Below are 111,554 nucleotides of genomic sequence, written 5' to 3'. Positions count from 1 at the left end.
CAGGCGATTTCCCTGACGGTGTTGATGCCGCTGCGGTATCAGACGGTGACCGGTTCGGGGGCGGACAGCGCCGCGCTGCACCTGCTGCCGCTGGCCTTCGGCCTGCCGGTGGGGGCTTATTTTGCCGGGCGCATGACCTCGGTGACCGGGCGCTATAAGCCAATGATTCTGAGCGGCGCGTTGCTGAGCCCGTTCGCGATTCTGGGCATGGCCTACAGTGCGCCGCAGGCGGTCGGGATGACGGCGATGTTCATGTTGCTGTGTGGGATTGCGGCGGGGATGCAGTTCCCGACGTCGCTGGTGGGGACGCAGAATTCGGTCGAGCAGCGCGATATTGGCGTGGCGACCAGCACCACCAACCTTTTCCGTTCCCTGGGCGGGGCCGTAGGCGTGGCCTGCATGTCGGCCTTGTTGCTGGCGCTGTTGCAGGATTCGAGCTTTGCGCATTTGGCCAGCGGCGCGCTGGTGGCCGAAGGCAGTTCCGGCAACGTCTTGCTGGACGGCTTGAACGCCGCGCCCGGCCCGGCGCAGGATGCGCTGCGCGGGGAGTTGGCGGTGACGTTCCGGCATTTGCTGATGGTGAGTGCGGCGGTGTCGTTGCTGGGGTTGGCGGCCGCGATTGCGATGCCTAACCGAGTGCTGCGTGGGCGTGAAGACAAGGCAAAGTAATTGACCCGATGAAGATCAAAGCGTGGGAGCTGGCTTGCCTGCGAAGGCGGTGTATCAGTGCCGGCTATGCAAACTGACCCACCGCTTTCGCAGGCAAGCCAGCTCCCACAGTGGATTGCATTTCAATGCTGATCAGGGGCTGTAGTACCCAACCGCCACCATGAAGTGCCCGGCCTTGCGCACATACGCGTGTTTGTTCTCGACCCTGTCGGTCACCGGGTTTTTCCAGCGGTACTTGTACTCACCCTGATCCTGCTCGGCCATCAGCTTCAAAATCGGCTCGCCCACCGGCTTGCCGTCCGGGTCCCTGATCTTGGCGAAGTCGGTGTCCACCAGCCGCAGGTTGGTGCCGTGGGCCACATAGCGCCCGGTATTCAGGTCGACCACGAACACATACAGGTCATCCTGCAGGAAGTCGCCCTGCAACGAATTGATCGCCCTGAGCGTGCCGGCTTCATCCTTGACCAGTGCTTTCACCGCCTTGTCGCGCAAACCGCGAGCCTGCTCTGGCGTGGCGCGTGGCAGGTAATAGCCGACGGCCAGAATCCGCTCGCCGATGCGCTGATAAAACACATGTTTGTGCTCAACCTTGCCGTCGTTCCAGTTCTGCCAGCGATAATCGGCCTGCTGGATGCCTTGGCCTTCGGGCACCGCCAGCGCTTGTTTGAACGAGGCTTGCAAGTCAGGCCCGAGCAACTCGGACACATCGCGGCCGATCAAGGCCGAGGAGGGCCCGCCACTGGCCAGCAACACGCCCTGGGTGTCGACCACAAACACATAACGGTCATGGTCGACAAACTCCCCTTGGCGACTGAACGCGGCAAACGCCTTGTCGCCATTGCTCTGGTAATAGGCCAAGGCCTTGGTCAGCAGCGCCTTGGCGGCCTGTGCGTCCTCCTCCTGAGTGGCCGCGTGCACCTGGCTGCAACACAACAGCAGCAGCCAGGTGATTCGGAGCAGTCCCTTCATTACTCATCCCTCGTTATTGTTTGATGTGAGCACAGCGTAGACGGCTGCGGCTCAGGGCGCCGCCAGCCATTGATTGACGATGGCGTCGTACGCCCCGGTGGCGACGCTCAAGTGCAACCACTGGTCGACATAGCTTTTCCACGCCACGTCATCGCGGGGCAGCAGGAAGGCCTTTTCGCTGTACTGCATCTGCTGCTGCGGGTTGACTGCGCACAGCCCGGGTTTGAGCTTTTGCTGGAAGCGCGCCTCGCTGGCGTCGGTGATCATCACGTCCGCCTTGCCCGCCAGCAACTCGTCGAAGATGGTCACGTTGTCGTGCAGGCGGATCTGCGCCTGGCCCAGGTGAGCGCGGGCAAACACTTCGTTGGTGCCGCCGGCCGGCTCGATCACCCGCACCTGCGGCTGGTTGATCTGCTCGACGCTCTGGTAGCGCTGCACATCGGCGCATCGCACCAGCGGGATTTTGCCGTCCACACCCAGCGCCTGGCTGAAGAAGGCCTTTTTCTGGCGCTCCAGCGACACCGAAATACCGCCCACGGCGATGTCACAGCGTTGAGCCAGGAAGTCCGGCATCAGGGTTTTCCAGGTGGTCGGCACCCACGTGATCGTCGCATTCAGGCTTTTGGCCAGCGACTCGGCCATGGCAATGTCGATGCCTTCATAACGGCCATCGGCGCGCAGCGACGTGTAAGGCTTGTAGTCGCCGGTGGTGCAGACGGTGAGCGTGCCGCGCTGCACCACCTCATCGAGGCGCGAGGGCGCGGCATCGGCCAGGGCGGTGGTTGCCAAACCCGCCAATACACACAGGGCCAGGGGAGCTTTCATGCGGTCGAGTCCTTGGGGCAAGATCGGGGCGGCCATTATTTCCAGGAGCGCGCCGAGGTAGCAAGCGGCGTGAATGTTTAGCCAAGCTGCAACCAAACTCCGTCAACCCTGAATTTAAACCCCCTGTGCAGGCGTGTGACGCTGCCGGGCATCTACCTCACTGTGAATCCCGCATGGACGGTTCCCCCGACACTCATCCCGCGACATTGCCTGGCGCTTTAGTGCCCAGCTGTACCGCGGTTGTCGAGGCCCTTCCTTCCGAACTGGCCTTCTGGGCCTTGTTCCACTGCCGACACGCACGCCCACCGGATACCGCTCTCCTACGTTGATCTTTCCCATAGACCCAGCGCCCCTGCGCGCGGTGCCTATGTTCCTGCCTGACGCAAACGTATGAGACTTGCCATGAGTGATTTCGCCTGCCTGCACGAAGCCCGATCTTTCCTTGAACAGCACCCGGACATCGAGATGTTCGAGCTGTTTATCCTCGACAACAACGGCGTGCCGCGCGGCAAATGGCTGCACCGCGATGAGCTGCTGGCGGTGTACGAAAGTGGCCGGCCGTTGCCCAGCACCATCCTCGGCCTGACGATTAATGGCGATGACGTGGAAAACTCCGGGCTGGTGTGGGAGGTCGGGGATATCGACTGCCGCGCCTACCCGATCAGCGCGAGCTTGCAGCGCATGCCGTGGCGCCTGATTCCCACGGCCGCCGTGCAAGTGAGCATGCACCCCACCGAGGGCATGCCCGCCACCGTGGCCGACCCGCGGCATTTGCTCGCCAAGGTCATCGACGGGCTGAAAGCCGACGGTTACTACCCGGTGATGGCGGCCGAGCTGGAGTTTTACCTGCTCGACCAGACACCCGACAGCAATGGCCGCCCACAACCGGCGCGGGATGTGGACGGCAATCGCCCGCGCTCGACCCAGGTGTACGGCCTGCGCGAGCTGGAGCAGATCGAGCCGTTCCTCGCCGACCTTTATAGCGCGTGCAAACTGCAAGGCATCCCGGCGCGCACGGCAATCTCCGAATACGCTCCGGGTCAGGTTGAAATCACCCTGGAACATCGCGCCGATGCCTTGCAGGCCATGGACGAAGCCGTGCGCTACAAGCGCCTGGTCAAGGGTGTGGCGCATAAACACGGGATGACCGCCTGCTTCATGGCCAAGCCGTTCGACGACCTGGCGGGCACCGGCATGCACATGCACGTCAGCCTCGCGGATGCCCACGGCAATAACCTGTTCGCCAGTGAGGCTGCCGACGGCACGCCGCTGCTGCGTCAGGCCGTGGGTGGCATGCTCAGCACCTTGCTCGATTCGTTGCTGATGTTCTGCCCCAACGCCAACTCCTATCGCCGCTTCCAGACCAACAGCTACGCACCGCTGGCCGCCACCTGGGGCGTGGACAACCGCACCGTGAGCCTGCGTGTGCCCGGCGGGCCGGCCAATTCCCGACACATCGAGCACCGCATCTGCGGCGCTGACGCCAACCCTTACCTGGCGGCCGCCGCAATCCTGGCGGGTATCCATCGCGGCATCCGCGAGCAACGCGATCCCGGCGCCCCGGTGGAAGGCAATGGCTATGCGCAAGCCAAACAATTGCTGCCCACCGACTGGCTCACCACCCTGCGTGCGCTTGAAGCGTCAAGCTGGGCGCGGGATGCGTTCGGCAGTGAGTTCCTGGGTGTGTACCTGGCGGTGAAGCGTGCCGAATATCGCCAGTTTATGGGCGAGGTAGGCGAGCAAGACTGGCGCTGGTATCTGCACCAGGCGTAATCCACTGTGGGAGCCCGGCTTGGCCGCGATAGCGGTGTGTCAGCCAGTGATGGGTTGCCTGACCCACCGCCATCGTAGCCTCGCTGAAGCTCGACAACGCCCACAATGGATCTTGGGTGTTTGGTGGCCGTGACGGCTTCGACCTTTTTTTCACGTTGCAGTGGGTAAGCTGCGGTTCAAGGTCGTTCACTACCGTTCCACACACATGAGCCCGTGATGCCGTCACAACCACCTTCCGCCATCGAAATTGAATTCACCGAGCGCTGTGACCGTGAGCATGCCAGGGTCTGCGGCGACACACGCCCGCCGCGCCTGCGCCAGCGCGTGGCGGCGTGGCGCGATGAGCGGTTGGTGCGCCAGGCATTGAAAGTGGCCGGCGAGCCGGGGCTGATCCTCGACCTGGCCTGTGGTTCCGGCCGGTTCTGGCCGGTGTTGGCAGAACACATCAACCGCGTGATTCTGGCCTCTGACAATTCCCAGGCCATGCTCGACCATGCGCGCACTCATCACCCGGCAGCACTGCTCAAGCGCGTCAAAACATTCCAGGGGTCGGCGTTTTCCATCGGCTTGTCGGCCAATGCGGTGGACTGCATTTTCTGCATGGAACTGTTTCGCCATGTACCCAGCAGTGAAGGGCGTTTGGCGCTGCTGCGCGAGTTCCATCGGGTCAGCCGCGACACGGTGATCGTTTCCGTGAACGCACACACACCTGTCGAGGGCGAGTTTCGCCAAGCCGGTTTCAAAATACTCAACCATCAGGAATTCCTGCCGGGCTCCAAGCTGTGGCGGGTTTACGTACTGCGTAAGAGAAGCTAACTCCCGTCCGTCGGACTATTCTTCCTCTCTTGTAGGAGTTTTCATGAAGGCGTGTGCACTGCGGATGCTCGCAAGCGTCTTTCGCGATATATACTGCGCGCCATTCTTCAAGGGAGAGCCGTGTGGCCATCGATATTCACTGGATCTGCGACAACGATAGCCTCGGCCAGCATTGCGCCGAATGGCAGCAGTTGCCATTCGTCGCCCTCGACACCGAATTCATGCGGGTCGATACCTTTTATCCCATTGCCGGGCTGATCCAGATCGGCGATGGCGTACGCGCTTACCTGATCGACCCTCTGACCATCGACAATTGGCAACCCTTGGCCGCCTTGCTGGAAAACCCGGCGGTGATCAAGGTGGTGCACGCCTGCAGCGAAGACCTGGAAGTGTTGCTGCGCCTGACCGGCAGCCTGCCGGTGCCGTTGTTCGACACCCAATTGGCGGCGGCTTACCTGAACCTCGGTTTCTCCATGGGCTATTCGCGCCTGGTGCAGGCCGTGCTGGATATCGATTTGCCCAAGGGCGAAACGCGCTCGGACTGGCTGCAGCGGCCGTTGTCCGAGACCCAAGTGAGCTACGCCGCCGAAGACGCGGTGCACTTGGCCGAGGTCTACATCCGCCTGCGTCCGCAGCTCTCAGACGACAAATACGCCTGGGTGCTGGAAGACGGCGCCGAGTTGGTCGCCAACCTGCGCCGCGAAGTCGACCCGTACGAGGTGTACCGCGACGCCAAGCTGGCGTGGAAGCTGTCCCGCGCCCAGCTCGCCGTGCTGCGCGAGTTGTGCGCCTGGCGCGAGCAGCAGGCCCGTGCCCGCGACCTGCCGCGCAACCGCATTATCCGCGAGCACTCGTTGTGGCCCCTGGCCAAATCCCAGCCGGACAACCTTGCCGCGCTGGGCAAAATCGAAGACATGCACCCGCGCACCGTACGTCAGGACGGCCAGTTTCTGCTGGACCTGATCAAGCGCGCCGGCAGCGTGCCCATGGACCAATGGCCGCCGGCGGTTGCCGAGCCGCTGCCGGTGGACGCCGCCACGCTGATCAAGCATCTGCGGGCCTTGGGCCAGGCCGAAGCCGAACGCCTGGACATGGCGCCGGAACTGATGCTGCGCAAGAAAACCCTCGAAGCCCTGGTCAAAAGTGGCTACCCCGATGGGCCTTATAAATTGCCAGACTCGCTGCGTGGCTGGCGCCGCGAGTTGATGGGCCAGGCGCTGCTCGACAGCCTGGCCACTGCCGGAGAACAGCCTTGAAACGTATTTGCTCCATCTACCGCAGCTTGAAAAAAGACGGGATGTACCTCTACGTGCTCAAAAGCGACGCGTTGGAGCGTGTGCCCGAACCGTTGATGGCGGCCTTCGGCAAGGCCCATCTTGCCTTCGAGATGATTCTGACGCCGGAGCGCAAGCTGTCCCGCGAGGACATCACCGTGGTCCTGGAAAACCTCGACAAGCAGGGCTACCACCTGCAAATGCCACCGGCCGAGGATGAGTACATCGAACACTTGCCCGAAGAGCTGCTGCGCCGCAACGACCCGATGTGATCGGTCAGTGCCCGAACCCGGGCACCTTCTTCAATGCAAACGTATTCGTTGGCGGTGGCCGTAAGGATGCGGGCGGCCGTCTGCAGTGTTTTTGAAAGGTTTGAACCATGCGTGTTCTGATTGCTGAACAGGATTACCCGCTCTACGCCAAGCTGCTGAGCGAAGCGGCACCGGACCTTGAGGTGCTGACCAGCGGCGACTCGGCTGAACTGTCGCGCCTGGCCGCCGATTGCCCGGTATGGCTTGGCCAGCCGGATCTGCTTGCCACCCTGTTGCGCCAGGGCCACCAGCCGCAATGGCTGCAATCGACTTGGGCGGGCATCACGCCGCTGCTGGCCGATGGCTTGCCACGCGACTATCGCCTGACCCGTGCGGTGGGCATTTTTGGCCAGGTCATGGCCGAGTTTGTGCTCACCTACATGCTCGGCCACGAGCGCGAAGTGCTCGCGCGGCTGGTCAGCCAGGTTGAGCGCAAGTGGGACAACCGCATGGGCCAGAGCCTGGCCGGGCGCAAGGTGTTGATCGTCGGCACCGGCGATATCGGCCAGAGCGTTGCCGATTTTCTGCTGCCGTTTGGCGTCAAGCTCTACGGCATCGCCAGCACCGCGCGTGAGCAGGCGCCGTTTATCGAAGTGGCCGGGCTGGATCAACTGGGCCGCCTGGTGGGCGAGGTGGACTACGTGATCAACCTGCTGCCCAACACGCCAAACACGCATGATTTGTACGATGCGGCGTTGTTCAAGCAATTCAAACCGACCGGCTTGTTTATCAACGTTGGTCGCGGCGTGGCCGTGGTTGATGCCGACCTTGTCGAGGCGCTGAAAGAAGGGCACCTGGCCGGCGCGGTGATCGACGTGTGCCGCCAGGAACCGCTGCCGCAACGCCATCCGTTCTGGACCGCGTGGGGGCTGCTGCTGACCGGGCACAGCTCGGCGCCAACCTCGCCGGGCATGATGGTGGAGTTGTTTGTGCAGAACCTGCGGGCGTATCAAGCCAAGCAAGCGTTACGCGCAGAAGTGAGCTTCGAACGCGGTTACTGATGTGGCAGCGGGCAAGCCCGCTCCCACAGGGGATATCAGCAAGGCTTACAGGCTGAAGTCGCCTTCGGACACCAGCTCGCTCAACGGCTTGCGTGGGCTTGGCGCTTCACGGCCCTGCAGGTACTCCGGCAGGCTCGACTTGTCGCCCAGCTTGCCCACGGCCACCGCCGCGTGCAGCGCGTAGCCTTCAGGAATCTTCAGTTCTTTGCGGGTCAGTTCCTGATCGAAACCGGCCATGCCGTGGGTGTGCCAGCCGCTCAGGCTGGCTTGCAACGCCAGGTGGCCCCAGGCCGAACCGGTGTCGAAGGTGTGCCACAGCGCCGGGGTTTCTTCGCTGGCGCCGGGGGCGGTGAAGTCGGTTTTTGACGCGATGATCACCAAGGCTGACGCATGCTGCGCCCAGGTACGGTTGAATTCATTCAGCAGGCCCAGGAAGCGTTCCCAATCCGGCGTGTCACGGCGCGCGTAGAGAAAACGCCAAGGTTGCGAGTTGTAGGCCGATGGCGCCCAACGCGCGGCCTCGAAAAAGCTCAGCAGGGTGTCTTTCGGGATGCTCTCGCCGGTAAAGGCGCGAGGCGACCAGCGTTCGGTAAATTGGGTGTGGATCGGGTAGTCGGCAACGCGTGTCATGGGCAGTTCCTGAGGTGCGATTCGGCGTTCAAAGCTACTGCGCGCCCACTGCACTGACAAGTGTTGTTACACCGCCAGTCGCAAGCGCTTGGCCCCAGAGGCCTTGGGCACTAGACTGGCGGCCTTTTCACCGACCGATACTGATGTAGAGCCATGGCCGCTAAAGTCGAACCTTTCTGGATACGCAAAACCCTTGAACACCTCGACCAGGAGGAGTGGGAGTCGTTGTGCGACGGCTGTGGCCTGTGCTGCCTGCAAAAGCTTGAGGACGAGGAGGACAACAGCGTTTATTACACGCGCATTGCCTGCAAACTGCTCGACCTGAACACCTGCCAGTGCACCGATTACCCCAACCGCCGCGCTTCGGTGCCCGACTGCATCCAGCTCACGCCGGGCCAGGCCGACCAGTTCAAGTGGTTGCCGCCAACCTGCGGCTATCGCCTGGTCAGCGAGCGCAAGGACCTGCCGCTGTGGCACCACCTGGTCTGCGGCGACCGCGATGCAGTGCACCACGAACGCATTTCCCAGTCCGGTCGCATGCTCGCCGAAGGCAGCGTGCCCGAAGACGACTGGGAGGATTACCTGATCTTCCGCGCAGGCTGAAAAAGGAGTGTGTATGACGGTGGCAACCAAGCTGGCGGCCTCTTTTGTGTTGCTGGCGCTGAGCCTGCCCGCGTGGTGCGCGAAGAAAGTCGACCTCGACTATCACGTCAAACTGCTGCCCCAGAGTGATCAAGCCGAGGTGCGTGTGAGCCTGTCCCAAGGCTCGGCGGTGCGCAGCCTGAACTTCGACCTGGGCCGCGACGGTGATTACAGCGACTTCAAGGCCGATGGCCAGTGGACGGTCACCGGCAACCGCGGCCTGTGGCAACCCAGCGCCGACAAGGCCAGCCTGAGCTACCGGGTACGCCTGACCCACGCGCGCAAACCTGGCGTGTATGAAGCGCGGATGACGCCGAGTTGGGCGTTGTTCCGAGGCGAAGACCTGGTGCCGGCTGCACGGCTCGACCAGCAGGACGGCGTCGAGCTGGTCTCGCGCCTGGCGTTCGAGTTGCCGGCAGGCTGGAAAAGCGTCGAAACCGCCTGGCCGCGCATCGGCAAGTACAAATTCCGCATCGACAACGTTTCCCGCCTGTTCGATCGGCCTACTGGCTGGATGCTCGCCGGCACCCTCGGCAGCCGTCGTGTGCGCCTGGGCGAAACCGAGGTCACCGTAGCCTCGCCCAAGGGCCAGGCCATGCGCCGCATGGACGTGCTGACGCTGCTGACCTTCGTCTGGCCTCAAGTGGAGGCCGCGTTTCCGCGTCACCCGGCCAAGCTGCTGGTGGTGGGCGCCAGCGACCCGATGCGCCGTGGCGTGTTCGCGTCGCGCGACTCGGTCTACCTCAACAGCCGCACCCCGCTGGTCAGCGAGAACGGCAGCAGCGCGTTGATCCGTGAGGTGGTGCAGGCGATCGGGCGCTTCAATGATCACGACACCAGTGACTGGATCAGCGAAGGGCTTGGCGAGTATTACGCCATCGAGCTGCTACGCCGCGCGGGCGGGATCACCGATGAGCGGTATGCCGCGATTCAGGCGCGCTTGAGCAAAGAGAGCAAGGACGTGACCACGTTGCGTGGCGAGCACGTCAACGGCGCGACCGTCGCGCGGGCGGTGGTGGTGTTGCAGGAGCTGGACCGCGAGATTCGCGTGAAGACCCACAACAAGCGCTCGCTGGATGACCTTGCGCAGGCGGTGATGCGCGCGAACAGCATTACGACGGCGGAGTTTGTGCAGTTGGCCGACAGTGTGATCGGCGAGTCGTCGGTGGTGTTGGATAGCAAATTATTGCGCTGAGCTTAGGCCATACACAAAGCCAAAATGTGGGAGCGGGCTTGCTCGCGAATACGGTGTGTCAGCCAAATACTTGGCGACTGATTCACCGCTTTCGCGGGCAAGCCCGCTCCCACAATTAGCTCTCCAATAGGTTGGAGAGGGGCGTCAGCCGGTGGTTTTGGTGGCTTTTTCGGCCGCCACTTCGGCTTTAGTCTTCAGGTTTTTCAGCTCTTCGCCCGCGCGCTCGATTTTGGTACGCACGCTGTTCATTTCCTGGCGGCCCTGTTCCAGCTTGTCTTTGAGCGAGCTGCGCCCGGTCACGCCGCGCACCAGCGCCACGCCACCAATCGCCACCTGGATGAGCCCGAAGATCCCGCCACGGCGCAGGCCTTTGCCAACCATCATCACGCCACCGGCCACCGAGCCAATGCGCTCCCAGCCGTGCACGTTTTGAGGCGGTTGGGTTTCAAGCGGCGTGTGTTCGATGATAGGTCGCAGGATTTTGCTGTCGCTCATGATCTGTCTCCAACAAGGCAAGTGATATGTAGCTGACTGCTTGCAGGCGCCGGATGTTCCCAAAAAATCAGTACTTGGGGCCCGAGCGGGTGTTGTTGCCCTTGGCCAGGCGATCGTAGAGCACCACGTTGACAGTGGCGGCGAGGTTCATGCAGCCGGTGGTCGGGATGTACACCACGTCTTCACACCAGTCGCGAATCTCCTTGTCCAGCGACCCGTCTTCGGGGCCGAAGATGTACAACGCGCGATCAGGATGGGTGTATTCGGGCAGCGGGCGGGCGCCTTCGACCAGCTCCACGGCGACCGGGATGCAACCCAGCGGCAGGATTTTTTTCAGGTCGTCGATGCCGATCAGCGGAATGTCGTGATGGACCTTCTTGGTGTCGGTGATGAAATCCCGGGCGCGCTCGTAACGCACGCCGGTGTAGAACACCGAGGCCACGCCGTAGCAGCCGGCGGCGCGCATCACCGAACCGACGTTTTCGGGGGATTTGGGGTTATACAGACCGATGCAGCTGTAGCGTTTATTGCCCACGGGGAAGGGTGCCTTGGAGAAAAACGGCGATTATACGGCTTGGGCTGTTGGGTTGCTTGGGCGATCGCTATCGCGGGCAAGCCCGGCTCCCACAGGGGAATGCGTTCCACATGTGGGAGCGGGCTTGCCCGCGAAGAGGCCATAACAGGCAACGACGAACCTCAGTCGTCTTTTTTCATCAACCCGGCCAACGCCGCAAACGGGTTGTGCGTGGCCTTGGCAATCGTCGGGCTGCTGGTGGAGCCTTCGCCGAAGTACTGCTGGTCGGTGTAGCGCGAGTGCTCGTTGTCGTGGCAATACAGGCACAGCAACTCCCAGTTGGAACCGTCCTGGGGGTTGTCATCATGGTTGTGATTGCGATGGTGCACGGTCAGTTCGCTCAAGCGCTTGCCGGCAAATTCACGCGCGCAGCGGCCACACACGTGCGGGTACATCTTCAAGGCTTTGTCGCGATAGCCCATTTCCCGGTCACGCTGGGCATCGGCGAGGATGCGGTCCAGCTTGGCGGTGTGGGAGGGCGGGTTGGTCGAGCTCATCATGGCTCCTGGCTATTTGGGGGTTCACGGATAAGGTTGATTCTAGCCGCTTGCGGGGTAAATGACTGCTGGCTTTTTCAGCTGCGGTACAGCCTTGCAGTGGCAATCGTTTGTAGTATCGGCTCATTTCATTCTCAAGGATCTGACACCAATGCGTTTATACACATGGACCGCAGCACTGCTACTCAGCGTCCTGGCGGCCCAAGCCCAGGCATTCTCCACGCCCAAGCCTGGCCAGATCATCGAGGTGGCCCTTGAACAATTGCACCCGACACAGGCCGTCGTGGGCTTTGACCAGATTTACTACAGCCTGGGCCTGTTTGCCGACAAGCCGGCCAAGGTCTTCGACGAATACTGCGAAACCAACGGCCAGGGCGCGGCCGACAAGGTGCCCAAAAAGGCCGACCTGCACCAACCCGCCAGCTTCAGTTGCAAGGACCCGGTGGGCACGCATCCCGATGACATGAAAACCGTCGTGGTCGGCCCTGGTGGCCAGTTGTACCTGACCGACGGTCACCACAGCTTCACCACCTTGTGGGAAGTCCAAGGCGGCGGCCCGCAGCTGAACATGTGGGTCAAGGTGACCGATGATTTCAGCAACAGCCCCGACATGGCCACCTTCTGGCAGCGTATGCAAGCAGCGCGCAAGGTCTGGCTCAAGGGCGATCACGGCCAACCGCTGTCACCGCAGCAATTGCCGGCGCACCTGGGCTTCAAGAACCTGCAGGACGACACCTTCCGCAGCCTGGTGTATTTCACCCGCAAGGCCGCCTACGGCAAGCCGGACGATGGCGCCGTCGCGCCGGAATTCCTGGAGTTTTACTGGGGCAATTGGCTGCGCACGCAGATCGACCTGAGTACTTTCAACCTGAACAAGAAGGGCGGTTACAAGGACGCGATTGAAGCCGTCGCCCAGCGCATGGTCAGCCTGGCGCCGGGTTCACAGGTAGGCGATAGCGGCTTCACGGCCCATCAGTTGGGCGGCATGACCTCGTTGGATCAAGCCGAGTTGAAGAAGACTGTCGAGAAAAAAGTGCCGTATGTGATCGATTACCGCAAATCCCGAAGTTAACCCCGATCAAAAATGTGGGAGCTGGCTTGCTCGCGAAGGCGGTGGTTCAGTGACTGATGCAGTGACTGACACTCCGCTTTCGCGAGCAAGCCCGCTCCCACATTAGATTTGTGGTGTTTTGGGGGATGTTGCTCAGCCCTTGAGTTTTTCGGCGATCCAAATAGTGTGCCGGGTGCCTTTGTTGCCATGGGCAAACACCTGCACTTCCTCAGCCTTGAAACCCGCCTTGCGCAGTTTGTCGCTGAACAGCTTGTCGGCACTGGCCGACCACACGGCCAGTACGCCCTTGGGGCGCAGGGCTTTGGCGCAGGCAGCCAGGCCACCGGCCGAGTAGAGCCAGCTGTTGGCCTTTTGCGTAAGGCCTTCGGGGCCGTTGTCGACATCCAGCATGATCGCGTCAAAGCCTTGAGGCTCGGCCTGCAGCACCTTGGCCACGTCTTCCATGCGGATCACGGTGCGTGGGTCGAGCAGCGGGCGACCGGACTTTTCACCCAGGGGGCCACGGTTCCACTCCACGACGCCGGGCACCAGTTCGGCGACCACCACTTCGGCCGTCTTGCCCAGATGTTTGAGCGCCGACGCCAGGGTAAAGCCCATGCCCAGACCGCCGATCAACACCCGCGAACCCGGGCGCCCGGCGACTTTGCGGCAGGGAATTTCCGCCAGCGCGTCTTCGGAGCCGTGCATGCGCGTGTTCATCAGCTGGCCGCCGTCACCGCCCTGGATCTTGATGACAAAATCCTCGCCGTATTCGAACAGGCACAAGGCACCGCCGTTATCGGGGATGGGAGTGGTGTCGAGCAGAACGAAACGTTTCATTGAAATCTCATTGGGAAGGGCATTCTTGCGCGGTTGGGAGTAGCCTTACGACATTCCGGTCAGGCCATGGAGCCATCGATGAAGTGCAGCATTCTAACGGTCATTGTGCTTGGCGCGCTCACATTGGGTGCGGCCCAGGCTCAGGAGGTGCAAACCGTTCCGGTCGCACCCGCGCCAACGCCCGGTGCGCCGGGTACACCGACACCGACGTTGTACCCGCAAGTCACACCGCCTGTGGCGCCCAAAGCCACCGCCAACGGTTCACCCGCGCTGGTGCCGATTGTGTTGCCAACGCCGCCCAAGGACCAGAGCGTGCCTGGCCTGCTGCAAAATGACAGCAAGCCGAAGACGCCCGGCGGTTAAAACGGTTGCGAGAGCAATTGCCCGTCGGCCATGCGCAGGCGTTTGGACAAGGCGATCGCAATCGCGCGGATGATCTTGGCCGCGATCCTGGGCGCTTCGTTGAGCATTTTTTCCAGGGAATCCTTGCCCAGGTTCAGCAGCACGCAATCACTGGCCGCCAGGCAACTGGCAGAGCGCCGCTCGCCATCGAGCACCGCCATTTCGCCAAACGCCCGCCCACTGCGCAGGGTGGCGATGGTCAGGCGCTGGCCTTCATGGTTGGTTTTCTGCACGGCCACCTGGCCGCTGTGGATGATGCACATGAACGAGCCGGCATCGCCCTCAACGAAGATCACTTCACCCTGGGCAATGCTGCTGATGTTGAAGTAGCCGGCGGCGACGTGAAAATCTTCCGGCAGCAAAGGGTCGAACAGCCCGCAGTCCATGAGCATGTCGCGGATTTCATTGTTCAATAAAGTTGGTTGAGGCATAGCTGCAATCTTGGTCCATCAATCAAGTAGGCGGTCTGTGTGTTCAGACAGGACCGCCGTCCTAAGTTCCTTAAATCAAGCCCAGCGCCTTGAACACAAATGCGTATTCGAGCGCTACATCACGTAATCCCTGATAACGCCCGCTCATGCCACCATGGCCGGCGCCCAGTTCGGTCTTGAGCAGCAGCAGGTTGTCGTCCGTCTTGGTGTCGCGCAGCTTGGCCACCCACTTGGCCGCCTCCCAGTACTGCACGCGGCTGTCGTTGTAGCCGGCGATCACCAGCAGGGCCGGGTAGGCCTGGGCGCTGACGTTCTCGTACGGCGCGTAGGCCTTGATGCGCTCGTGCACCTCTGGTTCTTCAGGGTTGCCCCACTCGTCATATTCGGTGATGGTCAGCGGCAGCTCCGGGTCGAGCATGGTGTTGAGCACATCGACGAATGGCACTTCGGCAATCGCCGCCTGGAACAACTCCGGGCGTTGATTGAGCACCGCGCCGATCAACAGGCCGCCGGCACTGCCGCCGCTGATGGCCAGTTGTTTGGAGGTGGTCAGGCCCTCGGCGATCAGGTGCTCGGCGCAGGCGATAAAGTCGCTGAAGGTGTTCTGCTTGTGTGCCTGCTTGCCGTTGCGGTACCAGGCTTCACCCAGTTCGCCACCGCCGCGTACGTGCGCGATGGCAAACGCCACGCCACGGTCCAGCAGGCTCAGGCGCGCGTGCGAGAACCAGGGGTCGAGGCTGTGGCCGTAGGCGCCGTAGCCGTAGAGGTACAGCGGCACCGGTTTGCCCAGCTGGTCGCGTTTGACCACCAGGCTGATCGGCACCTGGGTGCCATCGGCAGACGTGGCCCACAGGCGTTGGCTGACGTAGTCATCGGCGTTGAACACGCCGAGTACCGGCGTTTCCTTGAGCACGACTTGCGCGCCGCTCGCCAATTCCAGCTGGCGCACCTGGGCCGGACGGTTCAGCGCTTCATAGCGCAGACGGATTTTGTCGCTCGGGAATTCCAGGCTGTTTTGCACATAAAGGCTGTAGGCGGCGTCGGGCAATTCGACGCGATAGGCCGGCACGTCCTGAGGGTGCACTTCGATCACCGGCAGGCCGCCGATACGCAGGCTCAAGGTCATCGCGCTGGCATTGAGGCTCACGCCGTCGAGCATCACCTCGTCGCTGTGCGGGATCAGGTTTTGCCATTGATCTTCGGTGGGCACGCTGCCGGTGTCGGCGGCGACGAACAGCGCGTAGTTGATACCGTCGCGGTTGCTGCGGATAAACCAGGTCCACTCGCCGTTGCGCTGGCCGTGGTCGACATCGTATTCGTGGTCTTCGACCCGTGGCGCCAGGCAAGTGAAGTCGAGGTGCGGCTGGTTGGCGTCCAGCGCCCAGATTTCACTGGTGGTCTTGCTGCCCAGGGCCAGCAGCAACTGACGTTCGGAACTGGAGCGGTAGCAATGCAGGAAGAAACGTCCGTCAGGCTCGTGGAATACTTCCTGCGCCGCCGTGCCATCCAGGCGGTAGCGATACAGTTTGTGTGGGCGATGGGTGTCGTCCAGTTCGCCGAAGAACAGGGTCAGGCTGTCATTGGCCCAGGTCATGCTGCCGTCGCAGTCCTGAAACTCCAGTTCGCTGACTTTGCCGTTAGCCAGTTCCTTCACGTACAGGGTGTAAATCTCTTCACCGCTGGTGTCCAGGCTGTAGGCCAGGCGCTGGTGGTCGGGGCTGATGCTGAACGCGCCCAGCGAGAAAAAGCCGCCGTTGGCGAGTACGTTGGGGTCGAGCAGCAATTCTTCGCTGCTGTCGTCCACTGTGTTGCTGTCATCTGCCGGGCGGCGGCAGCGGTAGTGGCGGGCGTATTCGTCACCAGCGGTGGTGCGCGTGTAATACAGGTAAGGGCCCCACGGCGAGGGCAGGGACAGGTCGGTTTCGAGAATGCGGCCCTTGATCTCGTCGAACAGGGTGTCGCGCAGCGCCTGCTGATCGGCGAGTTGCGCCTCCTGCCAGGCGTTTTCGGCTTTGAGGTAATCGAGGACTTCAGCCGTGTCACGCGCTTGCAGCCAGGCGTACGGGTCCTGGCCTTCGGCCTTGCGGGCAATCGGGGCGGCAGTGATGTGGGTCGATGAAGGCATGGATCGCTCTCTGTCTGGCGGATGGTGGCAGGCATTGCAGCCGAGACACGCAAAAGCCGTTATCATAGCCGCCTGTTTGCCTACCTTGCCATGGACACCATGACCGAGAACGACTATCTGACCGCTTGGGGCCTTTACGCCTTCGCCGCTTTGGGCTGCCTGTTGGTGTGGTGGCGCATGACCCGCTGGATCTGGCGCTGGCTGCGCGAGCCGCTGCAGTTGCTGATGGCGGTGCTGCTGTTCAGCCCGACCATCGTCGATCCGGTCAAGACCCAGTTCGCGCCGGCCGTGGCGATCACGGCCCTGGACCTGGTGCTGCATGTCGGCAATAACGCCTGGCGGGCTATTTCCGATCTGTTCATGTACACGATGATCGCGTTTGGCGTGTATATCGTGTTTGTGCTGATCCGCTGGCCCATCGAGCGCGCCGCCAACGCCCGGCGTGAGCGCAAGGCCGCTGTCGACGCCGCCCTGGCTGCCGAGACGGTTGACGAGGACGACGAGCCGTTCCATCGCCCGGCGCCTGCCAGCGGAATGCGCGTCGAACCGCGCCTTTAACGTTGTCCACCCTGCAGCGAGAGCCCTGGCATGTGTGAATTATTGGGCATGAGTGCCAACGTCCCCACCGACATCGTGTTCAGCTTTACCGGGCTGATGCAGCGGGGCGGGCGTACCGGCCCCCACCGCGACGGTTGGGGCATCGCGTTCTATGAAGGCCGTGGCCTGCGCCTGTTTCAGGACCCGGCCGCCAGCTGCGAGTCGGAAGTCGCGCTGCTGGTGCAGCGTTATCCGATCAAAAGTGAAGTGGTGATTGGCCATATCCGCCAGGCCAACGTGGGTAAGGTGAGCCTGGCCAATACCCACCCGTTTGTGCGCGAGCTGTGGGGCCGCAACTGGTGTTTTGCCCATAACGGCCAGCTGGCGGACTTCAACCCGCGTGCCACCTTCTACCGGCCGGTGGGCGATACCGACAGCGAAGCAGCGTTCTGCGACCTGCTCAACCGTGTGCGGGAAGCCTTCCCCGAGCCGGTAGAGATCGAACAAGTGCTGCCGGACCTGATTGCCGCCTGCGCCGAGTACCGCAGCAAAGGCGTGTTCAACTGCCTGCTCAGCGACGGTGACTGGCTGTTTTGCTACTGCTCGACCAAGCTGGCGCAGATTACCCGGCGCGCACCGTTTGGCCCGGCGCGCTTGAAAGATGTCGACGTGATCGTCGATTTTCAGGCCGAAACCACGCCAAATGATGTAGTCACCGTGATCGCCACCGAGCCGTTGACCGATAACGAAAACTGGACCCGCTACGAACCGGGCCAATGGAGCCTGTGGCGACGCGGTGAATGCGTCAGCCAGGGCATTACCGAGTAAGGATATCGACCATGCTGCTCAGTTATCTGCGGTTGGTGCTGTTTGCCATTGGCTTGTTGGTCGGTGTGCAGGTGCCGGGTTTCATCAACGACTACGCCAAGCGCGTCGAGGCCCACCTGATCGAGGCCCAGACCGGCCTCAGCGGGTTTGAAAGCACCGCACGGCAGTTCTTCAACGGTGATTTGCAGGCGTTGGTGGCGCATTACCGCGCCAGCGATGACCCGGTGTTCCAGAGCGACGCCAACAGCCTGGGCACCCTGCTTGATCGCCAGGTGGCGTTGGACAAGCAATTCCAGGCCATGCAAGGCCCGTGGTACATCCGCGCCCTGCAGGTGGCGGTGGCCGCGGACCCAGCGATTCGCCTGGAAACCTGGAATGGCTACAGCTATCAGATCCTGCTGACGCCGGAGGCGATGGGCTGGGGCCTGGGCGGGGCGATGCTGTTGTCGTTCGGCATTGAATGCCTGTTCCGCTTGATCGACTGGGTGGTGTTGGGCGGCAAGCGCCTGCGCCAGAGCCGGCCGATTGAAGAGCGAGACCTGAAGGGGCTCTAAAACTCAGCTTGGTCAACTGTGGGAGCTGGCTTGCCTGCGATAGCGGTGGGTCAGCTTGCCCATCTGCCACGGATACACCGCTATCGCAGGCAAGCCAGCTCCCACAGGTTTAATCCGGTTTCGTCAGTACCATATTCGCTTCGCCGACCTCTTCGGCATAGCGGGCCACCACCTTCTGGCACAGCCCGACAATCTCCTCAACCAGCTCAACACCCACCCGCCACGACACCACCACCTGCAAATTCGGCAGCTTCTGCACCATCGGCAGCATCACCAACTCCCCGCGCGCCAGTTCCTCGCTGACCAGCACCGGCGGCAGTGCGCCAATCCCGAAGCCATCGCGCAGCAGGCGGGTAATCGCCGACACCGAATTCACGCAGTTCATGCGCGGCGCGGCGACGCCGTTGGCCTGCATCAGGCTCAGCACGTCCTGGTGCGGGTGGGAGTTTTTCGAGTAGGTGATGATGCGCTCCTGGGCCAGTTCGGCGAGGGAGGCGTAGTCGCGGTTGTAGAGGGAATGGCTGGCGACGATCCAGGCCATCGGGTGGCTGGCCAGTTCCAGGCTGCGCACGGTTTCCAGGCGCAGCAGGTCGGTTTGCAGAATCAGGTCGAGAAAGCCTTTTTGCAGCTGATCGCTGAGGTTCAATGCGGTATCGGCGACCAATTCGATTTCCACCAACGGAAAGTGGTCCATCAATTCGGCCACCAAGGGGCTGAGCCAGGTGTGAATCACCGTGTCCATCGCGCCGATGCGAATCCGCCCGACCTTGCTGCTGGTGGTTTCCAGTGACTGCTTCAAGCCCTGCATGGTCACCATCATCTGCTCGGCGTAATCGAGCACCTTCAAGCCTTCCGGGGTCAGGCTCACGCCGCGTGAGTCGCGTAGAAACAGCTTCACACCCAACTCGCTCTCGAGCACGGCAATGCGGCTGGAAATCGAGGCCTGGGTAGTGAACAACTTCTCGGCGGTCAGGCGAAAGCTCTTGAGCTTGGCCACCCAGACGAAGGTTTCGAGGAACTTCAAATTCATGGGATCAACTTTTCTTATGCATGGATCGGTTTTTATTAGTTGGACGCCGCACCGGGCAAACGCCAAAAATCGAGCTATTCCACGATAAGCGTCGTTGGGGTGTGAGGACAAGTTGCCAGTTCTGTACGAAAAATCCCACACTACAAAAAATACAACGCCTGAAAAACAACGCCTGGAGGAGCACCCACCGTGAGCCGTCTGCTATTGAATTGCGACATCGGCGAAAGCTTTGGCAACTGGACCATGGGTCTGGACGCCGAGGTCATGCCGTTCATTGATTGTGCCAACGTGGCGTGTGGCTTTCATGCCGGTGACCCGAGCATCATGCGCAAGACCGTCAGCCTGGCCTTCAAGCACGGCGTGCAAGTGGGGGCGCACCCGGCGTATCAGGACCTGCAAGGTTTCGGTCGCCGCTCCATGGCCTACACACCGCAGGAAATCCAGGACCTGCTGCACTACCAGATCGGCGCCCTCGACGGCATCTGCCGTGCGCAAGGCGGGCGGGTCAGCTACGTCAAACCCCATGGCGCGATGTACAACGACATGATGGTCAACCCTGCGCAATTGCGCGCAGTGATCCAGGCCGTGGCCGCGTATGGCGACCTGCCGCTGATGCTGCTGGCCACCCGCGACAACAGCGCGGCCCAGGCCTTGGGCGATGAGTACGGGGTGACCTTGTGGTTCGAGGCTTTTGCCGACCGTGCCTACGACCACAAAGGGCATCTGGTCTCGCGCCAGTTGCCGGGCGCCGTGCACCATGACTCCGAAACCATCGTGCAGCAGGCCCTGACGATTTCCCGCGGCGACGCCCTGACCGCCAGCGATGGCAGCGCCTTGGTGTTGCAGGCCAACACCTTGTGTGTGCACGGCGACAACGCCAGTTCGGTGGCCGCCGTGAAGCGTATTCGCGAGGCGCTGAAGCCAGCATGAAGCCACGCATTGAAGTGGTGGCGATCGACTGCCTGATGGTGCGTCTGTTTGATGTGATTGCCGAAGCCAACATGCCGTGGATGCTTGCTGCCACTCAACGTCTGCGCGAAGGTTTTGGCCCAGCGTTGGTGGACCTGGTGCCGTCCTACACCACGCTGATGGTGCATTACGATCTCACCGCGTTGAGCCCGGCGCAGGCGAGGGAGTTGATCGGCCAGGCGCTGGCCGACCTGCAGCCTCAGGCCCAGGGCAGCGGCCAGTGTCACGTGTTGCCAGTGTGGTACGACCTGAGTGTCGGCCCGGAACTGAGCTTGCTCAGCCAGCGCAGCGGTCTGTCGGTTGAAGACGTGATCCGCCGCCACAGTGCCCATGAATACCAGGTGTTCGCCCTCGGCTTTGCCCCCGGTTTTGCGTTTATGGGGTTGGTGGACGAAATCCTCGCGACGCCGCGCCTGAATACCCCGCGAAAGCGCGTGGCGGCTGGCAGCGTCGGCATCGCCGAGCGGCAAACCGCCGCGTACCCGGTGGTCTCGCCCGGTGGCTGGAACCTGATCGGTCGCACCCCGGCCAAGCTGTTCGACCGCGAACGCGACGGTTACAGCCTGATGCAGCCCGGCGATACGGTGCGTTTCGAGGCGGTCGGTCACGCCGAATTTATCAACCTGGGTGGCGATGACACGCCGTTGGAGGCGCAGGCATGAGCCGCTTGTTGATCGAGGCCAGCACGCCGCTGTGCCTGTTGCAGGATGCCGGCCGCTTTGGCGTGCGGCATCTGGGCGTGACCCAGGGTGGCGCGCTGGACTGGGTGTCGATGTCCTGGGCCAATTGGCTGCTGGGCAACGCGCTGGATGCGCCAGTGGTGGAAATCACCTTGGGCGGGTTCACCGTGCAGGCCGAGGCGTATTGCTTGCTGGCATTGGCCGGCGCGGATCTGGGCGCGTACATCGATGAGCGTGCGATCAGCCCGGGACGCAGCTTTATCCTGCAAAAGGGTCAGCGTTTGCGCTTTACCCAGCCGTTCAATGGCGCGCGGGCCTACCTGGCGGCGCCAAGCGGCTTTGATGCGCCGCAGGTGCTGGGCAGTTGCGCCACGGTGGTGCGAGAGGAATTGGGCGGGCTTGACGGTTTCGGCAAGGCATTGGTCGAAGGCGGGCGGTTAATGTATTCCGGAACGGGCGGTGCGATGAAGGTGTTGAGTAGCGCGGATTTGCATCCCGCTGCGCCGCTGGACGTGATAGTCGGCGCACAAATCGGCCAATTCAGCGGCCAGAGTTTGTTCGATGCCTTCAACACCGAATGGGCGCTGGACAGCCGCGCCGACCGCATGGGCATGCGCCTGCTGGGCACGCCGTTGCAGTATCAGGGGCCGTCGTTGATCTCCGAAGGGATTCCGCTGGGAGCCATCCAGGTGCCGCCGGATGGGCAGCCGATTGTGTTGCTCAATGATCGGCAGACCATTGGCGGCTACCCGCGTTTAGGCGCGTTGACGCCCTTGGCGCTGGCGCGGCTGGCGCAGTGTTTGCCGGGAGAGAAGGTGCGCTTGGCGCCGGTGGTGCAGGAGACAGCGCATCGCCAGCATGTGGACTTTTTGCAGCGCTTCAGCGAAGGCTAACAATGTAGGAGGGGGCTTGCCCCCGATAGCGGTCTTTGAGTGCCACATGCATTGACTGAGGCGCTGCTATCGGGGGCAAGCCCCCTCCCACATTGGATTTATGGTGCATGTGAGTTACTTGGAGAGAAAACGCATCCCTTCTTCCAGGCCCCGTAGCGTCAGCGGGTACATCTGATCTTCCACCAACTCCCGCACAATCCCCGTCGACGCCGTATACCCCCACGTGTCTTTCGGGTACGGGTTAATCCAGATCAGCTTCTTGTACTTGGCCATGAAGCGCTGCATCCATACGTACCCAGGCTCCTCATTCCAGTGCTCGACGCTGCCGCCGGCCTGGGTGATTTCATACGGCGCCATCGACGCATCGCCGATAAAGATCACTTTGTAATCGGCGCCGTATTTATGCAGCAAGTCCTGGGTGGAGGTGCGTTCGGAGGTGCGCCGCTGGTTGTTCTTCCACACCGACTCGTACACGAAGTTATGGAAGTAGAAGTACTCCAGGTGCTTGAACTCAGTCTTGCACGCGGAGAACAGCTCTTCGCAGATCTTCACGTGGGCGTCCATTGAGCCGCCGATGTCGAACAGCAACAGCAGTTTGATGGTGTTGCGCCGCTCCGGGCGCATCTGGATATTCAGCAGCCCGGCATCGCGGGCGGTGTGGTCGATGGTGCCGTCGATGTCCAGCTCTTCGGCCGCACCCTGGCGCGCGAACTTGCGCAGGCGGCGCAGGGCGATCTTGATGTTGCGCGTGCCCAGCTCCACCTGATCGTCGAGGTTCTTGTACTCGCGCTGGTCCCAGACTTTTACCGCCTTGCCCTGGCGCTTGCCGGCGTCACCCACACGGATGCCTTCCGGGTTGTAGCCGCCGGAGCCGAACGGGCTGGTGCCGCCGGTGCCGATCCACTTGTTGCCGCCGGCATGGCGCTCTTTCTGTTCTTCCAGGCGTTTCTTGAATTCTTCGATGAGCTTGTCCAGGCCACCGAGGGACTGGATCTGCGCACGCTCTTCATCGCTCAACGAGCGCTCGAATTCCTTGCGCAGCCACTCTTCGGGAATCAGCGCCTGCAGGTGGTCGTCGAGCTTTTCCAGGCCGTTGAAATAGGCACCGAACGCGCGGTCGAACTTGTCGAAATGCCGTTCGTCCTTGACCAGAATCGCCCTGGCCAAGTAGTAAAACTCGTCCATGTCGGCGAAGACCACACGCTGTTTCAGCGCATTGATCAGGTCGAGCAGCTCGCGCACCGACACCGGCACCTTGGCGGCGCGCATCTCATTGAACAGGTTGAGCAACATTATCGATTACCGCGACGGCTCATGAAGGCCAGACGTTCCAGCAACTGCACGTCTTGCTCGTTTTTCACCAGGGCACCGGCCAACGGCGGGATGGCTTTGGTGGGGTCGCGTTCGCGCAACACGGCTTCGCCGATGTTGTCGGCCATCAGCAGCTTGAGCCAGTCGACCAGTTCGGAGGTGGACGGCTTTTTCTTCAGGCCTGGCACCTTGCGCACGTCGAAGAACACGTCCAGCGCTTCGCTGACCAGATCTTTCTTGATGTCGGGGTAGTGCACATCGACGATCTTTTGCAGGGTGGTGCGGTCAGGGAAGGCGATGTAATGGAAGAAGCAGCGGCGCAGGAACGCGTCCGGCAGCTCTTTCTCGTTGTTGGAGGTAATGATGATGATCGGGCGTTTCTTGGCCTTGATGGTCTCGTCGATTTCGTAGACGTAGAACTCCATCTTGTCGAGTTCTTGCAGCAGGTCGTTGGGGAACTCGATGTCGGCCTTGTCGATTTCATCGATCAGCAGAATCACCCGCTCTTCGGACTCGAAGGCTTCCCAGAGCTTGCCCTTCTTCAGGTAATTGCGCACATCGTGGACCTTGTCCACGCCCAGTTGCGAGTCGCGCAGGCGGCTGACCGCGTCGTACTCGTAGAGGCCCTGATGCGCCTTGGTGGTGGATTTGATGTGCCAGGTGATCAGCTTGGCGCCAAAGGATTCGGCCAGTTGCTCGGCAAGCATGGTCTTGCCGGTGCCGGGCTCGCCCTTGACCAGCAACGGCCGCTCCAGGGTGATGGCGGCGTTGACGGCCAGTTTCAGGTCATCGGTAGCCACATAGGCCTGGGTGCCTTCGAACTTCATCGGTCATTCCTCGAATTCATCAATGCCCGGACTATACCGCGCGGCCCCGGCGACTGTGAACGCAGACGGGTTATTCAGTCTCTGAATGGCCGGTCACACGCGACCCTTGGCGGCTTTCTCCAACGCGTACGCCCGCGCATCCGCTTTGTCCTTGAGCTTGCTGCCGCCCCACAGGGCCAGCGCAGCCAAAACCAGTGTGCCGATGCCGGCGAGGATCATCATGCCGGCGAGGGGGCCGCCGTGCATGGCAAACCCCACTATTTTCACGAAGCCTGAATAGGCCAAGAGGTAGCCAAGAATTGTCAGTATCCATCCTGTGATGCGCATGCTCAGTGTCCTTACTCGTTGTTGTCATTGATCCGTCGGCACGCTAACCGATACCCCGTCTCCCGGTAGGGCGTGCGGCTCAGTTTGCACTGGGCTTGGGTTGTTCATACCGGGCATTGAATGCCTGGATAAAACCATTACGCAAAATCGCCAAAAATGCCGAGAACGCGCTGATATTTTGCTGGTGCACGCTGCCGCTGAGTTCCACGCGAGTGGCAAACTGGTTTTTGTTCTGGTTCTTTAATACGGTCTCGCTGGCGCCGACCACGGCTTCCCAGATCGAGCGGAAGATATTCTTGTCCTTGTTTTCGACATCCTGTTTCCAGTCGAACACCTCTACGTCACGCAGCAGCGGCTTGATATAACCGCTCAGTTGGCCTTTTTCGGCCTGCGCTTCGACCACCACATCGCCCGTGCCGGCCTTGAAGTCGAACTTGCCGTACGCCGACGCGAAGTCATTCAGGCGTTTGAGTTGAATATCCTTGGCGCGAAAGCGGAATTCGAAGTCTTCGAAGTTGCTCAGCGGGTCGAAAGCAGCGGTGGCTTCCAGTGGCGCCTGGCCGAGCAATTGCGCCTTGCCTTCAAAGGTGGCGTCCCGCTTGCCTTTGATGTCCACCACATTGGTCAGGTTGTAGAAGCTGGCGTTGACCTGGGTGGCGTAGATATTCACCGCGGGCTTGGAATTGAAGTTGTGGAAGGCGATCTTGCCGTCCTGAATGCGGACTTCGTTGAGGGTGATCGGCAACAATTTGCCCAACTGTTCACGCCAGTCGGTGCCTTTACCCGTCTGCGATGCCTGTTGGTTGCCACCGTCGACGAAGTTCAGCTCGGGCTGGAAGAACTGCACCTCGGCCACCACCGCATGGTCGTACCACAACGAATGCCAGCTCACCGACACGTCGATCACCGGCGCTTTGACGAACGGAACCGGCACTTTGCCGTCGACTTTGACGATCTGCAGGCCGTTGATTTTATAGGCCCCGCGCCACAGCGCCACGTCCACATCCGTGACCTGGCCGCGGTAATCACCCATGTCGGCGAGCTTGTCGTTCAGGTAGTTGCGCACCAGGTAGGGCAGGGCGAGGTCCAGGGCAATCAGTACTACCACCAGTACGGCGACGATCCATAGCAGCCCACTGTAGCGACGTTTCATGTGCAGGTTCTCCAACGTTATAGGCGATGGACCGCGCGCACCGGCGCAACGTTCCTCTGACTGGACGCCCACCAGCACGAGGCATACCCTTGTGGCCTTGTTGAAATTGCCTTAAGGACCCGTCATGAGCCGTATCTTTGCAGACAACGCGCACTCCATCGGTAACACGCCCCTGGTGCAGATCAACCGCATCGCACCGCGTGGCGTGACCATCCTGGCCAAGATCGAGGGGCGTAACCCGGGTTATTCGGTGAAGTGCCGCATTGGCGCGAACATGATCTGGGACGCCGAAAGCACCGGCAAACTCAAGCCGGGCATGACCATTGTAGAACCGACTTCCGGTAACACCGGCATCGGCCTGGCGTTTGTCGCCGCCGCCCGTGGCTATAAGCTGCTGCTGACCATGCCGGCGTCGATGAGCATCGAGCGGCGCAAAGTGCTCAAGGCGCTTGGCGCCGAGCTGGTGTTGACCGAGCCGGCCAAGGGCATGAAAGGTGCGATCGACAAGGCTGGCGAGATCGTCGCCAGCGACCCGGCCGCCTACTTCATGCCGGCGCAGTTCGAAAACCCGGCCAACCCGGCGATCCACGAAAAAACCACCGGCCCGGAAATCTGGAATGACACCGATGGTGCCGTGGACGTGCTGGTGGCGGGCGTAGGCACCGGCGGCACCATCACCGGCGTGTCGCGTTATATCAAGAACACGGCGGGCAAGCCGATTCTGTCGGTGGCGGTCGAGCCGATCGTTTCGCCGGTGATCACCCAGGCGTTGGCCGGTGAAGAGATCAAGCCGAGCCCGCACAAGATCCAGGGCATCGGCGCCGGGTTTGTGCCGAAAAACCTCGATCTGTCGATGGTGGACCGCGTAGAGCGGGTGACCGACGAGGAATCCAAGGCCATGGCCCTGCGCCTGATGCAGGAAGAGGGGATTCTGTGCGGTATTTCCTGTGGCGCCGCAATGGCCGTGGCCGTGCGTCTGGCCGAGAAACCGGAAATGCAGGGCAAGACCATCGTGGTGATCCTGCCCGACTCCGGTGAGCGCTACCTGTCGAGCATGCTGTTCAGCGATTTGTTCACCGACCAGGAAACCCAGGCCTGATCGGTTCTTCGTGGCAAGAAGGCTTGTTGTGGCTTGCAGGCTTGTCGTGGCGAGCGGGCTGGTTGTGGCGAGCGGGCTTGCCCCGCGTTGGGCTGCGAAGCAGCCCCAAAACCTGACGCCGCGGTTTATCAGTTGCACCGCGGCGTCTGAAGTGGGAGCGCTGCGCGCTCCAACGCGGGGCAAGCCCGCTCGCCACAACCAGCCCGCAGGCCACAACAAGCCTTCTTGCCACAACCAGCCCGCAGGCCACGACAAACCCGCCAGCCACAAGGCCCCCAGGGTGTTGATTTATGTCAGCCGGTCGGCCTGGGCCTTCTGCATAATGGCCCAAGTGTTTATCATGGCCGGCTGCTACGTCTGGTTTCCCTTCGACGGGAGGCTGTTGGCCAGGCGCTTATTTCCAGGAGTTGCTGCATGACCTTTTCTTTGGCCGCCAAACTGTCGGTGTTGCTGTTGTTTATCGGCAGCACGCTGTATGTGCACCTGCGTGGCAAGGCGCGTTTGCCGATGTTGCGTCAGTTCGTCAACCATTCGGCGCTGTTCGCACCCTATAACGCCCTGATGTACCTGTTCTCGGCCGTGCCGTCCAAACCGTACCTGGACCGCAGCAAGTTCCCGGAGCTGGATGTGCTCAAGGACAATTGGGAAGTGATCCGCGAAGAGGCCATGCACCTGTTCGACGAGGGTTATATCCGCGCCGCCGAAAAGAACAACGACGCCGGTTTCGGTTCGTTCTTCAAGAAGGGCTGGAAGCGTTTCTACCTCAAGTGGTACGACAAACCGCTGCCATCGGCCGAGGCGCTGTGCCCGAAAACCGTGGCCCTGGTCAGCAGCATCCCCAACGTCAAGGGCGCGATGTTCGCGCTGTTGCCGGGCGGCAGTCACCTCAACCCGCACCGCGACCCGTTTGCCGGTTCCCTGCGCTATCACCTCGGGCTGTCCACGCCAAACTCCGATGATTGCCGCATCTTCGTCGATGGTCAGGTCTATGCCTGGCGTGACGGTGAAGACGTGATGTTCGACGAAACCTACGTGCACTGGGTGAAGAACGAAACCGACCAGACCCGCGTGATTCTGTTCTGCGACATCGAACGCCCGCTGAGCAATCGCCTCATGACCCGCGTCAACCGCTGGGTCAGCATGCAGTTGGGCCGCGCAACCGCGCCGCAGAATCTGGATGATGAACGTGTTGGCGGGATCAACCAGGCGTATGCCTGGAGCAAGACCTTCAGCGACAAGTTCAGCGGCGTGGTCAAGCAATGGAAACGCAAGCATCCCAAGGCCTACCGCATTGCGCGGCCGGTGCTGGCGGTGGTGGTGCTGGTGCTGCTGTGGAAGTGGTTGTTCAGCTGATTTGAAAGGTTAAACACAGGTTGAAATGTGGGAGGGGGCAAGCCCCCTCCCACATTGGTTTTGCAGTGTTGCTTAAGAGGCGATCAACTGGCGCAGCACATAGTGCAGAATCCCGCCCGCCTTGAAGTATTCCACTTCATTGAGGGTGTCGATCCGGCACAGCACCTCGACCTTCTCGCTGCTGCCATCCTCGCGCGTAATCACCAACGTCAGGTTCATGCGCGGCTCGATCTCGGCATGGGTCAGCCCAAGAATGTCGATCTTTTCCTTGCCGGTGAGTTTGAGCGCCTTGCGATTCTGATCCAGCTTGAACTGCAACGGCAGCACGCCCATGCCCACCAGGTTGGAACGGTGAATCCGCTCGAAGCTCTCGGCGATCACCGCCTTGACCCCCAGCAGGTTGGTGCCCTTGGCTGCCCAGTCGCGGCTCGAACCGGTGCCGTATTCCTGGCCGGCGATCACCACCAGCGGTGTGCCCGACGCCTGGTATTTCATGGCCGCATCGTAGATCGGCATTTTCTCGCCGGTGGGGATGTACAGCGTGTTGCCGCCTTCTTCGCCGCCGAGCATTTCGTTGCGGATACGGATATTGGCAAACGTGCCGCGCATCATCACTTCATGGTTGCCCCGGCGTGAGCCGTAGGAGTTGAAGTCACGCGGCTCCACGCCCTGCTCGCGCAGGTAGCGCCCGGCGGGGCTGTCTGCCTTGATGTTGCCAGCAGGGGAGATGTGGTCGGTGGTTACCGAATCGCCCAGCAAGGCCAGTACATTGGCGCCTTTGACGTCCTCGATGACCGGCAGTGGCCCGGCGATGTCGTCGAAGAACGGTGGGTGCTGGATGTACGTAGAGTCTTTCTGCCATACGTAAGTCGCCGCTTGCGGCACTTCAATCGCTTGCCACTGCTCATCGCCGGCAAACACCTCGGCATATTCCTTGTGGAACATGCCGGTGCTGACTTGGGCCACGGCGTCGGCGATTTCCTGGCTGCTTGGCCAGATGTCTTTCAGGTACACCGGCTGGCCGTCTTTGCCTTCGCCCAGCGGCTCGCGGCTGATGTCGATGCGCACCGTGCCGGCCAACGCATAGGCGACCACCAGGGGCGGCGAGGCCAGCCAGTTGGTTTTCACCAGGGGGTGTACGCGGCCCTCGAAGTTACGGTTGCCGGACAGCACCGAGGCGACGGCGAGGTCGGCTTTCTGGATGGCTTTTTCGATCGGTTCAGGCAATGGCCCCGAATTACCAATGCACGTGGTGCAGCCGTAACCCACAAGGTCGAAGCCCAGTTGGTCAAGGTATTGGGTGAGGCCCGCCGCCTTGTAATAGTCGGTGACCACTTTGGAGCCAGGCGCCAGCGAGGTTTTTACCCAGGGTTTGCTGGTCAGGCCTTTTTCCACGGCTTTTTTTGCCACCAGGCCTGCGGCCATCATCACGCTGGGGTTGGACGTGTTGGTGCACGAGGTAATCGCGGCAATCACCACGGCGCCGTTTTTCAGGCGATAGGTGTGGCCGTCGTACTCATAGTCGGTTTCGCCTACCAAGTCGGCGTTGCCCACGGCGACACCGCCGCCGCCTTCGCTTTCCAGGCGGCCTTCTTCTTTGCTGGTCGGTTTGAATTGCAGGTCGAGGAAATCGCTGAAGGCCTGGCCTACATTCGGCAGAGACACACGGTCCTGCGGGCGTTTCGGCCCGGCGAGGCTGGCTTCGACGCTGCCCATGTCCAGTGCCAGGGTGTCGGTGAACACCGGCTCCTGGCCGGCGTTGCGCCACAGGCCCTGGGCCTTGGTGTACGCCTCCACCAGCTTGACGGTTTCAGCAGGGCGGCCGGACAGGCGCAGGTAGTCGAGCGTCACCTCATCCACCGGGAAAAAGCCGCACGTGGCGCCGTATTCCGGCGCCATGTTGGCGATGGTGGCGCGGTCGGCCAGCGGCAGGTCGGCCAGGCCGTCGCCGTAGAACTCGACGAACTTACCCACCACGCCTTTTTTACGCAGCATCTGGGTGACGGTCAGCACCAGGTCGGTGGCGGTGATGCCTTCCTTGAGTTTGCCGGTGAGCTTGAAGCCGATTACTTCCGGAATCAGCATCGACACCGGCTGGCCGAGCATCGCCGCTTCTGCTTCGATGCCGCCCACGCCCCAGCCGAGTACGCCAAGGCCGTTGATCATGGTGGTGTGCGAGTCGGTGCCTACCAGCGTGTCCGGGAAGGCGTAGGTACGGCCGTCTTCGTCCTTGGTCCACACGGTGCGGCCCAGGTATTCAAGGTTGACCTGGTGGCAGATGCCGGTGCCCGGTGGCACCACGCTGAAGTTGTCAAAGGCGCTTTGGCCCCAACGCAGGAAGGCGTAGCGTTCGCCGTTGCGCTGCATTTCGATGTCGACGTTTTGCTCAAACGCGCTGGTGGTGCCGAATTTGTCGACCATCACCGAGTGGTCGATGACCAGGTCCACGGGAGAGAGCGGGTTGATGCGCTGCGGGTCGCCACCGGCCTTGGCCACGGCGGCGCGCATGGCGGCCAGGTCGACCACGGCGGGCACGCCGGTAAAGTCTTGCATCAGCACGCGGGCCGGGCGGTATTGGATTTCGCGGTCGGACTGGCGCTCTTTGAGCCAGGCGGCGATGGCCTTGAGGTCGGTGCCGGTGACGGTTTTGCCGTCTTCCCAGCGCAGCAGGTTTTCCAGCAGCACCTTGAGGGACATCGGCAGCTTATCCAGGTCACCCAGGCTCTTGGCGGCTTCGGGCAAGCTGAAGTAGTGGTAAGTCTTGTCGTCGATTTGCAGGGTTTTAAGGGTTCTCAGGCTATCAAGGGATGACATTACATGACTCCTTATGGTCCGCACGGCTACGGACCTGACGGGACGAACAGAGCTTTCAACTTAGCCCTGTTTTCATTAGCAGGCTAATAACTGGACTCTATCGTTAAGTCCAAGGTTCCGAACTCGGCTATCATGCGCGCGTTTTCATGACAGGTAGTGCGATAGCGCAATGCCGGTTGATTCACCAGGAGAGTTGATGAACACCCTTTTTATGCACTGCCGGCCGGGTTTTGAAGGCGAAGTCTGTTCCGAGATCGCGGAACACGCCGCGCGCCTGAACGTTTCCGGCTATGCCAAGACCAAGACCGGCAGCGCCTGCGCCGAATTTGTCTGCACCATCGAGGACGGCGCCCAGCGCCTGATGCACGGCCAGCGCTTTGCCGAGCTGATCTTCCCAAGGCAGTGGGCGCGCGGGGTGTTCATCGACCTGCCGGAAACCGACCGTATCAGCGTGATCCTCGCGCACCTGCAAGGCTTCCCGGTGTGCGGCAGCCTGTGGCTGGAGATGGTCGACACCAACGACGGCAAGGAACTGTCGAACTTCTGCAAGAAATTCGAAGTGCACCTGCGCAAAGCCTTGTTGAATGCCGGCAAGCTGGTCGATGAACCGAGCAAGCCGCGCCTGCTGCTGACCTTCAAGAGCGGCCGCGAAGTGTTCATGGGCCTGGCCGAGTCGAACAACTCGGCGATGTGGCCGATGGGCATCCCGCGCCTCAAGTTCCCGCGTGAGGCGCCCAGCCGCTCCACCCTGAAGCTGGAAGAGGCCTGGCACCACTTTATCCCCCGCGACCAGTGGGATGAGCGCCTGCACAGCGACATGACCGGCGTCGACCTCGGCGCAGCGCCTGGCGGCTGGACCTGGCAACTGGTCAACCGTGGCATGCTGGTAACGGCCATCGACAATGGCCCAATGGCCGAAAGCCTGATGGACACCGGCCTGGTTCAGCACCTGATGGCCGACGGCTTTACCTTTGTGCCCAAGCAGCCGGTGGACTGGATGGTCTGCGATATCGTAGAGAAGCCGGCGCGTAACGCGGCCCTGCTGGAAACCTGGATTGGCGAAGGCTATTGCCGTGAGGCGGTGGTGAACCTGAAATTGCCGATGAAGCAGCGTTACGCCGAGGTGAAGCGTTTGCTGGAACGCATTGAAGACGGCTTCAAGGCGCGTGGTATTCGTGTTGAGATCGGCTGCAAGCAGCTGTACCACGACCGTGAGGAAGTGACCTGCCACTTGCGTCGGCTGGTGGATGTGAAGAAGCAGAAGTCCCGCTGACACCTTGAGGTAACCACAAGACCAATGTGGGAGCGGGCTTGCTCGCGAAAGCGGTATAACAGTCGAAATTTATGTTGAATGTGCCCGCGTCTTCGCGAGCAAGCCCGCTCCCGTATGTTGAGCGGCGCCCGTTTCAGGAGTGATGTATGAATCAGCCCCTCGATTTGCCGGCAGACGCCGTGCTCGACGCCACCGGCCTCAACTGCCCTGAGCCGGTGATGATGCTGCACCAGCACATCCGCGACTTGCCGCCCGGCGGCTTGCTCAAGGTGATTGCGACCGACCCGTCGACCCGCCGCGATATTCCCAAATTTTGCGTGTTCCTTGACCACGAACTGGTGGATCAGCAGGAACAGGCCGGTACGTACCTGTACTGGATTCGCAAGAAGGCCGATTAAACCAGGCGAATCCGCCGGCGCGCGCTGCGTGTCAGGCGGATCACCAGCATCGCGGCGGCGCAGCTCAAGCCCACGATCAGTCCCTGCCACAGGCCGCTGGGTCCACTGGCGGCGCCCAGCCAATCGGTCAGCCCCAGCGCGTAACCCACCGGCAACCCCACGCCCCAATACGCGAACAAGGTCAGCACCATGGTCACCCGTGTGTCCTGATAACCCCGCAGCGCGCCGGCGGCCGTGACCTGGATCGCGTCCGAAAACTGGAACAGCGCCGCAAACACGATCAGCATCGACGCCACGTGGATCACCGACGGGTCAGGCGTATAGATCGTGGCAATTTGCTCGCGAAACAGCAGCATCAGGCTGCAGGACAGGCACGCGTAGGTCAGTGCCGTGCCCATGCCGACCCCTGCGGCAAAACGCGCTTCACGCGGCTCACCGCGGCCAAGGGCCTGGCCGACACGCACGGTAACGGCCATGCTCAGCGAGTAAGGGATCATGAACACCAGCGAACTGAAGTTCAGCGCGATCTGGTGCCCGGCCACTACGCTGGCGCCCAGGCTGCCGATCAGCAGGGCGATCACCGCAAAGATGCTCGATTCGGCAAACACCGCAATGCCAATTGGCAGGCCGATGCTCAGCACACGCTTGATCACCGACCATTTTGGCCAGTCGAAACGCTTGAACAACTCGCTGCTCTGATAGGCCGGTGCCCAGCGGGTCCAGGCGGCCAGGCCGAGCATCATCACCCACATCACGATTGCCGTGGCCCAGCCGCAACCCACGCCGCCCATGGCCGGCACGCCGAAGTGGCCATAAATGAACACGTAGTTCAGCGGAATATTCAGCGCCAGCCCGCACAGGCCCATGACCATGCTCGGCCGCGTGCGACCCAGGCCGTCGCTGAAGCAGCGCAGCACGTAATACAGGGCGATGGCCGGCATGCCGGAGGCGATGCCGTGCAAGTAGGCCATGCACGGTTTGATCAGCTCGGGGTCGACATTCATCGCATGCAGGATCGGCTCGGCGCTGACCAGCATCAGCAGCGCGGTGAGCCCGACCACCACGGCCAGCCACAACGATTGACGCACCAGCGGGCCGATCTCGGAGTAGTGGCCGGCACCGAAGCGCTGGGCGACCTTGGGCGTGGTGGCCAGCAAGGTGCCGGTCATCAGCAGGTACACCGGAATCCAGATCGAGTTGCCCAGGGCCACGGCTGCCAGGTCTCGCGGGCTCACACGCCCGGCCATCACCGCGTCGACGAAGCCCATGGCGGTGGTCGCGAGTTGGCCGATCATGATCGGCAGGGCCAGGGTCAGCAGGCTGCGCACCTCGCGGCTGACGCGGGCGGGGCGGGAGAGGGCGGTGGTGGCGGTGTTCACGTGCGAGTGTCCAGTAAAAGTGTTGCAAAGGACGGCGCAGTCTACGCGCTGACGCACCGGTCAGGAAAAAACCTGTGTTAGCGATTTGTAAGCAATCCCAGAGCCGGCACATAACCCCTGTGGGAGTCGGGCTTGCCCGCGATAGCATCAGCTCGGTGCAGCGGTTGTGCCGAGGTGTCTGCATCGCAGGCAAGCCAGCTCCCACACCAGTCTGGCTCCCACATAAGCACTGCCCACCTGGCATCTGCGGTGTTACACAGATCGCATCCCTGTACACTGCTGGTCCGCGAAAGGAGCCTGCCATGCTGATTGTTGCCGACGAAAATATCCCGCTGCTCGATGCATTCTTCGAAGGGTTTGGCGAGATTCGCCGGGTGCCCGGCCGGTCCATCGACCGCGCCACGGTCGGGCAGGCTGACGTGCTGCTGGTGCGCTCGGTGACCAACGTCAATCGCGCGTTGCTGGAAGGCACACCGGTACGGTTTGTCGGCACCTGCACCATCGGCACCGACCATCTGGACCTCGATTACTTCAAGCAGGCCGGCATCACCTGGTCCAGCGCGCCGGGCTGCAATGCGCGTGGCGTGGTGGACTATGTGCTGGGCAGCCTGCAGACCCTGGCCGAAATCGAAGGCGTCGACCTCAATCAGCGCACCTACGGCGTTGTCGGTGCCGGTGAAGTCGGCGGGCGGCTGGTCAAGGTGCTCAAGGGCCTGGGCTGGAACGTGCTGGTGTGCGACCCGCCGCGTCAGATCGCTGAAGACGGCGATTACGTCAGCCTCGAACAGATCATCCAGCAGTGCGACGTCATCAGTCTGCACACACCGCTGACCAAATCCGGCAACGGCTCCACCTGGCATTTGTTTGACCGCGAGCGCCTCAACCGCCTCAAGCCTGGCGCCTGGCTGATCAACGCCAGCCGTGGCCCGGTGGTGGACAATGCTGCCCTGCGTGAAGTGTTGCTGGAGCGTGAGGACCTGCAAGCGGTGTTGGACGTGTGGGAAGGCGAGCCCGAAGTGGATGTCGACCTGGCTGACCTGTGTGTGCTGGCAACCCCACATATCGCCGGTTACAGCCTCGACGGCAAGCAGCGCGGCACTGCACAGATTTATCAGGCGTTCTGCGCCCATCTGGGCCAGGCGCCGAGCATCCAGCTAAGTGATCTGCTGCCGCAGCCGTGGCTGGCCGAGGTGCACTTGAACGCTTCGACCGACCCGGCCTGGGCGTTGGCAACCTTGTGCCGCAGCGTGTACGACCCGCGCCGTGATGACGCGGATTTGCGCCGTAGCCTCGTAGGCTCTGTGGACCAGCAACGCAAGGCGTTCGACCTGCTGCGCAAGCATTACCCGCAGCGCCGAGAGATTGACGGCTTAAAGGTGCGAATCAATGGCGACTCTGCCGGGCTGTCGGCGATCGTCACCGCCCTGGGCGCCGAACTGCTTTAACGCAACGCGCCGGCAAAGGGCGTGCGCATACGCAAGGCATAAAAAACCCGGCCACAGGGGCCGGGTTTGAAAGAGCTCGGGCGTATCAGCCTTGCTGCGCAGGCTTGACCAGGCGCTGTTCCAGTTCGCGGCACGCTTGCTGGATCATCTCTTCGGTAATCTGCACTTCGCGGCCTTGAGCGTCGATCACGGAGCAAGGCAGATGCTGCGGTTGGCGGATCACTTCAATCTTGGCATCGCTGCTGTTTTGCAAGGTCATGGCCTGTCTCCTCATCAGGTTGTGTACCTACTGTGTTTCTTACATTAAGCCCCCCGCGTGACCAAGCTATTACAACTCCTTACAAAGTCACCGGTTCGAATAACCAGTCCACCAGAAAGCGATACAAATTTCCAGCGGGGGGTTAGACCGATAACCTCTAGGGATCAGCATCGGCGGGCATAATTAACCTGACTCATTGTTATTTACTCAAGTTCCCCCAATGTTGTGGTGTAGATACTTATCTCCCCTGCGCAGGTGATGCCCTCCATGTTCTCAGTCCGTCAACGCCGTGCGATCCGCTTGGCCAGCCGCTTCATCGCGCCCTACCGTTGGCAGGCGCTGGGTGCCTTGCTGGCGCTGATCGTCACGGCGGGCATCACCTTGTCCATGGGGCAGGGCATTCGCCTGCTGGTCGACCAGGGCTTCATGACGCAGTCGCCGCACCTGCTCAACCAGTCCATTGGCCTGTTCATGATGCTGGTGCTGGGCCTGGCCGTGGGTACGTTTGCGCGGTTTTACCTGGTGTCGTGGATCGGCGAGCGGGTGGTGGCGGATATTCGCCGGCAGGTGTTCAACCATTTGATCTACCTGCACCCCGGCTTTTACGAAAACAATCGCAGCTCGGAAATCCAGTCGCGGTTGACCACCGACACCACCTTGCTGCAATCGGTGATCGGCTCCTCGCTGTCGCTGTTCCTGCGCAATGCCCTGATGGTCATCGGCGGCATCGTGCTGCTGTTTGTCACCAACCCCAAGCTCACCAGTATCGTGGTGATCGCGCTGCCACTGGTGCTGGCGCCGATCCTGATTTTCGGCCGGCGTGTGCGCAGCCTCTCGCGCCTGAGCCAGGACCGCATCGCTGACGTCGGCAGTTATGTGTCTGAGACCCTCGGCCAGATCAAGACCGTGCAGGCCTACAACCATCAGGTCCAGGACGAGCAGCGTTTTGCCGTTACCGTGGAGGAGGCCTTTGCCACGGCGCGCAAGCGTATCGTGCAACGCGCCTGGCTGATTACGCTGGTGATCATGCTGGTGCTCGGCGCCGTTGGCGTGATGCTGTGGGTCGGCGGGATGGACGTGATTGGCGGCCGTATTTCCGGCGGTGAGCTGGCCGCGTTCGTGTTTTACAGCCTGATCGTGGGCAGTGCGGTCGGTACGTTGAGCGAAGTGCTTGGCGAACTGCAACGCGCCGCCGGTGCTGCCGAGCGGATTGGCGAGTTGTTGCAGTCGAGCAACGAAATCCAGGCCCCCGCCGATGGCACCGTACAGTTACCGGAGCGCGTCAGCGGCCGCATGGAACTGCAAGACTTGCGCTTTTCCTACCCGTCGCGCCCGGACAGCTACGCCATCGACGGTTTGAGCCTGACCATCCATCCCGGCGAAACCTTGGCACTGGTCGGCCCATCCGGCGCCGGTAAGTCCACGATCTTCGACCTGCTGCTGCGTTTCTATGACCCCCAGCACGGCCGCATCCTGCTCGAAGGCCACGCGCTGACCGCGCTCGACCCGATGGACCTGCGCCGCCACTTCGCATTGGTGTCGCAAAGCCCGGCGCTGTTTTTCGGCAGCGTCGAAGAAAACATCCGCTACGGCAACCCGTCCGCCACCACCGCGCAGGTCGAGGCCGCGGCGCGCATCGCCCATGCGCACGACTTCATCCTGCAAATGCCCCAGGGCTATCAGACCCACCTTGGCGACGGCGGCATGGGCCTCTCCGGCGGCCAGCGCCAACGCCTGGCCATCGCCCGTGCGTTGTTGGTGGACGCGCGGATCCTGCTGCTGGACGAAGCCACCAGCGCACTGGATGCCCAGAGCGAGCATTTGATTCAGCAGGCGTTGCCGCAACTGATGCAGGGCCGCACCACCTTGGTGATTGCGCATCGGTTGGCAACGGTGAAAAACGCCGACCGCATTGCAGTGATGGACCAGGGCAAGCTGGTGGCGGTGGGCACGCATCAGCAGCTGATCGCGAGCAATCCGCTGTATGCGCGGTTGGCGGCGTTGCAGTTCAATGAGGGTGATGAGGTCGCGAAAAGCGAGGGCTAGCCGGCCTGCATTGCGCTGTTCCTGTGGCGAGCGGGCTTGCCCCGCGTTGGGCTGCGTAGCAGCCCCAAAACCTGTGTACTCGGTTTGAGCGGTTATATTGAGGCGCCTGAATGGGAGCGCTTCGCACTCCAGCGCAGGGCAAGCCTGCTCGCCACATCAAGCTTGCTCACCACAACAGGCCTGCTGGCTACATTTACCCTGCTAGCCACAACAGGCCTGCTGGCCACATTAACCCTGCTGGCCACACCAAGCCCCGCACCAGAAAACCCGCCACAGGCTCTTCGTCAGTCAGCCTTACTGATCATCAAAATACCGCTCATGCCAATCCACCAGCGGCTGCGGTGAGTTGAGCTTTTGCCCGTAGATCACCGAGTAAGACAGCACGTTCTGCACGTACTGGCGGGTTTCGTCGAACGGGATGCTTTCCACCCACACATCAAAACTCAGGTGATCAGCACCGCGCAGCCATTGGCGTACACGCCCTGGGCCGGCGTTGTAGGCGGCGGAGGCAAGCACGCGGTTGCCGTTGAACTGGCTGTGCACCTGGCTCAGGTAGGCGGCGCCAAGCTGGATGTTTTTGTCCGGGTCCAGCACCTGGGCCGGGGAGGCCAGCGGGATGCTGAACTTGCGTGCGGTTTCCTTGGCGGTGCCGGGCATCAGTTGCATCAGGCCGCTGGCGCCGACGCCGGAGCGTGCGTCGTCCATGAAGGCACTTTCCTGGCGGGTGATGGCAAACACCCAGCTGGAATGCAGGCCACGCACCTTGGCTTCGCGCACCAGGGTGTCACGGTGGGCCATCGGGAAGCGGATATCCAGGTCATCCCAGTACTGGGCCTGGCTGATGGTGCGGATCGCCGGGAAGTACCACTTCATGTCATAGGCCAGCTTGGCCTGGGCGACCATTTCATCGCGGTTGAAGTGGCGGCTCACGTGGTACCACTCGCGGCGGCCATCGACAATCTGGCCACGTGCATAAAACTCCAGCGCGCGGCGTACGCCGGGCGTGTTACGGACCTTGTTGACCAGCGCCTGGCTCATCACCAGCGGCTTGTTTTTCAGCTGATACGGCGCTTTGGAGCGGTCGGCGGCGAGGAAACCGTAGAAATCCCGTTCCTGCGCGAGGTTTTTGTACAGCACCAGCGGCTGCGGGTTTTTCGGCTCGGCCAGCTCCAGGCTGCGCGCTTGCCAATAACGCCAGCGGTTGGTGGTCGCCAGGTCTTGTGGGAGTTTGCGGGTCAACTGGTAGGCATCTTCCCAGCGTGCCAGGCGCAGCAGCAGGCGCAGGCGCCATTCGGAGACGGTGTTATCACGCAGCTCCGGGTCGTATTTGGTCATTACGTCCAGCGCGCGCGGGTCGTAGCGGCGTGCCAGGGTCAAGCCGATTTCACGGGCGATCGACACTTTTTCGTCACGGGAGAAGTGCATGCTGCTGGCGTAGCCGTCGAGCAGCGCCATGGCCTTGTCCGGGTCCTGGCGTGCCAGGCGACGCAGGCCCAGGCCGACGGCGTCAGACATCGCCTCGTTGGCCGGCAGGAAGCGCGACGGGTCGCTGAGCATGTCCGGCTTTTGCGCCACGTCGACCATCAGGCGGCCTTGGGCGCCAAGGGTCGGCAGGGTTTTCACCAGGCTGTTGGCCAGGGCGTAGTTGCGTGCTTCGGCGGCGAGCTTGGCGCGATCCCAGATTTTCTGTTCAGTGAGTTGACCGTCGGCGGCCCACTGGCCGAACGTGGCATCACACGCGGCGGGTTGGGATTTGCCGGTCAGCCAGAGTTTTTCGGTGGTCTTGTAGCCTTCGGCTTTCAAGTTATGGGTGAGCTGGTACTGACCATGCAGGCAGTCCAGTTCGACGAAATTGAGTTTGGCGTCGTAGTACTTTTCAAACGTCTGCCAGTCGCCACGATCGGCCAGCCAGCGCAACCAGCGCAGCTTCATCCAGTTGGCCTGGGGCAGGTCGCCGTTTTTAGCGAGGAACTGTTCGATTTCCTCGTTGCTCGCGGTTTTCAGCCGCGCGGTCAGCTCGTCATAGGCCAGGTACGGCGTGAGCGGGTAGTCGGCCAGGGCCTGGCTGTATTGCATGTACGGCCCGCTGTCGCCTTTGGCGAGGGCGCGTTTGGCTTCATCGTAATATTGACGTTGGGTGGTGAGGTCCACGGCCTGGGCGGATTGAACGGCGGTGGCGGAAAGAAGCAGACAAGATAAAAAGTTGAAAAGGCGACTGCGCATGAGACGTCCGTGCAGAGAAATCACGACTAGCACCGGCACCGCCGACACTGATTGCCCCTAGCTTAGCCTTTTGCCAGCGACCGGCGAAAGCTTTGCCGGCCGGCTGGCTGAAGTTCATCGTAAATGTCCTGCAGAACGTGTCGCCAGCGAAAATGCCGGCCGCATCCCACCCTCAAGTCAGGTAGAATGCGCGCCCAGTTTTTGGAGAAGCGTATGACCCTGCTCAAATTCAGCGATGTGTCCCTTGCTTTCGGCGCTATGCCGTTGTTGGACAAGGTGTCCTGGCAGATCGCCCGTGGTGAGCGGGTGTGCATCATCGGCCGCAACGGCACCGGCAAGTCCAGCATGATGAAGCTGGTTAAAGGCGATCAGAAGCCCGATGACGGCTCTGTTTGGCGTGCCCCGGGCCTGAAGATCGGCGAATTGCCGCAAGAATTGCCGGTGGCCGACGGACGGACAGTGTTCGACGTGGTTGCCGAAGGCTTGGACGGCGTCGGCGAGTTGCTCGCGCAATACCACCACCTGGCGCAGAACTGCGTCACCGAAGAGGACCTGGACAAGCTGATGCACGTCCAGCAAGACCTCGAAGCCCGTGACGGCTGGCGCTTGCAGCAACTGGTCGACAGCACCCTGAGCCGCCTGCAACTGCCGGCCGACAAGACCCTCGCCGAGTTGTCCGGCGGCTGGCGTCGTCGCGTGCTGCTGGCTCAGGCGCTGGTGTCCGAGCCGGATTTGTTGCTGCTCGACGAACCAACCAACCACTTGGACATCGGCGCAATCGCCTGGCTGGAAGAAGCCCTCAAGGATTTCCAGGGCGCCGTGCTGTTCATCACGCACGACCGTTCCTTCCTGCAGAACCTGGCCACGCGCATCCTCGAACTGGACCGTGGCGGCCTGATCGACTGGAACGGCGACTACGCCAGCTTCCTGGTGCACAAAGAGGCCACGCTGGCCGCTGAAGAAACTGCCAACGCGCTGTTCGACAAAAAGCTGGCCCAGGAAGAAGTCTGGATTCGCCAGGGCATCAAGGCCCGGCGCACCCGTAACGAAGGCCGTGTACGCGCCTTGAAAGCTCTGCGCGTTGAGCGCAGCGAGCGCCGTGAGCGCACCGGCAAGGCCAATATCCAGCTGGATACCGCCGACAAGTCGGGCAAGCAGGTGATGGTCCTGGAAAACGTCAGCTTCCATCACCCGGACGGCCCGTTCCTGATCAAGGATTTCTCGATGGTCCTGCAGCGCGGCGACCGTATCGGCCTGCTGGGCGCCAACGGCACCGGCAAGACCACCTTGCTCAAGCTGATGCTCAATGGTCTGCAACCGACCAGCGGTACGGTGGAAGAGGGCACGCGCATCGACGTGGCCTACTTCGACCAGTTGCGCCATCAGTTGGACCTGGAAAAAACCGTGATCGACAACGTCGCCGAAGGTCGCGACTTTATCGACATCGACGGCCAGAGCCGCCACGTGCTGAGCTACCTGGGCGACTTCCTGTTCAGCCCGCAACGCGCACGTACGCCGGTGAAAGCCTTGTCCGGTGGTGAGCGTGCGCGCCTGCTGCTGGCCAAGCTGTTCAGCAAGCCGGCCAACCTGCTGGTGCTCGACGAGCCGACCAACGACCTCGACGTGGAAACCCTCGAACTGCTGGAAGAGGTCTTGCTGACCTTCAACGGCACCGTGCTGATGGTCAGCCACGACCGGGCATTCCTCGACAACGTGGTCACCAGCACGCTGGTCTTCGAAGGTGAAGGCAAGGTGCGTGAATACGTCGGTGGTTACCAGGACTGGCTGCGTCAGGGCGGCTCGCCGCGCCTGCTGGGCGTGACCGAGAGCAAGTCCGGCAAGGCCGACCTGACCTCCGCTGTCGTTGCGCCAGTGGCTGCCGCTGCTGCTCCGGCCCAGGACGCTGCACCGTCGACCAAGAAGAAGCTCAGCTACAAGCTGCAACGTGAGCTGGAAGCCTTGCCGGGCGATATCGACGCCAAGGAACAGCAGATTGCCGCAGTAGAGGCAGAAATGGCTGACGCAGGTTTCTACCTGCGCCCGGCGGCGGAAACCGCCAAGGTCATTGCGTCCCTGGAAACGTTGAACCAGGAGCTGGAAGTGTTGGTTGAGCGTTGGGCCGAGCTGGATGCCTGATTGATTCAAGCGCACTAAAAAAGCCCGGCGCCCATTTGTATGAACGCCGGGCTTTTTATATGGAATGCGATTAGATATGTGGGACGGCTTGTGTGGGAGTCGGGCTTGCCCGCGATGCAGGCACCGCGGTGCGTCAGTTGGCCTGCGGTGATGCTATCGCAGGCAAGCCAGCTCCCACATCAGCCCGCTCCCACAGTTGTTTGGCGCCGTTCTTAAGTATTTTTTACCAGTTTTACCGCCAGCACATCACACGGCGCGCCGTGCAGTACGTCATTGGCGGTCGAGCCCAGCAGCAGCGCCAGGCCATGACGGCCGTGGCTGCCGACCACGATCAGGTCGCAGCCCTGTTCCTTGGCCAGGTGGTGGATTTCCTGACGAGGCTGGCCGTAGGTGAGGTGGGAGTTTTCCTTGGTCACTTCCGGGTACTTGAGGATCAACCGGTCCAGGCGCTCTTTGGCCTGGTCAAACTGTTGTTGCTGCAACTGGGAAAGGTCCATGGGCACGTCGCCACCAAACGCCATGGCCATAGGCTCGACGATATGCACGAGTGACAGCTTGGCGCCGTTGGCGATTGCTGAAGCCTGCGCGCGCTTGATCACTGGGTCGCACTCTTCGGTCAGGTCGACAGCGACCAGGATATGTTTGTAGGAGTGTTCGTTGGACATGGCGCGTTCCTCCAGGGGACTGCAATAAGTTCAGTATGGCTGCTTTCAAGCGGATGGGGTTGCGTCAGGTCAAATCCGCTCATCTAGAAATTCGGGAGTACACATATGACGGTCTGGATAGTGGTGTCAATCCTTCTCGTGGTACTGAGCCCTCTGGCATGGTTGCGCCCCTCGCGCCATCAGAGCGGGCGCATGGCCCTGCGAATGGAGGCGCGCCGCATCGGCCTGGCCATGCAATTGGCGCCGCAGGACTGGCCGTACTGGCTCAAGCACGAGCCGCCAAGCCCTTGCGCGCAGTACTGCCGACCGCGCCGCGCAAGTGTGCCGGCCCTTTGGTGTTACTGGCAGCTGGAGCCCGGGGTTTGGGTCAATCAGTGGCGCGAAGTGTGCGTCGATGAGACGTTGTTGGCGCACTTTGCGACCCTGCCGGATAACGTCTACAAGGTCGAGGCGGACAAGCAGATGATCGCCCTGTACTGGGGCGAGAAGGGCGAGGCGAGTGTGTTGAAGGATATTGATGCGCTGCTCAAGGCCCTGGCTTGATGCCTGTCGGATAAAACCCAGGCAATAAAAAGCCCGACATCATCATCGGGCTGGAGTTGGCCAGGCAGGCCGGTAAATCTGTGATGCATGCGTCAGATGTTCATCCAGGCGCATTAAGGTTGTCGCTAGCCTAGCGGCATATCCTGTTCTGTACAGTCTTTTCCTACAAAATCTCCATTATTGATTTCGTGAATAGTTGAATATTGGCCAGGCGTAAGCCGTGGGCCTTGGTTCTGAACTGACTGGAAAGTCGCGTTTTTCCTAGCCTTTCGAGCGATTGACAATTGCCCGGAATTGGATGAAGGTGACGTACCCAAATCAAACGGGCGTATGAATTGAGCGTTTGTCTGTCAGACCGCTCATACAGAACCCCGACTAGCGCGTTGGCGGGTGTGCCTGGCGGATTGGCATGAGCATTGACCCAATAATCAATGTCCAACCAGAGGCCAGCGTCCAATGTGTACTGTTCAGCTTCCATATCGTGGAGATCAGTTGATGATTTACGAAGGTAAAGCCATCACGGTTAAGGCTCTTGAAAGTGGCATCGTCGAATTGAAATTCGACCTCAAGGGTGAGTCCGTCAACAAGTTCAACCGTCTAACCCTGAATGAATTGCGTCAGGCCGTAGACGCCATCAAAGCAGATGCTTCGGTCAAGGGCGTGATCGTCTCCAGCGGCAAGGACGTGTTTATCGTCGGCGCTGATATCACCGAATTCGTCGACAACTTCAAGCTGCCCGATGCCGAGCTGGTGGCTGGCAACCTCGAAGCCAACAAGATTTTCAGCGATTTCGAAGACCTCAACGTGCCAACCGTTGCCGCGATCAATGGCATCGCGTTGGGCGGCGGCCTGGAAATGTGCCTGGCCGCAGACTTCCGTGTCATGTCGGCGACCGCCAAAATCGGTCTGCCTGAAGTCAAACTGGGCATCTACCCAGGTTTTGGCGGCACCGTGCGCCTGCCGCGCATCATCGGTGCCGACAACGCCATCGAGTGGATTGCCGCCGGCAAGGAAAACAAAGCCGAAGACGCGCTGAAAGTCGGTGCCGTCGATGCTGTGGTTGCCCCGGACAAACTGGCCGAGGCCGCACTGAACCTGATCAAAGGCGCCATCAGCGGCGAATTTGACTACAAGGCCAAGCGTCAGCCAAAGCTCGAAAAACTCAAGCTCAACGCCATCGAACAAATGATGTCGTTCGAAACCGCCAAAGGTTTCGTGGCAGGCCAGGCCGGCCCGAACTACCCGGCGCCGGTTGAAGCGATCAAGACCATCCAGAAAGCCGCGAACTTCGGTCGCGACAAAGCCCTGGAAGTGGAAGCTGCAGGCTTCGTCAAACTGGCGAAAACCTCGGCTGCCCAGAGCCTGATCGGCCTGTTCCTGAATGATCAGGAGCTGAAGAAAAAGGCCAAGGCCTACGACGAAATCGCCAAAGACGTGAAACAGGCTGCCGTACTCGGCGCCGGTATCATGGGCGGCGGTATCGCCTATCAGTCGGCCTCCAAAGGCACGCCGATTCTGATGAAAGACATCAACGAGCACGGTATCGAGCAAGGCCTGGCGGAAGCCGCCAAGCTGCTGGTGGGCCGCGTTGATAAAGGTCGCATGACCGCAGCGAAGATGGCAGAAGTGCTTAACGGCATTCGTCCTACGCTGTCCTACGGCGATTTCGGCCACGTCGACCTGGTGGTCGAAGCGGTTGTCGAGAACCCGAAGGTCAAGCAAGCCGTACTGGCCGAAGTAGAAGCCCAGGTTAAAGAAGACACCATTCTGGCCTCGAACACTTCGACCATTTCCATCAGCTTGTTGGCCAAGGCCCTCAAGCGTCCGGAAAACTTCGTCGGCATGCACTTCTTCAACCCGGTGCACATGATGCCGCTGGTGGAAGTGATCCGTGGCGAGAAGTCCAGCGAGCTGGCGATTGCTACTACCGTTGCCTACGCCAAGAAAATGGGCAAGAACCCGATCGTCGTTAACGACTGCCCGGGCTTTTTGGTCAACCGCGTGCTGTTCCCGTACTTCGGCGGTTTCGCCAAGCTGGTCAGCGCCGGTGTGGACTTTGTGCGTATCGACAAAGTCATGGAAAAATTCGGCTGGCCCATGGGCCCGGCGTACCTGATGGACGTGGTCGGCATCGACACCGGCCACCACGGTCGCGATGTCATGGCCGAAGGCTTCCCGGACCGCATGAAAGACGACCGCCGTTCGGCGATCGACGCGCTCTACGAAGCCAAGCGCCTGGGCCAGAAGAACGGCAAGGGCTTCTACGCTTACGAGGCCGACAAGAAGGGCAAGCAGAAGAAAGTGGCCGACCCTTCGGTGCACGAAGTACTCGCGCCGGTCATCTACGAGCAGCGTGAGGTGTCCGATGAGGACATCATCAACTGGATGATGATCGCCCTGTGCCTGGAAACCGTGCGTTGCCTGGAGGACGGTATCGTTGAAACCGCCGCCGAAGCCGATATGGGCCTGGTGTACGGTATTGGTTTCCCTCCATTCCGTGGTGGTGCGCTGCGTTACATCGATTCGATCGGTGTGGCCGAGTTCGTTGCCCTGGCTGACAAATACGCTGATCTGGGCCCGCTGTACCACCCGACCGCGAAGCTGCGTGAAATGGCCAAAAATGGCCAGAGCTTCTTCGGTTAAGCGCCCAGACGACTAGAGCGAGAATATTTATGAGCTTGAATCCAAGAGACGTGGTGATTGTCGACTTCGGTCGCACACCGATGGGCCGCTCCAAGGGCGGCATGCACCGCAACACCCGCGCCGAAGACATGTCGGCGCACCTGATCAGCAAATTGCTGGAGCGCAACGTCAAGGTTGACCCGAACGAAGTCGAAGACGTGATCTGGGGCTGCGTCAACCAGACCCTGGAGCAGGGCTGGAACATCGCGCGCATGGCGTCGTTGATGACCCAGATCCCGCACACCGCCGCTGGCCAGACCGTCAGCCGCCTGTGTGGCTCCTCGATGAGCGCGCTGCACACCGCTGCCCAAGCGATCATGACCGGTAACGGCGATGTGTTCGTGGTCGGCGGCGTGGAGCACATGGGCCACGTCAGCATGATGCACGGCGTCGACCCTAACCCGCACATGTCGCTGTACGCGGCAAAAGCCTCGGGCATGATGGGCCTCACCGCAGAAATGCTCGGCAAAATGCACGGCATTACCCGCGAAGCCCAGGACGCGTTCGGCCTGCGCTCCCACCAGCTCGCCCACAAGGCGACGGTGGAAGGCAAGTTCAAGGATGAAATCATCCCGATGAACGGCTATGACGAAAACGGTTTCCTGAAACTGTTCGACTACGACGAAACCATTCGTCCGGACACCACCCTGGAAAGCCTGGCGGCCTTGAAACCTGCCTTCAATCCAAAGGGCGGCACCGTGACAGCTGGTACTTCGTCGCAAATCACCGACGGTGCTTCGTGCATGATCGTGATGTCGGCGCAGCGTGCCCAGGACTTGGGTATCCAGCCGATGGCCGTGATCCGTTCGATGGCGGTGGCGGGTGTGGACCCGGCAATCATGGGCTATGGTCCAGTACCGGCCACACAAAAAGCCTTGAAGCGCGCGGGCCTGACCATCTCCGATATCGACTTCTTCGAGCTCAACGAAGCTTTCGCCGCACAGGCCCTGCCAGTGCTGAAAGATTTGAAAGTACTCGACAAGATGAACGAGAAGGTTAACCTGCACGGCGGTGCGATTGCCCTGGGCCACCCATTCGGTTGCTCCGGTGCACGTATTTCCGGCACTTTGCTTAACGTGATGAAGCAAAATGGCGGCAACCTTGGGGTTGCAACCATGTGCATTGGTCTCGGCCAAGGCATTTCCACCGTCTTCGAACGCGTCTAAGCGTTGGGTTGACGGAAGCCGGGGCCCAGTGCCCCGGTTTTTGTTTTTTGGAATTTTTAATATTTTTTTTCAACAAATTTTACAAGAGGGCCAGAGCATGAAAGTCGAACCAGGGCTCTACCAACATTATAAGGGGCCGCAGTACCGCGTTTTTAACGTGGCGCGGCACTCCGAGACCGAAGAGGAAGTGGTGTTTTACCAAGCACTGTATGGCGATTACGGCTTTTGGGTGCGCCCATTGAGCATGTTCCTGGAGACCGTCGAAGTTGACGGCGAGCAGGTCCCGCGCTTTGCTTTGGTCCAGGCCGAACCCAGTCTTTTTTCAGGGCAATAACGGCAGGTCGCGCAGAATGCTGCGCTTGACCTCACCTTGTTGCCACTATATATAGCGTTGCCGCGACAGGCGCCAACTGCCTTTCACTTCTCGAATTCAGGAATTTTCCGATCCATGGGCAAATCGCTGGTCATTGTGGAATCCCCGGCTAAGGCCAAGACCATCAACAAGTACTTGGGCAACGAGTACGTGGTGAAGTCGAGTATCGGCCATATCCGAGACCTGCCCACCAGCGGTTCGGCTAGCGCCAGCAAGGAGCCTGCCGCCAAGCGCGGCAAGGCGGCTGCGGGCGAAGGTCCGGTGCTCACGCCTAAAGAGAAAGCGCGCAAGCAGCTGGTCTCGCGCATGGGTGTAGACCCGGAACATGGCTGGAAGGCCAAGTACGAGATCCTTCCCGGCAAGGAAAAGGTCATCGAAGAGCTGCGCCGGCTCGCCAAGGATGCTGACACCATCTATCTCGCAACCGACTTGGACCGCGAAGGGGAAGCCATTGCCTGGCACCTGCGCGAAGCCATCGGCGGTGATGACAGCCGCTACAAGCGTGTGGTGTTCAACGAAATCACCAAAAAAGCCATCCAGGAAGCCTTTTCCAAGCCGGGCGAACTGGACATCGACCGTGTAAACGCCCAGCAGGCCCGTCGTTTCCTCGACCGCGTCGTGGGTTACATGGTCTCGCCACTGCTGTGGGCCAAGATCGCCCGTGGCCTGTCGGCCGGCCGTGTGCAATCGGTGGCGGTAAAGCTGGTGGTAGAGCGTGAGCGCGAGATTCGTGCGTTCAACCCCGAAGAATACTGGGAAGTCCACGCTGACCTCGGCACCGCCAAGGGCGCCAACGTGCGCTTTGAAGTGGCCCGCGAGAAAGGCGAGGTCTTCAAGCCGCTGAACGAAGCCCAGGCCATGGCCGCGCTGGAGAAGCTCAAGGCTTCCAGCTACAGCATCGTCAAGCGTGAAGACAAACCCACCAGCAGCAAGCCGTCGGCGCCGTTCATCACGTCCACCCTGCAACAGGCCGCGAGTAACCGCCTGGGCTTTGGTGTGAAGAAAACCATGATGATGGCTCAGCGTTTGTATGAAGCTGGCTACATCACGTATATGCGTACCGACTCCACCAACCTGTCGCAAGACGCGGTGGCGATGGCGCGTACTTATATTGAAACCGAATTCGGCAAGAAGTACCTGCCGGAGAAGCCGAACGTCTACAGCAGCAAGGAAGGCGCACAGGAGGCTCACGAAGCGATTCGTCCTTCCGATGCCAATACCGAGCCAAGCAAGCTGACCGGCATGGAGCGCGACGCTGAGCGCCTTTACGAGCTGATCTGGCGCCAGTTCCTGGCCTGCCAGATGCTGCCGGCGCAATACCTGTCCACCACCGTCAGTGTCGGTGCGGGCGACTTCGAGCTGCGTGCCAAGGGCCGTATCCTCAAGTTCGACGGCTACACCCGCGTGATGCCGCAAATCGCCAAGCCAGGCGATGACGATGTGCTGCCGGACATGGCCCAGGGCGACACGTTGAAGCTGATCAAGCTCGACCCGTCCCAGCACTTCACCAAGCCGCCGGCGCGTTATTCGGAAGCCAGCCTGGTAAAAGAGATGGAGAAACGCGGTATCGGTCGTCCTTCGACTTACGCGGCAATCATTTCGACCATCCAGGACCGTGGCTATGTCGCGCTGCACAACCGTCGCTTCTACTCCGAAAAGATGGGCGACATCGTTACCGAGCGCCTGTCCGAAAGCTTCTCCAACCTGATGGACTACGGCTTCACCGCCGGCATGGAAGAGAACCTCGATGACGTGGCCCAGGGCGAACGCGACTGGAAAAACGTACTGGATGAGTTCTACGGCGACTTCAAGAAGAAGCTCGAAGTAGCCGAAAGCCCTGAAAGTGGCATGCGTGCCAACCAGCCGGTGATGACCGACATCCCGTGCCTGACCTGCGGCCGTCCGATGCAGATTCGTACCGCGTCTACCGGCGTGTTCCTCGGTTGCTCGGGCTACAGCCTGCCGCCGAAAGAGCGCTGCAAGGCCACCGTCAACCTGGTGCCGGGCGATGAAATTGCCGCTGACGACGAGGGTGAATCCGAGTCGCTGGTATTGCGTGGCAAGCACCGCTGCCCGATCTGCAGCACGGCAATGGATGCCTACCTGCTCGATGAGAAGCACAAGTTGCACATCTGCGGTAACAACCCTGATTGCGACGGCTACGAGATCGAAGAGGGCAGCTACCGCATCAAGGGCTACGAAGGCCCGAGCCTGGAATGCGACAAGTGCGGCAGTGAGATGCAACTCAAGACCGGCCGTTTTGGCAAGTTCTTCGGTTGCACCAACCCGACGTGCAAGAACACTCGCAAACTGCTGAAAAGCGGTGACGCGGCGCCGCCGAAGATGGACCCGGTGAAGATGCCTGAACTCAAATGCGAGAAAGTCAACGACACCTACATCCTGCGTGACGGCGCTTCGGGCTTGTTCCTGGCCGCCAGCCAGTTCCCGAAAAACCGCGAGACCCGTGCGCCGCTGGTGCTGGAAATCGTGCCGCACAAGGACGAGATCGATCCCAAGTACCACTTCCTGTGTGAAGCGCCGAAGAAGGATCCCGACGGTCGCCCGGCCGTGATCCGCTACAGCCGCAAAACCAAGGAGCAGTACGTGCAGACCGAAGTGGACGGCAAGCCTACGGGCTGGAAAGCGTTCTACGACGGCGGCAAGTGGAAGGTCGAGGACAAGCGCCAGGGCGCTTGATCGACTACGTTGCGAAATACAAAGGCCGCCTGCATAGGCGGCCTTTTTTTGCGCTTGCAGGAGTCTCGGCTGATCCGTGACACTGTTGAGCCAGCATCCGGCTTATTTCGTTGTGGAGACTGCCGTTATGGCCAACGAACTCTATACCCGTACCAATCAGAAAATTTACTTCGCGGGTTTGTCCCTGGAAGCCCTTGGTCGTGCCGAGGAAGGGAAGGAGATGAATGCCATCGCGCTGGTGCAGGCGGGACGCGAGGCTGCATTGTTCCATCTCTACGGCGCTCTGTTGGGGCTGTGCCATGAAATCGCCGGGTTCTACCGTTTGCCCCAGGCCGGTTCGCCGCGTGCAGAACTGATCATGAACCGCGAAGTGCTGGAAAGCATGGCCATTCCTGAGCTGGCCGAGCTGGTGGAAATGGCCCAAAGCCCCGACAGCTGGGTGGCCCGCCTGCTCAAGGCGCATGCCGACATGTTCCAGCCGCCACGCGTGCCGCATGTGCCCAAGGGGGACGTGACGCAGCCGCTGATTGTCGCTGTTGCGGTGGAGGAGGATGAGCCCAAGCCGTTGAGCCGCGAAGAACTGGAGAGCTGGCGCCAAGAGCTGAAGAAGATGGCGTTGCGGTTTCGCGAAGGTTTGAACGAGTGCTAAGAAGCCGTCACTGACTGAATGCGATCACAAATGTGGGAGCGGGCTTGCTCGCGAAAGCGGTCTATCAGCCGGCCTATGCATCAACTGACAGATTGCTTTCGCGAGCAAGCCCGCTCCCACAGTTGAACCAAGTTGCACAGAAAGTCCAGCACGAGGCCCAATGAGCACCATTCATCAAGCCGTAGAGAAACCTGTTCAGATCCTCTGCGAGGCTGGGTGGATGACTGATATAATCCCGGCCTTTCGTGGAGAACAGACTTTTATGCCAACGTCCTTTCTGGAAATTGTTGAATTGCCTGACGGCCGAATCGAGCTGCGTCGGGCTGAGGACGAGGGTTCTCTGGTTATCTTGGATTTTTCCGAAGACGCAAAAGCATTCCTGCAAGGCCAGCACGTGGAAGTGGCCAAAGCCATGTTGAGCGTCGGTGTGCAGATGGCGGGTCGCCTGGCAGAAGGCGAACCGGAGAAGGACGACGGGCCGCGGGTTCTGCACTGAGTTTTGCAGTTAAGTGCACTTTTCGTTGTAGGCGGGTTTGTTGTAGTGAGCAGGCCTATGCAGTAAGCAAGCCTCTGAGGTGAGTAGGCTCGCTGTTGTGGGCGGGCTTGCTGTGGTAAACGGGCTTGTTGTGGCGAGCGGGCTTGCCCCGCGTTGGGGCGCGAAGCGGCCCTGATGGATTAACGCGGTATATCAGGTATTCCACGGTGCTTGGTTTTGGGGCTGCTTCGCAGCCCAACGCGGGGCAAGCCCGCTCGCCACAACAAGCCCGCTCGCCACATCAGTCCGTTTTGCCACAGAAGCCCGCTCGGTACAGATACCTGTCTGTCACCTACGCAATCAGCCAGTTCCCTGTTACCCCAATCGAATATTCAAGCTCTGCGCATCGCCCGTCCGTGCGGCGCTGATCAGTTGTTGCTTGGCCGCAGTGTTCAACGGGTTCAACCAACTCACCACCGTATGGCTACGGCCCAGACGCAAGGCTTCGCAGGTCAACTGTTGAGCGCTTTGCGCGCCGCGCGGTTGCAGCAGCAGGATACGCTCGCGGTTGAGGCCGGCGTCTCGCAGCCAGGCCTGGGTCAGGCTGGCAGGTGGAGCGATCAGCGTCAGCCAGCGTGCGTCCTGCTCCTCGCTCAGTTCACGAAGGATCGGCGCCAGCAGGCTCAGGCAGCTTCCAGCTGCACCGCGCAACGACAATTCACTGAACGCCTCAGGTTCGGAGCCCCACGGGGCCTCGACCGTTTCCTTGAGGATAGGCGCAAGAGGTTGAGCCATGAAGGCCTCGAACAGCGACAGTTGTGTGTGTTGTGGGGTGTGCACGAGCTGCATGGTGCCTCCTTTAGCGGCGAATGACGCCGACGCTCAAGCCTTCGATCACCAGGTCCTGATCTTTCAGGTTCACTTCAATCGGGGCGAACTCAGGGTTTTCGGCCATCAGCCAGACCTTGCTGCCTTCGCGCTTGAAGCGTTTGACGGTGACTTCATCGCCGATACGCGCAACGACGATCTGGCCATTACGGGCTTCACGGGTGGTGTGGACGGCCAGCAGATCGCCGTCGAAAATGCCCACGTCCTTCATACTCATGCCGTGTACACGCAACAGGTAGTCGGCGCGCGGATGGAAGAAGGTCGGGTTGATGTTGCAGGATTCCTCGACGTGCTGTTGCGCCAGAATCGGCGCACCGGCGGCGACGCGGCCAATGATCGGCAGGGTCGATTCGTCGGCCTTGGCTTCAAAGCCAGGGATGCGAATACCGCGAGAAGCTCCTGGGGTCATCTCGATCGCGCCTTTGCGAGCGAGGGCCTTGAGGTGTTCTTCAGCGGCGTTTGGGGACTTGAACCCCAGCTCCAGCGCAATTTCTGCTCGTGTCGGCGGATAGCCGTTGTCATCGAGGCAGCGCTTGATAAAAGCCAGAATCTCAGCTTGGCGTGGCGTCAGTTTTAGCATGTTGATCGCTCTGTCTTTTTATACAGTGACTGGGATTATATACAGTGAACTGCGCTTGGCAATCATCCTTTTTGAGCACACCGCTGGACGGTCATTCGTCATCCGTCCTACAAGGCAGAAACAGCGCTGCCTACAGACCAGGAAGGATGTGATTAAATAGCGGTTAAATAGATGACTGCCCGGCCGGAAAACGGACTCGCAGGCTTGACAAGACACACCCTGAAACGTATGTTTCAAACAAGTGTTTGTCAGGCGGAGTAGCCATGGCCCAGTCGGAAACCGTTGAACGCATTCTCGATGCTGCCGAGCAATTGTTCGCGGAAAAAGGATTTGCTGAAACTTCATTGCGGCTGATCACCAGCAAGGCTGGGGTTAACCTTGCCGCAGTGAATTACCATTTCGGCTCAAAGAAAGCCCTGATCCAGGCGGTGTTTTCGCGCTTTCTGGGGCCGTTCTGCGCCAGCCTCGACCGTGAGCTGGAGCGCCGCCAGACCAAGCCTGATAACAAGCCGAGCCTGGAAGACCTGCTGGAAATTCTGGTTGAGCAAGCGCTGGTGGTTCAACCACGCAGCGGCAATGACCTGTCGATCTTCATGCGTTTGCTCGGCCTGGCGTTCAGCCAGAGCCAGGGCCACTTGCGGCGTTATCTGGAAGACATGTACGGCAAGGTGTTCCGTCGCTACATGCTGCTGGTCAACGAAGCCGCGCCGCGTATTCCGCCGATCGAACTCTTCTGGCGCGTGCACTTCATGCTCGGTGCTGCGGCGTTCAGCATGTCCGGGATCAAAGCCTTGCGCGCAATTGCCGAGACCGATTTCGGTGTGAACACCTCCATCGAACAAGTGATGCGCCTGATGGTGCCGTTCCTTGCCGCCGGCATGCGCGCCGAAACCGGTGTGACCGACCAGGCCATGGCGGCCGCGCAGTTGCGCCCACGCAGCAAATCCACGCCAGCCGTCGCCAAGGCGTGATTGCCCCGGGTGTGCGCGGCCGCTTGCATCCGCTAAGCTAGCCGCCATGCCGATTTCAGCTATTTACTCGCAACCCGTTGTGCTCACTGCGCTTATCGCGCCAGGTGAGGGCAACGGGTTGTGTGCGTTATTTAAGGAAGGTTTATGACTGCTGCCCTGCAAGGTTCTTTGATGGTTGATGTGGCCGGTACCTGGCTGACGGCCGAGGATCGTCACCTGTTGCGTCAGCCTGAAGTGGGCGGCCTGATCATTTTCGCGCGCAACATCGAGCACCCACGTCAGGTGCGCGAGTTGAGCGCGTCGATCCGTGCCGTGCGTCCCGACCTGCTGCTGGCCGTTGACCAGGAAGGCGGGCGCGTGCAGCGCCTGCGCCAGGGCTTTGTGCGTCTGCCGGCCATGCGTTTGTTGGCGGATAAGCCGAATGCCGAATACCTGGCCGAGCAGTGCGGCTGGATCATGGCCACAGAAGTACTGGCGGTTGGCCTTGACCTGAGCTTCGCCCCGGTACTGGATTTGGATTACCAGCGCAGCGCCGTGGTCGGCACCCGCTCGTTTGAAGGCGACCCCGAGCGCGCCGCCGTGCTTGCCGGTGCCTTCATTCGCGGCATGAACAGCGCGGGCATGGCCGCCACCGGTAAACACTTCCCGGGCCACGGCTGGGCTGAGGCCGATTCCCACGTCGCCATTCCCAATGACGAGCGTAGCCTGGAACAGATTCGCGCAAATGACCTGGTGCCTTTCGCACGGCTGAGCAAGCAATTGGCCGCCGTCATGCCCGCACACGTCATCTATCCGCAGGTGGATGCCCAGCCGGCTGGTTTCTCGCGGCGCTGGCTGCAGGACATTCTGCGTGGCGAGTTGCAGTTTGATGGGGTGATTTTCAGTGATGACCTGTCCATGGCCGGGGCGCATGTGGTCGGTGATGCGGCCAGCCGGATCGAAGCGGCGCTGACCGCCGGTTGCGACATGGGCTTGGTGTGCAACGATCGTGCGGCCGCCGAGCTGGCGCTGACGGCGGCGCAGCGCATGAAGGTTACGCCTTCGGCGCGGATTGCGCGGATGCGTGGGCAGGCGATTGCTTCGACGGACTATAAGCAGGACCCGCGTTGGCTGGCGGCGCTTACCGCGTTGCGGGATGCTCAGTTGATCGGCTGAAAACCGTGGTGCGCCCATCGCAGGCAAGCCCGCTCCCACACTTGAATGTATTCACACATCAAAATGTGGGAGCGGGCTCGCCCGCGATAGCAATCTGAAGGTCAGCGCTTCTCTTGCTTATTGGGCAACGGCGCAAACAACGCCTCGATATCCTCGTTGCCCAACTGCCAATCTCCCGTCGTACGCCCATCCAGCACGCCCGCCGCCAGGTCGGACTTTTCCTTTTGCAGGTGTTGGATTTTCTCCTCCACCGTGCCCCGTGCAATCATTTTATAGACGAACACCGGCTTCTCCTGACCGATGCGATACGCGCGGTCAGTCGCCTGGTTCTCCGTGGCCGGGTTCCACCACGGGTCATAGTGGATCACCGTATCGGCTTCTGTCAGGTTCAAGCCCACACCGCCAGCCTTCAAGCTGATCAGAAAAATCTGCAACTTGCCGCTCTGGAAGTCCTTCACCGGTGTGCGGCGGTCGCGGGTCTGGCCGGTCAGCAGTGCGTAGGCCACGCCGCGCTTTTTCAGCTCGACTTCGATCAGGCTCAGCATCGAAGTGAACTGCGAGAACAGCAGAATCCGGCGCCCTTCGGCAAACAGCTCTTCGAGCATTTCCATCAAACTGTCGAGCTTGCCCGAGCTGCTGCCGCGCGCGGGCAGGGCGGCATCGTTGACCAGGCGCAGGTCGCAGCACACCTGGCGCAACTTGAGCAGCGCTTCAAGAATAATGATCTGGCTACGCGCCACGCCCTTGCGGGTGATTTCGTCGCGCACCTTCTTGTCCATGGCCAGGCGCATGGTTTCGTACACATCACGCTGGGCTTCGTTGAGATCGACCCAGTGGATGATCTCGGTCTTGGGCGGCAATTCCGTGGCCACCTGTTCCTTGGTACGGCGCAGCAGGAAGGGTTTGATCCGACCGTTGAGGTGCTGCAATCGCACATCACTGGCGCGCTTTTCGATGGGCACGCGGTAATCGCGGTTGAAGCTTTTCACGTCGCCCAGCCAGCCCGGCAGCAGGAAGTGGAACAGCGACCACAGCTCACCCAAGTGGTTTTCCAGCGGTGTACCACTCAGGCACAGGCGCTGGCGCGCATTGAGCTCGCGCGCGGCCTGAGCGGCCTTGCTGTTGGGGTTCTTGATGTACTGGGCTTCGTCGAGGATCAGCACGTGCAAGGGCAGGGCGGCGAGTTGCTCGATGTCTTTGGGCAGCAGCGCATAAGTCGTCAGCAGCAGGTCGTAGTCCTGCAGGTTGGCGAAGTGCTTTTTGCGTGTCGCGCCATACAGCGCCACTACCTTGAGTTGCGGCGTAAAGTGCGCGGCTTCGTCGAGCCAGTTCGGGATCAGGCTGGTAGGCATCACCACCATGCACGGCCGATCCAGGCGCCCGGCGATTTTTTCACTGAGAATATGCGCCAGCGTCTGTAGGGTTTTGCCCAGGCCCATGTCATCCGCAAGAATCCCGCCCACGTCGAGTTGGCGCAGCGACTGCATCCAGCTCAAGCCTTCCAGTTGATACGGGCGCAGTGTCGCGTTCAAGCCTTCGGGCGCCACGCAGGTGAAGTCCTTGATGTCACGCAGGCGCTGGGCAAAGTTGCGGATCTTCTCGCCGCCTTCCCATTGCAGCGGCAGGTCTTCCAGCGGGTTGAGACGAATCGCATCGGCCTTGGCCAGGCGCAAGGTGGTGGTGCCCGATTCCTGCAGGTAAAATTCGCCAAGGGTGGCCAGCACCGGTTTCAAGCGGCCGTAGGGCAGCGCCACTTGCAGCGGCCCGTGGCCGTTGGGCAGGCCGGGGATGTTCACCAGGATCAGCTCGTCATCGCGGCGCCGGGCGAGCTTTTCCGGGTTGAGGATCTCGGTGTGCGAGCGCATCAGGTTCAACAGAATCGGCAGCAGGCTCAGGCGCTCGCCGTTGACGATGATGCCCAGCTCCAGGTCAAACCAATCGCGTTCCGGGCCTTCATCGACGGTGGCGTACCAGTCATCGACGGCGCTCAAGTCGAAACCGAAATCCTCATCGATCTGCAACTCCCAGCCCTCGGCGCGCAAGGTCGGCGAGGCGTTGAGGGTGAAGTTCAGCCAGGCACTGTCGTTGACCATTTCGAACAATTCGCCGGCGCTCTCCGGCAACGCCTTGCTCTGGCGCGTGGCGATCTTGAAGCCGAGCAGGCGCAGTTGCTCGCGGTACGGTTGCTCCAGCTCCGGATGGCGCTTGATGCGCAGGCTCTGGGTTTCCTGGCGCACCACGATGTCGGCATTTTTTTGCCCGCTGACATAGTTGCCCAGGTAGTTGAACGACAACGCCGCACGGTGCTGGATGTAACGCTGCATTTTGCCATTGCGCGGTTCAAACGCGCTGAACTCGACACTCGCCAGCCACAGGCGCGGCACCGGTCGCACATCCTCCATCACCACCTGCGGCAGCACCACGCGGTTATCCAGCACGGCCTGGAGTTTTTCCAGCAGCTCGGCATCTTGCGCAGCCGCCGGGTAAGCCAGGGTTTCCTGGACCTTGAGCAGCACCGCCGCGATATGTTTGCAGTTGGTGTGCACCGGGCACGTGCAGCGGCTGTCCACCAGAATCAGCATGCCTTTGGCCGATTCGCGCAGCGAGATGGTCTGCCGGTAAACGTTGCCGCCCGAGCCTTCGCAGCTGGCAACAATGGTGCTGTCGCCGGACTCGACGATGCGCACGCGGTTTTCCAGGGCGTAGCGGCGCCCGCGCTCAAGGCTTTGCTCTTTAAAGCGATTGGCCCACGACGGGGCCAGGGGTTTGGTCAGTGACGATGTCAGGGGCATGGCGCTGGATCAGTCCTGAGCGTCGGGCGGTGGTGCGCTGGGTGGTTTGGCGGTCAGCGAGGTGATCTTGATCAGCAGGGCCAAGTGGCCGCCGTCCAGGTAGTTGAGCTGGTTGTTCTTGGTGCGCACGCCTTGCTGGCTCAAGTGTTCGCTGGCGATGACGCTGCCGTTGGCGTCGAACTGGTTGATCCAGAAGTCTGCGTCGATATCGGTAAAGCGCCCCAGTTGCAGGTTCAGCGTGCCTTCGATGGGAAACTGGCCAAACTGCTCCTGGCCATCGCTGATGGCCAGCTTCACCGGCTGCTCGCCCAGGTTCTGGTCCCAGGCCCGGTGCAGCAGCACCGTGTAACCGGTGTCGGCACTGAGCTTGTCGACGATGTTGCCCAGCCGCGGCGGGCTGATTTTGTCCGCCGGCAGCCGTGGTGCCCCGGCGTCCCAGTTTTCCGGCGCCGCGCGGCTATTGATCACCGGCTCGGCGTTCTGGCGCACCAGAATCATTTCCACCAGATAGGGGCTGTCGGCAAACGCCGAAGGAGCAACGACCACCAACAACAAGCTCAAAATGCGGAACAGGCGCATTGGGGCGTCCTTCAAGCAGATTTCGGGATGAGGCGCTCAAACAGCGCCTCTAATGTATTAAAGCGTTCTTCGGCACGTTCCATTGGCACCATGAACTTGAACAGCGTAGCCCCTTCGAACTTGTAGCGGTTGGGCTGGCCCTGAATCAGCTTGATCAGCACCAGTGGGTCCACCGGCGTTTGCGCTTCGAACTCGATACGCCCGCCTTGCGGCCCGGCATCGACCTTCTTGATGCCCAACTGCTCGGCCTGCAATTTGAGCAGGGTCAGGCGCACCAGGTTCTTGGTCGGTTCCGGCAACAGGCCGAAGCGGTCGATCATCTCCACCTGCAGGTCCTTGAGACCTTCTTCGTCGGTGGCCGAGGCGATGCGCTTGTACAGAATCAGCCGCGCGTGCACATCCGGCAGGTAGTCTTCGGGAATCAATGCCGGCAAGCGCAGGTTGATTTCCGGGCCGCCACCCAAGGGTTGATCGAGGTTCGGTTGTTCGCCTTTGCGGATGGCTTTCACCGCGCGCTCGAGCATCTCCATATACAGGGTGAAACCTACGGCCTGGATCTGCCCGCTCTGGCCGTCGCCGAGCAGTTCGCCGGCGCCACGGATTTCCAGGTCGTTGGTGGCCAGCACAAAACCGGCACCCAGGTCCTGGGTGTTGGCGATGGCTTCCAGGCGCTTCTCGGCGTCGGAGGTAATCTGCTGGCGCGGCGGCGTCAGCAAGTAGGCATAGGCCTGGTGGTGACTGCGCCCGACACGGCCGCGCAACTGGTGCAGCTGCGCCAGGCCGAACTTGTCGGCGCGCTCGATGATGATGGTGTTGGCGCTCGGCACGTCGATGCCGGTCTCGATGATGGTCGAGGCGATCAGCACGTTGAAGCGCTTGTGGTAGAAGTCGCTCATCACCTGTTCGAGTTCGCGCTCGCGCATCTGCCCGTGGCCGATGGCGATGCGGGCTTCCGGCACCAGTTCGGCGAGGTCGGCGGCGCATTTCTCGATGGTCTTGACGTCATTGTGCAGGTAGTACACCTGGCCGCCGCGCAGCAGTTCACGCAACAGCGCTTCCTTGACCGTGCTTTTGTTCTGTTCCATCACGAAGGTGCGCACCGACAGGCGACGTGCCGGCGGCGTGGCGATGATCGACAGGTCACGCATGCCCGACACAGCCATGTTCAGCGTGCGCGGAATCGGCGTGGCGGTGAGGGTGAGGATGTCGACTTCGCTGCGCAGATTCTTCAGCTGTTCTTTCTGCCGCACACCGAAGCGGTGCTCTTCGTCGATGATCACCAAACCGAGGTTTTTGATCTTTACATCGTCCGACAGCAGCTTATGGGTGCCGATCACGATATCGATCTTGCCTTCGGCCAAGTCGGCGACGGCGGCATTCACTTCCTTGGCGGACTTGAAGCGGCTCATCACTTCCACGCTCACCGGCCAGTCGGCAAAGCGGTCGCGGAAGCTGTTGTAGTGTTGTTGGGCGAGTAGGGTGGTCGGCACCAGAATCGCCACCTGCTTGCCGCCATGCACCGCGATAAAGGCGGCGCGCATGGCCACTTCGGTTTTGCCGAAGCCCACGTCGCCGCACACCAGGCGGTCCATCGGCTTGGGCGCGAGCATGTCGGCGCGCACGGCTTCGATGGTGGTTTGCTGGTCCGGGGTTTCTTCAAACGCAAAGCCGGCGCTGAAGGTGGCGTAGTCGGCTTTCGGGTCGGCGAAGGCATAACCTTCGCGGGCTGCGCGGCGTGCATAAATGTCGAGCAGTTCGGCGGCGACGTCGCGCACCTGTTCGGCGGCTTTGCGCTTGGCTTTCTGCCAGGTCTCGGAGCCCAGGCGGTGCAACGGCGCCAGGGCGTCGTCGCTGCCGGTGTAGCGCGCGATCAGGTGCAGGCTGGCCACCGGCACGTAAAGCTTGGCGCCCTCGGCGTATTCCATGGTGAGGAATTCGGCGGCCTGGTTATCGATCTCCAGGGTTTGCAGCCCGAGGTAGCGGCCTACGCCGTGGTCGATATGCACCACCGGCGCGCCTTCGCGCAGCTCGGTCAGGTTCTTGATCACTGCGTCGTTGTTGATGTCGGCGCGTTTTTCACGGCGGCGGCGCTGCATCACGCGTTGGCCGAACAGCGGGCTCTCGGCGATCAGCGCCAAGGCTGGGTCATCTAGCAACAAACCTTCATCCAGCGGCGCGATGGTGATCGCCAGGCGGTCTTTGCTCTTAACAAAGTCCGGCCAGCTGTCGACGGTCTTCGGGCGCAGCTTCAGGCGTTCCAACAGTTCCAGCAGCACTTCGCGACGGCCGGCGGATTCGGCGGTAAACAGCACGCGGCCGGGGAAGTCGCCGAGGAAGTTGGATAACGCTTCCAGCGGCTGCGTGGCTTTGGCCTGGATCGCCAGGTCCGGCAGCGTGCTCGCCGGGAAGCGCTCGCGGCCGCTGCCGGCGTCCACGTCCTGTTGGCTGGCGACGACGCGCGGCCAGTTTTTCAAGCGGGCGAAGCAGTCTTCCACCGGCAGGAACAGCTCGGCTGGCGGCAATAAAGGCCGCGATGGATCGACGCGGCGCTCTTCATAGCGATTGCGCACATCGTTCCAAAAGTTTTCCGCCGCCTGCTCAATGCCCGGCAGCGAGAACACTTGGGTGTCTTGCGGCAGGTAGTCGAACAGGGTGGAGGTTTCGTCAAAGAACAGCGGCAGGTAGTACTCGATACCGGCCGGTGTAATCCCGCTGCTCAGGTCCTGAAAGATCGGGCAGCGCCGGAAGTCCACGTCGAAGCGTTCGCGAAAGCGGGCCTTGAAGCGTGTGACGGCGTCTTTTTGCAGCGGGAATTCCCGCGCCGGCAGCAGCTTGATCGACTCGACTTTATCAATCGAGCGCTGGTTCTCCGGGTCGAAGGTGCGCAGTGTCTCGATTTCGTCGTCGAACAGGTCGATGCGGTACGGCAGTTTGCTGCCCATCGGGAACAGGTCGATCAGCGCGCCGCGCACGGCGAACTCGCCGTGTTCGTACACCGTGTCGACGCAGCGGTAGCCGCTGGCTTCAAGGCGCGTGCGCATCTGTTCCACGTCGAGCTTCTGGCCGATATCCAGCACCAGGCTGCTGCCCAGCAGAAACTTGGTCGGCGCCAGGCGATGCAGGGCCGTGGTGATCGGTACCACCAGCACGCCGTGGGCCAGTTCCGGCAAGCGGTACAGGCTGGCGATGCGCTGGGAAATGATGTCCTGGTGCGGCGAGAACAGGTCGTAGGGCAGGGTTTCCCAGTCGGGAAAGTGCAGCACCGGCAAATCGGGGGCGAAGAAGCTCAGCTCCTGCTCCAGTCGCTCGGCGCTTTGGCTGTCGGCGGTGAGCAGCAGGGTAAAGCGCTTGGCTGCGCTGGCAGCCTCGGCGATGGCCAGGCTCAGGGCGGCACCGGGCAGGTTGCCCCAGTGCTGTTTACCTGCCGCAGCAGGGAGAATCGGTAGACGCAGAACGGGCACGGAAGGTTGAGCTCCAAGCGTTGCGACAAAGTCGGTAATTGTAACGGCCCGAGGTGCCGCCTGTCAGTTGCTGACTGAGCCTATTACGGTTTGCAGGAAATGTAGTGGCTAAGACAAACAATGGTGGGTTTTGACTCAATATGTAGTGCCAAAAAGTGCGGATGTTTCGGAGGGTTACGGACAAGTTGGCGGCGTGGCGCCGTTGGTGGCCTTCTGGAACCCGCGTATTTACTGGGCTGTAGCGGGGTGGTGTTTTTTTGCAAGCGCTTTTTGTTGTGGTTGGCGCATTGCTCAACGGCCGGTCGGACGACATAATGTAGCCCCTTTTTTCTGCCCCTACATGTGGAAGGTTCCCGTGACTCAGAAGCCCGACCAGTGTCTTGGTGAATGGATCGACCGTGAAGCACTCGCTGAAGCGATGATTCCGCTTATCGGTCAGCTGTACCGCAATAACAATGTGGTGAGCTCGATCTATGGCCGCAGCCTGATCAACCAATCAGTCATCGCGATTCTCAAGGCGCATCGCTTTGCTCGCCATCGTTCCGCCGACGACAGCGAACTCTCCGTCCACGAAACATTCCCTCTGCTTAAAGCCATGAGCGAGCTCAAGCTCGGCGCGGCCTCGGTAGACCTGGGCAAGTTGGCTTACAAATTCCGCAAAGAAGGCGCTGGCCGCACCGCCGAGCAGTTCGTGCGTGAAGAAATGGCCGATGTGGTTGGCCAGCAAAACGCCGCTGCCCGCAAAGGCACCGACGTTGTGCTGTACGGCTTTGGCCGTATCGGCCGCCTGCTGGCGCGCATCCTGATCGAAAAAACCGGTGGCGGCGACGGCCTGCGCCTGCGCGCTATCGTTGTGCGCAAAGGCGCCGAGAACGACCTGACCAAACGCGCCAGCCTGCTGCGCCGCGACTCGGTACACGGTCCGTTCAACGGCACCATCGTCATCGACGAAGAAAACAACACCATCACCGCCAACGGTAACCTGATCCAGGTGATCTACGCGAAGAACCCGTCTGAGGTGGATTACACCCAGTACGGCATCAAGGACGCCCTGCTGGTAGACAACACCGGCGTATGGCGTGATGCCGAGGGCCTGGGCCAACACCTGGCCTGCCCGGGTATCGACCGCGTTGTGCTGACTGCGCCTGGCAAAGGCAAGCTGAAGAACATCGTTCACGGTATCAACCACGGCGAAATCACCGCTGACGACAAGATCGTGTCGGCCGCTTCCTGCACCACCAACGCCATCGTGCCGGTGCTGAAGGCTGTGAATGACAAGTTCGGCATCGTTAACGGTCACGTTGAAACGGTTCACTCGTACACCAACGACCAGAACCTGATCGACAACTTCCACAAAGGCGATCGCCGTGGCCGTAGCGCCGCGTTGAACATGGTCATCACCGAGACCGGTGCTGCCACCGCTGCTGCCAAGGCCCTGCCTGAGCTGGCCGGCAAGCTGACCGGTAACGCGATCCGCGTGCCGACGCCGAACGTGTCGATGGCCATTCTCAACCTGAACCTTGAGAAAGCCGCTACCCGTGAAGAAATGAACGAGTACCTGCGCTACATGGCGCTGCACTCGGACCTGCATAAGCAGATCGACTTCGTTAATTCGCAGGAAGTGGTGTCGACCGACTTCGTGGGCTCGCGCCACGCCGGTGTGGTGGATGCTGAGGCGACCATCACCCAGGACAACCGCGTTGTGCTGTACGTCTGGTACGACAACGAGTTCGGTTACAGCTGCCAAGTGGTTCGCGTGATGGAAGACATGGCTGGGGTTAACCCGCCTGCATTCCCGCGTTAAGCCTTTGCAATAGATGAAAAAGCCCCGACTGGTCGGGGCTTTTTTGTGGCGGCTGTTTTTGTGGTGAATGTTCGGGCCTCATCGCGGGCAAGCCCGGCTCCCACAGTGTTGACGTGTGAATACAGTCAAAGGTGGGAGCTGGCTTGCCTGCGATAGCGGTCTATCAGGCGCCGCCAACCACCGAAGCCTGCGCAGTGCGCAGTTCATGCCGATTGCCCTTGAACAGTATCAATGTAGCGATCAAGCCGAGTATCGCCGCACCACTGAGCCAGATCCCAGGCGCGGCCTTGTTATCCAGCACATGAATCAAATAAGTGCAGGCCGCCGGCGTAAACCCACCAAAGGTCGCCGTCGCCAGGCTGTAGGCCAGGGAAAACCCGGTAGTGCGCACTTCCACCGGCATGATCTCGGTAAGCGCCACCACCATCGCACCGTTGTACGAGCCATACAGGAACGACAGCCACAGCAGCACGATCAGCAGATGGCTGAAGCTCGGATTGGCCACCAGCCACGACAACGCCGGATACGCGGTAAGAATCGCCAGAATCGTCGCGCCCAGCAGCAGGGGTTTGCGGCCGATCTTGTCGGACACCGCGCCCATCACCGGCAGCCAGATGAAATTGGAGATGCCCACGCACACGGTCACCAGCAACGCGTCGAAGTCCGACAGGTGCAGCTCGGCCTTGCCGAAAGTCGGGGTGTAGGCGGTGATCAGGTAGAACGACACGGTGGTCATCACCACCAGCGCCATGCCGGCGATGACGATGCCGAAGTTCTGACCGATCGAGCGCACGATTTCCTGCAGGGTAGGGCGGTGCTTACGCGCCTGGAACTCAGGGGTTTCTTCCAGCGAGCGGCGAATCACGAAGATCACCGGCACGATCAGGCAGCCGATCAGGAATGGCACGCGCCAGCCCCAGTCGCCCATCTCCTGCGGGCTGAGCCAGTGGTTCAGGCCCACGCCGAGCAACCCGGCGAACACCACCGCGGCTTGCTGGCTGGCGGACTGCCAACTGACGAAGAAGCCCTTGCGCCCGGGTGTGGCGATTTCCGCCAGGTACACCGACACACCGCCCAGCTCGACGCCGGCGGAGAAACCTTGCAGCAAGCGACCAAACAGCACCAGCAACGGCGCCGCCACGCCCAGGGTGGCATAGCCTGGGACGCAAGCGATGAGGACGGTGCCGGCGGCCATCATGGCCAGGGTGATGACCAGGCCTTTCTTACGGCCGTGGCGGTCGATGTAGGCGCCGAGGAAGATTGCGCCCAAAGGCCGCATCAGGAAGCCGGCGCCGAAGGTCGCCAGGGACAGCATCAGCGAGGCGAAGGCGCTGTCGGTGGGAAAGAAGGTTTTGGCAATGGCCGTGGCGTAGAAGCCGTAGACCATGAAGTCGAACATCTCGAGGAAGTTGCCGCTGACAACGCGAAAAATCGCCCTGCCTTTGCCCGTTGTGGTGGACATGTCATGCACTCATTTTGGCTATCTTATTAGTGATCCCTGGTCATCACTCGTCCTTGCTGCGCTTTTGTAACCATATGTGTATTAGCCACTACCGGCAATAGAAAGCGATAGCCAGCTGACTAAATGCGCAGGTGTCTTGGCGGGTAAAAATCACTGTGGGAGCTGGCTTGCCTGCGATAGCGGTGTGTCAGTCAGCAAATGACGGGCTGATCCAACGCTATCGCAGGCAAGCCAGCTCCCACATGGGTTCTTTGGTGTTTTTGCGAGCGCTGATTAATTCAGCAGAGATTTACGCAGGCTATCCGACAAGCCCTTCGGCGCCAGCCAAATGCCGAGATAGGCTTTTGCCAATTCCTCATCGCGGCTGCTGAACACCACCTTGTCGTTGATCTCCAGATTCAACCCACGCCCAGGTCGAACGTCGAGGGCATACCGATCGCCACTGCGGATATCGCGGAAGCTCGCGTGCAGCCGATCCAGTTCGGGCTTCAAGCGGGCGAGGGTGGCGCTGCTGTGCTGGCGCTCCAGGGTCGTGGTGGCCGCCTTGATCACGTCGCTACGGTCGATGTTGCGAAAGTAATACAGCGCCAGGCGCAGATTCTTTTGCTGATCCCAGGCGGCTCTCGCACTGGTATCGGCGGGGGCATACACCGCTGCCGCATACACATCCGCCCAGAGATACACCAGCACCGCCTGGTTTTTCAGCACCAGGTCATGAGATTGCGCAGCAAAACCGGCCTGCTTTAGACGCTCCGCCTCACTGGCCTGCACTGCCACGCAGAAAATCAGCAATAAACAGAAAACGACATGCCGCATAATGGCTCTTCCTGCAAACGGTGCGTGTCAGCAGTCTAATTGCAATTTGCGGGTTCTGTAGTAAAGGCAAGACTGGCCTACGACGCGACCAAGGGTTAATGTTCGCGGCGTTGAGCCTTCTATAGACTGTGCCCCGGCTCACACACTTGAGCCAAATTGTCCTTCATGCCCGCTGGCCGCGGCATGATTTAGCCAGGCGTCCAACCGTACGCCTGGCCTGTTCTGAGGAGTACGCATGGCTGTCTACAACTACGACGTGGTGGTACTGGGTTCCGGCCCGGCTGGAGAAGGTGCGGCGATGAACGCCGCCAAAGCTGGGCGCAAGGTGGCGATGGTCGATAGCCGTCGCCAGGTCGGCGGTAACTGCACCCACCTGGGTACCATCCCGTCCAAGGCCTTGCGTCACTCGGTGCGCCAGATCATGCAGTTCAACACCAACCCGATGTTCCGGGCCATTGGTGAGCCGCGCTGGTTCTCGTTCCCGGACGTATTGAAAAGCGCCGAAAAAGTCATCTCCAAGCAAGTCGCGTCGCGCACCGGCTACTACGCCCGTAACCGCGTCGACCTGTTCTTCGGCACCGGCAGTTTTGCCGACGAGCAGACCGTCGAAGTGGTCTGCGCCAACGGCGTGGTCGAGAAGCTGGTGGCCAAGCACATCATCATCGCCACCGGTTCGCGCCCGTATCGCCCGGCCGATATCGATTTCCACCACCCGCGTATCTACGATAGCGACACCATCCTGAGCCTGGGCCACACCCCGCGCAAATTGATCATCTACGGCGCCGGCGTGATCGGCTGTGAATACGCCTCGATCTTCAGCGGCCTGGGTGTATTGGTGGAGCTGGTGGATAACCGCGACCAGTTGCTGAGCTTCCTCGACTCGGAAATTTCCCAGGCGTTGAGCTACCACTTCAGCAACAACAACATCACCGTGCGCCACAACGAAGAGTACGAGCGGGTCGAAGGCCTGGACAACGGTGTGATCCTGCACCTCAAGTCCGGCAAGAAGATCAAGGCCGACGCCTTGCTGTGGTGCAACGGCCGTACCGGCAACACCGACAAGCTGGGCATGGAAAACATCGGCGTGAAGGTCAACAGCCGTGGCCAGATCGAAGTCGACGAGAACTACCGCACCTGCGTGACCAATATCTATGGCGCCGGTGACGTGATCGGCTGGCCAAGCCTGGCCAGTGCCGCGCATGACCAGGGCCGTTCAGCGGCCGGCAGCATTGTTGACAACGGCAGCTGGCGCTATGTGAACGACGTGCCGACCGGTATCTACACGATTCCGGAGATCAGCTCGATCGGCAAGAACGAGCACGAACTGACCAAGGCCAAGGTGCCTTACGAAGTCGGCAAGGCGTTCTTCAAGAGCATGGCGCGTGCGCAGATCGCCGGTGAGCCGCAAGGCATGCTCAAGATCCTGTTCCACCGCGAGACCCTGGAAGTCCTCGGCGTGCATTGCTTCGGCTACCAGGCCTCGGAGATCGTGCACATCGGCCAGGCGATCATGAACCAGCCGGGTGAGCAAAATACCCTCAAGTATTTTGTGAACACCACGTTCAACTACCCGACCATGGCCGAAGCCTATCGGGTAGCAGCCTACGACGGCCTCAACCGGCTTTTTTGAGCGGCTCCGGCCGGTGGCCTGAGCCGGCCGGGGAGACCGATTTCAGTAATTCTCGAGGGTGGCAGTGGCCAAACCGGGAAAGTCTGTAATCAGGCTATCTACGCCGAAGTCAGCGAGCCTGCGCATCAGCGCCGGTTCGTTGACCGTCCACACGGACACGTGCAAACCCTGGCGCTGGGCTTTTTCCAGACGCTCGGGGGTGCACAGCGTCCAGTTCAATGCCAGGTATTCACAGCCGTAGTTTTGCGCGACCTTCAGCGGGTCGAGCCAGGCGTATTCGGCGACCAAGCCGCGTGACAGGTCCGGGGTGAGTTCAACCGCCGCTTTCAAGACTTCCCGCGAACTTGAGGTCACGGTGACCTTGTCCATCAGGCCATGACGCACAGCCATCTCACGAATTGCCAGTACGGTCGTCGCGGCGCGGGTGCGCGAAGCGCTTTTGACTTCGAGCTGCCAGTGATCGAAGTCGCATTTTTCGAACAACTCTTCAAGGCGTGGGATCGGGCAGGGGCTGACCCAACCCGGGCCGCCTTTGCGCGCGTCCATCTTCACCAGGTCGGCTGCCGAATACTCGACGACTTTGCCGCGCCGGTCGGTGGTGCGTTTGAGGGTCGGGTCGTGGATGACCATCAGCTCGCCATCCATGGACAGGTGCAAATCCAGTTCGCAGCGGCGTACGCCGTGCTTGAGGCACTCCTGAAAGCTGGTCAGGGTGTTTTCCGGTGATTCGCCTTTGGCACCGCGGTGGCCATAAATCAGGGTCACAGTTGCTCCTTTGCGCCAGATAGCCCGGCGGGGTCATACGAGATTCAGGTGTCTTGGGCGTCGCTTTGTTCCCGCGCCAGGCGTCGTTCCTGGGCTTGTTTCTGCAGGATGTAGCGCGCCAGCAATTGGCGTTGGGCATCGGTCATCGATTCGAATTCCGTGCCCACGTCAAAGCCTTCGCCCTTGGCGTCGCAATGCGTCACGCGGGCACGCAGCAGCAAGCCGAGCGCCTGGGGCATCAATACCAGCTTGACCGCCAGGTGCGTGTCGGGCGCCAGCGGCGTTGGGTGCTGGAAGTCGATACCGCCTTCGGAAAGGATCACCGGCTGCGGCGCGCCCACCTCATCGAGCAGGCCGCGCGCCATGATCTGACTGAGCAGGTCCACGCGTTTGTTCTGGACTTTGAGGAAGGCGGCCAGGCTGCGATCTTTCTCGCTGATCTGGCGCAGCAGGTGCTGGGCTTCGAATTCGCTGAGGTGCAATTCGCTGAGCAGGTTGAACAGCGGCGAATCATCCAGCAACACTTCCTTGCTCGCCGCTTCGGGGGCAGAAAGGGTGCTGATTTGAAGTGCGATCATGTCGTCGATACGGTAGTATTCGCGGCGCTCTTCTTCATCTAATGTCGACATGGCGAACCCAAAGTAGCGGTAATGGTCTGAGTGTAAAGCTGCTTACCTGACCCCGCCACCGGGACGTCTTCTTTTCCTCCGAACAAGCCCCGACATGTTCAGACCTCTCTTCGTATTTATCGGCACGCGTTATACCCGTGCAAAGCGTCGCAATCATTTTGTGTCGTTCATTTCCCTGACCTCGATGATCGGGCTCGCCTTGGGCGTGGTCGTGATGATCGTGGTGCTGTCGGTGATGAACGGCTTCGATCATGAGATGCGCACCCGCGTGCTGGGCATGGTGCCCCACGCGACCATCGAGGGCGATTCGCCCATCAGCGACTGGCCGAGCCTTGCCGACAAGGTCAAGCAGAACCCCAAGGTGGTGGCCGTTGCGCCGTTTACCCAGATGCAGGGATTGCTGACCAACGACGGCAAGGTGCAGAAAATCCTGCTCAATGGCATCGACCCGGCCCAGGAACGTAACGTGTCGATCATCGACAAGTTCATGTTGCAGGGCAAACTCGACGACCTGGCGCCTGGCAGCTTTGGCATCGTGATCGGCGACAAGGCGGCGGCCAAGCTCGGCGTGAACATCGGCGACAAGCTGACCTTCGTCGCCCCGGAAGTCACCGTGACCCCGGCCGGCATGTTCCCGCGCATGAAGCGCTTCACCGTGGTCGGCACCTTCCACGTCGGCGCCGGCGAGATCGATGGCTACCTCGGCCTGACCAACCTCACCGACCTGGCGCGCCTGCATCGCTGGAAGCCGGATCAGGTGCAGGGCCTGCGCCTCAAATTCAACGACCTGTTCGACGCCCCGCGCGGCGCCTGGGAAATCGCCCAGCACCTGGGTGAATCCCAGTATTACGCCCGCGACTGGACCCGCACCCACGGCAACCTCTACCAGGCCATCCGCATGGAAAAAGCCATGATCGGCCTGCTGTTGCTGCTGATCGTCGCCGTGGCCGCGTTCAACATCATTTCCACGCTGGTGATGGTGGTGAACGACAAGAAAGGCGACATCGCCATCCTGCGTACCCTGGGCGCCACGCCGGGGCAGATCATGGCGATCTTCATGGTGCAGGGCACCGTGATCGGCGTGGTTGGTACCTTGATCGGCACCGCGGTCGGCATCCTGGCCGCGCTGAACGTCAGCGCCGCCATCGCCGCGCTGGAAAAAGTCATCGGTCACAAGTTTCTCAACGCCGACGTCTACTTCATCGACTACTTGCCGTCCCAGGTTCAGGCCCAGGACGTGTTGATGGTAGGCGGCGCCGCGTTGGTATTGAGCTTCCTTGCCACCCTGTATCCAGCCTGGCGCGCGGCACGTACCCAGCCAGCACAGGCCTTACGTTATGAGTGAATCGGGCATGAGTGAAAAAGCAATCCTGAGCTGCCGCAACCTGGGCAAATCCTACGAGGAAGGCCCGGAATCGGTGGTGGTGTTGTCCAACCTGCAACTTGAACTGCACCCGGGCGAACGCGTGGCGATCGTCGGCAGTTCCGGCTCCGGCAAAAGTACCTTGCTCAACCTGTTGGGCGGCCTGGATACGCCGTCCCAGGGCAGCGTGTGGCTGGCTGGCGAAGAGCTGTCGGCCCTGGGTGAGAAGGCGCGTGGCCAACTGCGTAACCGCTCGTTGGGTTTCGTGTACCAGTTCCACCACCTGCTGCCGGAATTCACCGCGCTGGAAAACGTGTGCATGCCGCTGCTGATCGGCAAGACCGCGATCCCGGAAGCCCGCCAGCGCGCCAAGGCATTGCTGGAGCGCGTCGGCCTCGGTCATCGCCTGGAGCACAAGCCGGCCGAGTTGTCCGGTGGCGAGCGCCAGCGTGTAGCGATTGCCCGTGCCCTGGTCAACAACCCAGGCCTGGTGATGCTCGATGAGCCAACCGGCAACCTCGACTCCCACACCGCCCAGGGCATCAAGGATTTGATGCTCGAACTGAGCACCCAGATGCGCACCGCGTTCCTGGTGGTGACCCATGACATGAGCATGGCCCGCCAGATGGACCGCGTGCTGCACCTGCAGGAAGGTCACTTGGTCGCCATCTGACCCGTTTCAAGCCCGGCGCCTGGCGCTGGGCTTTTTCATTTTTTTAAACGGTGCCCGCGAATGTTCAGACCGTTATCGATTTTCATCGGCACGCGCTATACCCGCGCCAAGCGCCGCAACCGTTTTGTTTCGTTTATCTCGATGACCTCGATGATCGGCCTCGCCCTGGGCGTGTTGGCGATGATCGTGGTGTTGTCGGTGATGAACGGCTTCCAGCGCGAAATGAGCTCACGCATCCTCGGCATGGTGCCCCACGCGACCATCGTCGGCGTGAACCCGATTGATGACTGGCAGCCGGTGGCCGCCGCCGCCATGAAGAACCCGCAAGTGACTGCCGCCGTACCATTCACGCAGATGGACGGGATGTTCTCCTACAAGGGCGCGATGCAGCCGATCGAGATCAGCGGCGTAGACCCGGCCCAGGAAGGCAAAGTTTCGATCGTGGCCCAGCACATCGTGCGCGGCAAACTGGACGACCTGAAGGCCGGCGAGTTCGGTGTGGTCATCGGCGACATCACTGCACGGCGCTTCCGCCTGAACGTGGGTGACAAGCTGACCCTGATCGTGCCGGAAATCAGCACGGCGCCGGGTGGCATCACCCCACGCATGCAGCGGCTCAACGTGGTCGGTATCTTCAAGGTCGGCGCCGAGCTGGATGGCTCTATGGCACTGATCAACATGGCCGACGCCGCCGAAATCCAGCATTGGCAGCCTAACCAGGTGCAAAGCGTGCGCCTGGCGGTAAAAGACCTGTACGCGGCACCGAAGGTCTCGGCAGACATCGCCGCCAGCCTCGGCGCGGCCTACAAGCCGGATGACTGGACCCACACCCAGGGCAGCCTGTTCAGCGCGATGAAGATGGAAAAGACCATGATCGGCCTGTTGCTGCTGATGATCGTCGCCGTCGCCGCGTTCAACATCATCGCCACCTTGATCATGGTGGTGAACGACAAGGGCGCCGACATCGCGATCCTGCGCACCATTGGCGCCACGCCACGGCAGATCATGGCGATCTTCATGGTGCAGGGCACCGTGATCGGCATCGTCGGCACTTTGATCGGCGGTGTGCTGGGCGTGATTGCGGCGCTCAACGTGAGCGAACTGGTGGGTTGGCTGGAGCGTGTGACCGGGCAACATATCTTCAGTTCGGACGTGTATTTCGTTAGCAACCTGCCTTCGCAACTGCAGGGCGGCGACGTGCTGCTGATTTGCACGGCCGGGTTTGTGTTGAGCTTTTTGGCGACGATTTACCCGGCGTATCGGGCGGCTAAGATTGAGCCGGCGCATGCGCTCAGGTATTCGTAAGGGCTGAGACCCCTATCGCAGGCAAGCCAGCTCCCACATTCGAATGTATTCACACATCAAAAATGTGGGAGCGGGCTTGCCCGCGATAGGGCCGGAGCAGCTTGCATCAATCCTCCTTGGGCAACTCAATCACAAACCGCGTCCACCCAGCTTCAGACTCACAATAAATCCTCCCCCCATGCGCCCGCACAATCGACTGGGTAATCGCCAGCCCCAGCCCCGCATGCTCACTGCTGCCTTCACGGCGCGCCGGGTCAGCCCGATAAAACCGATCAAACAAGCGCGGTAACAACGCCGCCGGAATACCTTCGCCCGTATTCTCCACGGTCAGCGTCACACCCCGCGCGGTTTCAGCCATCCGCACCCGCACCTCGCCACCGGCCGGGGTAAACCTGAGCGCGTTATCGAGCAAATTCGACAACGCCCGGCGCAACATGCCGCGATCACCCGCCGTATGCGCCGTGCCCTCGCGCACCAGGCTGACGTGCGCGTCCTCGGCCAGCAACGCGAAGAACTCGATCAACGCTTCCACTTCATCGTCCAGCACCAAGGCCTCGCGCTTGGGCATGAGCAGGCCGTGGTCGGCCTTGGCCAGGTACAACATGTCATTCACCAGCTGGGCCATCCACTGCAACTCTTCCAGGTTGCTGTGCAGCGCCTCGCGGTAGTCCTCCAGCGGGCGCGGCTGGGTGAGGATCACTTGGGTGTGGGTGAGCAGGTTGGAGAGGGGCGTGCGCAGTTCGTGGGCGATATCGGCGGAGAAGGCCGAGAGGCGCTGGAACGAGTCGTCCAGACGCCCGAGCATAGCGTTGAAGGCCTGGGCCAGTTCGGCCAACTCCACCGGCATGTGCTGTTGCGGCAGGCGTTGGGTCAGGGAGTGCGCCGACACGCTGGCGGCCACTTCACCCATGCGCCGTAGCGGCCGCAACCCGCTGCGCGCGGCCCAGGCGCCGAGCAGCGCGGTGGCCAGGGCCGAGAGGCCGACGGTCAGCCAGATCAGGTGCTGCATGCGTTGCAGGAAGTGCTGGTGATGGGTGATGTCGAGCATCAGCGTCAATTGCGGCGAGCCGGGTTGGCCGGCGACCAATGGCGCGTTGTACACGCGATACTCAGTCCCGGCGTTTTGCAGGCTGTGCAAGCCCGGTGCTTCAGGCAGGCTGATGCCGGGCGGGCCGTCAAACCAGCGCTGGCCTTGGGCAGTAACGCGCAGCGCCAGTTCGGGTTGGCGATTGAGCTCGGCGCGCAGTTGCGCTTCGCGTTGCGCAAATAATTGTGGCGAGTCGACCCCCTGCAAAGTGCTGCGCAGCGCCACCAGCTGGCTGTCGAGTTGTTGCTGGTCCAGCTCGATAAAGTGCGCCTCACTGGCGTGGTTGAACAGCACGCCGGCGAGCAACGAAACCACGGCGGTGCACGCCGCAAACAGCAGCGCCAGACGGCTGGCCAGGGACAGGCGCTTGATCAATTGCACCGCTCCTCCAGCACATACCCCATGCCGCGCACGGTGTGGATCAGCTTGTTGGGGAAGCTGTCGTCGACTTTCAGGCGCAAACGGCGGATGGCCACTTCGATGATGTTGGTGTCGCTGTCGAAGTTCATGTCCCACACCTGCGAGGCGATCAGCGATTTGGGCAGTACTTCGCCCTGGCGGCGCAGCAGCAGTTCCAGCAGGGAAAACTCCTTGGCGGTGAGGTCGATGCGCTGGCCGTCGCGTTCGACGCGGCGGCGGATCAGGTCCAGGCGCAGGTCGGCCAGTTGCAGCGCGGTTTCCTGTGGCGCGCTGCTGCCACGGCGTAACAGGCTGCGCACGCGGGCCAGCAGTTCGGAAAAGGCGAAAGGCTTGACCAGGTAATCGTCGGCGCCCAGTTCCAGGCCGTGCACGCGGTCTTCCACGGCATCGCGGGCAGTGAGGAACAGCACCGGAATGTCCAGGCCGGCGCTGCGTACCGCTTGCAGAATTTGCCAGCCGTCGCGGCCCGGCAGCATCACGTCGAGGATCAGCAAGTCGTAATCACCGGTCAGTGCCAAGTGTTGCCCGGTGGTGCCGTCGGCCACCAGCTCGGTGGTAAAGCCCGCCTCGCTCAGGCCCTGGCGCAGGTAATGGCCGGTTTTCGGTTGGTCTTCGACGATCAGCAGTTTCATGGGCGACTCTTGGCAGCGGTGAGCAACGGGCTTTATACCGTGGGTGCCAGGGCAGGGGCGCAACCTGACAAAGTTGTAATCTAGCAGTCAGCTGGCTGGCAGCGGCGCCATCTTAGAGTGCTGACAGAGCTGTTCACACACTTTTGGAGAATCGAGATGGCGCTGCGTACACCTCTGATATTGGCGGGTTGCCTGTTGGCATTGAGTTTCGATGCGCTGGCGGACGCGGCCCACACCTTCGCGTTCGGCCAGCCGGCAGCCGCCGATAAAGCCACGCGCACGGTGGAAGTGGTGCTGCAGGACATTTCCTTTTCGCCCAAGGCGTTGGACGTAAAAGCCGGTGAGACCGTGCGCTTTGTGCTGGTGAACAAAGGCCAATTGCTTCACGAATTCAACCTGGGCGACGCGGCGATGCACGCCGAACACCAGAAAGAAATGCTCAAGATGCAAGCCAGCGGCATGCTCACCGCCACCGGCATGGGCAAGATGGACCACAGCGCGATGGGGCACGGCGATATGGCGGGCATGCGGCATGACGATCCCAACAGCGTGCTGGTCGAGCCGGGCAAGACCGCTGAGCTGACCTGGACCTTCACCAAGGCCACGGGGCTTGAGTTTGCCTGCAATATTCCGGGGCATTATCAGGCGGGCATGGTCGGCACGCTGACCGTTGAGTGAGGCGATTCTTAAGGGCGGGAGCAAAGGCTGGTAGACTGGCGCGGTTTATTTAGCCAGGTTTCCGCCATGCATCCCGCAGCCGAACATTCGCCGCTGGGCAAGTCCAGTGAATACATCTCCACTTACACCCCGTCGTTGCTGTTCCCGATCCCTCGCGCCGCCAAGTGGGCCGAGCTGGGCCTGAGCGCCGAAACCCTGCCGTATAAAGGTGTGGATTTCTGGAACTGCTTCGAACTGTCCTGGCTGCTGCCGTCGGGCAAGCCGGTGGTGGCTATCGCAGAGTTCAGCATCCCGGCCGACTCGCCGAACATCATCGAGTCCAAGTCCTTCAAGCTGTACCTCAATTCGCTGAACCAGACCGCGTTTGCCGATACCGCAAGCCTGGAAGCGACATTGCGCACCGACCTCAGCGCTGCCGCTGGCAAGCCGGTCAGCGTGCGCATCCGCAGCCTGGCCGAGGTTGAAGCCGAGGGCGTGCAAGCCCTGCCGGGCGTGTGCATTGACGACCTCGACATCAGCGTCAGCAACTACGAACACCCACGTCCGGAGCTGCTGCGTTGCGATGACTCGCGCATTGTCGAGGAGAGCGTGCACAGCCACTTGCTCAAATCCAACTGCCCGGTCACCAGCCAGCCGGATTGGGGCAGTGTGGTGGTCGAGTACCGTGGCCACGCGCTGGATCACGCCAGCCTGCTGGAATATATCGTCAGCTTTCGCCAGCACTCGGACTTCCATGAGCAATGTGTGGAGCGGATCTTTCTCGACCTGCAGCGCTTGCTCAAGCCGCAGAAGCTGACCGTGTATGCGCGCTATGTGCGCCGCGGCGGGTTGGATATCAACCCGTATCGCAGCACTGAGGCTGTGCAGTTCCAGAACCTGCGCCTGGCCCGCCAGTAGCCTTCACGCAAAACAACTGTGGGAGCTGGCTTGCCTGCGATAGCGGTCTTTCAGTCATACATCTGGCGACTGATACACCGTCATCGCAGGCAAGCCAGCTCCCACATTTTGGTTGTGTGTTCGGCTTGGGCTCGGGTTAGATCCCGATATTGCCCAGGGTCACCACAATATTGCGCAAGGTCCCGGCAATGCCCGGGTGGTCCAGCTCGAAGCGTTCCACCGCCAGGTTCACGCCATCGGCAATGCTGGGGTCCTGAATCGCGCCTTCCAAAGGCTCTTGAACTTCAAGTTCGGCAATCAATGCTTCGAGTTCGTCGCGTTTCTCCGCCGACATCAGCGGGTCGCTATTCAATTGCTCGCGCAATTCTCTGACTTGGTCTTTCAGCTGTTCGCGGGCAGGCATGGCGTTCTTCCTTTTATCGATAGGCACTGGCATAGACCGCGGCACGTCGGGAAAGGTCTACGGGCTGACCAGTAGATTAATCCACCGGCGCCGACCGTGCATGATCTCGATCAGGGCTTCTCGCCTTTGAGCTGGCGCAGGCTGATGTCCGCCAGGCAGGTGCCGAGCTCGCCGAGGTGATCGATCACCGAATGCACGCCCAGCCCATACAGCGCCACCGTGGCTTTGCCGCGCTTGTGTTCGCGTTGCTGCTCGGTCAGTGCCTGCCATTGTTCGGGCGCCAGGCCGCACAGTGAGCCGCAGGACGCCAGGCCAATGGTCCACAACCCGGCATTCAGGCCCGATTGCAGCAAACGTGGCTCGCCGCTGACCAGCACGCAGCCTTCAAGGCGTTGGATGTTCAATTCCATCAAGGCCTGCCAGCACGCATGCGGCGCCGGCCAGCGAATCGAGGAGGGCGATGCTGCTTTGAGCCAATCAGGCAGCACGGCGGCCAGAGGGGTGGTGACCGCGGCAGGCAGTTCATCCAGCCAGGCGCAGGGCACGCCCTGGTCTTTGAGGCTGCGCAGAATCTTCAGCGCGCCAGGTGTGGCGTGAGAATCGGGGCAAGGGCTGTCGGTGCGCGCCTGGGAACCAAAATCCACCAGGCAGCCACTAAGGCCAAACAGTACGGCAGTCAAGGCGGGTGCGCTGGCGACGGCAATCTCGGCGTGAGGCATTTTCAACATCCCTGAAATAGCTGTGACGCTATCGGGGCTGGATGACAAGCGCGTGACATCGGCCGTAATTGTAGGAAATTTGTGCATTTCCTATGAGAGCGATCCTACTGGATGCCTTATTCGACACTTCCGTCATATACTGACGGCCTTATTCAGGGCATAGCGCCCATGACAGACCATTCAAGGAGCAAAAGCTATGCGCTGGAGCCACTATTTCGCTCAGCTATCTGTGTGTGCCACTGTTCTTTTGGCCCCGTTCGCCGCTAACGCTGCGTCGGAAGACGATCCATGGGAAGCCGTTAACCGTCCGATCTTCACCTTCAACGACACCGTTGACACTTACGCGCTCAAGCCATTGGCCCAGGGCTATCAGTTTGTCACCCCGCAATTCGTCCAGACCGGCATCCATAACTTTTTCCGCAACATCGGTGATGTCGGCAACTTTGCCAACGACGTTTTCCAGCTCAAGCCACACGCGGCCGGTGTCGACACCGCCCGTTTGCTGATGAACACCACCTTTGGCGTGTTGGGCTTTATTGATGTCGGCACCAAAATGGGGCTGCAGCGCAACGATGAAGACTTCGGCCAGACCCTCGGTTACTGGGGCGTCGGCAGCGGTCCTTACGTGATGCTGCCGCTGCTCGGCCCAAGCACCTTGCGTGATGCGCCGTCCAAATACGTCGACAGCTACACCCAACCGTATCGCTACATGAACGACATCGGCTGGCGCAACAGCACCTTCGGCCTGAACATCGTCGATACCCGTGCCAGCCTGCTCGACAGCGAGAAGCTGATCACCGGTGACAAGTACACCTTCATCCGTAACGCTTACCTGCAAAACCGCGAGTTCAAGGTCAAAGACGGCAAGGTCGTCGACGATTTTTAAGCCGTGACGTTTTGAAATGAAAAAGGCGACCCGAGCGGTCGCCTTTTTGTGCGCAGCTTTTAGTGCATTTTCAGGATCTTGAGGCCCAGGTGCTGGCGCTCGCCCTCGTTTTTGGCCCACACCACTTCGGTATCTGCCTCCAGGCCCGCGAGGGCGGCGTGCTCTGAGTCAATGCGCACGGTCAGCCGGTCGCCTACCTGAAACTGGCGGGGCGCCTCAACCTGCATGCCGGAGCTGGAAAGGTCCACGCAGACCCCTGCAATCTCCTGCCCAGCGTGGATCAGCGATACATCGGCATCCACTCGCATGCGGATGAAATCGCGTTTTTCGGCGTAGTCGCGCTCGTGTTCGCTCACGGGTTCCATCCTTACTTTGTGTTGTGGTCGTGGGTGTTCTTATAACTCCCGGTGATTTGCGGTGTAAAGACGCCCGGCGACCATCGGCATGAGCTTGAAACCCCTGACGGATGGGAGTACCGTCTGCGCCTTAGAAGGGCACCTCTGCTTTACCGTTGTGCATGGGCAAAATCCCAGTGCTTTGTAGGACAGAGTGGCTAGAAAGCGAATCCAGTACGTGAGCCCGGCCATTGCCGAGCCGCCTACGCCAACCTAATTCTGGCGCCGTTTGCCCACATGCAAAAAACCAGTGCCACGCTGCTGATAATCGATGACGACGAAGTAGTGCGCGCGAGCCTCGCGGCCTATTTGGAAGACAGTGGCTTCAGCGTCCTGCAGGCCAGCAATGGCCAACAGGGTCTCCAGGTATTCGAGCGCGACAAGCCCGACCTTGTGATCTGCGACCTGCGCATGCCCCAGATGGGCGGCCTCGAGCTGATTCGCCAGGTGACTGAGCTCGCCCCGCAGACGCCGGTGATTGTCGTGTCCGGTGCCGGCGTGATGAACGATGCCGTCGAGGCCCTGCGCCTGGGCGCCGCCGATTACCTGATCAAGCCCCTGGAAGACCTGGCCGTGCTGGAGCACTCGGTGCGCCGCGCACTCGACCGTGCCCGCCTGCTGCTGGAAAACCAGCGCTACCGCGAAAAGCTCGAAACCGCCAACCGCGAACTCGAAGCCAGCCTCAACCTGCTTCAGGAAGACCAGAACGCCGGTCGCCAGGTGCAGATGAACATGCTGCCGGTGAGCCCCTGGACCATTGATGAGTTCAAGTTCGCGCACCAGATCATCCCGTCGTTGTACCTGTCGGGTGATTTTGTCGATTATTTCCGTGTGGATGAGCGGCGTGTGGCGTTCTACCTGGCCGACGTTTCCGGCCACGGTGCATCCTCAGCTTTTGTCACCGTGTTGTTGAAGTTCATGACCACACGGCTGTTGTTCGAATCCAAGCGCAATGGCACCTTGCCGGAGTTCACACCCTCCGAGGTGCTGGGCCACATCAACCGAGGCCTGATCAGCTGCAAGCTGGGCAAGCACGTGACGATGGTCGGCGGCGTTATAGATGAAGAAACCGGTCTTTTGACCTACAGCATCGGCGGTCACCTGCCGATGCCGGTTTTATACACTCCAGACAGTGTGCGTTACCTGGAAGGCCGTGGTCTGCCGGTGGGCTTGTTCAATGAAGCCACCTACGAAGACCACATCCTGGAACTGCCGCCGACCTTCAGCCTGACGCTGATGTCCGACGGCATCCTGGACCTTCTTCCAGAGCCTACACTCAAAGAGAAAGAAGCCGCCTTGCCCCAAAAGGTCAAGTCGGCGGGCGGCAGCCTGGATGGCCTGCGGCAGGTTTTTGGATTGGCCACGCTAGGGGAGATGCCGGATGATATCGCCCTATTGGTGTTGAGCAGGAATCTTTGATGAGTACCGGAAGAATCCAATTCGCCGAGCAAGACGGGACCTTCGTCCTGAAGTTTGTCGGTGAAGTGCGCCTGACCTTGTGTTCGGCGCTGGATGCAACGATTGAGCGGATTTTCACTGCCCTGAATTTCTCGGCGATCGTGATCGATCTGACCGAAACCCGCAGCATCGACAGCACCACCCTGGGCCTGCTGGCCAAGTTGTCCATTCTGTCTCGGCAGAAGGTCGGCCTGTTGCCGACTGTGGTCACCACCCACGAAGACATCACCCGGCTGCTGCAGTCCATGGGTTTTGACCAGGTGTTCAACATCGTTGACCGCCCGATCCCGTGCCCGGAATGCCTGACCGACCTGCCGTCGCAAGACCAGTCCGAAGAAGTGGTACGGGTCAAGGTGCTCGAAGCGCACAAGATCCTGATGGGCCTGAACGAGTCCAACCGCGAAGCCTTCCACGACCTCGTGAACGCCCTGGAACGCCACTAGGCTCCCTGTTGAAACCCAATCCAAATGTGGGAGCGGGCTTGCTCGCGAAAGCGGTGTGTCAGTCAGTAAATTTTTAGCTGACCGACCGCATTCGCGAGCAAGCCCGCTCCCACAGTTGAGCTGCGCTTGGCTTGGGACCAGCGAAAGGCACAAAAAAGGGCGGCACCCGCAAGGGTGCCGCCCTTTTTGCTACCGCCGCTTTTACAGCTTGGCAGTCAACAGCGCCTCAAGCTTCTCCTGATCCCGAGCAAACTGACGAATCCCCTCCGCCAGCTTCTCAGTCGCCATCGCGTCCTCGTTGGACTCCCAACGGAACTGCGCTTCAGTCAAATGCACGCGCGCTTCGCCGGCATGGCCTGGCGCCAACTTGCGCTCCAGCTTGCCGTCATCGGCCGCCAGCTTCTCCAGCAGGTCCGGGCTGATGGTCAGGCGATCACAGCCGGCCAGCTCTTCAATCTGGCTCAGGTTACGGAAGCTCGCACCCATCACGACCGTTTTGTAGCCATTGGCCTTGTAGTAGTTGTAGATGCGCGTCACCGACTGCACGCCCGGATCATCCGAGCCGGTGTAGTCGTTACCGTTGGCCTTCTTGTACCAGTCGTAGATACGGCCTACGAACGGCGAAATCAGGAACACGCCAGCCTCGGCACAGGCCACGGCCTGGGCAAACGAGAACAGCAGCGTCAGGTTGGTTTGAATGCCTTCTTTTTCCAGCTTCTCTGCCGCGCGGATGCCTTCCCAGGTGGAGGCGATCTTGATCAGCACACGGTCACGGCTGACGCCGGCTTTGTCGTACAGGTCGATCAGACGGTGCGCACGCTTGAGAATGGCGGCTTCGTCGAACGACAGACGCGCATCCACCTCAGTGGAAATACGGCCCGGCACGACTTTCAGAATCTCTTGACCTACCGCCACCGCAAAACGGTCGCTGGCCAGGCCCACGTCGCCGTTGCAGTCCTTCACGCACTCATCCAGCAGCTTGGCATAGCCTGGGATCGACGCGGCCTTGAGCAGCAGGGAAGGGTTGGTAGTGGCGTCTTGCGGCTTGAGCTTGGCGAGGGTGGAAAAGTCGCCGGTATCGGCTACAACGGTGGTGAATTGCTTGAGTTGTTCCAGCTTGGAAGTCATGGGCGTGCTCTGTCCTGTGGGTCTGATGACATTACCCGAGCGCCGGCAGGCGCTCAAGGGCGCAAATGCGTTCGATCGTTTGCGAGGGCAACAACCTGAAAACAGCCGTTTGAATCACCGGCCGTACTGCTAACTAGGAGACCAAAACCGCCGACAGGTTCAACCCAACTGCCCTACGGACAACGCGGCCCTGTGGAAGCCGCCTCCCTGTGGAGAGCAAGCTTGGTGTGGAGAGCAGGCTCCCTGTGGCGAGCAGGCTTGCCCTGCGTTGGGGCGCGCAGCGGCCCCAGTAAGGCTGATGCGACTTTTCAGTTAAAACACATTCATAGGTTTAGGGCCGCTCCGCAGCCCAACGCAGGGCAAGCCTGCTCGCCACAACAGCCCAGCCACCCTGACACCCATCACCCAAAACTGTGGGAGCGGGCTTGCTCGCGAAAGCGGCCTGTCAGCCCCAAATAACCCAACTGACACTCAGAAACCATCACCGCCCCTCCAACAACTCCCCAGCCTGATCCAACAACGCCAGCGGATCACTCGCCTTATGAATATCCACCGACAACAACTGCCGAAACTTACGCGCCCCCGGAAACCCAGTCCCCAGCCCCAGCACATGCCGGGTAATGTGATGCATCACCCCACCACTGGCCAAATGCTCCGCAATATAAGGCCGCAACTGCGCCAACGCCTGCGCCCGACTAATCACCGGCGCCGCACTGCCAAACAACCGCTGATCCACCTCCGCCAGCAAATACGGATTGTGATAGGCCTCCCGCCCCAACATCACCCCATCAAACACCTGCAAATGCGCCTGGCACTGCTCCAGCGTCTTAATCCCGCCGTTGAGATTAATCTCCAACTCCGGAAAATCCTGCTTCAACTGCGCCGCCACGTCATAGCGCAACGGCGGAATGTCGCGATTCTCCTTCGGCGACAACCCCTCCAGAATCGCAATCCGCGCATGCACCGTAAAACTGGTGCACCCCGCATCCCTCACCGTCCCAACGAAATCACACAACTCGGCATAACTGTCGCGCCCATTGATCCCGATACGATGCTTCACCGTCACCGGAATCGACACCGCATCACGCATCGCCTTCACGCAATCCGCCACCAGCGCAGGGTGCGCCATCAGAATCGCGCCGATCATATTGTTCTGCACCCGATCACTCGGGCAGCCGACGTTCAAGTTCACTTCATCGTAACCGGCAGCCTCAGCCATACGCGCGCAGGCAGCCAGGTCAGCGGGGACGCTGCCGCCCAGCTGAAGTGCAAGCGGGTGCTCGGCTTCGTTGTGGCGCAGGAAGCGGTCGTGGTCGCCGTGCAGGATCGCGCCGGTGGTGACCATCTCGGTGTAGAGCAGGGCGTGCTTGGAGAGCAGGCGCAGGAAGTACCGGCAGTGGCGATCGGTCCAATCCATCATGGGGGCGACGGAGAAGCGGCGGGAGAGGGGAGCGGTTTGTAGGGGCATTGGGGATCTGAGTTAGCGGGGTGAATGGGGCGCAGTTTATCAGGGATGGGTCTTGGGTGTGGGGGAGGTGAGTGGTGCGCTTGTGATCTCGTAGAACGTAACGTTGCCTCATGTGAGATACGCCAAGGATCAAAAGCAGACCATTGCGTCAGGTATCGTGGCCTGACCCCCGATATCTCACTTACATTTCGTTGTGCTGGATTGAGGGAGACAGGGCAGAGCAGGGTTGGTAGCATTCAGCCACTAATCGGTTTGCGACGGCATAGGGAAATGAGTTCATGATTAAAGAACTGGTCATGGGGGGCTAGTGGGAATGGGAGTGCTAGCGAGCTCTTTAAGCGCGCCAGCAACAGACAACCTTTTCAAAAACTACGCATATGCTGCACCTCGTGTGAGCTACGTAGACTCTGACGGCTACTACGATTGCTCTGAAGACGTAGGCGGATTTGATACTTTTTTAAATATGGGGTGTTTCTTTGCGCGAAAATAATTGGTTTTGTAATCTTTTTGGAATTGGGTCGTCACTGGTTGCTGGATTTAAGTTAATGCTTTTGGATACTTTTTCAATTGTATTGGCAGCTATTGTTGGGGCGTGTCTAACGTGGTTGACTTACGAGAATGATCTATGGATGGCATTTTATGCATACATAAGCGCTGTTGCTCTTATGGTTGTAGGTTTATATGTTTCGAAAAGAAATCCTGATGGCTTTCTTTCATATATTATGGGGGTCCTGATTCCAGCGTTTCTTTGTATTATGGCAACTCTTAATGTTACTCAGCTCATAGCGGAATTACTAAGTATTTATGTCTACGGGGTTGTGGGCAAGGAACCAAAATTTGTCGAGGTTTTTTCACATGGAAATTCCCCAGGTTTTATTGTTCTTTGGACTATTCTTCCAGTCGTGGCGGTCATGACTGCCAAGCATTGGATGGATAGTTTTTTTAAGCAAAAGCTGATGCAAGAAAGCAAAGCCGCTAAGAATAATAATTTGATGGATAAAGTTTGTAGATGCATGCTCGCAACCCTTGACTCTCGAGTTTCTCTTGTTGTTTTGATTTTTTATGTCGGTTTATCGTTCTTTATTGGTCGGCACTTAAATGACATGTCTGTTTTTTCTGCGTCAGGAGGGGTTGTAACAATTTTTGGGCTTTTCTCCATCATAAAATTTACAACTGTTGATAAATATCTCAGGCGTGAAGAGATTGCATATAATAGTACTGGTGTCACAGGTCCACCAGTTTCGGAAGAAAAATTAGTTGAAATTGTGGCCGCCAATAGAGAGGCTGCGCGAGTACGCTTGGAAAAAGAGCTTCGCACTGAAATGACAGGAGTTTTTATGACCGTGGTAGGCACGTTGATCTGGGCATATGGTGGTTATATCCCGTATAGCTTAATGTAATAATATTGCTACCGAGTGACTTAATTCACTGATAACGGGGGCAGCCCGTGATATCGCTAGGAGTTTTCCCACACTCATCTAGGCTTGCCCATCGGCCCCTCTCTAGCTAACCTCCTCAAGCCGCTGCAACCCAGCGGCCGGAGGTGGAAGTCCGTATTGCTAAGGCGTTTTAATGCCCGAAAATATCTGGAGCTTCGCCCATGCCTCACAAATCACGCAACCCTCATGTCGATCAAAATACCGCGCCCGTCGATGCCAAGCTACGAGCGGCTGCCGAGCGAGTAATTCATTACTACCTGCCGCCATCTGACGACGACGCAATCACAGAGCACCCACCCAGCAACCTATTCTCCGTCAGCCCCAACATCGACACCGAAACCCTCCTAGCCAACGCATCCGAAAACCTCGACTCCGCCAACCAAATGACCGCCACCCTGACTTTCGACCTCGAAGACCCGCACCGCGCCATCCTCCTCGGCATCCAACAACTCATCGACCTAAGCGCTCTACTCGTCGCCCGAGCCCAAGAGCAAGTCGCGCCTGCCGGCACAGCCTGACCCTCAACCTCCGCCGCCTCACCCCAAGGCGGCAACCTGAACCCATGCTGTCACCCAGCAAAGTTTCATAATTCCCTGCACCGTTGAGGACTACGCTCCCACTTAAGAGACGCCCCCCGCACCTCCAGCCCATAGGGAACTGAAAACATGATCTCGAACTTGGTTAAAGTCGCGCTGATTGCTGGCACGTTGCTGTTGGGCGCTTGTTCGACGGGGTCGTCGGGCGGGAGTGGTGACCCTTGTTTTACTGGCGGGTGCCAGGCGTTTGGGGACCATAGCCCGAGCAAGGCTGCCAAGATGAATTTTGGCGGCAGTGGGCTGGGGAGTAGTTATGGGGAGTATGGGGCGGGGTTGTTGCATGATGATTGAGGGGGTGGTGGGGCAGTCAGAGGTGTGTTGACTGGCCCACCGCTATCGGGGGCAAGCCCCCTCCCACCTTTAGAATGCCCACCTTAGGGGTGTGTTGGTCTGGGACGTGTCAGTGGCCGCCTTTCATGCGGCGGGCGATGAGGTAGATGCCCAGGCCGACCAACGCTGTCGCGGCGCCGATGTAACCGGTGCTGGTCCAGCCATAACCCGCCGTAATCGCCATCCCGCCAAACCACGGGCCCAGCGCATTCGCCAGGTTAAACGCCGCGTGGTTCGACGCCGCCGCCAAGCTCGGCGCTTCGTGGGCGATGTCCATCAGGCGGATTTGCAGCGGCGCGGCCATGGCAATCATGGTGCCGACCAAACCGATGCCCAGCAGTACGCTCCACAGCGCACTGGCGGCGAAGGTGAAGAAGATCAGTACGGCCATCGACCACACCATAATCCAGCCCACGGCGCGAAATTGCATACGGTCGAACAGTTTGCCGCCGGCGATGTTGCCAATGATGCCGCCGACGCCAAACGCGGCGAGGCCGAAGGGGATCCACTGGGGTGACACTTTGGTGACTTCGAGCATGGTCGGGGCGAGGTAGCTGAAGACGCAGAACATCCCTGCAAAGCCAATCGCGCCGATGGACAGGGCCATCCACACTTGGGGTTTGGTGAAGGCGCGCAGTTCTTTGCGCGGGTCGCTGCGTGGTTCGTCGCGGCGGTCCGGCACGAATTGCCAGACGAGGGCGATGGTGCACAGGGCGATGGCGCTGACCAGGGCGAACGCCGAGCGCCAGCCCAGGTGTTGGCCCAGGAAGGTGGCGATGGGGTTGCCGAGCAGCATCGCCAGGGTGAGGCCCATCATCACACGGGCCACGGCGCCGGCGCGTTTGTCGTTGGGCACCATGCTGGAGGCGACGACAGCGGCGATGCCGAAGTAGGCGCCGTGGGGCAGGCCGCTGATAAAGCGGAAGGCCACCAGCGAGCCGAAGGTCGGGGTGAAGGCGGTGGCGAGGTTGCCCAGCGCGTACAGGCCCATCAGCAATAAGAGCATGTGTTTGCGCAGCAATTTGGCGCCGAGGATGGCCAGCAGTGGCGCGCCGACCATGACGCCGAGGGCGTAGGCGCTGATGGCGTGGCCGACTTGCGGTTCACTCAAATTCAAATTGTGGGCGATGTCGGGCATCAACCCCATGATGGCGAATTCGCCGGTGCCGATCGCGAAGGCGCCCACGGCCATGGCAGCTTCCATTTTGGCGGCGCTGCGCGCGGGCAGAACGTGCCCGGGTGTTTGCTGGATAGTCATGGGTAACTCTGTTTGGAAAGATTGCACGAAGGACAGCCGCCGATGCTACGCAAGCAGCGGCGAAGGTGTCTAGAACAGCCGTTTGCAGCAGAGTTCAGTTTCATCTAGCCACCTGTGACGCCACGTCGCGCCTGCCTGGCTTGACAGCGGCGCGTTAAAAGCCGCGATTTAGAGCTGTCAATTGGCCAAACGGCGCATAAACGCTCTTTGGCGTGATATTCTGCGCGCCGTCTTGGTCTAGTCTTTCCCGGCACGTACACCCGTATACGTCCCGGCGATTGGCTGTCGCCCAGGTAGCTGAAGCCAATAATGATAAAAAGTCAGCGCAGAAGGGACATAAACAGTGAGGTCGATACGTCGGCCTTGTGTGCCCACCCTGCGGCTCTCTCGTGAATGTGCAAACCCCGCGGCGCGCTGCCTGGCGCGGCGTGATAGAGGGTTGCCCATGCTCAGGGGCGGTAGGGCGGATGGCGTTTTATCATAGGTGCTACTGATGTTTAAAAAAGTAAACACTGCCCTGCTGGGGCTGGCTTTGTCGATGGGGATCACCTCCGTTCACGCGGAAGAGGCAAAGAAAGTCGATGTGCTGCTGATCGGCGGCGGCATCATGAGTGCGACCCTGGGTGTATGGCTCAACGAGCTGCAGCCGGACTGGTCGATGGAGATGGTCGAGCGCCTGGATGGCGTGGCCGAAGAAAGCTCCAACGGCTGGAACAACGCCGGTACCGGTCACTCGGCTTTGGCTGAGCTGAACTACACCCCGGAAAACAAGGACGGCACCGTTGAGATCCCGAAAGCGGTCGAGATCAACGAAGCGTTCCAGATCTCGCGTCAGTTCTGGTCCTGGCAGGTCCAGCAGGGCGTGTTGAAGAACCCACGTTCGTTCATCAACTCCACACCGCACATGAGCTTCGTGTGGGGCGATGACAACATCAAGTTCCTGAAAAAACGCTACGAAGCCCTGCAAGCGAGCCCGCTGTTCGCTGGCATGCAGTACTCCGAAGACCCGGCGCAAATCGCCAAGTGGGTTCCGCTGATGATGGAAGGGCGTGACCCGAACCAGAAAATCGCGGCCACCTGGACCCCGATCGGCACCGACGTGAACTTCGGCGAGATCACCCGCCAGTTCGTTGCCCACCTGCAAACCACCCCTAAGTTCGACCTGAAACTGTCGAGCGAAGTGCAGGACATCACCAAAAACGCCGACGGTTCGTGGCGTGTGAGCTACAAAAACCTGAAAGACGGCACCAAGACTGAAACCGACGCCAAGTTCGTGTTCATCGGCGCCGGCGGCGGTGCACTGCACCTGCTGCAGAAGTCGGGCATTCCTGAAGCCAAGGAATACGCAGGCTTCCCAGTGGGCGGTTCGTTCCTGGTGACCGATAACCCAACGATTGCCGAGCAGCACCTGGCCAAGGCCTACGGTAAGGCTTCGGTTGGCGCGCCACCGATGTCGGTTCCGCACCTGGACACCCGCGTGCTGGATGGCAAGCGTGTGATTCTGTTTGGCCCATTCGCAACCTTCTCGACCAAGTTCCTGAAAGAAGGCTCGTACCTGGACCTGCTGACCAGCACCACCACCCACAACATCTGGCCAATGACCAAAGTCGGTATTCGTGAATACCCACTGGTCGAGTACCTTGCCGGCCAACTGATGCTGTCGGATGACGACCGCTACAACGCCCTGAAAGAGTACTTCCCGAACGCCAAGAAAGAAGACTGGCGCCTGTGGCAAGCCGGTCAGCGCGTGCAGATCATCAAGCGTGACGAAGAGCAGGGCGGCGTCCTGAAACTCGGTACCGAAGTGGTCAGCTCCGCCGACAACACCATCGCAGGCCTGTTGGGTGCATCGCCAGGCGCGTCGACCGCGGCTCCGATCATGCTGACCGTGCTGCAGAAAGTGTTCAAGGACAAGGTCGCGACCCCTGAGTGGCAGGCCAAACTGCACCAGATCGTACCGAGCTACGGCACCAAGCTGAATGACAGCCCTGAGGCTGTTGCGAAGGAGTGGGCTTACACTGCCGGCATCCTGCAACTGACCCCACCGCCTGCGATTCCGCAGTTGAACGCGCCAAAGGCGACCGAAGCCACCGAGGCTGCCAAGCCTGCGGCTGAGCCGAGCAAGCCGGCGTCTGACCTAGCGCTGTAAGCCAAAGGTCAAACCGCTGTAAGAAGCCCGCTGAACCGGTCACGGTCAGCGGGCTTTTTTGTGCGCGCGTGTTCAGGCGCGCACGCGTTCGACCGGCGGCAGTTCCACCGTGCGTTCGGCAGCTGCCAGCGCCGCAGTTAAACCCGCTTGGTCCAGCGGCACGCAGTACGCAGGTTTTGCCCGCTCAAAACGCCAGCTTTCATCCAGCCCTCCTGCGTCTACGGCGTCGAAACCGAGCTCGTCGAGCAGCTTGATTACTTGCGCCTTCGCTGCGGCGTCATCGGCGGCCACCGGCAGTGCACGGCGGGCGGGCGCGCCGTGGGGGCGGGCGTCTTGCGTCAGGTCGGGGGCAAAAATCGCATTGAACACCTTGACCACGTGGGAATGCGGTAGATGCTCGGCCAGCAGCCGGCTGGTGGTGGTTTCAAAGCGGTCCAGCACGGCGATATGCCCGTCGCGGTTGGGGTAGTAGTTGTTGGCGTCCAGCACCGTTTTGCCTTCCAGCCATTGCGCGGGCACGCTGCGGTAATGTTCAAACGGAATGGCCACCAGCACGACGTCGCCAAACCGGGCGGCGTCCTCGGCACTGCCCACCTCAACGCCGAGCAGGCCGCTGAGCACGCTGCTCATGGTCTGCGGGCCACGGGAGTTGCTTAACATCACCTCATGCCCGGCGGCCAGCGCCAGCTGTGCCACGGCTCGCCCGATGAAACCTGCTCCAATCACGCCGATCTTCATGGTCTTGCTCCTCGTAAGTCATCGAGCAGTTATGATGATTGGCAACTAGCTGGCGATAAATGAGCGTTTTGGCGTGGGTGTTGTTACTGGGAGTAGGGAATGATGGACCGTCTTTCAAGCATGCATGCCTTTGTGATGGCCGCCGAGTTGGGCTCTTACGCCCGCGCCGCCGAGCGCTTGAACATGTCCGCGCAAATGGTTGCCAAGCATGTTGCCGCGCTGGAGCAACGCCTCGGCGCGCGCTTGCTTAACCGCACCACGCGTCGGCAAAGCCTGACGGAACTGGGGCACGCGTACTACGAACGCTGCAAACATATCCTGACGGAGGCTGAGGCTGCCGATTCGCTCGCCCAAATCATGAATGACACGCCGCGCGGCAAGCTGAGAGTCACCGCCCCGGTCACCTTCGGTTCCTACAGCCTGATGCCGCTGATTACCGCGTTTTTGCGTGACAACCCGGACGTAGAAATTGACCTGCACCTCACGGATCGTTTCGTCGACTTGGTGGAGGAAGGCTATGAGGCGGCGTTCCGTATCGGCCCTTTGGGCGCCACCGGTTTAACGGCCCGGCCCTTGGCACCTTATCGCTTGGTGGTGTGCGCGGCGCCGGCGTATCTGGCGGAGCGAGGGACGCCACAGTGCCCGGCAGACCTGGCGCAACATGAATGCCTGGGCTACGCCTTTTGGTCACGCCCGGCGGACCGTGAATGGGTCTTCCACCAAGGCGCGACGCCCTACACGGTGCAGGTCGCCAGCCGCCTTCAAATCAACGAAAGCCGGGCGTTGATGTCGGCGGCACTGGATGGCTTCGGCATCGTGCTGGGCGCCGAAGACTTCCTGCGTCCGGCCTTGGCCCGGGGCGAGTTGGTGCGGGTACTGCCGGCATTTGAGGCGCCCAGCCGCCCCATGCACTTGGTTTACACCGCCAACCGGCAGCGCACCGCCAAGTTGCGGCGGTTTGTCGAGGCGGTGCTGGCGCGCTTCGGCCAGGCGTGAGGGCTCAAATGTGGAAGCCCTGTTTTACCTGCGCATACAGATGCAGGGCCAGTGCATTGCTGCTGTCGCACAGCAGGTACAGATGATGCACCGGCAGTGGGGGTAACTCGAACCCTGCAATCTTTTGCGTCAGCCCACTGCCCATGCGGCTTTCTTCGATCAACCCCACCGCCACGCCGCTGCGGATACAGGCCTCGACTGCCGTGGAATTGGGGCTCTCCAGCAATACCCGGTGGTAAATCCCGTGATCCTTCAGCGCCTGTAACGCCGCCGCACGGTACGGGCAGCCGGCAACCGGCACGGTGATCGGCAGCGCCGCATTCGGCGCGCAACTGAAGCCCTCGGCCGCCACCCACAACGGCTGCACCGGCCCCAGGCGTTCGCCCTGGGCCAGCGGTTGTGCGCTGACGGTGATGGCCAGGTCGAGCTGGTTGGCCACAAACATATTCAGCAGCTCACCGCTGGTGCGCGCTTCGACTTCCAGTTCCAGCAAGGGGTTGTCGGCGATCAAGCGCGGTAAAAACGCCTGCATGAACGCCGGCGCATAGGTATCGGGAATGCCCAGACGAATCTTGCCCTGCATGCGCTGTGGCATCAGGGCGATCAGCAGGAGGTCATGGCTCTTGAGAAACTCGGTGGTTTCACCGAGCAGCTTCTGGCCATACAGGGTCAGCTCCACGCCCTGGTTGTTGCGGCTGAACAGGCGCTGGCCGATTTGCTCCTCAAGCTTTTGAATTTGTGTGGTCACGGTCGATGCGCTGCGGTGCACATGCTTGGCCGCCTCGTTGAAGCGCCGAAAGCGCGCCACGGCGTGAAAAGTGCGTAACAAGTCGATGTTCAGTTGTTTGGCCATGATTCCACTATTACGAATTTGTTATGCAAGTAATTCAAATATACAGAATAATGCGCGGCCCTTAGCCTTTCAGTCAACGCGCACTGACGGGAGGTCTCATGACGCGATCAACCTTGAAACGGCTGCTGTTGCAGGTGGCGTTTGTGCTGTCCTGGAGCTCCGGCTACATCGGCGCCAAGTTGGGTACGCAAGGCAGCGGGGCATTCAACCTGCTGTTCTGGCGCTTCCTGCTGGTGTCGGTGTGCCTGGGGCTGTTTTTGAACGTGAAGCTGTTGAAGGTGACCTGGGCTCAGATTCGCCACTACGCCGTGATCGGCTTTCTGTCGCAGTTCCTCTACCTGAGTTGCCTGTATGTGGCGATCCAAAATGGTTTGCCGCCCGGCATTGCGGCCATCATCGCGGCGCTGCAGCCATTGATGACGGCGGCATTGTCGACCGGCAGCGCTGCCGAGCGCAGCGGTGGCTGGCAGTGGATCGGGTTGATGATCAGCTTTATCGGCGTCTCCATCGTGATTGCCGGGCAGTACAGCAGTGGCGGGCGGAGCGTCGGCTTTGTCATGTACTTGTTGCCACTGGCCGCAGCGCTGGGGCTGACGCTGGCGACCTTGTATGAGCGCCGTACCGCGCAGCGCCAGCACGCGGGGTTGGTGTTGCCGCTGTTCATCCAGTCGCTGCTGACGCTGATCGGCTTTTCCGGCGCCGTGCTCTATACCGGCACCTTCAGTGTTCCTCATGACTCGGAGGTGTTGATCTCTATCGTCTGGCTGACGGTGTTTTCCACATTCGTCGCCTATTTGAGCTTGTGGATGTTGTTGCGGGTAATGACAGCGACCCACGTGGCAGCGCTGGTCTATCTGGAGCCACCGGTCACCCTGGTGTGGGCGGCGTTGATGTTTGGCGATGCGATCCAGGGCTCAACCTACGCCGGTATTGCGGTGGTGGTGGCGGGGCTGGGGCTGGTGCGTCTGAAACAACCGACCGTCGCCTGTGCTTCCTGAGGTCTGCAGGTTCAGCAAGCCGACAGACATCACCTGTTAAAAAGATCCCATAGCCAAGCAGGAGCGCGGCTGAAACATGGGGGCATTTTTTATTGGTGCAGGTGCTGGGCGTACGCGCCCGAGGGTTTTGTATGTTGCTACGTTATGCGGCATTGGCGGCGGTTGTCGTCGCAGCGTCCGGGTGTGTGCAAGAGCGTGTGGTGCATGAGCGCGGGCCGGTACAGCGTGAGTATGTCGAAGTGGTCGCGCCGCAACCGCCGCCGGTTCAAGTGATCGAGGTGGAACCTGCGCCGCGCTACGGTTATGTCTGGTCACGCGGCTACTGGCGTTGGGCTGGCGGGCGATACGTCGCGGTGCACGGCCATTGGGAGCAAGTGCGCGAAGGCTATCGTTATGTGCATCCGCACTGGGTACAGCGCAATGACGGTTACCACTGGCAGGGCGGTGGCTGGGTTCGCTGAATCTTGGCCGAACGCCTGGCCGCAGGCGTGAGCGGGTTCGCGCCTGCAAAAAAACGCTAGGTCGGCTTTTGGGTGCCCAGCAGCCGAACCTCCCGCAGCAACGCGGCACCGAGCTGATCGGTGCCCAATTCCTTGTAGCCCACGGCCTTGATCTCGCCGTTTTCTTCGGCCTGGATGATGATCACCGGCGTTTCCTTGCCGGTGGCTTCGTCCACATGCAGGGCGTACTGGGGAATATCCAGCTTGATCGGCGTGCCCGCCGCCTTGCCTTGCACATTGATCAGGAACGCCGCGCAGCCAGTGTCGACATCCACACTGGTGGCGGGCCGGCCGCTGACGAAGCAGGTTTGCGGCAGGTCGGGCCAGGCGATGGTGTCGGCCAGGGTAAAGGTCGGCGTCAGGGCCAAGGCTGCGAGCAAAAGCGTGCGCACGTTGGGTTTCTCTCGATCAAGGGTAGGGGCGGTTTTTACCAAAGCCCGCAATTCGCTGCAACGCTGCCGGTCAGGCCAAGCGCTTCATCCCGGTGGCCTTGGCCGCGTTGACGTCAAAGGTGGCGGTGTATTCACAGCCTGCCGCATGGGCACAGCGCTCTATCAGGTAGTCGGCAAACTCGGCTTTGCCCGCCGTGAATCGTCGCAGTGCCTGCCAGATGATCTCGGCATGTTCGACGGTCAATTCACGTGTACGCAGCAGCGTTTCCAGAACCGTCACCACATCACTCTTGGCCGATTGGTAGCAGCTTTGTAACACCCATACCAGTTCCACCACGCACACCAGGCTGACGAAACCCGGCGAAAGCGTGGTGAGCGATTCGATCAGCTCGGACGCCTTGGGGGACTGAACGGGATCATCCTGGGTGACATAACGCACCAGCACATTGGTATCCAGGCCGATCATTGCGCTTTTGCTCCCTGCGCAGTGATGGCGCGGTTCATGTCGTCAATCGACACGGCCTGGGCGGGCTTGCGGATCAACCCTTTGAGGTCCTGAACGGTTTTGCTCGCGGCAATGATGGAAAACTTGCCGTCTTCCGTTTCGACAAACTCAACCCGGTCGCCGGTTTCCAGACCCAGTGCGGTCCTGACTTGGACCGGGATGGTGATTTGCCCTTTTGAAGTCAGTGTGGCGGTCGCCATAGTGAAGATCTCCATCGTAATTTTCCTTACCCTAAGGTAAGGATTGATGAAGGACAAGATCCGTTGGTCCATAGGTCGCTCGCTGGTAGACGTGGGTGGGAACAGGTAAAACCCTAGCTCGACGTTTTCACGTTCACACGCTTTTCAGAGACCCTAAGAGATACAAGCTATGACCGACCGCCACCGCATCATCCCGCCCGCCATGCAACCCATCGTAGAGCGCGCGGGCTACGTGCCTGCCGTAAAAGTTGGCAACACTTTGTATTGCGCAGGCCAGGTCGGCCGCACGCCGGAATTGGCCGTGATAGCAGACCCCGAGGCGCAATTTATCGCCGCCTGGGAGAACCTGCGGCACGTATTGGAGGAGGGCGGCTGCGGTTTTGAAGACGTGGTCGACATGACCACCTATCACGTTGATATGAGCCAGCACATGGCGGTTTTTCGCGAGGTGAAAAACCGCCTGTTCCCACGCGGGCATTGCGCCTGGACGACCATTGGCGTGTCAGAACTGGCGCATCCCGGGTTACTGGTGGAAATCAAATGTGTTGCGGTACAGCGCTAATTCATTGCACCACGCGATAACACGGCACATACGCGGCACCGCCCGGCAGCTTCATGCGGTGCTGGGCGACAAACGCCTGTAGCAGCTCGTCCAGCGGTTTCATGATGGCCGGGTCGCCGTGGATTTCGTACGGGCCGTGCTGCTCAATCAGGCGAATGCCCTTGTCCTTGACGTTACCGGCCACGATCCCCGAGAACGCGCGGCGCAGGTTGGCGGCCAGTTCGTGGGGCGGCAGGGCGTGGCTCAGTTGCAGGCCTGCCATGTTTTCGTGGGTCGGGTCGAACGGGCGCTGGAAGCCTTCGTCGATCTTCAGCAGCCAGTTGAAGTGGAACGCGTCGTTGCGCTCGCGGCGGAACTGCTTCACGGCCTTGAGCCCGGCCGTCATCTGGCGCGCCACTTCGGCCGGGTCGTCGATGATGATCTGGTAGTGCGCCTGCGCCGCTTCGCCGAGGGTGGCACCGACGAAGGCATGCAGTTGTTGCAGGTACGGCGCCGCGTGTTTCGGCCCGGTGAGGATGACCGGGAACGGCACGTCGCGGTTGTCCGGGTGCATCAGGATGCCCAGCAGGTACAAGAACTCTTCAGCCGTGCCGGCGCCGCCCGGGAAGATGATGATGCCGTGGCCGACGCGCACGAAGGCTTCCAGGCGTTTTTCGATGTCCGGCAGAATCACCAGCTCGTTAACGATCGGGTTTGGCGCTTCGGCAGCGATGATGCCCGGCTCGGTCAGGCCCAGGTAGCGGCCGCCGGTGATGCGCTGTTTGGCGTGGGAAATGGTCGCGCCTTTCATCGGACCTTTCATTACGCCGGGGCCGCAACCGGTGCACACGTCGAGGCTGCGCAGGCCCAGTTCGTGGCCGACTTTCTTGGTGTATTTGTATTCTTCGGTATTGATCGAGTGGCCGCCCCAGCACACCACGATTTTCGGCTCGACACCCGGACGCAACGTACGGGCGTTGCGCAGCAGGTGGAACACGTAGTCGGTGATGCCCTGGGAATTGCTCAGGTCGATGCGCTGACTGTCCAGCTCGTTCTCGGTGTAGACGATGTCGCGCAGGGCGCTGAACAGCATTTCGCGGGTGCTGGCGATCATTTCGCCATCGACGAAGGCGTCGGCCGGCGCATTCAACAGTTCCAGGCGTACGCCGCGATCCTGTTGATGGATACGCACTTCAAAGTCTTTATAGGCGTCGAGGATGGTCTTGGCGTTGTCGATGTGCGCGCCAGTGTTAAGGATGGCCAAAGCGCACTGGCGGAACAACGTGTAGATGCTGCCGGTACCGGCTTCGCTCAGTTGCTGGACTTCACGCTGGGACAGGGTTTCGAGGCTGCCCTTGGGGCTGACGGAGGCATTGATGACTTGACGTTGGGGCATTCTGATTCCTTGAAAGCACAGCCACCGCACCCGCCAGGGGTGGCGATGGCTGGAGAATGGTGAGCGCCGAACTCGGTCGCACGAGACGCACAGTTTGGCAGGCATGAGGCCGTGCGCAAACTCCGTCCAGCACCATCATGCCGCAGAACTTACTGAATCAGCTTCCAGTTTTTGTAGAAAACCCGACGCAGGGTAAACACCAGCCCGGCAAAGCCCGAGATCACGGCGTTGAGCACGGAGGGCAGCAAGGTCGGCCGTACGATATCGATGAACAGGCAGTAACGCTTTGCGTCGTTCTTGTTGAAGGACGCGTGCATCAGCGTGTCATCGAAGATAAACAGCGGGTCGTCGTGCCAGTAATGCTTGTGTTTGCCCACCTGGATGTAAACACCCTCGTGGTGCGGCGCCGGTGCCATGTTGTAGAGCACTCGGAACATCATGCGCAGCGGGCCGAAGTGGAACGACGTCGAGCGGTTTTCGTTGAACACCGACACCCCGATGGTCTTCACGAACGGCAGTTTTTTGCGCAGCTGCGGGATGTCCAGCGTGGTTTCGATCGGGCGGCCATACCATTGGAAAAACAACATGCCGCGCTTTTTCTCGGCCATGCGTTCGTCCAGGTAACCGATGATTTCGTCCTTGTGGGCCATGGCGTCGTCGATTACCTGTTGCAGGTCTTCACGCCAGGCGGGCGGCAGGTCGCTCATGGTGTAGACGTGGCGGTTGCGCAGGCTGAACAGGTCGAACAGGGTATTGAACGGCGCCAATATCCAGGTGTTGCGGCCGTTGCCAACGAAGTATTTCTTGATCGTGTCGCGGTCGTACAGGCCGTTGCGCAGGAAGTCATAAATGCCGCAGAACAGCACCAGCAACAGAAATACCAGGCTGGTGCGCGGGAAGCAGTACATGAACAACAGAACGCCCAGCACCCAGGCGGCTGAGACCAGCTTTTTTTGAACAGCACTTTTACTCATGAAGCGTGGCTCCGAACCTGAAACAAAGCGAAACAATGTTGCCATGATAGTGGGTTCCGGCGGCGCTGGGCGTTTTAAATATTGCGAAATTGTGAAGGCCTGGCACAGTTTTTAACCCGCGCGGTGGCGTATCCGGCCTTTTGTGGATTGGATTTTGTAAACAGAAGATTTGCGACTATCGTGACGCTTCGGTTTTTTGGACGTCATAGACCGGTACGATTAAGTTGAATGGCCACCATTGGCCTTCGGCACCTTGGAAGAGGCAGAAATTTTATGATCATCAAACCGCGGGTTCGTGGCTTTATCTGTGTGACCGCTCACCCTGTTGGCTGTGAAGCGAACGTCAAAGAGCAGATCGACTACGTCACCCAGCATGGCGTCATCGAAGGCGGCCCGAAGAAGGTGCTGGTCCTCGGCGCCTCCACCGGTTACGGCCTGGCCGCGCGCATCAGTGCTGCGTTTGGCTGCGGCGCCGATACCTTGGGTGTGTTTTTTGAGAAAGAAGGCGAAGAAGGCAAGCTGAGCTCCGCCGGCTGGTACAACAGCGCAGCGTTCGAGAAGTTTGCCGTTGAAAAAGGCCTGTACGCCAAGAGCATCAACGGCGACGCGTTCTCCGACGAGATCAAGCGCCTGACCATCGAAACCATCAAGAAAGACCTCGGCAAAATCGACCTGGTGGTGTACAGCCTGGCCGCGCCACGCCGTACCGACCCGCAAGGCGTGGTGCACACCTCCACCCTCAAGCCGATCGGCAAGGCCGTGACCCTGCGCGGTATCAACACCGACAAAGGCGTTGTGGTCGATACCACGCTTGAGCCTGCGACCCAGGAAGAAATCGACGGCACCGTGAAAGTCATGGGCGGCGAAGACTGGCAGCTGTGGATCGACGCGCTGCGTGACGCCGACGTGCTGGCTGAAGGCGCCAAGACCACCGCCTTCACCTACCTCGGTGAAAAGCTGACCCAGGATATCTACTGGAACGGCTCCATCGGCGAAGCCAAGAAAGACCTCGACAAGAAAGTCCTGACCCTGCGCGACAACCTCGCCGCACTCAAGGGCGACGCCCGTGTGTCGGTGCTCAAGGCTGTGGTCACTCAGGCCAGCTCGGCGATCCCGATCATGCCGCTGTACCTGTCGCTGCTGTTCAAAGTGATGAAAGAGCAGGGCACCCACGAAGGCTGCATCGAGCAGGTCTACGGCCTGTTCAAGGACAGCCTGTACGGCAAAGAGCCGAAGCTGGATGCCGACGGCCGCCTGCGTGCCGACCTGGCTGAACTGGAGCCCAAAGTCCAGGACGCCGTGGCGGCGCTGTGGAACCAGGTGACTGACGACAACGTTAACGAAATCAGCGACTTTGCCGGTTACAAGGCTGAGTTCCTGCGTTTGTTCGGTTTTGAAATCGACGGCGTGGACTACGACGCTGACGTAAACCCGACCGTGAAGATCAAAGGCCTGATCCAGGCCTAAAACACGGTCAAAAAAGGTGGGAGCGGGCTTGCTCGCGAATGCGGTATGTCAGTATCAAATACAGTGGCTGACACACCGCTTTCGCGAGCAAGCCCGCTCCCACATTTGCTTTGTGTGAATTCAAAACCCTCCTGCAAGCCATCGCGCTCCCGCCACTGCCCTTAATCTGCCAGACTCCTACGGCTATCAAGCCACGCTAACGGAGGATCTGATGACGATTCGTGCAGTAGTTTTTGATTTCGGCGGTGTTCTGTTCGACTGGAACCCGCACCACCTGTACCGCCAGTTGATTGCCGACGATCACGAGCGGCAACACTTTCTCGACACCATTTGCACCCAAGCCTGGAACACCGAGCAGGACGCCGGTCGCAGCCTGGCCGAAGGCACTCGCCACCTGATCGAGCAGTACCCGGAACACGCACCCTTGATCCAGGCCTATTACGACCGTTGGCACGAAATGCTGCGCGGCGCGTTGCCCGAAGGTGTGGCGATTCTCGAGGCGTTGCATCAAGCCGATATGCCGCTGTTCGGGCTCACCAACTGGTCGGCTGAAACCTTTCCCTATGCGCGGGCCAACTACCCGTTCCTGCAGTATTTCCGCGACATTGTGGTGTCCGGCGAGTTGAAGCAAATCAAGCCGGACGCGGCGATTTATCACGCGAGCCTCGGCCAGGTGCGCGCCCATCTGCCGGATATTCAACCGGGCGAAGTGGTGTTTATCGACGACGTGGCGGGCAATGTCGAGGCGGCCGTGGCCCTCGGTTGGCAAGGCATCCATCACGTGTCGGCCGAGCGTACCGCGGCGCGCCTGCGGGCGTTGGGCGTGGGCTTCTAGCGCGCCCACTTTTCCATGGCGAAATCCACAAAGGCGCGCAGCTTGGGCAGGCGGTAGCGGTCCTGTCTGTAAAGCAGGTGCATGGGGCGGCAGGGCAGCCTGTAGGCGGTTAACAAGGCTACTAACTTGCCGCTCTCCAGGTCCGGTTGCACCAGGGCGTCGGCCAGCATGATGATGCCCATGCCGTTTACGGCCGCCTGGCGCAGGCCCTGCGAGCTGTTGATGGTCAATGACCCGGACACCGGCACCTCCACCTCGCCTTCCTCGCCGGTCAGGCGCCACAGTTTGTCGGAGTCGCGCCAGTTGTCGGTCGCCGGGTAGGCGAACGCCAGGCAGTCATGGTGCTGCAGGTCATTGGGTGTCTGCGGCGTGCCGCGGCGTGCCAGGTAATCCGGCGAAGCGCAGAGGGTGAGGGTGTAGGCCTGCATGGGCCGGGCGATCAGGCTGGAGGTTTCCAGCTCACCAAGACGGATTGCTACGTCGAAGCCGCTGTCGACCAGGTCCATCCGCTCGTTGCTGAGCACCACGTAGAGGTTGATCAGCGGATAGCGTTGGGAAAATTCGCTCAGGGCGGGGGTCAGGCGTTCGGTGCCGAATACCGGTGGCGCGGTAATGCGCAGGTTGCCTTTGGGCGTTTCGCTGTGGGCCTGCTCTGCCAACACCTCAGAGTCGGCTACCAGCCCCAGCACCTCCAGGCAGCGCTGGTAATACTGCCCGCCAAATTCGGTGAGGCTTTGCTTGCGCGTGGTGCGCTTGAGCAAACTGACGCCCAGGCGCTGCTCCAGGGCGCGCAAATGATTGCCGACCATGGTGGTCGACATCCCGCACTCCTGCGCGGCAGCCGTCATGCTGCCAGTCTCGACCACTTTGACGTACACCGACATTGCCTGGAACAGATCCATTATCAAGCCTTGGTTTAAAGTCATTACAGGAATGTGCAGTTTATCCAGCTCGGGTGGCTAACGATACTGGTGCCATCACCATGATGCACTGGAGCTTGCCACCATGACCGCCGCCTGCCTGATGACCACCTATCAACCCTTGGCCCTGAGCTTCACCCGTGGCCTGGGCACGCGCCTGTGGGACCAGCAGGGGCGTGAATACCTCGACGCGGTGGCCGGTGTGGCGGTGACCAATGTCGGGCATTCCCACCCTCGGCTGGTGACGGCGATCAGTGAACAGGCGGGCCTGTTGCTGCACACCTCCAACCTCTACAGCATTGATTGGCAGCAACGGCTGGCCCAGCGCCTGGCACAGTTGTCTGGCCTTGACCGTGCGTTCTTCAACAACTCCGGCGCCGAAGCCAACGAAACGGCGCTGAAACTCGCACGGCTGCACGGCTGGAAAAAAGGCATCGAAGAACCGCTGGTGGTCGTGATGGAGAATGCGTTTCACGGGCGCACCCTCGGCACCATGGCGGCCAGCGACGGGCCGTCGGTGCGCCTGGGGTTTCAGCGCTTGCCGGGGGATTTTCTCAAGGTTGGGTTTGGCGACCTGGCGGCGCTGGAAGCCATCACGCAACACTTCGGCCCGCGCATTGCCGCGGTGCTGCTGGAACCGATCCAGGGCGAAAGTGGCGTGCTGCCAGCGCCGCCCGGCTACTTGAAAGCCCTGCGCGAGCATTGCACGCGCCACGGTTGGCTGATGATGCTCGATGAGATCCAGACCGGCATCGGCCGCACCGGCGCCTGGTTTGCGTTCCAGCATGAAGGCATCGTGCCGGACGTGATGACGCTGGCCAAAGGCCTTGGCAATGGCGTGCCCATCGGCGCCTGCCTGGCCCGGGCCGCGGTGGCCCGGCTGTTCACACCCGGCAGCCACGGCAGCACATTCGGCGGCAACCCGCTGGCCTGCCGCGTGGGCTGCACCGTGCTGGACATTATTGAAGAGCAAGGCTTGCTGCAGAACGCCGCGCAACAGGGCGAGCGGCTGTTGGCGCGGCTGCGCGTGGAGTTAAGCGAGCACCCGCAGGTGCTGGCGATTCGCGGGCAAGGCCTGATGGTCGGGATCGAACTGGCACAGCCTTATCGCGATCTGGCCTACCGCGCAGCGCACGAGCATGGACTTTTGATCAATGTGACGCGCGGCAAGATCATCCGCCTGCTGCCGCCGCTGACGCTGGAGGCCAAGGAAGTGGAGATGATCGTAAGGGCCATCGCCCGCCTGCTGGATTGAACCCCCGATCAAAATGTGGGAGCTGGCTGGCCTGCGATAGCATCACCTCGGTCTGACATTAAGACCGAGGCGCTTGCATCGCAGGCCAGCCAGCTCCCACACAAGTCCATATCGAATCCGTGTGACTTTCACAGATCTGGGCCATTGAGCCACTCCTGATTCATGGTTTCGGTGTCGCCCAGGTACTCCAGCAACCAACTCATCGCCGGCGACAACTTGCTCTGCGCCCAGGCCACGCACGACGGGCTGGCCGGGAACGGCCGGCGCAATTGCAGCGCGACCAGCTCGCCGCGTTCGATCCACGGCAACACCTGATGCGCCGGCGCCATGCCGACGCACAGGCCATCGCGCAGGCAATCAAGCGCCGAGGACCAGTTGGGCACCACCAGCCGGCGTTGGTTATCCAGGGTCCAGGTGTCACGCTTGGGCAGGTTGCGCGAGGTGTCGGTCATGCACAGCGACGCGAACGGCCGCAGTTGATCGTCACTGAGCAAGCCGTCCAGCGCCGCCAGCGGATGCTTGGCGCTGACCACACACAGCCAGTTCAGCAGGCCCATATCGCGAAAGGTGAAGTGGCTGGCCACCGGCACCGCACTGGTGGCGCCGATCACAATGTCGGTGCGTTCATCGGCCAGGGCATCCCATACGCCGTTGTACACCTCGTACTCCAACAGCAATTCCACCTCGGGAAACTGCCGATAGAAGTCCAGCACCAGCTGCCGACAGCGCTGGGGTTTGACGATGGAGTCCACCGCAACCTTCAATTGGCCGCTCCAGCCATTCGCCACCTGCTGGCACAAACGCCGTGTACCGAGCATTTTTTTCATCACGCCGCGGGCTTCGTCTATAAATAGACGGCCGGCAGGGGTCAGCTCCACGTCACGATGGCGACGCACAAACAGCGGCACCGCCAGCCATTCCTCAAGCTGACGCACCGTGTAGCTGATGGCCGAAGGCACGCGGTGCAGTTCTTGGGCGGCCGCACTGAAGCTGCCGTGGCGTGCCACGGCATCGACGACGTCCAGTGAGTATTCGGACCACATTACGGCTGCCTTCAAATTATTTGATAAGAGTGTCCAATTATTATCGCTTCACACACTCACTGTCAGCTTCATAATAGGCGCCAGTCAGCAAATAGTTTGATGGCAGGTTCAGCAAGGCTTCAATGAAAAATTCTTTTGGTTTCACGTGGTACCTGGCGGGGCTGAGCATGCTCGGTTATCTCGCCATGGATATGTACTTGCCGGCGTTCGGCGCCATGGGCGAGCAGTTGCAGATCAGTGCGGGCGCCGTGGGCGCCAGCTTGAGTATTTTCCTCGCCGGTTTTGCGGTAGGGCAGTTGTTGTGGGGGTCGTTGTCCGACCGCCTCGGGCGCAAGCCGGTACTGCTGGCGGGCCTGAGCCTGTTTGTAGTGGGTTGCCTGGGCATGTTCTGGGTCCAGACCGCGCCGCAACTGCTGGCGTTGCGTTTTATGCAGGCGATTGGCGTGTGTTCTGCGGCGGTGAGCTGGCAGGCCCTGGTGATCGACCGATACCCGGCCGACAAGGCGCATCGCGTGTTCGCCAGCATCATGCCGCTGATGTCGCTGTCACCGGCCCTGGCGCCGTTGCTGGGCGCCATGGTGTTGAATCACTTCGGCTGGCAGGCGATCTTCGGTGTACTGCTGGGCGTGTCGCTGCTGTTGCTGCTGCCGACGTTGTTCCTGCGCAAAATGCCGAAACGTCGGACAGAGGAGGGCGAGCCTTCGCGCCTCGGTTATGGGCAGTTGCTGACCTCCCGCGTGTTCACCGGCAACGTGATGATCTTCGCTGCCTGCTCGGCCAGTTTCTTTGCCTGGCTGACAGCCTCGCCCTTCATCCTGGGCGACATGGGTTACAGCCCGAATGACATCGGCCTGAGCTACGTGCTGCCGACGTTGGCGTTTCTGATTGGTGGTTACAGCTGCCGCAGCGCCTTGCAGCGCTATCAGGGCAAAACCCTGCTGCCCTGGTTGCTGGTGGCTTATTGCATCAGCATGGTGGCGTTGTACCTGGTTGCCACGTTGACCGTGCCCACCCTGACCACTTTGCTGATTCCGTTCTGCCTGATGGCGCTGGTCAACGGCGCTAGTTACCCGATCGTGGTGGCGAATGCGCTGATGCCGTTTGCGGAAAATTCCGGCAAGGCAGCGGCACTGCAAAACACCTTGCAACTGGGGCTGTGCTTTCTCAGCAGCCTGCTGGTGTCGTCGATGATTGACCAGCCGCTGTTGATTACGGTGATTGTGATGCTGGCGACTGCGCCGTTGGCGGTGTTGGGTTATTGGCTGGCGCGGCCGAAGACGGACGATTCGGAGCTGGCAAACGCCTAAAGCTGAAATGCAATCAAAAATGTGGGAGCTGGCTTGCCTGCGATAGCATCGGCTCGGTGATTCTGAAGTACCGAGGTGTCTGCATCGCAGGCAAGCCAGCTCCCACAGTTGATTGGGTTTCTTCAGTGGCTAGAAGGTGATTTCCATATTCAGCGTTGGCGTAGAGGTCCGAGTCCCCCGGCCGCCGTCCACGCCGAACTTGTTGTGCCAGTACTCGTAACCCACGCCGAGATACAGGTTCGGCTTCACGCTTTTACCCGGCCGCACCGCCACCATCAGCGCGGTGCGCATCAGCGTTTCTGGCGCGGTGTCGCGGCCATGGTAGTCCTCGCCTTTCTCTCCGACGTAATTGATAAAACCCTGGAATTTCGCCGCATGGTTGGCGATGTCGAACGGGCGCATCCACGTCAGGTTGAACATGTAGGTGTCGTCAAACGTATGGTTTGACTCCTGCGCGCCGGGGATGCCGGTGTGGTTCTTTTCCTTGTAGTACATCAGGCTCAGGTCCAACACACCGACCGTGTTGAACTTCAACGTCGGGCCAATCACCAGTGCGCGCTTTTTGGCTGAGGCGACGTTGTTGTTGCGGTTGGCATCAAAGCCCAGCGTCAGCGCGTAATCCTTGATCAGCCCGGTGCCGAGCGGCACATCAAACACCCGCGAGGCATACAGTTGATGCCGGTAAACGGCATAGACCTCACTGCCGCCATGGTCGGTGCCCTTGCGCGGGTCGTGGCTGTCGGACAGGAACACATCCAGGTTCAGGTAGTTGCTGCCGTATTGGTAGCCACTGGCGTGGGTGAAGCTGTAGATGCGTTTGCTGAAGTCATCGGGGTTATTCGGATTGGTGAAGTGTTGGCCGTAGCGAAATCCTACGCTGTTGTTCATCCATTCCACCGCGACGGCCTCCCCACCGCCGAGAAGGGTCAATGCAACGGTTGCGCCCTGTAATGCCTTTTTCATTGTTTGAGGTCCTTTGGCGTTCTGGCTCATGACGGCCGGATTGTTTTTGTAACGCCGATGGAGGGTATCTTGTTCGATTGATTGTATACAACTCTATGGACATGCAGTCCAAACATTGCATACAGTGTTCGCACAACAAAAACAGAGAACCCCTCACCATGACTATCCCGAAGGCGTCACCGCAGCGGCCAGAAGATGAGAATCTTGGCGCCGCCGCCAACATGGCTTACGGCCTGCAGCATGTGCTCACCATGTACGGCGGCATCGTTGCCGTGCCGTTGATCGTCGGCCAGGCGGCCGGTTTGTCGCCGGCGGATATCGGCCTGTTGATCGCCGCGTCGCTGTTTGCCGGTGGCCTGGCCACGCTGTTGCAGACCCTCGGCCTGCCGTTTTTCGGCTGCCAACTGCCGCTGGTGCAGGGCGTGTCCTTTGCCGGTGTGGCAACCATGGTGGCGATAGTCGGCAGTGATGGCGCCGGCGGGATACCGGCGATTCTCGGCGCGGTGATGGCCGCGTCGTTTATCGGCTTGCTGATCACGCCGGTGTTCTCACGGATCACCAAGTTTTTTCCGCCATTGGTCACCGGCATTGTGATCACCACCATTGGCCTCACGCTGATGCCAGTGGCGGCACGCTGGGCCATGGGCGGCAACAGCCGCGCGGCGGACTTCGGCAGCATGGCCAATATCGGCCTCGCGGCGTTGACCCTGGTGCTGGTGTTGCTGCTGAGCAAGATCGGCAGCGCGACAATTTCGCGGCTGTCGATTCTGTTGGCGATGGTGATCGGCACGGTGATCGCGGTGTTTCTGGGCATGGCGGATTTTTCCGGTGTGGCCCAGGGGCCAATGTTCGGCTTCCCCACGCCGTTCCATTTCGGCATGCCGACCTTTCAGGTGGCGGCAATCATTTCCATGTGCATCGTGGTGATGGTCACCCTGGTGGAAACCTCGGCAGACATCCTCGCGGTGGGCGAGATCATCGACACCAAGGTCGATTCCAAGCGCCTGGGTAATGGCTTGCGCGCCGACATGCTGTCGAGCATGTTCGCGCCGATCTTCGGTTCATTCACCCAAAGCGCGTTCGCCCAGAACGTCGGCCTGGTGGCGGTGACCGGGGTGAAGAGCCGCTTTGTGGTGGCCACGGGCGGGGTGTTTCTGGTGGTGCTGGGGCTGTTGCCGTTTATGGGCCGGGTGATCGCGACCGTGCCGACATCGGTGCTCGGCGGCGCCGGGATCGTGCTGTTCGGCACCGTGGCGGCGAGTGGTATTCGCACGCTGTCCAAGGTGGATTACCGCAACAACATGAACCTGATCATCGTGGCCACGTCTATCGGCTTCGGCATGATCCCCATCGCCGCGCCGAACTTCTACGACCACTTCCCAACCTGGTTCGCGACCATTTTCCACTCGGGCATCAGTTCGTCGGCGATCATGGCGATCCTGTTGAACCTGGCGTTCAACCACTTCACTGCGGGTAACTCGGACCAGCAGTCGGTGTTCGTGGCGGGGACTGAGCGCAGTTTGTGCTTCCACGATGTGGCGGCGTTGCGCGACGGGGACTACTTCAGCGGCGGCAAGTTGTTTGATGCCGACGGGAGAGAGATTCCGCTGGTGCCGGATGCGCCCAGGAAGGCCGTAAAACCTGAAACCACCGCAGTCTGAAACTGTGGGAGCGGGCTTGCTCGCGAATGCGCTGGGTCAGTCGATATCTTCATTGACTGACACCCCGCATTCGCGAGCAAGCCCGCTCCCACAGCGGAAGTTAGCCCGCCTTGAGGACGTTGTGCGGCACTGAGCACACCTCATCCAGAAACTTCACCACGGTCCCCATGCACGCCTGGCGCTCTTCCACGTGGGGCATGTGGCTGGAATCTTCAAACAGCGCCCAGCGCACGTTCGCGATCTCATCCAGAAACGGCTTGACCACCAGCGGCGTCGCCTCGTCGTGTCGGCCGGAAATCACCAGGGTCGGCACATTGATCGCCGACAGGCGGCCAAGCACATTCCAGTCCTTGAGGCTGCCAATCACATGAAACTCGGTCGGGCCGCTCATGGCGTGGTACACCGTCGGGTCGGCGTCCACCGCTGCGAAGGTGCGGGCCACTTCTTCCGGCCACGGGATGACGCGGCACACGTGGTGGTCGTAAAAAATCCGTGAGGCGGCGAGGTATTCCGGGTCCTGGTAGGTGCCGGCCTGTTCGTGTTTGAGCAGGGTTTCATGTACGCCTTCAGGCAGCAGTTTGCGCAGGCGGTTGGCCTCGCTGACCCACGTGCGCATGCAGGTGGGCGAGTTGGCCGGGATAAACGCGCGCAAGCCCTTGGGCTGTAGAATCGCGTGCTCGCTGCCGAGCATGCCGCCCCAGGACTGCCCGAGGATCGCGTAGTTGTCGCTGATCTGCAGGTGGTCCAGCAGGTTGTTCAGCTCTTCAAGGAACAGGCCAATGGTCCAGAACGACGGGTCTTTGTCCGGCAAGTGGGTGGAGCGTCCATTGCCCAGTTGGTCGTAGTGAATCACCGCATGGCCGCTGGCAGCCACGTCTTTAAAGGCGTCGACATAGTCATGGGTGCAGCCGGGGCCGCCGTGGATGATCACCAACGGTGTACGGCCGGTGGTCAGGTCGCCAGTGACGCGGTACCAGGTCTGGTAGGCGCCGAATGCCGCATAACCTTCGCGCACTTTCTCGATGAAGTCCATTTCGTACCCTGCTCTGAAAAAAAGGATCAGGGATACGATAGTCCGCACGTGAAGTTTAAGTAACTAGCAAAACAGCTAGGTTTTGCCCACGGGTCAGTCTTCCAGCAAGCGGTAATGCGTGGCGCGAACCACCGCCTGCACGCGGTTCTTGGCCCCCAATTTATGCATCGCCGAGGCCAGGTGCAGGGTGACCACCGCCAGCGAGCGGCTCAACTGGGTGGCGATTTCGGCAGCGGTCAGGCCGTCGGCAGCCCATTTCAGGCATTCACGCTCGCGTTTGGTCAGGTGAATATGCGGGTAAGTGCGCAGCTCTTTACTGAACAGCGGGTAGGCCGCTTCCTGCAGGGCATGGGTAATCAGGCTGAAATCCGCCAGGGTCTGCTGCGCATCCTTCAACACCGTGCTGGCCTTGCCGGTGCGCAAGCCGGTGAGTGACGCGAAACCGCCGCGAGGCAGGTGAATCGGCACGCTGACGCCGCAGGTCAGTTGGCGTTCATGCAGGTAAGAGGACACGGGAGCGTGGCAGGGGTCGATGATTTTTTGCAGCGCGGTCTGGGCTTTTGCCTCGTAGGACCATACGAACGGGGACACCGTGCTCAGGGCCAGGTGTTGCACCGGGTCGATCTGGTAAAACCCTTCGCTGCACCATAACGCATGCCAGTCGGGCGGCGTGTTGCGCAGCTCCAGCACCGAGGGCGTGATCAGCGAGCCGTCCTGGTCGATGGGCACCGGCGTGTAGTCGTACACCAGCGCGTCGAAGCCCAGTTGCTGGGCAAGGATAAAGGTATTGTCCATCTGCTCATCCAGGCTCCTGCCCGGCATCAGACGATTATTGAAGGCAGTCAGCCTGGTCAGCATCCGTTCTGCTCCCGAATTCATTTGAATCTCGACTTGCGGCAAGTAGAATGCCACGCCCCGGCGAAGGACTGCCAGGCCAAACCTATAAGAAATACTAGGTTATGGACGCACGGCATCCTCGGTAGTGTTGGCCAGATTAACGGCCGCTACCTGCCAGGCCGATACAACACAAGGAATGTATGCATGTGGCGTGAAATTGCCCCCGACCAGCAGTACAACGTGCAAGTCGACGGCCATAACCTCGTGGTCTACAGCTTTGGCGCTGGCGATGAGGTGCTCTTGTGTCTCAATGGCGGCCCGGGCCTGCCGTGTGACTACTTGCGCGACGCCCATGGCTGGCTCAAAGAGCATAACCTGCGAGTGGTTGCATTCGACCAGCTTGGCACCGGCGCATCAGCCAGACCGACTGATGTTTCCTTGTGGGAAATCAGCCGTTATGTCGAAGAAGTCGAAACCGTGCGCCAGGCCCTCGACCTGGGCCGTGTGCACCTGCTGGGTCATTCCTGGGGCGGCTGGCTGGGCATCGAGTACGCCATCCATTACCCCAATGCGCTGAAAAGCCTGATCCTCGAAAACACCGTCGGCGACATTCCGCACCTGTCCCAGGAACTCGAACGCCTGCGCGGCGCCCTCGGCAGCGAAACCGTGGCCATGATGCAACGTCATGAAGCCATGGGCACTCTGGATCACCCTCAGTACCAGGCCGCCATCACCTTGCTCAATTACCGCCACGTCTGCCGCCTGGACGAATGGCCAGAGCCGGTCAAACGCTCGCTCGGCGACTGGAACATGGGCCCGTACGAAACCATGCAAGGCCCCAACGAATTCCTCTATATCGGTAACCTCAAGGACTGGAACCGCATCCCCGAGATGGCCGAGTTCAAGATGCCGATCCTGATCACCACCGGCCAGCACGATGAGCTCACGCCCGCCTGCGCCCATCGCATGAAGCTGGCCGCCAGGCATGCCGAATTGCACGTGTTCCCCAACAGCAGCCACATGCCTTTTTATGAGGAGCCCCACGCGTACTTCCCGGTGCTGCTGGACTTCCTCGCGCGTCACCGGGGCTGACGGATGAACCTGGCGCGCTACCGTTTTGTGCTGTCCCGGCCGCTGCAATTGCTGCCGGTGCTGTTTGGCATCAGCCTGATCACCTTTGTGCTGGTGCGCTCGATCCCGGGCGACCCGGCCCGGGCCTTGCTCGGCTCGCGCAGTACGCCGGATGCCTTGCTGAAAATCCGCGCCCAATACGGCCTGGATCAGCCGTTGTGGCTGCAATACTTCTACTTCCTGAAGAACCTGCTCAAGGGCGACCTCGGCCAATCGCTGCTCTACAAAGTCGATGCCTTGAAGCTGATCGTCACCCGCATCGAGCCGACCCTGGTGCTGGTGCTTGGTAGCGTGCTGCTGGCGCTGTTGATTGCGCTGCCGCTGGCGACATGGGCGGCGCGCAATAAAGGCGGCTGGGTGGACAACCTGATCCGCGTGTTCACCACCGTCGGCCTGGGCATGCCGGCGTTCTGGCTGGGTTTGATGTTGATTCTGTTGCTGAGTGTGAAGTGGGGCCTGTTCCCGGTGTCTGGCTACGGCCGCACCTGGCTGGACAAGGCCCATCATATGCTGCTGCCGTGCCTGACCATCGCCCTGGCGCTGTCGGCGGTGCTGGTGCGCAACCTGCGCGCGAGCATGCTGATGGAGTTGCAGGCCGATCACGTCACCGCCGCGCGGGCGCGTGGGCTGTCCGAGGCCGCCGTGTTCCGTCGGCATGTGTTGCCCAATTCGCTGGTGCCGGCGGTCAACCTGCTGGCGGTGAACATCGGCTGGCTGATCAGCGGCACGGTGGTGATCGAGAGCCTGTTCGCCATTCCCGGTATCGGCCAATTGCTGGTGCGCGGCATTTTCACCCGTGACTACATGGTGGTGCAGGGCGTGGCCATGGTGCTGGCCTGTGCGACAGTGGTGGTCAACTTCCTCGCCGACGTGGTGACGGTGGCCCTCGACCCACGGGTGAACATGCAATGAGCAGCCGCCCACTGATTGCCCCGTGGCGTTTGCGCCTGCGTTTCGGTTTTCGCAATGGCCGGCTGACGGCGGCGTGGGGCCTGCTGATCCTGCTGGTGTGGTTGGCCCTGGCGCTGTTTGCACCGTGGGTCGCACCGTTTGACCCGATCGCGCAGAACACTGACATCAGTTTGCTCGGGCCTAGCCTGGCGCACCCGTTCGGCACGGATAACTACGGGCGGGACATCCTTTCGCGGGTGATCTGGGGCGCGCGCATCGACCTGCAACTGGCCATTGTCGGGGTGATTTTTCCGTTCATGATCGGCACCTTCGTCGGCGCGGTTTCCGGCTACATCGGCGGGCGCTTCGACAGCGTCTGCATGCGCGTGATCGACGTGATCCTGGCATTCCCGTTTCTTGTGCTGATGCTGGCGATCATGGCGATTCTCGGCCCAGGCTTGAAAAGCTTTTATATCGCCATGGCGCTGGTGGGCTGGGTGTCGTATGCGCGGCTGATCCGCTCGCAGATCCTGGTGCTCAAGGAAAGCGAGTTTGCGCTGGCCGCCAAAAGCCTGGGCTTTGGCCATGGGCGCATTCTGTTCCGGCATTTGCTGCCCAATGCCATGTTCGGTTCGATTGTGTTTTCCATGTCTGACGCCGTGCTGGTGCTGCTCAATGGCGCCGCCGTGAGTTACCTGGGCCTGGGCGTGCAACCGCCGACCGCCGAGTGGGGCACGATGGTGGCCGAAGGGCAGGCGTTCATCACCACGGCCTGGTGGATTTGCACCTTTCCGGGCCTGGCCATCGTCACGCTGGCCATGGGCTTCAGCCTGCTCGCCGACGGCGTGGCGCAAGTGTTGGGGGATCGCGCATGAGCCTGCTGCAAGTGCGTGACCTCAGCGTGATCGCCAACAATGCCGGGCACGATGTCACCTTGGTCGACCGCGTGTCCTTTGACTTGGCCGAGGGTGAAATCCTCGGCCTGGTGGGCGAGAGTGGCTCGGGCAAGACCCTGACCTGTCGCGGGTTGATGCGCCTGCTGCCATCGCCCAACTTGCGCGTGCAAGGCGCTGCCGTGCACCTGGCCGGGCAGGATCTTTTGACGCTGGACGATGCCGGCATGCGCGCCGTGCGCGGCGGGCAACTGGGCATGATCTTCCAGAACCCCAGCAGCCACCTGGACCCGTTGATGCGCATCGGCGAGCAGATCGCCGAGGGCATTCGCCTGCACCAGGGCGCGTCGAAAAAAGACGCGCGCCAGCAAGCCATCGACGTGCTGCGCCAGGTCGGCATTCCCGATCCCAAGGCGCGGGTCGACAACTACCCCCACGAGTTTTCCGGTGGCATGCGCCAGCGCGCGATGATCGCTGTGGCGCTGGGCTGCAACCCGAAAGTGCTGATTGCCGACGAGCCGACCACCGCCCTTGATGTCACCGTGCAGGCGCAAATCCTGCGCCTGTTACTGGAGCTGCGCGACCAGCGCGGCCTGTCGATCATCATGATCACCCACGACCTCGGTGTGGTGGCGCAAACCTGTGATTCCATCGCGGTGATG

At 60.8% G+C, this 111,554-nt stretch carries 107 protein-coding genes (2 of these 107 running past the window's edge); 59 read left to right on the top strand and 48 right to left on the bottom strand.

Annotation, left to right across the window (positions count from 1 at the left end):
- Positions 1-669: the 3' portion of an MDR family MFS transporter gene (locus ACM530_RS02195; protein ID WP_416364176.1), read on the top strand. It extends 849 nt beyond the left edge of the window; 669 of the gene's 1,518 nt are visible here — the last part of the coding sequence; the start codon falls outside the window, past its left edge; its stop codon occupies positions 667-669.
- A gap of 132 nt (positions 670-801) precedes the next feature.
- On the opposite strand, the gene ACM530_RS02190 is transcribed toward ACM530_RS02195, so the two are convergent.
- Complete coding sequence (locus ACM530_RS02190; RefSeq protein ID WP_416364175.1) at positions 802-1,638, bottom strand: cache domain-containing protein; 837 nt, start codon at positions 1,636-1,638, stop codon at positions 802-804.
- Between the two features lie 51 nt (positions 1,639-1,689).
- A complete protein-coding gene (locus ACM530_RS02185) occupies positions 1,690-2,463 on the bottom strand; it encodes a transporter substrate-binding domain-containing protein (RefSeq protein ID WP_145162973.1) in 774 nt (257 codons plus the stop codon).
- Between the two features lie 402 nt (positions 2,464-2,865).
- On the opposite strand from ACM530_RS02185, the gene ACM530_RS02180 reads away from it, so the two are divergent.
- From ACM530_RS02180 to ACM530_RS02160, 5 genes are all read left to right on the top strand, one after another.
- Complete coding sequence (locus tag ACM530_RS02180) at positions 2,866-4,236, top strand: glutamine synthetase family protein (protein WP_416364174.1); 1,371 nt, start codon at positions 2,866-2,868, stop codon at positions 4,234-4,236.
- A gap of 216 nt (positions 4,237-4,452) precedes the next feature.
- A complete protein-coding gene (locus ACM530_RS02175; RefSeq protein ID WP_242194006.1) occupies positions 4,453-5,052 on the top strand; it encodes a class I SAM-dependent methyltransferase in 600 nt (199 codons plus the stop codon).
- A gap of 122 nt (positions 5,053-5,174) precedes the next feature.
- Entirely contained in the window at positions 5,175-6,308 is a 1,134-nt protein-coding gene (gene rnd / locus ACM530_RS02170) for a ribonuclease D (RefSeq protein ID WP_262206361.1), read from the top strand.
- Positions 6,305-6,598 (top strand): YcgL domain-containing protein, encoded by a 294-nt coding sequence (locus tag ACM530_RS02165; protein WP_056857316.1) that lies wholly within the window; start codon positions 6,305-6,307, stop codon positions 6,596-6,598. Before rnd ends, ACM530_RS02165 begins: the two co-directional genes overlap by 4 nt.
- A gap of 107 nt (positions 6,599-6,705) precedes the next feature.
- Positions 6,706-7,638, top strand: a complete 933-nt coding sequence (locus ACM530_RS02160; protein WP_242194002.1) for a D-2-hydroxyacid dehydrogenase — start codon at positions 6,706-6,708, stop codon at positions 7,636-7,638.
- Between the two features lie 45 nt (positions 7,639-7,683).
- On the opposite strand, the gene ACM530_RS02155 is transcribed toward ACM530_RS02160, so the two are convergent.
- On the bottom strand, positions 7,684-8,268 hold the full coding sequence (locus ACM530_RS02155) for a nitroreductase family protein (protein ID WP_242194000.1): 585 nt from the start codon (positions 8,266-8,268) through the stop codon (positions 7,684-7,686).
- Positions 8,269-8,421: 153 nt separating this feature from the next.
- Here ACM530_RS02155 and ACM530_RS02150 point away from each other — a divergent pair, with 153 nt between their 5' ends.
- Both ACM530_RS02150 and ACM530_RS02145 read left to right on the top strand, forming a co-directional pair.
- The gene (locus ACM530_RS02150; RefSeq protein WP_106576966.1) at positions 8,422-8,871 is read left to right on the top strand and encodes a YcgN family cysteine cluster protein; all 450 of its coding nucleotides are present in this window, start codon (positions 8,422-8,424) and stop codon (positions 8,869-8,871) included.
- Positions 8,872-8,884: 13 nt separating this feature from the next.
- Positions 8,885-10,105 (top strand): hypothetical protein, encoded by a 1,221-nt coding sequence (locus ACM530_RS02145; RefSeq protein WP_416364173.1) that lies wholly within the window; start codon positions 8,885-8,887, stop codon positions 10,103-10,105.
- A gap of 144 nt (positions 10,106-10,249) precedes the next feature.
- On the opposite strand, the gene ACM530_RS02140 is transcribed toward ACM530_RS02145, so the two are convergent.
- The 3 genes from ACM530_RS02140 to ACM530_RS02130 all read right to left on the bottom strand — a co-directional run bounded on the left by ACM530_RS02140 (position 10,250) and on the right by ACM530_RS02130 (position 11,671).
- Positions 10,250-10,600, bottom strand: a complete 351-nt coding sequence (locus ACM530_RS02140; protein WP_145162989.1) for a DUF2892 domain-containing protein — start codon at positions 10,598-10,600, stop codon at positions 10,250-10,252.
- Positions 10,601-10,667: 67 nt separating this feature from the next.
- Complete coding sequence (locus ACM530_RS02135) at positions 10,668-11,135, bottom strand: RNA methyltransferase (RefSeq protein WP_003189607.1); 468 nt, start codon at positions 11,133-11,135, stop codon at positions 10,668-10,670.
- Between the two features lie 161 nt (positions 11,136-11,296).
- The gene (locus ACM530_RS02130) at positions 11,297-11,671 is read right to left on the bottom strand and encodes a YajD family HNH nuclease (RefSeq protein WP_003210675.1); all 375 of its coding nucleotides are present in this window, start codon (positions 11,669-11,671) and stop codon (positions 11,297-11,299) included.
- Between the two features lie 151 nt (positions 11,672-11,822).
- Between ACM530_RS02130 and ACM530_RS02125 the strand changes: the two genes are divergently transcribed.
- Complete coding sequence (locus ACM530_RS02125) at positions 11,823-12,743, top strand: ParB/Srx family N-terminal domain-containing protein (RefSeq protein WP_416364172.1); 921 nt, start codon at positions 11,823-11,825, stop codon at positions 12,741-12,743.
- 132 nt (positions 12,744-12,875) lie between these two features.
- On the opposite strand, the gene ACM530_RS02120 is transcribed toward ACM530_RS02125, so the two are convergent.
- Positions 12,876-13,562: a spermidine synthase gene (locus ACM530_RS02120; RefSeq protein ID WP_058411058.1), complete on the bottom strand. Its 687-nt coding sequence runs from the start codon at positions 13,560-13,562 to the stop codon at positions 12,876-12,878.
- A 78-nt stretch (positions 13,563-13,640) separates the two neighbouring features.
- On the opposite strand from ACM530_RS02120, the gene ACM530_RS02115 reads away from it, so the two are divergent.
- Entirely contained in the window at positions 13,641-13,925 is a 285-nt protein-coding gene (locus tag ACM530_RS02115; protein WP_106576962.1) for a hypothetical protein, read from the top strand.
- On the opposite strand, the gene ACM530_RS02110 is transcribed toward ACM530_RS02115, so the two are convergent.
- On the bottom strand, positions 13,922-14,395 hold the full coding sequence (locus ACM530_RS02110; RefSeq protein ID WP_404487364.1) for a cyclic nucleotide-binding domain-containing protein: 474 nt from the start codon (positions 14,393-14,395) through the stop codon (positions 13,922-13,924). The two genes, ACM530_RS02115 and ACM530_RS02110, sit on opposite strands and share 4 nt — an antisense overlap.
- A gap of 70 nt (positions 14,396-14,465) precedes the next feature.
- Complete coding sequence (locus tag ACM530_RS02105) at positions 14,466-16,520, bottom strand: S9 family peptidase (RefSeq protein WP_416364171.1); 2,055 nt, start codon at positions 16,518-16,520, stop codon at positions 14,466-14,468.
- A gap of 21 nt (positions 16,521-16,541) precedes the next feature.
- Between ACM530_RS02105 and ACM530_RS02100 the strand changes: the two genes are divergently transcribed.
- Genes ACM530_RS02100 through ACM530_RS02090 form a run of 3 tightly spaced genes read left to right on the top strand, consistent with a single transcriptional unit; the run spans position 16,542 to position 18,439 of the window.
- On the top strand, positions 16,542-17,078 hold the full coding sequence (locus ACM530_RS02100; protein ID WP_262206374.1) for an MFS transporter: 537 nt from the start codon (positions 16,542-16,544) through the stop codon (positions 17,076-17,078).
- A 30-nt stretch (positions 17,079-17,108) separates the two neighbouring features.
- Positions 17,109-17,885, top strand: coding sequence for a class II glutamine amidotransferase (locus ACM530_RS02095; RefSeq protein ID WP_094951183.1), 777 nt, complete (start codon positions 17,109-17,111; stop codon positions 17,883-17,885).
- A gap of 11 nt (positions 17,886-17,896) precedes the next feature.
- Complete coding sequence (locus ACM530_RS02090) at positions 17,897-18,439, top strand: DUF2937 family protein (protein WP_145163001.1); 543 nt, start codon at positions 17,897-17,899, stop codon at positions 18,437-18,439.
- Positions 18,440-18,548: 109 nt separating this feature from the next.
- On the opposite strand, the gene ACM530_RS02085 is transcribed toward ACM530_RS02090, so the two are convergent.
- Complete coding sequence (locus ACM530_RS02085; protein ID WP_404487366.1) at positions 18,549-19,469, bottom strand: LysR family transcriptional regulator; 921 nt, start codon at positions 19,467-19,469, stop codon at positions 18,549-18,551.
- Between the two features lie 189 nt (positions 19,470-19,658).
- On the opposite strand from ACM530_RS02085, the gene ACM530_RS02080 reads away from it, so the two are divergent.
- The 3 genes from ACM530_RS02080 to ACM530_RS02070 are packed head-to-tail and all read left to right on the top strand — an operon-like array spanning position 19,659 to position 22,011.
- Entirely contained in the window at positions 19,659-20,399 is a 741-nt protein-coding gene (locus ACM530_RS02080) for a 5-oxoprolinase subunit PxpA (protein WP_416364170.1), read from the top strand.
- Positions 20,396-21,100, top strand: coding sequence for a 5-oxoprolinase subunit PxpB (gene pxpB / locus ACM530_RS02075; RefSeq protein WP_416364169.1), 705 nt, complete (start codon positions 20,396-20,398; stop codon positions 21,098-21,100). Before ACM530_RS02080 ends, pxpB begins: the two co-directional genes overlap by 4 nt.
- The gene (locus ACM530_RS02070; RefSeq protein WP_416364168.1) at positions 21,097-22,011 is read left to right on the top strand and encodes a biotin-dependent carboxyltransferase family protein; all 915 of its coding nucleotides are present in this window, start codon (positions 21,097-21,099) and stop codon (positions 22,009-22,011) included. Before pxpB ends, ACM530_RS02070 begins: the two co-directional genes overlap by 4 nt.
- Before the next feature lie 114 nt (positions 22,012-22,125).
- Here ACM530_RS02070 and ACM530_RS02065 read toward each other — a convergent pair whose 3' ends face one another.
- The 4 genes from ACM530_RS02065 to ACM530_RS02050 all read right to left on the bottom strand — a co-directional run bounded on the left by ACM530_RS02065 (position 22,126) and on the right by ACM530_RS02050 (position 25,629).
- Positions 22,126-23,304 (bottom strand): vWA domain-containing protein, encoded by a 1,179-nt coding sequence (locus ACM530_RS02065; protein WP_017137401.1) that lies wholly within the window; start codon positions 23,302-23,304, stop codon positions 22,126-22,128.
- Positions 23,304-24,149, bottom strand: coding sequence for an AAA family ATPase (locus ACM530_RS02060; protein WP_003210690.1), 846 nt, complete (start codon positions 24,147-24,149; stop codon positions 23,304-23,306). Before ACM530_RS02060 ends, ACM530_RS02065 begins: the two co-directional genes overlap by 1 nt.
- Before the next feature lie 93 nt (positions 24,150-24,242).
- Entirely contained in the window at positions 24,243-24,476 is a 234-nt protein-coding gene (locus tag ACM530_RS02055) for a hypothetical protein (RefSeq protein WP_416364167.1), read from the bottom strand.
- 79 nt (positions 24,477-24,555) lie between these two features.
- Positions 24,556-25,629 (bottom strand): DUF748 domain-containing protein, encoded by a 1,074-nt coding sequence (locus ACM530_RS02050; protein WP_242193968.1) that lies wholly within the window; start codon positions 25,627-25,629, stop codon positions 24,556-24,558.
- Between the two features lie 124 nt (positions 25,630-25,753).
- Between ACM530_RS02050 and cysK the strand changes: the two genes are divergently transcribed.
- Positions 25,754-26,728, top strand: coding sequence for a cysteine synthase A (gene cysK / locus ACM530_RS02045; protein ID WP_416364166.1), 975 nt, complete (start codon positions 25,754-25,756; stop codon positions 26,726-26,728).
- A 414-nt stretch (positions 26,729-27,142) separates the two neighbouring features.
- Entirely contained in the window at positions 27,143-28,081 is a 939-nt protein-coding gene (locus ACM530_RS02040) for an aspartyl/asparaginyl beta-hydroxylase domain-containing protein (RefSeq protein ID WP_145163021.1), read from the top strand.
- Positions 28,082-28,153: 72 nt separating this feature from the next.
- On the opposite strand, the gene acnA is transcribed toward ACM530_RS02040, so the two are convergent.
- Positions 28,154-30,895 carry an aconitate hydratase AcnA gene (acnA, locus tag ACM530_RS02035; RefSeq protein WP_416364165.1) on the bottom strand — a complete coding sequence of 914 codons (2,742 nt, stop codon included), beginning with the start codon at positions 30,893-30,895 and terminating at the stop codon, positions 28,154-28,156.
- 196 nt (positions 30,896-31,091) lie between these two features.
- On the opposite strand from acnA, the gene rlmM reads away from it, so the two are divergent.
- Together rlmM and tusA are read left to right on the top strand one after the other, a co-directional pair.
- The gene (gene rlmM, locus ACM530_RS02030) at positions 31,092-32,168 is read left to right on the top strand and encodes a 23S rRNA (cytidine(2498)-2'-O)-methyltransferase RlmM (protein ID WP_416364164.1); all 1,077 of its coding nucleotides are present in this window, start codon (positions 31,092-31,094) and stop codon (positions 32,166-32,168) included.
- A 146-nt stretch (positions 32,169-32,314) separates the two neighbouring features.
- Positions 32,315-32,566: a sulfurtransferase TusA gene (gene tusA / locus ACM530_RS02025; protein WP_145163027.1), complete on the top strand. Its 252-nt coding sequence runs from the start codon at positions 32,315-32,317 to the stop codon at positions 32,564-32,566.
- Here the strand turns inward: tusA and ACM530_RS02020 are convergent.
- Positions 32,563-33,945 (bottom strand): MATE family efflux transporter, encoded by a 1,383-nt coding sequence (locus tag ACM530_RS02020; protein WP_145163029.1) that lies wholly within the window; start codon positions 33,943-33,945, stop codon positions 32,563-32,565. The two genes, tusA and ACM530_RS02020, sit on opposite strands and share 4 nt — an antisense overlap.
- A gap of 302 nt (positions 33,946-34,247) precedes the next feature.
- Between ACM530_RS02020 and pdxB the strand changes: the two genes are divergently transcribed.
- Complete coding sequence (gene pdxB, locus ACM530_RS02015) at positions 34,248-35,390, top strand: 4-phosphoerythronate dehydrogenase PdxB (RefSeq protein ID WP_416364163.1); 1,143 nt, start codon at positions 34,248-34,250, stop codon at positions 35,388-35,390.
- 85 nt (positions 35,391-35,475) lie between these two features.
- On the opposite strand, the gene ACM530_RS02010 is transcribed toward pdxB, so the two are convergent.
- Positions 35,476-35,649 (bottom strand): PA1571 family protein, encoded by a 174-nt coding sequence (locus ACM530_RS02010; protein WP_027604248.1) that lies wholly within the window; start codon positions 35,647-35,649, stop codon positions 35,476-35,478.
- Between the two features lie 258 nt (positions 35,650-35,907).
- Between ACM530_RS02010 and ACM530_RS02005 the strand changes: the two genes are divergently transcribed.
- Positions 35,908-37,695 carry an ABC transporter transmembrane domain-containing protein gene (locus ACM530_RS02005; RefSeq protein WP_416364162.1) on the top strand — a complete coding sequence of 596 codons (1,788 nt, stop codon included), beginning with the start codon at positions 35,908-35,910 and terminating at the stop codon, positions 37,693-37,695.
- Positions 37,696-37,989: 294 nt separating this feature from the next.
- Here the strand turns inward: ACM530_RS02005 and ACM530_RS02000 are convergent, their stop codons facing one another.
- Entirely contained in the window at positions 37,990-39,918 is a 1,929-nt protein-coding gene (locus tag ACM530_RS02000; protein ID WP_106576941.1) for a transglycosylase SLT domain-containing protein, read from the bottom strand.
- A 213-nt stretch (positions 39,919-40,131) separates the two neighbouring features.
- On the opposite strand from ACM530_RS02000, the gene ACM530_RS01995 reads away from it, so the two are divergent.
- Positions 40,132-42,054 (top strand): ATP-binding cassette domain-containing protein, encoded by a 1,923-nt coding sequence (locus ACM530_RS01995; protein WP_145163036.1) that lies wholly within the window; start codon positions 40,132-40,134, stop codon positions 42,052-42,054.
- A gap of 212 nt (positions 42,055-42,266) precedes the next feature.
- Here ACM530_RS01995 and ACM530_RS01990 read toward each other — a convergent pair whose 3' ends face one another.
- Positions 42,267-42,719 carry a universal stress protein gene (locus ACM530_RS01990; protein WP_145163038.1) on the bottom strand — a complete coding sequence of 151 codons (453 nt, stop codon included), beginning with the start codon at positions 42,717-42,719 and terminating at the stop codon, positions 42,267-42,269.
- A gap of 105 nt (positions 42,720-42,824) precedes the next feature.
- On the opposite strand from ACM530_RS01990, the gene ACM530_RS01985 reads away from it, so the two are divergent.
- The 7 genes from ACM530_RS01985 (at position 42,825) to ACM530_RS01955 (ending at position 51,325) form a co-directional block, all read left to right on the top strand.
- Positions 42,825-43,262 (top strand): hypothetical protein, encoded by a 438-nt coding sequence (locus tag ACM530_RS01985; protein ID WP_416364161.1) that lies wholly within the window; start codon positions 42,825-42,827, stop codon positions 43,260-43,262.
- Between the two features lie 495 nt (positions 43,263-43,757).
- Positions 43,758-45,905 (top strand): fatty acid oxidation complex subunit alpha FadB, encoded by a 2,148-nt coding sequence (gene fadB, locus ACM530_RS01980; protein ID WP_416364160.1) that lies wholly within the window; start codon positions 43,758-43,760, stop codon positions 45,903-45,905.
- A gap of 29 nt (positions 45,906-45,934) precedes the next feature.
- Positions 45,935-47,110 carry an acetyl-CoA C-acyltransferase FadA gene (gene fadA / locus ACM530_RS01975; RefSeq protein ID WP_106576936.1) on the top strand — a complete coding sequence of 392 codons (1,176 nt, stop codon included), beginning with the start codon at positions 45,935-45,937 and terminating at the stop codon, positions 47,108-47,110.
- Between the two features lie 97 nt (positions 47,111-47,207).
- Positions 47,208-47,444: a DUF1653 domain-containing protein gene (locus ACM530_RS01970; RefSeq protein WP_021490990.1), complete on the top strand. Its 237-nt coding sequence runs from the start codon at positions 47,208-47,210 to the stop codon at positions 47,442-47,444.
- 114 nt (positions 47,445-47,558) lie between these two features.
- Positions 47,559-50,180, top strand: coding sequence for a type I DNA topoisomerase (gene topA, locus ACM530_RS01965; RefSeq protein WP_416364159.1), 2,622 nt, complete (start codon positions 47,559-47,561; stop codon positions 50,178-50,180).
- 127 nt (positions 50,181-50,307) lie between these two features.
- Positions 50,308-50,829 carry a DUF6586 family protein gene (locus ACM530_RS01960; protein WP_145163040.1) on the top strand — a complete coding sequence of 174 codons (522 nt, stop codon included), beginning with the start codon at positions 50,308-50,310 and terminating at the stop codon, positions 50,827-50,829.
- A 262-nt stretch (positions 50,830-51,091) separates the two neighbouring features.
- Positions 51,092-51,325, top strand: coding sequence for a hypothetical protein (locus tag ACM530_RS01955; protein ID WP_053255041.1), 234 nt, complete (start codon positions 51,092-51,094; stop codon positions 51,323-51,325).
- A 354-nt stretch (positions 51,326-51,679) separates the two neighbouring features.
- Here the strand turns inward: ACM530_RS01955 and sulA are convergent, their stop codons facing one another.
- Together sulA and lexA are read right to left on the bottom strand one after the other, a co-directional pair.
- Positions 51,680-52,153, bottom strand: a complete 474-nt coding sequence (gene sulA, locus ACM530_RS01950; RefSeq protein WP_106576933.1) for an SOS-induced cell division inhibitor SulA — start codon at positions 52,151-52,153, stop codon at positions 51,680-51,682.
- Positions 52,154-52,163: 10 nt separating this feature from the next.
- Positions 52,164-52,772: a transcriptional repressor LexA gene (lexA, locus tag ACM530_RS01945; protein ID WP_017137423.1), complete on the bottom strand. Its 609-nt coding sequence runs from the start codon at positions 52,770-52,772 to the stop codon at positions 52,164-52,166.
- A gap of 263 nt (positions 52,773-53,035) precedes the next feature.
- Here lexA and ACM530_RS01940 point away from each other — a divergent pair, with 263 nt between their 5' ends.
- Complete coding sequence (locus tag ACM530_RS01940) at positions 53,036-53,743, top strand: TetR/AcrR family transcriptional regulator (protein ID WP_106576932.1); 708 nt, start codon at positions 53,036-53,038, stop codon at positions 53,741-53,743.
- Between the two features lie 144 nt (positions 53,744-53,887).
- Complete coding sequence (gene nagZ / locus ACM530_RS01935; RefSeq protein WP_145163042.1) at positions 53,888-54,898, top strand: beta-N-acetylhexosaminidase; 1,011 nt, start codon at positions 53,888-53,890, stop codon at positions 54,896-54,898.
- Between the two features lie 101 nt (positions 54,899-54,999).
- Here the strand turns inward: nagZ and ACM530_RS01930 are convergent, their stop codons facing one another.
- The 3 genes from ACM530_RS01930 to mfd are packed head-to-tail and all read right to left on the bottom strand — an operon-like array spanning position 55,000 to position 61,730.
- Entirely contained in the window at positions 55,000-57,690 is a 2,691-nt protein-coding gene (locus tag ACM530_RS01930) for a DEAD/DEAH box helicase (protein ID WP_145163044.1), read from the bottom strand.
- A 9-nt stretch (positions 57,691-57,699) separates the two neighbouring features.
- The gene (locus ACM530_RS01925) at positions 57,700-58,269 is read right to left on the bottom strand and encodes a CsiV family protein (protein ID WP_124416717.1); all 570 of its coding nucleotides are present in this window, start codon (positions 58,267-58,269) and stop codon (positions 57,700-57,702) included.
- Positions 58,270-58,280: 11 nt separating this feature from the next.
- Complete coding sequence (gene mfd / locus ACM530_RS01920; protein ID WP_106576928.1) at positions 58,281-61,730, bottom strand: transcription-repair coupling factor; 3,450 nt, start codon at positions 61,728-61,730, stop codon at positions 58,281-58,283.
- Positions 61,731-62,070: 340 nt separating this feature from the next.
- Here mfd and ACM530_RS01915 point away from each other — a divergent pair, with 340 nt between their 5' ends.
- Positions 62,071-63,534, top strand: a complete 1,464-nt coding sequence (locus ACM530_RS01915; RefSeq protein WP_023659083.1) for a glyceraldehyde-3-phosphate dehydrogenase — start codon at positions 62,071-62,073, stop codon at positions 63,532-63,534.
- Positions 63,535-63,697: 163 nt separating this feature from the next.
- On the opposite strand, the gene ACM530_RS01910 is transcribed toward ACM530_RS01915, so the two are convergent.
- Both ACM530_RS01910 and ACM530_RS01905 read right to left on the bottom strand, forming a co-directional pair.
- The gene (locus tag ACM530_RS01910; RefSeq protein WP_145163047.1) at positions 63,698-64,996 is read right to left on the bottom strand and encodes an MFS transporter; all 1,299 of its coding nucleotides are present in this window, start codon (positions 64,994-64,996) and stop codon (positions 63,698-63,700) included.
- 273 nt (positions 64,997-65,269) lie between these two features.
- The gene (locus ACM530_RS01905) at positions 65,270-65,812 is read right to left on the bottom strand and encodes a chalcone isomerase family protein (protein ID WP_416364158.1); all 543 of its coding nucleotides are present in this window, start codon (positions 65,810-65,812) and stop codon (positions 65,270-65,272) included.
- 235 nt (positions 65,813-66,047) lie between these two features.
- Between ACM530_RS01905 and sthA the strand changes: the two genes are divergently transcribed.
- Positions 66,048-67,442 (top strand): Si-specific NAD(P)(+) transhydrogenase, encoded by a 1,395-nt coding sequence (gene sthA, locus ACM530_RS01900; RefSeq protein ID WP_005786183.1) that lies wholly within the window; start codon positions 66,048-66,050, stop codon positions 67,440-67,442.
- A gap of 42 nt (positions 67,443-67,484) precedes the next feature.
- Here the strand turns inward: sthA and ACM530_RS01895 are convergent, their stop codons facing one another.
- Entirely contained in the window at positions 67,485-68,207 is a 723-nt protein-coding gene (locus ACM530_RS01895) for a glycerophosphodiester phosphodiesterase (RefSeq protein ID WP_416364157.1), read from the bottom strand.
- A 44-nt stretch (positions 68,208-68,251) separates the two neighbouring features.
- Positions 68,252-68,836 (bottom strand): PilZ domain-containing protein, encoded by a 585-nt coding sequence (locus ACM530_RS01890; protein ID WP_416364156.1) that lies wholly within the window; start codon positions 68,834-68,836, stop codon positions 68,252-68,254.
- Between the two features lie 94 nt (positions 68,837-68,930).
- Here ACM530_RS01890 and ACM530_RS01885 point away from each other — a divergent pair, with 94 nt between their 5' ends.
- Genes ACM530_RS01885 through ACM530_RS01875 form a run of 3 tightly spaced genes read left to right on the top strand, consistent with a single transcriptional unit; the run spans position 68,931 to position 72,177 of the window.
- Complete coding sequence (locus ACM530_RS01885; RefSeq protein WP_145163052.1) at positions 68,931-70,181, top strand: lipoprotein-releasing ABC transporter permease subunit; 1,251 nt, start codon at positions 68,931-68,933, stop codon at positions 70,179-70,181.
- 7 nt (positions 70,182-70,188) lie between these two features.
- Positions 70,189-70,872, top strand: a complete 684-nt coding sequence (lolD, locus tag ACM530_RS01880; RefSeq protein ID WP_017477213.1) for a lipoprotein-releasing ABC transporter ATP-binding protein LolD — start codon at positions 70,189-70,191, stop codon at positions 70,870-70,872.
- Between the two features lie 60 nt (positions 70,873-70,932).
- Positions 70,933-72,177 carry a lipoprotein-releasing ABC transporter permease subunit gene (locus ACM530_RS01875; RefSeq protein ID WP_145163054.1) on the top strand — a complete coding sequence of 415 codons (1,245 nt, stop codon included), beginning with the start codon at positions 70,933-70,935 and terminating at the stop codon, positions 72,175-72,177.
- 106 nt (positions 72,178-72,283) lie between these two features.
- On the opposite strand, the gene ACM530_RS01870 is transcribed toward ACM530_RS01875, so the two are convergent.
- Both ACM530_RS01870 and ACM530_RS01865 read right to left on the bottom strand, forming a co-directional pair.
- Positions 72,284-73,639: a heavy metal sensor histidine kinase gene (locus ACM530_RS01870; RefSeq protein ID WP_416365072.1), complete on the bottom strand. Its 1,356-nt coding sequence runs from the start codon at positions 73,637-73,639 to the stop codon at positions 72,284-72,286.
- Positions 73,636-74,316 (bottom strand): heavy metal response regulator transcription factor, encoded by a 681-nt coding sequence (locus ACM530_RS01865; protein ID WP_404487378.1) that lies wholly within the window; start codon positions 74,314-74,316, stop codon positions 73,636-73,638. The genes ACM530_RS01870 and ACM530_RS01865 overlap by 4 nt, the downstream gene beginning before the upstream one ends.
- A gap of 156 nt (positions 74,317-74,472) precedes the next feature.
- On the opposite strand from ACM530_RS01865, the gene ACM530_RS01860 reads away from it, so the two are divergent.
- Positions 74,473-74,994 carry a cupredoxin domain-containing protein gene (locus ACM530_RS01860; protein WP_416364155.1) on the top strand — a complete coding sequence of 174 codons (522 nt, stop codon included), beginning with the start codon at positions 74,473-74,475 and terminating at the stop codon, positions 74,992-74,994.
- Positions 74,995-75,060: 66 nt separating this feature from the next.
- Positions 75,061-75,891 (top strand): NADPH-dependent 7-cyano-7-deazaguanine reductase QueF, encoded by an 831-nt coding sequence (gene queF, locus ACM530_RS01855; RefSeq protein WP_416364154.1) that lies wholly within the window; start codon positions 75,061-75,063, stop codon positions 75,889-75,891.
- Positions 75,892-76,027: 136 nt separating this feature from the next.
- Here queF and ACM530_RS01850 read toward each other — a convergent pair whose 3' ends face one another.
- Together ACM530_RS01850 and ACM530_RS01845 are read right to left on the bottom strand one after the other, a co-directional pair.
- The gene (locus ACM530_RS01850) at positions 76,028-76,294 is read right to left on the bottom strand and encodes a DUF4404 family protein (protein ID WP_106576917.1); all 267 of its coding nucleotides are present in this window, start codon (positions 76,292-76,294) and stop codon (positions 76,028-76,030) included.
- Positions 76,295-76,404: 110 nt separating this feature from the next.
- Positions 76,405-77,013, bottom strand: a complete 609-nt coding sequence (locus ACM530_RS01845; protein WP_416364153.1) for an HAD family phosphatase — start codon at positions 77,011-77,013, stop codon at positions 76,405-76,407.
- A 196-nt stretch (positions 77,014-77,209) separates the two neighbouring features.
- Here ACM530_RS01845 and ACM530_RS01840 point away from each other — a divergent pair, with 196 nt between their 5' ends.
- A complete protein-coding gene (locus ACM530_RS01840) occupies positions 77,210-77,899 on the top strand; it encodes a VacJ family lipoprotein (RefSeq protein ID WP_106576915.1) in 690 nt (229 codons plus the stop codon).
- Positions 77,900-77,958: 59 nt separating this feature from the next.
- Here ACM530_RS01840 and ACM530_RS01835 read toward each other — a convergent pair whose 3' ends face one another.
- Complete coding sequence (locus ACM530_RS01835; RefSeq protein ID WP_145163063.1) at positions 77,959-78,255, bottom strand: PilZ domain-containing protein; 297 nt, start codon at positions 78,253-78,255, stop codon at positions 77,959-77,961.
- A gap of 276 nt (positions 78,256-78,531) precedes the next feature.
- Here ACM530_RS01835 and rssB point away from each other — a divergent pair, with 276 nt between their 5' ends.
- Both rssB and rssC read left to right on the top strand, forming a co-directional pair.
- Positions 78,532-79,713 (top strand): two-component system response regulator RssB, encoded by a 1,182-nt coding sequence (gene rssB, locus ACM530_RS01830; protein WP_159954928.1) that lies wholly within the window; start codon positions 78,532-78,534, stop codon positions 79,711-79,713.
- Positions 79,713-80,195, top strand: a complete 483-nt coding sequence (gene rssC, locus ACM530_RS01825) for an anti-sigma factor antagonist RssC (protein ID WP_003172602.1) — start codon at positions 79,713-79,715, stop codon at positions 80,193-80,195. Before rssB ends, rssC begins: the two co-directional genes overlap by 1 nt.
- Before the next feature lie 201 nt (positions 80,196-80,396).
- Here rssC and tal read toward each other — a convergent pair whose 3' ends face one another.
- Together tal and dusA are read right to left on the bottom strand one after the other, a co-directional pair.
- Positions 80,397-81,323 carry a transaldolase gene (gene tal / locus ACM530_RS01820; protein ID WP_416364152.1) on the bottom strand — a complete coding sequence of 309 codons (927 nt, stop codon included), beginning with the start codon at positions 81,321-81,323 and terminating at the stop codon, positions 80,397-80,399.
- Positions 81,324-81,804: 481 nt separating this feature from the next.
- The gene (gene dusA / locus ACM530_RS01815) at positions 81,805-82,791 is read right to left on the bottom strand and encodes a tRNA dihydrouridine(20/20a) synthase DusA (protein WP_416364151.1); all 987 of its coding nucleotides are present in this window, start codon (positions 82,789-82,791) and stop codon (positions 81,805-81,807) included.
- Between the two features lie 476 nt (positions 82,792-83,267).
- Here dusA and ACM530_RS01810 point away from each other — a divergent pair, with 476 nt between their 5' ends.
- From ACM530_RS01810 to ACM530_RS01800, 3 genes are all read left to right on the top strand, one after another.
- Positions 83,268-84,191 (top strand): hypothetical protein, encoded by a 924-nt coding sequence (locus tag ACM530_RS01810; protein ID WP_416364150.1) that lies wholly within the window; start codon positions 83,268-83,270, stop codon positions 84,189-84,191.
- Positions 84,192-84,391: 200 nt separating this feature from the next.
- The gene (locus ACM530_RS01805) at positions 84,392-84,748 is read left to right on the top strand and encodes a DUF6124 family protein (RefSeq protein WP_416364149.1); all 357 of its coding nucleotides are present in this window, start codon (positions 84,392-84,394) and stop codon (positions 84,746-84,748) included.
- 147 nt (positions 84,749-84,895) lie between these two features.
- Positions 84,896-85,117, top strand: a complete 222-nt coding sequence (locus ACM530_RS01800; RefSeq protein ID WP_416364148.1) for a hypothetical protein — start codon at positions 84,896-84,898, stop codon at positions 85,115-85,117.
- A gap of 109 nt (positions 85,118-85,226) precedes the next feature.
- On the opposite strand, the gene ACM530_RS01795 is transcribed toward ACM530_RS01800, so the two are convergent.
- Positions 85,227-86,414, bottom strand: a complete 1,188-nt coding sequence (locus ACM530_RS01795) for an MFS transporter (protein WP_416364147.1) — start codon at positions 86,412-86,414, stop codon at positions 85,227-85,229.
- 493 nt (positions 86,415-86,907) lie between these two features.
- Here ACM530_RS01795 and mqo point away from each other — a divergent pair, with 493 nt between their 5' ends.
- A complete protein-coding gene (gene mqo, locus ACM530_RS01790; protein WP_124416773.1) occupies positions 86,908-88,563 on the top strand; it encodes a malate dehydrogenase (quinone) in 1,656 nt (551 codons plus the stop codon).
- Between the two features lie 72 nt (positions 88,564-88,635).
- Here mqo and ACM530_RS01785 read toward each other — a convergent pair whose 3' ends face one another.
- The gene (locus ACM530_RS01785; protein WP_404487385.1) at positions 88,636-89,301 is read right to left on the bottom strand and encodes an NADPH-dependent F420 reductase; all 666 of its coding nucleotides are present in this window, start codon (positions 89,299-89,301) and stop codon (positions 88,636-88,638) included.
- A 99-nt stretch (positions 89,302-89,400) separates the two neighbouring features.
- Between ACM530_RS01785 and ACM530_RS01780 the strand changes: the two genes are divergently transcribed.
- A complete protein-coding gene (locus ACM530_RS01780; RefSeq protein WP_416364146.1) occupies positions 89,401-90,297 on the top strand; it encodes a LysR family transcriptional regulator in 897 nt (298 codons plus the stop codon).
- Between the two features lie 4 nt (positions 90,298-90,301).
- Here ACM530_RS01780 and ACM530_RS01775 read toward each other — a convergent pair whose 3' ends face one another.
- Positions 90,302-91,150 (bottom strand): LysR substrate-binding domain-containing protein, encoded by an 849-nt coding sequence (locus tag ACM530_RS01775; protein WP_416364145.1) that lies wholly within the window; start codon positions 91,148-91,150, stop codon positions 90,302-90,304.
- 98 nt (positions 91,151-91,248) lie between these two features.
- Between ACM530_RS01775 and ACM530_RS01770 the strand changes: the two genes are divergently transcribed.
- Positions 91,249-92,148: a DMT family transporter gene (locus ACM530_RS01770; protein WP_416364144.1), complete on the top strand. Its 900-nt coding sequence runs from the start codon at positions 91,249-91,251 to the stop codon at positions 92,146-92,148.
- Positions 92,149-92,279: 131 nt separating this feature from the next.
- A complete protein-coding gene (locus ACM530_RS01765) occupies positions 92,280-92,609 on the top strand; it encodes a YXWGXW repeat-containing protein (RefSeq protein ID WP_106576901.1) in 330 nt (109 codons plus the stop codon).
- 56 nt (positions 92,610-92,665) lie between these two features.
- Here ACM530_RS01765 and ACM530_RS01760 read toward each other — a convergent pair whose 3' ends face one another.
- The 3 genes from ACM530_RS01760 to ACM530_RS01750 all read right to left on the bottom strand — a co-directional run bounded on the left by ACM530_RS01760 (position 92,666) and on the right by ACM530_RS01750 (position 93,760).
- Positions 92,666-93,040 carry a hypothetical protein gene (locus ACM530_RS01760; protein WP_106576900.1) on the bottom strand — a complete coding sequence of 125 codons (375 nt, stop codon included), beginning with the start codon at positions 93,038-93,040 and terminating at the stop codon, positions 92,666-92,668.
- Between the two features lie 70 nt (positions 93,041-93,110).
- Positions 93,111-93,506 (bottom strand): PIN domain-containing protein, encoded by a 396-nt coding sequence (locus ACM530_RS01755; protein ID WP_242193902.1) that lies wholly within the window; start codon positions 93,504-93,506, stop codon positions 93,111-93,113.
- Positions 93,503-93,760: an AbrB/MazE/SpoVT family DNA-binding domain-containing protein gene (locus ACM530_RS01750; RefSeq protein ID WP_416365071.1), complete on the bottom strand. Its 258-nt coding sequence runs from the start codon at positions 93,758-93,760 to the stop codon at positions 93,503-93,505. Before ACM530_RS01750 ends, ACM530_RS01755 begins: the two co-directional genes overlap by 4 nt.
- Before the next feature lie 154 nt (positions 93,761-93,914).
- Here ACM530_RS01750 and ACM530_RS01745 point away from each other — a divergent pair, with 154 nt between their 5' ends.
- Positions 93,915-94,307, top strand: coding sequence for a RidA family protein (locus ACM530_RS01745; protein WP_416364143.1), 393 nt, complete (start codon positions 93,915-93,917; stop codon positions 94,305-94,307).
- A gap of 1 nt (position 94,308) precedes the next feature.
- Here the strand turns inward: ACM530_RS01745 and ppnN are convergent, their stop codons facing one another.
- Together ppnN and ACM530_RS01735 are read right to left on the bottom strand one after the other, a co-directional pair.
- Complete coding sequence (gene ppnN, locus ACM530_RS01740) at positions 94,309-95,682, bottom strand: nucleotide 5'-monophosphate nucleosidase PpnN (protein ID WP_145163099.1); 1,374 nt, start codon at positions 95,680-95,682, stop codon at positions 94,309-94,311.
- A 149-nt stretch (positions 95,683-95,831) separates the two neighbouring features.
- Positions 95,832-96,656 carry an aspartyl/asparaginyl beta-hydroxylase domain-containing protein gene (locus tag ACM530_RS01735; protein ID WP_369300596.1) on the bottom strand — a complete coding sequence of 275 codons (825 nt, stop codon included), beginning with the start codon at positions 96,654-96,656 and terminating at the stop codon, positions 95,832-95,834.
- Between the two features lie 273 nt (positions 96,657-96,929).
- On the opposite strand from ACM530_RS01735, the gene fabV reads away from it, so the two are divergent.
- Positions 96,930-98,123 (top strand): enoyl-ACP reductase FabV, encoded by a 1,194-nt coding sequence (fabV, locus tag ACM530_RS01730; protein WP_369300595.1) that lies wholly within the window; start codon positions 96,930-96,932, stop codon positions 98,121-98,123.
- A 211-nt stretch (positions 98,124-98,334) separates the two neighbouring features.
- Positions 98,335-98,958, top strand: a complete 624-nt coding sequence (locus ACM530_RS01725; protein WP_145163104.1) for an HAD family hydrolase — start codon at positions 98,335-98,337, stop codon at positions 98,956-98,958.
- Here the strand turns inward: ACM530_RS01725 and ACM530_RS01720 are convergent.
- Entirely contained in the window at positions 98,955-99,860 is a 906-nt protein-coding gene (locus tag ACM530_RS01720; RefSeq protein ID WP_145163107.1) for a LysR family transcriptional regulator, read from the bottom strand. The two genes, ACM530_RS01725 and ACM530_RS01720, sit on opposite strands and share 4 nt — an antisense overlap.
- A 103-nt stretch (positions 99,861-99,963) precedes the next feature.
- On the opposite strand from ACM530_RS01720, the gene ACM530_RS01715 reads away from it, so the two are divergent.
- A complete protein-coding gene (locus ACM530_RS01715) occupies positions 99,964-101,133 on the top strand; it encodes an aspartate aminotransferase family protein (RefSeq protein WP_145163109.1) in 1,170 nt (389 codons plus the stop codon).
- Positions 101,134-101,261: 128 nt separating this feature from the next.
- On the opposite strand, the gene punR is transcribed toward ACM530_RS01715, so the two are convergent.
- Positions 101,262-102,176: a DNA-binding transcriptional activator PunR gene (gene punR, locus ACM530_RS01710; protein WP_145163111.1), complete on the bottom strand. Its 915-nt coding sequence runs from the start codon at positions 102,174-102,176 to the stop codon at positions 101,262-101,264.
- Between the two features lie 122 nt (positions 102,177-102,298).
- On the opposite strand from punR, the gene punC reads away from it, so the two are divergent.
- Positions 102,299-103,483 carry a purine nucleoside transporter PunC gene (gene punC, locus ACM530_RS01705; protein WP_416364142.1) on the top strand — a complete coding sequence of 395 codons (1,185 nt, stop codon included), beginning with the start codon at positions 102,299-102,301 and terminating at the stop codon, positions 103,481-103,483.
- Positions 103,484-103,612: 129 nt separating this feature from the next.
- Here the strand turns inward: punC and ACM530_RS01700 are convergent, their stop codons facing one another.
- Positions 103,613-104,446, bottom strand: coding sequence for a nucleoside-binding protein (locus ACM530_RS01700; RefSeq protein ID WP_416364141.1), 834 nt, complete (start codon positions 104,444-104,446; stop codon positions 103,613-103,615).
- Between the two features lie 158 nt (positions 104,447-104,604).
- Between ACM530_RS01700 and ACM530_RS01695 the strand changes: the two genes are divergently transcribed.
- Entirely contained in the window at positions 104,605-106,107 is a 1,503-nt protein-coding gene (locus ACM530_RS01695) for a nucleobase:cation symporter-2 family protein (protein ID WP_416364140.1), read from the top strand.
- Between the two features lie 100 nt (positions 106,108-106,207).
- On the opposite strand, the gene ACM530_RS01690 is transcribed toward ACM530_RS01695, so the two are convergent.
- Both ACM530_RS01690 and ACM530_RS01685 read right to left on the bottom strand, forming a co-directional pair.
- Positions 106,208-107,140: a proline iminopeptidase-family hydrolase gene (locus ACM530_RS01690; protein ID WP_145163119.1), complete on the bottom strand. Its 933-nt coding sequence runs from the start codon at positions 107,138-107,140 to the stop codon at positions 106,208-106,210.
- 93 nt (positions 107,141-107,233) lie between these two features.
- Entirely contained in the window at positions 107,234-107,998 is a 765-nt protein-coding gene (locus ACM530_RS01685) for a LuxR family transcriptional regulator (RefSeq protein WP_119739256.1), read from the bottom strand.
- A gap of 183 nt (positions 107,999-108,181) precedes the next feature.
- Between ACM530_RS01685 and ACM530_RS01680 the strand changes: the two genes are divergently transcribed.
- The 4 genes in view from ACM530_RS01680 to ACM530_RS01665 are tightly spaced (at most 3 nt apart) and all read left to right on the top strand, a layout consistent with a single transcriptional unit that may run on beyond the window.
- On the top strand, positions 108,182-109,069 hold the full coding sequence (locus ACM530_RS01680) for a proline iminopeptidase-family hydrolase (RefSeq protein ID WP_416364139.1): 888 nt from the start codon (positions 108,182-108,184) through the stop codon (positions 109,067-109,069).
- A 3-nt stretch (positions 109,070-109,072) separates the two neighbouring features.
- The gene (locus tag ACM530_RS01675; RefSeq protein ID WP_416364138.1) at positions 109,073-110,020 is read left to right on the top strand and encodes an ABC transporter permease; all 948 of its coding nucleotides are present in this window, start codon (positions 109,073-109,075) and stop codon (positions 110,018-110,020) included.
- A complete protein-coding gene (locus tag ACM530_RS01670) occupies positions 110,017-110,874 on the top strand; it encodes an ABC transporter permease (RefSeq protein WP_416364137.1) in 858 nt (285 codons plus the stop codon). Before ACM530_RS01675 ends, ACM530_RS01670 begins: the two co-directional genes overlap by 4 nt.
- Positions 110,871-111,554, top strand: the 5' portion of a protein-coding gene (locus tag ACM530_RS01665) for an ABC transporter ATP-binding protein (RefSeq protein ID WP_416364136.1). Its footprint extends 273 nt past the window's final position; only the first 684 of its 957 coding nucleotides appear in the window; it begins with the start codon at positions 110,871-110,873; its stop codon lies beyond the right edge, outside the window. Before ACM530_RS01670 ends, ACM530_RS01665 begins: the two co-directional genes overlap by 4 nt.

The sequence above is a fragment of the Pseudomonas sp. NFX183 genome (assembly GCF_047943075.1).
Lineage (GTDB): Bacteria > Pseudomonadota > Gammaproteobacteria > Pseudomonadales > Pseudomonadaceae > Aquipseudomonas.
Note: the sequence above shows the minus strand (reverse complement) of the source record. Positions and strands in the feature narration are given on the sequence as shown.

Excerpts from the sequence above, each read along its gene's own strand:
- topA (WP_416364159.1), top strand. The coding sequence starts at position 47,559 with ATGGGCAAATCGCTGGTCATTGTGGAATCCCCGGCTAAGGCCAAGACC.
- dusA (WP_416364151.1), bottom strand. The coding sequence starts at position 82,791 with ATGCCCCTACAAACCGCTCCCCTCTCCCGCCGCTTCTCCGTCGCCCCC.
- fabV (WP_369300595.1), top strand. The coding sequence starts at position 96,930 with ATGATCATCAAACCGCGGGTTCGTGGCTTTATCTGTGTGACCGCTCAC.
- cysK (WP_416364166.1), top strand. The coding sequence starts at position 25,754 with ATGAGCCGTATCTTTGCAGACAACGCGCACTCCATCGGTAACACGCCC.
- ACM530_RS01745 (WP_416364143.1), top strand. The coding sequence starts at position 93,915 with ATGACCGACCGCCACCGCATCATCCCGCCCGCCATGCAACCCATCGTA.
- ACM530_RS02190 (WP_416364175.1), bottom strand. The coding sequence starts at position 1,638 with ATGAAGGGACTGCTCCGAATCACCTGGCTGCTGCTGTTGTGTTGCAGC.
- ACM530_RS02105 (WP_416364171.1), bottom strand. The coding sequence starts at position 16,520 with ATGCCTTCATCGACCCACATCACTGCCGCCCCGATTGCCCGCAAGGCC.
- ACM530_RS02040 (WP_145163021.1), top strand. The coding sequence starts at position 27,143 with ATGACCTTTTCTTTGGCCGCCAAACTGTCGGTGTTGCTGTTGTTTATC.
- ACM530_RS02065 (WP_017137401.1), bottom strand. The coding sequence starts at position 23,304 with ATGTTGCTCAACCTGTTCAATGAGATGCGCGCCGCCAAGGTGCCGGTG.
- ACM530_RS01735 (WP_369300596.1), bottom strand. The coding sequence starts at position 96,656 with ATGAGTAAAAGTGCTGTTCAAAAAAAGCTGGTCTCAGCCGCCTGGGTG.
- ACM530_RS01715 (WP_145163109.1), top strand. The coding sequence starts at position 99,964 with ATGACCGCCGCCTGCCTGATGACCACCTATCAACCCTTGGCCCTGAGC.
- ACM530_RS01805 (WP_416364149.1), top strand. The coding sequence starts at position 84,392 with ATGCCTCACAAATCACGCAACCCTCATGTCGATCAAAATACCGCGCCC.
- ACM530_RS01955 (WP_053255041.1), top strand. The coding sequence starts at position 51,092 with ATGCCAACGTCCTTTCTGGAAATTGTTGAATTGCCTGACGGCCGAATC.
- lolD (WP_017477213.1), top strand. The coding sequence starts at position 70,189 with ATGAGTGAAAAAGCAATCCTGAGCTGCCGCAACCTGGGCAAATCCTAC.
- tal (WP_416364152.1), bottom strand. The coding sequence starts at position 81,323 with ATGACTTCCAAGCTGGAACAACTCAAGCAATTCACCACCGTTGTAGCC.
- ACM530_RS02050 (WP_242193968.1), bottom strand. The coding sequence starts at position 25,629 with ATGAAACGTCGCTACAGTGGGCTGCTATGGATCGTCGCCGTACTGGTG.
- ACM530_RS01985 (WP_416364161.1), top strand. The coding sequence starts at position 42,825 with ATGACGGTCTGGATAGTGGTGTCAATCCTTCTCGTGGTACTGAGCCCT.
- ACM530_RS02090 (WP_145163001.1), top strand. The coding sequence starts at position 17,897 with ATGCTGCTCAGTTATCTGCGGTTGGTGCTGTTTGCCATTGGCTTGTTG.
- ACM530_RS02100 (WP_262206374.1), top strand. The coding sequence starts at position 16,542 with ATGGTGGCAGGCATTGCAGCCGAGACACGCAAAAGCCGTTATCATAGC.
- ACM530_RS01885 (WP_145163052.1), top strand. The coding sequence starts at position 68,931 with ATGTTCAGACCTCTCTTCGTATTTATCGGCACGCGTTATACCCGTGCA.
- ACM530_RS01890 (WP_416364156.1), bottom strand. The coding sequence starts at position 68,836 with ATGTCGACATTAGATGAAGAAGAGCGCCGCGAATACTACCGTATCGAC.
- ACM530_RS01725 (WP_145163104.1), top strand. The coding sequence starts at position 98,335 with ATGACGATTCGTGCAGTAGTTTTTGATTTCGGCGGTGTTCTGTTCGAC.
- ACM530_RS02180 (WP_416364174.1), top strand. The coding sequence starts at position 2,866 with ATGAGTGATTTCGCCTGCCTGCACGAAGCCCGATCTTTCCTTGAACAG.
- ACM530_RS01700 (WP_416364141.1), bottom strand. The coding sequence starts at position 104,446 with ATGAAAAAGGCATTACAGGGCGCAACCGTTGCATTGACCCTTCTCGGC.
- ACM530_RS01960 (WP_145163040.1), top strand. The coding sequence starts at position 50,308 with ATGGCCAACGAACTCTATACCCGTACCAATCAGAAAATTTACTTCGCG.
- ACM530_RS02070 (WP_416364168.1), top strand. The coding sequence starts at position 21,097 with ATGAGCCGCTTGTTGATCGAGGCCAGCACGCCGCTGTGCCTGTTGCAG.
- ACM530_RS02185 (WP_145162973.1), bottom strand. The coding sequence starts at position 2,463 with ATGAAAGCTCCCCTGGCCCTGTGTGTATTGGCGGGTTTGGCAACCACC.
- ACM530_RS02130 (WP_003210675.1), bottom strand. The coding sequence starts at position 11,671 with ATGAGCTCGACCAACCCGCCCTCCCACACCGCCAAGCTGGACCGCATC.
- ACM530_RS01850 (WP_106576917.1), bottom strand. The coding sequence starts at position 76,294 with ATGCCTGCCCGCGAACAGCTGAAAGACCAAGTCAGAGAATTGCGCGAG.
- ACM530_RS01780 (WP_416364146.1), top strand. The coding sequence starts at position 89,401 with ATGATGGACCGTCTTTCAAGCATGCATGCCTTTGTGATGGCCGCCGAG.
- ACM530_RS02000 (WP_106576941.1), bottom strand. The coding sequence starts at position 39,918 with ATGCGCAGTCGCCTTTTCAACTTTTTATCTTGTCTGCTTCTTTCCGCC.
- rssB (WP_159954928.1), top strand. The coding sequence starts at position 78,532 with ATGCAAAAAACCAGTGCCACGCTGCTGATAATCGATGACGACGAAGTA.
- ACM530_RS01995 (WP_145163036.1), top strand. The coding sequence starts at position 40,132 with ATGACCCTGCTCAAATTCAGCGATGTGTCCCTTGCTTTCGGCGCTATG.
- ACM530_RS01910 (WP_145163047.1), bottom strand. The coding sequence starts at position 64,996 with ATGTCCACCACAACGGGCAAAGGCAGGGCGATTTTTCGCGTTGTCAGC.
- ACM530_RS01915 (WP_023659083.1), top strand. The coding sequence starts at position 62,071 with ATGTGGAAGGTTCCCGTGACTCAGAAGCCCGACCAGTGTCTTGGTGAA.
- ACM530_RS01940 (WP_106576932.1), top strand. The coding sequence starts at position 53,036 with ATGGCCCAGTCGGAAACCGTTGAACGCATTCTCGATGCTGCCGAGCAA.
- rssC (WP_003172602.1), top strand. The coding sequence starts at position 79,713 with ATGAGTACCGGAAGAATCCAATTCGCCGAGCAAGACGGGACCTTCGTC.
- sthA (WP_005786183.1), top strand. The coding sequence starts at position 66,048 with ATGGCTGTCTACAACTACGACGTGGTGGTACTGGGTTCCGGCCCGGCT.
- ppnN (WP_145163099.1), bottom strand. The coding sequence starts at position 95,682 with ATGCCCCAACGTCAAGTCATCAATGCCTCCGTCAGCCCCAAGGGCAGC.
- ACM530_RS01785 (WP_404487385.1), bottom strand. The coding sequence starts at position 89,301 with ATGAAGATCGGCGTGATTGGAGCAGGTTTCATCGGGCGAGCCGTGGCA.
- ACM530_RS02110 (WP_404487364.1), bottom strand. The coding sequence starts at position 14,395 with ATGCCTCAACCAACTTTATTGAACAATGAAATCCGCGACATGCTCATG.
- ACM530_RS02005 (WP_416364162.1), top strand. The coding sequence starts at position 35,908 with ATGCCCTCCATGTTCTCAGTCCGTCAACGCCGTGCGATCCGCTTGGCC.
- fadB (WP_416364160.1), top strand. The coding sequence starts at position 43,758 with ATGATTTACGAAGGTAAAGCCATCACGGTTAAGGCTCTTGAAAGTGGC.
- sulA (WP_106576933.1), bottom strand. The coding sequence starts at position 52,153 with ATGCAGCTCGTGCACACCCCACAACACACACAACTGTCGCTGTTCGAG.
- ACM530_RS01775 (WP_416364145.1), bottom strand. The coding sequence starts at position 91,150 with ATGGCCAAACAACTGAACATCGACTTGTTACGCACTTTTCACGCCGTG.
- acnA (WP_416364165.1), bottom strand. The coding sequence starts at position 30,895 with ATGTCATCCCTTGATAGCCTGAGAACCCTTAAAACCCTGCAAATCGAC.
- ACM530_RS01860 (WP_416364155.1), top strand. The coding sequence starts at position 74,473 with ATGGCGCTGCGTACACCTCTGATATTGGCGGGTTGCCTGTTGGCATTG.
- ACM530_RS01770 (WP_416364144.1), top strand. The coding sequence starts at position 91,249 with ATGACGCGATCAACCTTGAAACGGCTGCTGTTGCAGGTGGCGTTTGTG.
- ACM530_RS01970 (WP_021490990.1), top strand. The coding sequence starts at position 47,208 with ATGAAAGTCGAACCAGGGCTCTACCAACATTATAAGGGGCCGCAGTAC.
- ACM530_RS01930 (WP_145163044.1), bottom strand. The coding sequence starts at position 57,690 with ATGCCCCTGACATCGTCACTGACCAAACCCCTGGCCCCGTCGTGGGCC.
- ACM530_RS01865 (WP_404487378.1), bottom strand. The coding sequence starts at position 74,316 with ATGAAACTGCTGATCGTCGAAGACCAACCGAAAACCGGCCATTACCTG.
- ACM530_RS02060 (WP_003210690.1), bottom strand. The coding sequence starts at position 24,149 with ATGAAGTTCGAAGGCACCCAGGCCTATGTGGCTACCGATGACCTGAAA.
- ACM530_RS01750 (WP_416365071.1), bottom strand. The coding sequence starts at position 93,760 with ATGGAGATCTTCACTATGGCGACCGCCACACTGACTTCAAAAGGGCAA.
- mqo (WP_124416773.1), top strand. The coding sequence starts at position 86,908 with ATGTTTAAAAAAGTAAACACTGCCCTGCTGGGGCTGGCTTTGTCGATG.
- ACM530_RS02145 (WP_416364173.1), top strand. The coding sequence starts at position 8,885 with ATGACGGTGGCAACCAAGCTGGCGGCCTCTTTTGTGTTGCTGGCGCTG.
- ACM530_RS02140 (WP_145162989.1), bottom strand. The coding sequence starts at position 10,600 with ATGAGCGACAGCAAAATCCTGCGACCTATCATCGAACACACGCCGCTT.
- ACM530_RS02120 (WP_058411058.1), bottom strand. The coding sequence starts at position 13,562 with ATGAAACGTTTCGTTCTGCTCGACACCACTCCCATCCCCGATAACGGC.
- punC (WP_416364142.1), top strand. The coding sequence starts at position 102,299 with ATGAAAAATTCTTTTGGTTTCACGTGGTACCTGGCGGGGCTGAGCATG.
- nagZ (WP_145163042.1), top strand. The coding sequence starts at position 53,888 with ATGACTGCTGCCCTGCAAGGTTCTTTGATGGTTGATGTGGCCGGTACC.
- ACM530_RS02095 (WP_094951183.1), top strand. The coding sequence starts at position 17,109 with ATGTGTGAATTATTGGGCATGAGTGCCAACGTCCCCACCGACATCGTG.
- rlmM (WP_416364164.1), top strand. The coding sequence starts at position 31,092 with ATGAACACCCTTTTTATGCACTGCCGGCCGGGTTTTGAAGGCGAAGTC.
- ACM530_RS01765 (WP_106576901.1), top strand. The coding sequence starts at position 92,280 with ATGTTGCTACGTTATGCGGCATTGGCGGCGGTTGTCGTCGCAGCGTCC.
- pdxB (WP_416364163.1), top strand. The coding sequence starts at position 34,248 with ATGCTGATTGTTGCCGACGAAAATATCCCGCTGCTCGATGCATTCTTC.
- ACM530_RS01845 (WP_416364153.1), bottom strand. The coding sequence starts at position 77,013 with ATGCCTCACGCCGAGATTGCCGTCGCCAGCGCACCCGCCTTGACTGCC.
- punR (WP_145163111.1), bottom strand. The coding sequence starts at position 102,176 with ATGTGGTCCGAATACTCACTGGACGTCGTCGATGCCGTGGCACGCCAC.
- ACM530_RS01990 (WP_145163038.1), bottom strand. The coding sequence starts at position 42,719 with ATGTCCAACGAACACTCCTACAAACATATCCTGGTCGCTGTCGACCTG.
- ACM530_RS01680 (WP_416364139.1), top strand. The coding sequence starts at position 108,182 with ATGTGGCGTGAAATTGCCCCCGACCAGCAGTACAACGTGCAAGTCGAC.
- ACM530_RS02175 (WP_242194006.1), top strand. The coding sequence starts at position 4,453 with ATGCCGTCACAACCACCTTCCGCCATCGAAATTGAATTCACCGAGCGC.
- pxpB (WP_416364169.1), top strand. The coding sequence starts at position 20,396 with ATGAAGCCACGCATTGAAGTGGTGGCGATCGACTGCCTGATGGTGCGT.
- lexA (WP_017137423.1), bottom strand. The coding sequence starts at position 52,772 with ATGCTAAAACTGACGCCACGCCAAGCTGAGATTCTGGCTTTTATCAAG.
- ACM530_RS02055 (WP_416364167.1), bottom strand. The coding sequence starts at position 24,476 with ATGCGCATCACAGGATGGATACTGACAATTCTTGGCTACCTCTTGGCC.
- fadA (WP_106576936.1), top strand. The coding sequence starts at position 45,935 with ATGAGCTTGAATCCAAGAGACGTGGTGATTGTCGACTTCGGTCGCACA.
- ACM530_RS02125 (WP_416364172.1), top strand. The coding sequence starts at position 11,823 with ATGCGTTTATACACATGGACCGCAGCACTGCTACTCAGCGTCCTGGCG.
- ACM530_RS01925 (WP_124416717.1), bottom strand. The coding sequence starts at position 58,269 with ATGCGCCTGTTCCGCATTTTGAGCTTGTTGTTGGTGGTCGTTGCTCCT.
- ACM530_RS01840 (WP_106576915.1), top strand. The coding sequence starts at position 77,210 with ATGCGCTGGAGCCACTATTTCGCTCAGCTATCTGTGTGTGCCACTGTT.
- ACM530_RS01690 (WP_145163119.1), bottom strand. The coding sequence starts at position 107,140 with ATGGACTTCATCGAGAAAGTGCGCGAAGGTTATGCGGCATTCGGCGCC.
- ACM530_RS01670 (WP_416364137.1), top strand. The coding sequence starts at position 110,017 with ATGAGCAGCCGCCCACTGATTGCCCCGTGGCGTTTGCGCCTGCGTTTC.
- ACM530_RS02010 (WP_027604248.1), bottom strand. The coding sequence starts at position 35,649 with ATGACCTTGCAAAACAGCAGCGATGCCAAGATTGAAGTGATCCGCCAA.
- ACM530_RS02115 (WP_106576962.1), top strand. The coding sequence starts at position 13,641 with ATGAAGTGCAGCATTCTAACGGTCATTGTGCTTGGCGCGCTCACATTG.
- ACM530_RS01675 (WP_416364138.1), top strand. The coding sequence starts at position 109,073 with ATGAACCTGGCGCGCTACCGTTTTGTGCTGTCCCGGCCGCTGCAATTG.
- ACM530_RS02155 (WP_242194000.1), bottom strand. The coding sequence starts at position 8,268 with ATGACACGCGTTGCCGACTACCCGATCCACACCCAATTTACCGAACGC.
- ACM530_RS01755 (WP_242193902.1), bottom strand. The coding sequence starts at position 93,506 with ATGATCGGCCTGGATACCAATGTGCTGGTGCGTTATGTCACCCAGGAT.
- ACM530_RS01905 (WP_416364158.1), bottom strand. The coding sequence starts at position 65,812 with ATGCGGCATGTCGTTTTCTGTTTATTGCTGATTTTCTGCGTGGCAGTG.
- ACM530_RS01795 (WP_416364147.1), bottom strand. The coding sequence starts at position 86,414 with ATGACTATCCAGCAAACACCCGGGCACGTTCTGCCCGCGCGCAGCGCC.
- ACM530_RS01800 (WP_416364148.1), top strand. The coding sequence starts at position 84,896 with ATGATCTCGAACTTGGTTAAAGTCGCGCTGATTGCTGGCACGTTGCTG.
- ACM530_RS01720 (WP_145163107.1), bottom strand. The coding sequence starts at position 99,860 with ATGGATCTGTTCCAGGCAATGTCGGTGTACGTCAAAGTGGTCGAGACT.
- ACM530_RS01685 (WP_119739256.1), bottom strand. The coding sequence starts at position 107,998 with ATGCTGACCAGGCTGACTGCCTTCAATAATCGTCTGATGCCGGGCAGG.
- ACM530_RS02150 (WP_106576966.1), top strand. The coding sequence starts at position 8,422 with ATGGCCGCTAAAGTCGAACCTTTCTGGATACGCAAAACCCTTGAACAC.
- ACM530_RS01875 (WP_145163054.1), top strand. The coding sequence starts at position 70,933 with ATGTTCAGACCGTTATCGATTTTCATCGGCACGCGCTATACCCGCGCC.
- ACM530_RS02085 (WP_404487366.1), bottom strand. The coding sequence starts at position 19,469 with ATGAATTTGAAGTTCCTCGAAACCTTCGTCTGGGTGGCCAAGCTCAAG.
- ACM530_RS01695 (WP_416364140.1), top strand. The coding sequence starts at position 104,605 with ATGACTATCCCGAAGGCGTCACCGCAGCGGCCAGAAGATGAGAATCTT.
- tusA (WP_145163027.1), top strand. The coding sequence starts at position 32,315 with ATGAATCAGCCCCTCGATTTGCCGGCAGACGCCGTGCTCGACGCCACC.
- queF (WP_416364154.1), top strand. The coding sequence starts at position 75,061 with ATGCATCCCGCAGCCGAACATTCGCCGCTGGGCAAGTCCAGTGAATAC.
- ACM530_RS02160 (WP_242194002.1), top strand. The coding sequence starts at position 6,706 with ATGCGTGTTCTGATTGCTGAACAGGATTACCCGCTCTACGCCAAGCTG.